This is a genomic window from Nocardiopsis alkaliphila YIM 80379, from assembly GCF_000341005.1.
Classification (GTDB): Bacteria; Actinomycetota; Actinomycetes; order Streptosporangiales; family Streptosporangiaceae; genus Nocardiopsis; species Nocardiopsis alkaliphila.
Genome location: NZ_ANBD01000001.1, coordinates 1 through 98,708, shown reverse-complemented (window position 1 = coordinate 98,708; position 98,708 = coordinate 1). Strand labels below are relative to the sequence as shown.

Annotated in this window: 88 protein-coding genes and 3 pseudogenes; 45 read left to right on the top strand and 46 right to left on the bottom strand. The window is 68.2% G+C overall.

Features of this window, described 5'->3' with window-relative positions; genetic code table 11:
* Positions 1–433, top strand: a pseudogene (locus D472_RS24430) (NrfD/PsrC family molybdoenzyme membrane anchor subunit); the annotation flags it as partial.
* 77 nt (positions 434–510) lie between these two features.
* On the opposite strand, the gene D472_RS0100455 reads toward D472_RS24430, so the two are convergent.
* The 3 genes from D472_RS0100455 to D472_RS0100445 form a co-directional block, all read right to left on the bottom strand.
* The gene (locus tag D472_RS0100455; protein WP_017602532.1) at positions 511–2,319 is read right to left on the bottom strand and encodes a thiamine pyrophosphate-requiring protein; all 1,809 of its coding nucleotides are present in this window, start codon (positions 2,317–2,319) and stop codon (positions 511–513) included.
* 47 nt (positions 2,320–2,366) lie between these two features.
* Complete coding sequence (locus D472_RS0100450) at positions 2,367–3,551, bottom strand: alcohol dehydrogenase catalytic domain-containing protein (protein WP_017602531.1); 1,185 nt, start codon at positions 3,549–3,551, stop codon at positions 2,367–2,369.
* A gap of 125 nt (positions 3,552–3,676) precedes the next feature.
* Positions 3,677–4,096, bottom strand: a complete 420-nt coding sequence (locus D472_RS0100445; RefSeq protein ID WP_017602530.1) for a CBS domain-containing protein — start codon at positions 4,094–4,096, stop codon at positions 3,677–3,679.
* A gap of 256 nt (positions 4,097–4,352) precedes the next feature.
* Here D472_RS0100445 and D472_RS0100440 point away from each other — a divergent pair, with 256 nt between their 5' ends.
* The 4 genes from D472_RS0100440 to D472_RS0100425 all read left to right on the top strand — a co-directional run bounded on the left by D472_RS0100440 (position 4,353) and on the right by D472_RS0100425 (position 8,065).
* Positions 4,353–4,697, top strand: coding sequence for a DUF3140 domain-containing protein (locus D472_RS0100440; RefSeq protein ID WP_017602529.1), 345 nt, complete (start codon positions 4,353–4,355; stop codon positions 4,695–4,697).
* 453 nt (positions 4,698–5,150) lie between these two features.
* Positions 5,151–5,975 (top strand): sigma-70 family RNA polymerase sigma factor, encoded by an 825-nt coding sequence (locus tag D472_RS0100435; RefSeq protein ID WP_017602528.1) that lies wholly within the window; start codon positions 5,151–5,153, stop codon positions 5,973–5,975.
* 394 nt (positions 5,976–6,369) lie between these two features.
* Positions 6,370–6,834: a hypothetical protein gene (locus D472_RS24425; RefSeq protein ID WP_051045905.1), complete on the top strand. Its 465-nt coding sequence runs from the start codon at positions 6,370–6,372 to the stop codon at positions 6,832–6,834.
* Between the two features lie 415 nt (positions 6,835–7,249).
* Positions 7,250–8,065: a hypothetical protein gene (locus tag D472_RS0100425; RefSeq protein WP_017602526.1), complete on the top strand. Its 816-nt coding sequence runs from the start codon at positions 7,250–7,252 to the stop codon at positions 8,063–8,065.
* A gap of 56 nt (positions 8,066–8,121) precedes the next feature.
* Here D472_RS0100425 and D472_RS0100420 read toward each other — a convergent pair whose 3' ends face one another.
* The 4 genes from D472_RS0100420 to D472_RS0100405 all read right to left on the bottom strand — a co-directional run bounded on the left by D472_RS0100420 (position 8,122) and on the right by D472_RS0100405 (position 14,214).
* The gene (locus tag D472_RS0100420) at positions 8,122–9,081 is read right to left on the bottom strand and encodes a threonine ammonia-lyase (protein ID WP_026117242.1); all 960 of its coding nucleotides are present in this window, start codon (positions 9,079–9,081) and stop codon (positions 8,122–8,124) included.
* Positions 9,082–9,454: 373 nt separating this feature from the next.
* Positions 9,455–10,864, bottom strand: coding sequence for an endo-1,4-beta-xylanase (locus tag D472_RS0100415; protein ID WP_017602524.1), 1,410 nt, complete (start codon positions 10,862–10,864; stop codon positions 9,455–9,457).
* 85 nt (positions 10,865–10,949) lie between these two features.
* Positions 10,950–13,010, bottom strand: coding sequence for a glycoside hydrolase family 48 protein (locus D472_RS0100410; RefSeq protein ID WP_017602523.1), 2,061 nt, complete (start codon positions 13,008–13,010; stop codon positions 10,950–10,952).
* Positions 13,011–13,545: 535 nt separating this feature from the next.
* Complete coding sequence (locus D472_RS0100405; protein ID WP_017602522.1) at positions 13,546–14,214, bottom strand: maleylpyruvate isomerase N-terminal domain-containing protein; 669 nt, start codon at positions 14,212–14,214, stop codon at positions 13,546–13,548.
* A gap of 317 nt (positions 14,215–14,531) precedes the next feature.
* On the opposite strand from D472_RS0100405, the gene D472_RS0100400 reads away from it, so the two are divergent.
* The 4 genes from D472_RS0100400 (at position 14,532) to D472_RS0100385 (ending at position 17,283) form a co-directional block, all read left to right on the top strand.
* Positions 14,532–15,164 (top strand): hypothetical protein, encoded by a 633-nt coding sequence (locus tag D472_RS0100400; protein WP_033302795.1) that lies wholly within the window; start codon positions 14,532–14,534, stop codon positions 15,162–15,164.
* A gap of 1 nt (position 15,165) precedes the next feature.
* The gene (locus D472_RS0100395; RefSeq protein ID WP_026117240.1) at positions 15,166–15,606 is read left to right on the top strand and encodes a phage holin family protein; all 441 of its coding nucleotides are present in this window, start codon (positions 15,166–15,168) and stop codon (positions 15,604–15,606) included.
* The gene (locus tag D472_RS0100390) at positions 15,582–16,169 is read left to right on the top strand and encodes a DUF3618 domain-containing protein (protein WP_017602519.1); all 588 of its coding nucleotides are present in this window, start codon (positions 15,582–15,584) and stop codon (positions 16,167–16,169) included. Before D472_RS0100395 ends, D472_RS0100390 begins: the two co-directional genes overlap by 25 nt.
* Before the next feature lie 115 nt (positions 16,170–16,284).
* The gene (locus D472_RS0100385) at positions 16,285–17,283 is read left to right on the top strand and encodes a YihY/virulence factor BrkB family protein (RefSeq protein WP_051045903.1); all 999 of its coding nucleotides are present in this window, start codon (positions 16,285–16,287) and stop codon (positions 17,281–17,283) included.
* Positions 17,284–17,349: 66 nt separating this feature from the next.
* Here D472_RS0100385 and D472_RS0100380 read toward each other — a convergent pair whose 3' ends face one another.
* On the bottom strand, positions 17,350–17,967 hold the full coding sequence (locus tag D472_RS0100380) for an FMN reductase (protein WP_017602517.1): 618 nt from the start codon (positions 17,965–17,967) through the stop codon (positions 17,350–17,352).
* Positions 17,964–19,067, bottom strand: a complete 1,104-nt coding sequence (locus D472_RS0100375) for an LLM class flavin-dependent oxidoreductase (protein WP_017602516.1) — start codon at positions 19,065–19,067, stop codon at positions 17,964–17,966. The genes D472_RS0100380 and D472_RS0100375 overlap by 4 nt, the downstream gene beginning before the upstream one ends.
* A 265-nt stretch (positions 19,068–19,332) precedes the next feature.
* On the opposite strand from D472_RS0100375, the gene D472_RS0100370 reads away from it, so the two are divergent.
* Positions 19,333–19,524, top strand: coding sequence for a hypothetical protein (locus tag D472_RS0100370; RefSeq protein WP_017602515.1), 192 nt, complete (start codon positions 19,333–19,335; stop codon positions 19,522–19,524).
* Positions 19,525–19,611: 87 nt separating this feature from the next.
* On the opposite strand, the pseudogene D472_RS28910 reads toward D472_RS0100370, so the two are convergent.
* Together D472_RS28910 and D472_RS0100360 are read right to left on the bottom strand one after the other, a co-directional pair.
* Positions 19,612–19,950 (bottom strand): annotated as a pseudogene (locus D472_RS28910) (ADP-ribosylation/crystallin J1); the annotation flags it as partial.
* Positions 19,951–20,506: 556 nt separating this feature from the next.
* Positions 20,507–20,863 (bottom strand): hypothetical protein, encoded by a 357-nt coding sequence (locus tag D472_RS0100360; protein WP_017602514.1) that lies wholly within the window; start codon positions 20,861–20,863, stop codon positions 20,507–20,509.
* A 364-nt stretch (positions 20,864–21,227) separates the two neighbouring features.
* Here D472_RS0100360 and D472_RS0100355 point away from each other — a divergent pair, with 364 nt between their 5' ends.
* The 13 genes from D472_RS0100355 (at position 21,228) to mmsB (ending at position 37,239) form a co-directional block, all read left to right on the top strand.
* Positions 21,228–22,211 (top strand): LacI family DNA-binding transcriptional regulator, encoded by a 984-nt coding sequence (locus D472_RS0100355; RefSeq protein WP_017602513.1) that lies wholly within the window; start codon positions 21,228–21,230, stop codon positions 22,209–22,211.
* Positions 22,212–22,416: 205 nt separating this feature from the next.
* Positions 22,417–23,604, top strand: coding sequence for an MFS transporter (locus tag D472_RS0100350; RefSeq protein ID WP_017602512.1), 1,188 nt, complete (start codon positions 22,417–22,419; stop codon positions 23,602–23,604).
* A gap of 233 nt (positions 23,605–23,837) precedes the next feature.
* Entirely contained in the window at positions 23,838–25,523 is a 1,686-nt protein-coding gene (araB, locus tag D472_RS0100345) for a ribulokinase (RefSeq protein ID WP_033302790.1), read from the top strand.
* Positions 25,520–26,230, top strand: coding sequence for an L-ribulose-5-phosphate 4-epimerase (locus tag D472_RS0100340; protein WP_017602510.1), 711 nt, complete (start codon positions 25,520–25,522; stop codon positions 26,228–26,230). The genes araB and D472_RS0100340 overlap by 4 nt, the downstream gene beginning before the upstream one ends.
* A gap of 9 nt (positions 26,231–26,239) precedes the next feature.
* Entirely contained in the window at positions 26,240–27,676 is a 1,437-nt protein-coding gene (locus D472_RS0100335; RefSeq protein ID WP_026117237.1) for an L-fucose/L-arabinose isomerase family protein, read from the top strand.
* An 85-nt stretch (positions 27,677–27,761) separates the two neighbouring features.
* Positions 27,762–29,096, top strand: a complete 1,335-nt coding sequence (locus D472_RS0100330; RefSeq protein WP_017602508.1) for an extracellular solute-binding protein — start codon at positions 27,762–27,764, stop codon at positions 29,094–29,096.
* Between the two features lie 9 nt (positions 29,097–29,105).
* Positions 29,106–30,041, top strand: a complete 936-nt coding sequence (locus tag D472_RS0100325; protein WP_017602507.1) for a carbohydrate ABC transporter permease — start codon at positions 29,106–29,108, stop codon at positions 30,039–30,041.
* Between the two features lies 1 nt (position 30,042).
* Complete coding sequence (locus D472_RS0100320; RefSeq protein WP_017602506.1) at positions 30,043–30,933, top strand: carbohydrate ABC transporter permease; 891 nt, start codon at positions 30,043–30,045, stop codon at positions 30,931–30,933.
* Between the two features lie 25 nt (positions 30,934–30,958).
* On the top strand, positions 30,959–31,639 hold the full coding sequence (locus D472_RS0100315; protein ID WP_017602505.1) for a family 43 glycosylhydrolase: 681 nt from the start codon (positions 30,959–30,961) through the stop codon (positions 31,637–31,639).
* 66 nt (positions 31,640–31,705) lie between these two features.
* The gene (arfA, locus tag D472_RS0100310) at positions 31,706–33,226 is read left to right on the top strand and encodes an arabinosylfuranosidase ArfA (RefSeq protein ID WP_017602504.1); all 1,521 of its coding nucleotides are present in this window, start codon (positions 31,706–31,708) and stop codon (positions 33,224–33,226) included.
* 55 nt (positions 33,227–33,281) lie between these two features.
* Positions 33,282–34,373, top strand: a complete 1,092-nt coding sequence (gene chvE, locus D472_RS0100305) for a multiple monosaccharide ABC transporter substrate-binding protein (RefSeq protein ID WP_017602503.1) — start codon at positions 33,282–33,284, stop codon at positions 34,371–34,373.
* A complete protein-coding gene (locus tag D472_RS0100300) occupies positions 34,370–35,947 on the top strand; it encodes a sugar ABC transporter ATP-binding protein (protein ID WP_017602502.1) in 1,578 nt (525 codons plus the stop codon). The genes chvE and D472_RS0100300 overlap by 4 nt, the downstream gene beginning before the upstream one ends.
* A 71-nt stretch (positions 35,948–36,018) precedes the next feature.
* Positions 36,019–37,239, top strand: a complete 1,221-nt coding sequence (gene mmsB, locus D472_RS0100295) for a multiple monosaccharide ABC transporter permease (protein ID WP_017602501.1) — start codon at positions 36,019–36,021, stop codon at positions 37,237–37,239.
* A 117-nt stretch (positions 37,240–37,356) separates the two neighbouring features.
* Here the strand turns inward: mmsB and D472_RS0100290 are convergent, their stop codons facing one another.
* Positions 37,357–38,364, bottom strand: coding sequence for a substrate-binding domain-containing protein (locus D472_RS0100290; RefSeq protein ID WP_017602500.1), 1,008 nt, complete (start codon positions 38,362–38,364; stop codon positions 37,357–37,359).
* 338 nt (positions 38,365–38,702) lie between these two features.
* On the opposite strand from D472_RS0100290, the gene D472_RS0100285 reads away from it, so the two are divergent.
* On the top strand, positions 38,703–39,011 hold the full coding sequence (locus D472_RS0100285) for a hypothetical protein (protein WP_152447853.1): 309 nt from the start codon (positions 38,703–38,705) through the stop codon (positions 39,009–39,011).
* Between the two features lie 66 nt (positions 39,012–39,077).
* On the opposite strand, the gene D472_RS0100280 is transcribed toward D472_RS0100285, so the two are convergent.
* From D472_RS0100280 to D472_RS0100230, 11 genes are all read right to left on the bottom strand, one after another.
* Positions 39,078–40,877: a LamG domain-containing protein gene (locus D472_RS0100280; RefSeq protein WP_017602498.1), complete on the bottom strand. Its 1,800-nt coding sequence runs from the start codon at positions 40,875–40,877 to the stop codon at positions 39,078–39,080.
* Between the two features lie 516 nt (positions 40,878–41,393).
* Positions 41,394–41,819, bottom strand: coding sequence for a hydroxyphenylacetyl-CoA thioesterase PaaI (gene paaI, locus D472_RS0100275; protein ID WP_017602497.1), 426 nt, complete (start codon positions 41,817–41,819; stop codon positions 41,394–41,396).
* On the bottom strand, positions 41,816–42,919 hold the full coding sequence (gene paaE / locus D472_RS0100270; protein WP_017602496.1) for a 1,2-phenylacetyl-CoA epoxidase subunit PaaE: 1,104 nt from the start codon (positions 42,917–42,919) through the stop codon (positions 41,816–41,818). The genes paaI and paaE overlap by 4 nt, the downstream gene beginning before the upstream one ends.
* A gap of 2 nt (positions 42,920–42,921) precedes the next feature.
* Entirely contained in the window at positions 42,922–43,458 is a 537-nt protein-coding gene (gene paaD / locus D472_RS0100265) for a 1,2-phenylacetyl-CoA epoxidase subunit PaaD (RefSeq protein WP_017602495.1), read from the bottom strand.
* Complete coding sequence (paaC, locus tag D472_RS0100260) at positions 43,452–44,330, bottom strand: 1,2-phenylacetyl-CoA epoxidase subunit PaaC (RefSeq protein WP_017602494.1); 879 nt, start codon at positions 44,328–44,330, stop codon at positions 43,452–43,454. Before paaC ends, paaD begins: the two co-directional genes overlap by 7 nt.
* Before the next feature lie 36 nt (positions 44,331–44,366).
* Positions 44,367–44,678: a 1,2-phenylacetyl-CoA epoxidase subunit PaaB gene (gene paaB / locus D472_RS0100255; protein ID WP_017602493.1), complete on the bottom strand. Its 312-nt coding sequence runs from the start codon at positions 44,676–44,678 to the stop codon at positions 44,367–44,369.
* Entirely contained in the window at positions 44,675–45,646 is a 972-nt protein-coding gene (paaA, locus tag D472_RS0100250; RefSeq protein ID WP_017602492.1) for a 1,2-phenylacetyl-CoA epoxidase subunit PaaA, read from the bottom strand. The genes paaB and paaA overlap by 4 nt, the downstream gene beginning before the upstream one ends.
* Before the next feature lie 138 nt (positions 45,647–45,784).
* Positions 45,785–46,576 (bottom strand): enoyl-CoA hydratase/isomerase family protein, encoded by a 792-nt coding sequence (locus D472_RS0100245; RefSeq protein WP_017602491.1) that lies wholly within the window; start codon positions 46,574–46,576, stop codon positions 45,785–45,787.
* Complete coding sequence (locus D472_RS0100240) at positions 46,573–47,460, bottom strand: 3-hydroxyacyl-CoA dehydrogenase family protein (protein ID WP_017602490.1); 888 nt, start codon at positions 47,458–47,460, stop codon at positions 46,573–46,575. The genes D472_RS0100245 and D472_RS0100240 overlap by 4 nt, the downstream gene beginning before the upstream one ends.
* Positions 47,457–48,200, bottom strand: a complete 744-nt coding sequence (locus tag D472_RS0100235) for an enoyl-CoA hydratase/isomerase family protein (protein WP_033302806.1) — start codon at positions 48,198–48,200, stop codon at positions 47,457–47,459. The genes D472_RS0100240 and D472_RS0100235 overlap by 4 nt, the downstream gene beginning before the upstream one ends.
* A gap of 17 nt (positions 48,201–48,217) precedes the next feature.
* Complete coding sequence (locus tag D472_RS0100230; RefSeq protein ID WP_017602488.1) at positions 48,218–49,453, bottom strand: thiolase family protein; 1,236 nt, start codon at positions 49,451–49,453, stop codon at positions 48,218–48,220.
* 245 nt (positions 49,454–49,698) lie between these two features.
* Between D472_RS0100230 and paaK the strand changes: the two genes are divergently transcribed.
* Positions 49,699–51,057 carry a phenylacetate--CoA ligase PaaK gene (paaK, locus tag D472_RS0100225; RefSeq protein ID WP_017602487.1) on the top strand — a complete coding sequence of 453 codons (1,359 nt, stop codon included), beginning with the start codon at positions 49,699–49,701 and terminating at the stop codon, positions 51,055–51,057.
* A gap of 85 nt (positions 51,058–51,142) precedes the next feature.
* Here paaK and D472_RS0100220 read toward each other — a convergent pair whose 3' ends face one another.
* Positions 51,143–51,970 carry an SAM-dependent methyltransferase gene (locus D472_RS0100220; protein WP_026117234.1) on the bottom strand — a complete coding sequence of 276 codons (828 nt, stop codon included), beginning with the start codon at positions 51,968–51,970 and terminating at the stop codon, positions 51,143–51,145.
* Between the two features lie 190 nt (positions 51,971–52,160).
* Here D472_RS0100220 and D472_RS0100215 point away from each other — a divergent pair, with 190 nt between their 5' ends.
* A complete protein-coding gene (locus tag D472_RS0100215; RefSeq protein WP_026117233.1) occupies positions 52,161–52,934 on the top strand; it encodes a nucleotidyltransferase domain-containing protein in 774 nt (257 codons plus the stop codon).
* A gap of 857 nt (positions 52,935–53,791) precedes the next feature.
* Positions 53,792–54,019 carry a hypothetical protein gene (locus D472_RS24415; protein ID WP_033302782.1) on the top strand — a complete coding sequence of 76 codons (228 nt, stop codon included), beginning with the start codon at positions 53,792–53,794 and terminating at the stop codon, positions 54,017–54,019.
* Positions 54,020–54,040: 21 nt separating this feature from the next.
* Here D472_RS24415 and D472_RS0100200 read toward each other — a convergent pair whose 3' ends face one another.
* Both D472_RS0100200 and D472_RS0100195 read right to left on the bottom strand, forming a co-directional pair.
* Positions 54,041–54,607, bottom strand: a complete 567-nt coding sequence (locus D472_RS0100200; RefSeq protein ID WP_017602482.1) for a TetR family transcriptional regulator — start codon at positions 54,605–54,607, stop codon at positions 54,041–54,043.
* Between the two features lie 185 nt (positions 54,608–54,792).
* Positions 54,793–56,205, bottom strand: a complete 1,413-nt coding sequence (locus D472_RS0100195) for a GH1 family beta-glucosidase (protein WP_017602481.1) — start codon at positions 56,203–56,205, stop codon at positions 54,793–54,795.
* Positions 56,206–56,409: 204 nt separating this feature from the next.
* On the opposite strand from D472_RS0100195, the gene D472_RS0100190 reads away from it, so the two are divergent.
* Positions 56,410–57,954, top strand: coding sequence for a hypothetical protein (locus D472_RS0100190; RefSeq protein WP_026117232.1), 1,545 nt, complete (start codon positions 56,410–56,412; stop codon positions 57,952–57,954).
* Between the two features lie 48 nt (positions 57,955–58,002).
* On the opposite strand, the gene D472_RS0100185 is transcribed toward D472_RS0100190, so the two are convergent.
* The 3 genes from D472_RS0100185 to D472_RS0100175 form a co-directional block, all read right to left on the bottom strand.
* On the bottom strand, positions 58,003–59,058 hold the full coding sequence (locus D472_RS0100185; RefSeq protein ID WP_017602479.1) for a magnesium and cobalt transport protein CorA: 1,056 nt from the start codon (positions 59,056–59,058) through the stop codon (positions 58,003–58,005).
* Positions 59,059–59,150: 92 nt separating this feature from the next.
* Positions 59,151–59,798: an alpha-ketoglutarate-dependent dioxygenase AlkB family protein gene (locus tag D472_RS0100180; protein WP_017602478.1), complete on the bottom strand. Its 648-nt coding sequence runs from the start codon at positions 59,796–59,798 to the stop codon at positions 59,151–59,153.
* A 58-nt stretch (positions 59,799–59,856) separates the two neighbouring features.
* Positions 59,857–61,659, bottom strand: a complete 1,803-nt coding sequence (locus D472_RS0100175; protein WP_026117231.1) for an NPP1 family protein — start codon at positions 61,657–61,659, stop codon at positions 59,857–59,859.
* 180 nt (positions 61,660–61,839) lie between these two features.
* Between D472_RS0100175 and D472_RS0100170 the strand changes: the two genes are divergently transcribed.
* Complete coding sequence (locus D472_RS0100170; RefSeq protein WP_017602476.1) at positions 61,840–62,265, top strand: hypothetical protein; 426 nt, start codon at positions 61,840–61,842, stop codon at positions 62,263–62,265.
* A complete protein-coding gene (locus tag D472_RS0100165; protein ID WP_017602475.1) occupies positions 62,262–62,582 on the top strand; it encodes a winged helix-turn-helix domain-containing protein in 321 nt (106 codons plus the stop codon). The genes D472_RS0100170 and D472_RS0100165 overlap by 4 nt, the downstream gene beginning before the upstream one ends.
* Here D472_RS0100165 and D472_RS0100160 read toward each other — a convergent pair.
* The gene (locus D472_RS0100160; protein WP_017602474.1) at positions 62,579–63,616 is read right to left on the bottom strand and encodes an EamA family transporter; all 1,038 of its coding nucleotides are present in this window, start codon (positions 63,614–63,616) and stop codon (positions 62,579–62,581) included. The two genes, D472_RS0100165 and D472_RS0100160, sit on opposite strands and share 4 nt — an antisense overlap.
* A gap of 71 nt (positions 63,617–63,687) precedes the next feature.
* Here D472_RS0100160 and D472_RS0100155 point away from each other — a divergent pair, with 71 nt between their 5' ends.
* The gene (locus D472_RS0100155; protein WP_017602473.1) at positions 63,688–64,608 is read left to right on the top strand and encodes a LysR family transcriptional regulator; all 921 of its coding nucleotides are present in this window, start codon (positions 63,688–63,690) and stop codon (positions 64,606–64,608) included.
* Between the two features lie 13 nt (positions 64,609–64,621).
* Here the strand turns inward: D472_RS0100155 and D472_RS0100150 are convergent, their stop codons facing one another.
* Positions 64,622–65,551, bottom strand: a complete 930-nt coding sequence (locus D472_RS0100150; protein ID WP_017602472.1) for a LysR family transcriptional regulator — start codon at positions 65,549–65,551, stop codon at positions 64,622–64,624.
* A 313-nt stretch (positions 65,552–65,864) separates the two neighbouring features.
* Between D472_RS0100150 and D472_RS0100145 the strand changes: the two genes are divergently transcribed.
* From D472_RS0100145 to D472_RS0100135, 3 genes are all read left to right on the top strand, one after another.
* Positions 65,865–66,407, top strand: coding sequence for a GNAT family N-acetyltransferase (locus D472_RS0100145; protein WP_017602471.1), 543 nt, complete (start codon positions 65,865–65,867; stop codon positions 66,405–66,407).
* Between the two features lie 232 nt (positions 66,408–66,639).
* The gene (locus tag D472_RS0100140; RefSeq protein ID WP_026117230.1) at positions 66,640–67,842 is read left to right on the top strand and encodes a coiled-coil domain-containing protein; all 1,203 of its coding nucleotides are present in this window, start codon (positions 66,640–66,642) and stop codon (positions 67,840–67,842) included.
* 57 nt (positions 67,843–67,899) lie between these two features.
* On the top strand, positions 67,900–70,026 hold the full coding sequence (locus D472_RS0100135) for an FUSC family protein (protein WP_017602469.1): 2,127 nt from the start codon (positions 67,900–67,902) through the stop codon (positions 70,024–70,026).
* Positions 70,027–70,047: 21 nt separating this feature from the next.
* Here D472_RS0100135 and D472_RS0100130 read toward each other — a convergent pair whose 3' ends face one another.
* Positions 70,048–70,707, bottom strand: coding sequence for a cyclase family protein (locus D472_RS0100130; protein WP_017602468.1), 660 nt, complete (start codon positions 70,705–70,707; stop codon positions 70,048–70,050).
* Between the two features lie 262 nt (positions 70,708–70,969).
* Here D472_RS0100130 and D472_RS0100125 point away from each other — a divergent pair, with 262 nt between their 5' ends.
* The 5 genes from D472_RS0100125 (at position 70,970) to D472_RS0100105 (ending at position 77,415) form a co-directional block, all read left to right on the top strand.
* Positions 70,970–71,653, top strand: coding sequence for a lysophospholipid acyltransferase family protein (locus tag D472_RS0100125; protein WP_026117228.1), 684 nt, complete (start codon positions 70,970–70,972; stop codon positions 71,651–71,653).
* 281 nt (positions 71,654–71,934) lie between these two features.
* Complete coding sequence (locus D472_RS0100120) at positions 71,935–73,281, top strand: FAD-dependent oxidoreductase (protein ID WP_017602466.1); 1,347 nt, start codon at positions 71,935–71,937, stop codon at positions 73,279–73,281.
* Positions 73,282–73,660: 379 nt separating this feature from the next.
* On the top strand, positions 73,661–76,342 hold the full coding sequence (locus tag D472_RS0100115; protein WP_017602465.1) for a penicillin-binding transpeptidase domain-containing protein: 2,682 nt from the start codon (positions 73,661–73,663) through the stop codon (positions 76,340–76,342).
* A 437-nt stretch (positions 76,343–76,779) separates the two neighbouring features.
* Positions 76,780–77,079, top strand: coding sequence for a hypothetical protein (locus tag D472_RS0100110; protein WP_017602464.1), 300 nt, complete (start codon positions 76,780–76,782; stop codon positions 77,077–77,079).
* Between the two features lie 87 nt (positions 77,080–77,166).
* Positions 77,167–77,415 (top strand): hypothetical protein, encoded by a 249-nt coding sequence (locus D472_RS0100105; protein WP_017602463.1) that lies wholly within the window; start codon positions 77,167–77,169, stop codon positions 77,413–77,415.
* A 78-nt stretch (positions 77,416–77,493) separates the two neighbouring features.
* Here D472_RS0100105 and D472_RS0100100 read toward each other — a convergent pair whose 3' ends face one another.
* The 6 genes from D472_RS0100100 to D472_RS0100075 form a co-directional block, all read right to left on the bottom strand.
* Positions 77,494–77,841 carry a DUF3040 domain-containing protein gene (locus D472_RS0100100; protein WP_017602462.1) on the bottom strand — a complete coding sequence of 116 codons (348 nt, stop codon included), beginning with the start codon at positions 77,839–77,841 and terminating at the stop codon, positions 77,494–77,496.
* A gap of 378 nt (positions 77,842–78,219) precedes the next feature.
* On the bottom strand, positions 78,220–79,326 hold the full coding sequence (locus D472_RS0100095) for an ABC transporter ATP-binding protein (protein ID WP_051045904.1): 1,107 nt from the start codon (positions 79,324–79,326) through the stop codon (positions 78,220–78,222).
* On the bottom strand, positions 79,326–80,138 hold the full coding sequence (locus D472_RS0100090; protein ID WP_033302803.1) for an ABC transporter permease: 813 nt from the start codon (positions 80,136–80,138) through the stop codon (positions 79,326–79,328). The genes D472_RS0100095 and D472_RS0100090 overlap by 1 nt, the downstream gene beginning before the upstream one ends.
* 8 nt (positions 80,139–80,146) lie before the next feature.
* A complete protein-coding gene (gene modA / locus D472_RS0100085; protein WP_017602459.1) occupies positions 80,147–80,956 on the bottom strand; it encodes a molybdate ABC transporter substrate-binding protein in 810 nt (269 codons plus the stop codon).
* Positions 80,949–81,350, bottom strand: a complete 402-nt coding sequence (locus D472_RS0100080; RefSeq protein ID WP_017602458.1) for a TOBE domain-containing protein — start codon at positions 81,348–81,350, stop codon at positions 80,949–80,951. Before D472_RS0100080 ends, modA begins: the two co-directional genes overlap by 8 nt.
* Positions 81,351–81,562: 212 nt before the next feature.
* Positions 81,563–83,188 (bottom strand): glycoside hydrolase family 10 protein, encoded by a 1,626-nt coding sequence (locus D472_RS0100075; protein ID WP_026117226.1) that lies wholly within the window; start codon positions 83,186–83,188, stop codon positions 81,563–81,565.
* 318 nt (positions 83,189–83,506) lie between these two features.
* On the opposite strand from D472_RS0100075, the gene D472_RS0100070 reads away from it, so the two are divergent.
* Entirely contained in the window at positions 83,507–84,790 is a 1,284-nt protein-coding gene (locus D472_RS0100070) for an isochorismate synthase (RefSeq protein ID WP_026117225.1), read from the top strand.
* 57 nt (positions 84,791–84,847) lie between these two features.
* Here D472_RS0100070 and D472_RS0100065 read toward each other — a convergent pair whose 3' ends face one another.
* On the bottom strand, positions 84,848–86,869 hold the full coding sequence (locus tag D472_RS0100065; protein WP_017602455.1) for a PhoX family protein: 2,022 nt from the start codon (positions 86,867–86,869) through the stop codon (positions 84,848–84,850).
* A 425-nt stretch (positions 86,870–87,294) separates the two neighbouring features.
* On the opposite strand from D472_RS0100065, the pseudogene D472_RS29455 reads away from it, so the two are divergent.
* Positions 87,295–87,921: pseudogene (locus D472_RS29455) on the top strand (Uma2 family endonuclease).
* A 28-nt stretch (positions 87,922–87,949) separates the two neighbouring features.
* Here D472_RS29455 and menD read toward each other — a convergent pair.
* From menD to menB, 3 genes are all read right to left on the bottom strand, one after another.
* Positions 87,950–89,671, bottom strand: a complete 1,722-nt coding sequence (menD, locus tag D472_RS0100055; RefSeq protein ID WP_017602452.1) for a 2-succinyl-5-enolpyruvyl-6-hydroxy-3-cyclohexene-1-carboxylic-acid synthase — start codon at positions 89,669–89,671, stop codon at positions 87,950–87,952.
* Between the two features lie 198 nt (positions 89,672–89,869).
* On the bottom strand, positions 89,870–90,865 hold the full coding sequence (locus D472_RS0100050) for an o-succinylbenzoate synthase (protein WP_017602451.1): 996 nt from the start codon (positions 90,863–90,865) through the stop codon (positions 89,870–89,872).
* Positions 90,862–91,701, bottom strand: a complete 840-nt coding sequence (menB, locus tag D472_RS0100045; protein ID WP_017602450.1) for a 1,4-dihydroxy-2-naphthoyl-CoA synthase — start codon at positions 91,699–91,701, stop codon at positions 90,862–90,864. Before menB ends, D472_RS0100050 begins: the two co-directional genes overlap by 4 nt.
* A 185-nt stretch (positions 91,702–91,886) precedes the next feature.
* Between menB and D472_RS0100040 the strand changes: the two genes are divergently transcribed.
* From D472_RS0100040 to D472_RS0100030, 3 genes are all read left to right on the top strand, one after another.
* Complete coding sequence (locus tag D472_RS0100040; protein ID WP_017602449.1) at positions 91,887–93,137, top strand: AMP-binding protein; 1,251 nt, start codon at positions 91,887–91,889, stop codon at positions 93,135–93,137.
* Positions 93,138–93,722: 585 nt separating this feature from the next.
* Positions 93,723–95,132, top strand: a complete 1,410-nt coding sequence (locus D472_RS0100035) for an RNA polymerase sigma factor (RefSeq protein WP_017602448.1) — start codon at positions 93,723–93,725, stop codon at positions 95,130–95,132.
* 142 nt (positions 95,133–95,274) lie between these two features.
* Positions 95,275–95,634, top strand: a complete 360-nt coding sequence (locus tag D472_RS0100030) for a hypothetical protein (protein WP_033302775.1) — start codon at positions 95,275–95,277, stop codon at positions 95,632–95,634.
* Between the two features lie 101 nt (positions 95,635–95,735).
* On the opposite strand, the gene D472_RS0100025 is transcribed toward D472_RS0100030, so the two are convergent.
* The 4 genes from D472_RS0100025 to D472_RS0100010 all read right to left on the bottom strand — a co-directional run bounded on the left by D472_RS0100025 (position 95,736) and on the right by D472_RS0100010 (position 97,831).
* Positions 95,736–96,152 (bottom strand): hypothetical protein, encoded by a 417-nt coding sequence (locus D472_RS0100025; protein WP_017602446.1) that lies wholly within the window; start codon positions 96,150–96,152, stop codon positions 95,736–95,738.
* Between the two features lie 69 nt (positions 96,153–96,221).
* Entirely contained in the window at positions 96,222–96,713 is a 492-nt protein-coding gene (locus D472_RS28905; RefSeq protein WP_239642880.1) for a hypothetical protein, read from the bottom strand.
* A gap of 224 nt (positions 96,714–96,937) precedes the next feature.
* Positions 96,938–97,300 carry a GntR family transcriptional regulator gene (locus D472_RS0100015; protein WP_017602444.1) on the bottom strand — a complete coding sequence of 121 codons (363 nt, stop codon included), beginning with the start codon at positions 97,298–97,300 and terminating at the stop codon, positions 96,938–96,940.
* 144 nt (positions 97,301–97,444) lie between these two features.
* Complete coding sequence (locus D472_RS0100010; protein WP_017602443.1) at positions 97,445–97,831, bottom strand: hypothetical protein; 387 nt, start codon at positions 97,829–97,831, stop codon at positions 97,445–97,447.
* A gap of 157 nt (positions 97,832–97,988) precedes the next feature.
* Between D472_RS0100010 and D472_RS0100005 the strand changes: the two genes are divergently transcribed.
* Positions 97,989–98,615 carry a TetR/AcrR family transcriptional regulator gene (locus D472_RS0100005; protein ID WP_026117222.1) on the top strand — a complete coding sequence of 209 codons (627 nt, stop codon included), beginning with the start codon at positions 97,989–97,991 and terminating at the stop codon, positions 98,613–98,615.
* Positions 98,616–98,708: the final 93 nt, after the last annotated feature.

Sequence of the window (98,708 nt, the reverse complement as noted above, 5' to 3'; positions counted from 1 at the left end):
GGCGCCCGCCGCCGGCGGCATGGGGCTGATCGTCGCACCCGGTGAACAGAGCGGCCCGGCCCGTCGTACCGCGGTCGGCGGCGCCCTGACCGAGGTCGCGGTCTCCACAGTGATGGAACGCCGTATGGGGCTGGTGGGCGAGCCCTACGAGCAAGGGCGGGCCGGCGTACTCACCCGGACCGCCAAGGCCCTCACCCTGGCGGGCGCCGTCGGTGCGGTCCTGGGACGTGACAACCGCGCGGTGTCGGCGTTGAGCGGGGCCGCGCTGGTCGCGGGTTCGGCCCTGACCCGGTTGGGGATCTTCCAAGCCGGTGTCCAGTCGGCCGCCGACCCCAAGTACACCGTCATCCCGCAGCGGCGACGTCTACGGGAACGCGCTCAGGAACGGGACGCGGCCGACGCGGGTGAGGTCTGGGCAGGGTCCCCTTCCTGAGAAGGGCGACGCCCCCGCACGTTCCCTCGAAGGGACGTGCGGGGGCGCTTCGTTTCGTCGAGCACCGCGATGAGCGGCTATCGACCGTGCGGCAGGAACTCCTGGATCTTGGTCGCCAGCCCGCGTGAGGCGACGCCCCTACCGTCGGGATCACCGGACAAGAGTGCCTTGAGCGTGTCGGTGACCTGCGCCCTCTCGGCCTGCGGCGGGATCGGCGGTACGTCCCCGTCACAGTGCACGTCGATCACCACCGGGCCTTGGGCCTGTAGGGCCCGGTCCCAGGCGGGTCCGATCTCCTCGGGCCGCTCCACCGTGATGCCCACCAGGCCCACCGACTCGGCGAAGGCCGCATAGGACATGTCCGGCAGGTCCTGCGAGTAGGGGGTCTTGGGAGAGCCTCCCATCGCCCTCAACTCCCAGGTGACCTGGTTGAGGTCGTTGTTGTGCAGCACGCACACCACCAGGCGCGGGTCGTCCCACAGTTCCTGGTAGCGGCGCGCGGTCAACAATTCCATGAGCCCGTTCATCTGCATCGCGCCATCCCCCACCAACGCGATCACCGGGCGGGTGGGGGCCGCGAACTTGGCGCCGATCGCGTACGGGACGGCGCACCCCATGGTGGCCAGGGTCCCCGAGAGCGAACCGCGGTTGTTCTCTCCCATGCGTAGGAACCGGGCGTACCAGTTGGTGGCCGACCCCGAGTCGGCGGTGACCACGGCGTCCTTCGGCAGTCGGGGCGAGAGTTCATGGACCACCCGCATCGGGTTGATCGGATCGGCGGCGACCTCGGCCTGCGCGTCCAGGACCGACCACCAGCGCCGCACGTCCTTCTCGACCTTGGAACGCCACTCCCTCCGCTTCTCCCGCCGTTCGTCCGGTGGATCCAGACGTTCGATGAGTGCGCGTAGCGTGCTCGCGGCGTCACCCACGAGGTTGACTTCGGTGGGGTAACGCATGCCGATGAACCGAGGGTCGATGTCGATCTCCACGGCCCGTCGACCGAAGGGCGGCAAGAACTGGGTGTAGGGCAGGTTGGATCCCACGATGAGCAGGGTGTCGCAGTCGCGCATCAACTCCCAGGAGGGCCGGGTCCCGAGCAGGCCGATCGCCCCGGTGACCTGGGGCAGGTCGTCGGGCAACACGTCCTTGCCCAAAAGTGCCTTGGCGATCCCGCCCCCGGTGGCCTCGGCCAGTTCCAGTACCTCATCGGCGGCTCCCCTGGCGCCTTGGCCCACCAGGATCGCCACCCGTTCACCCTCGTCGATCAGCTCGGCGGCGCGACCGATCTCGCTCTCGGGTGGCAGTATCGTCCCGCCGGCGACCATCCGGTCGGGCCCACTGGAAGGCACGTGCTTGAATTCGTGCTCCGGTGGCGAGTAGTCCAGTTCCTGCACGTCGGCCGGGATGATCACCGTGGTCGGCGCCCGCTCGGCCAGAGCCGTTCGGATGGCTCGGTCCACGACGTTGGGAAGCTGTTGGGGAACGTTGACGGTCTCCAAGAAGGCCGAAGAGACGTCCTTGAACAGGCTGTGCAGGTCGATCTCCTGCTGGTAGGCGCCGCCCATGGCGCTGCGGCTCGCTTGGCCCACGATCGCCAGAACCGGCACGTGGTCGAGTTTGGCGTCGTAGAGACCGTTGAGCAGGTGGACCGCTCCCGGTCCCCCGGTCGCCATGCACACCCCCAGGCGACCACCGAACTTGGCGTAGCCCACGGCCTCGAAGGCGGACATCTCCTCGTGCCTGCCCTGCACGAACCGTGGTCCGTCCTCGATCTCGCCCATCTGCGCGACCAGTCCGTTGACGCTGTCACCGGGATAGCCGAAGATCTCGGTGACACCCCACTGCGACAGTCTGCGCAACAGATGGTCGGCCACGCTCTGCACCATGTCCGCTCCTTCTCCCCTCATGCGTCGAATCGGGTACGGCGGTCGCCTCAGGGACGGAAGACCACCTTGAAGAAACCGTCCTCCTTGCCCTGGAAACGTCGGTAGGCGTCCGCCGCCTCGTCCAGGGGCACGTGCTGGGTGGCGAAGTCCTCGACCCCCAGGACGTCCTCCTCGTCCAGCAACGGAAGGATCTCCGGCACCCAGTGGCGGACGTTGGCCTGGCCCATGCGCAACTGGATCTGTTTGTCGAAGAGCGTGAGCATCGGCAACGGATCGGCCATACCACCGTAGACACCGCTCAGGGAGATGGTCCCGCCTCGACGCACGAGGTCGATCGCGGTCTGGAGGGCGGCCAGGCGATCCACCCCCGCGGTCTCCATGAGCTTGGCCGCCGCGCCCTTGGGCATGAAGGAGGTCGCCCGCTGGGCGAGCCGGGCCGAACCGTGGCCTGCGGCCTCCATCCCCACGGCGTCGATCACCGAGTCGGGCCCCCGACCATCGGTGCGGTCCCGGATCTCCTGGATGAGCTCATCGCTGCCATTGGAGGAATCGAACACCTCGACGCCCCTCGCCGCGGCGCGCGCACGCCGGTCGGCTACCGGGTCCACACCGAACACCCGTTCCACCCCCAGGTGCCGAGCCACACGGCAGGCCATCTCACCGATGGGACCCAACCCCAGAACGGCCACGGAACCCCCTTGAGGCACGTCCGCGTACTTCACCGCCTGCCAGGCCGTCGGCAACACGTCGGAAAGGTAGAGGTAGCGGTCATCGGGTCCTTGGGCGGGAACCGGGATGGCGTTGTCGTCCGCGCGGTGAACCCGCAGGTACTCCGCTTGGGCTCCCGGAACCGCACCGTAGAGCGCGCTGTAACCATAAAGGCTCGCGCCCATCCCCTGGTCTTCGACACGGGTCTGGTCGCACTGAGTCTGCAGCCCGGCCTCGCACATCGGGCAGTGCCCACAGCAGATCTGGAAGGGGACGACCACCCGCTGGCCGGGCACCAGGGAGGTGACGTTCGCTCCCACCTCCTCGACCACGCCCATCGGTTCGTGCCCAAGGATGTCACCGGCCTTCATGAACGGACCGAGGACTTCGTAGAGGTGCAGGTCGGATCCGCACAGACCGGAGCTGGTCACGCGGATGAGGGCGTCGTCGGGTCGTTCGATGCGAGGATCGGGAACGGTCTCGGTCCTGACGTCGCGGGTACCGTTCCACAACACTGCCTTCATGGGTCCCCCTGTTTCGTGTGTCTGCCGTGCGAAGAATCCGCCGCTGTCATGAACGCTCGAAAAACAGGCGCCCCGCCCGGACCCCCAGACCGGACGGGGCTTTCCCCCTTTTCCCGAATGGTCTGTCAGCGGTTGGGCTCGGCCTCGCTGACGTCGGCGAGCGCGGAGCCCTCATCGAAGGCCTGCGCCAGGTCGCCCATGGAGACGACCCCCACCACGTCGGTGCCCTCGACGACGGGAAGGCGGCGCACGGTCGCCGTGCGCATGGCGTGTACGGCGTCCCTGACACTGCTCTGACGTGGCACTGTCACCAGGTCCCTGCTGCACACGTCGCCCGCGCGCACCGTCTCCGGATCGCCTCCTTCGGCCACGCACCGCACCACGATGTCGCGGTCGGTCAGGATGCCGCGCAGTTCTCCGGATTCGAGGACCACGACGTCACCCACGTCCTCGTCCCGCATGATCTCGGCCGCCTCACGCAGAACCGTGTCCGGGGTGACGGTGTGAACACTCGTGTTCATCACGTCGGCGATGTTGTTCGCCATGATCGGTGCCCCCTCTTTTTCGCGAATCGCCCTTCTTCGGCTTGCCCTAACCCACCCCGGGCTCGGTGAAACATCGTGCTCCCGCCTTGTTCTCGCAGGTGGACACGGCCTCGGTTCCACGTATGAGCGCATGCCCTCGTGGGTAGCCGCAGTGAACAGAAGGGACGACCGGCCGTCCCTCCATCCGTCGGAACGGTCGGGGCGTTCATGCCATGAGGGTTCGAGGGCCTGTGCGCCCAAGAGAGGGGGTCTCACGATGGCGGCGAGTGATCCGGAGGTCGACCGAGTCTGGGACGAGTTCCACGCCTCGGTGAACATGAGCGGTCCGGAGTTGCGCCGCTGGCTACTCACCGATGCGTCGGGAGAGGAGGCACTTCCCACCGACGGTGATGTCAGCGCCGAAGGGGAGCACATCGTCCGGCTCCTGGACAAGCGCAAGACCGACGTGACCTCCTCCGACGTCGAACTGATGGAGCGGGTCATCCGATTCGTCCAGGACGAACTCGCTCGGCCTCGGCGAGAGGACGACGAGTGGCGCAGGAGACTGATGCGCGTCGGCCACGATCCACTGAGCCCCGACTCGGGACCGGCCGACGTCTGAGCCGGCGTCCAGTGCCGTGGCGGTCAAGGGTCGCCTCGCCACGCCACCATCACGGCCGTGGGTGGGAGGAGCTCCTCCCACCCACGGCCGTTTTCGTTGCGGTGGCCCCTGCCTCGGGTGGGCCGCCCGGTACCGAGGCGATCTGACTCCCATGACCGGTCGGGGGCGTTCGCAAACGTCAGCGAATGTCACAGAAGTACCTCAAAGCTCTATTTACGCACGCGACCACCCAATTCGAGTGATGCACATCACTCCCCAAAGGTGCAGAACCTGACCAAAACCGCACGCTGTCGTTTTTTCATCCCGATCACGGGCAGCACCACCTCAATGCCGCTTGTGAGCACTGACGGAGGACATCGCCGATCCCCCTCCCCGTCCGCGTCCGCGCACCGCGCGGACGCGCACAGCCGTAGCCGACCGGGACCCCGGTACTCGACGCACAGGAGGTTCGTGATGCCCGTTTCCACGACGACCACTCGACCGACCGAAGCGACAGCGGCCAAAAACCTCTCGGGAGAGCCTTCCGAGGAGGCCTCCCCCGAAGACCTGTTGTCGATGTTGAAGAACCTCGAACAGAGCGACCCTCGCGCCGCCGGGCGCCTGCGGGAACGCATCACCTGGCACTACCAACCGCTCCTGCATCGTCTCGCCCGACGCTATTCCGGCCGTGGCGAGCAGGAGGAGGACCTGCGACAGACCGCCCACGTCGGGCTGGCCAAGGCGATCCGTGGCTATTCGCCGGCGCGGGGCGATTTCATCCGCTATCTCATGCCCACCGTCACCGGAGAGATCAAACGGCACTTCCGTGACCGCACCTGGGCCGTCCACACCCCCCGCGACCCCCAGGCCCGACGATCCGAGATGAGGCAGGTGCGGCGCGACCTGGAACAGCGCCTGGCCCGCACCCCCACCATCGATGAGATCGCCCGGGAGATGGGGCTTTCCAGGGAACAGGTGGAAGAGGTACGCCTGGTCTCGGAGGCCTACAACACCGTTTCACTGAACGCCCCCGAACCTCGGGAAGAGGGCCCGACCACCCGGTGGGAACGGTATCTGGGGGTGGAGGACCACAATCTGGACCTGGTCGTGGAGCGCGCGTCCGTACGTCCGGCGCTGCGTGCCCTTTCGGCACGGGAAAAGCTGATCATCAAGCGACGGTTCTTCGACGAGTGGACCCAGGCGCGGATCGCGAAGGAGGTGGGGTGCTCCCAGATGCACGTCTCCCGCCTACTCACGGCGTCCCTGCGCAAACTCCGCGAGGAACTGAGCGAACGTTAGGCGAAGGACGCGGCCCCGGGCCCACACGCGGTCCCGGTGTGGAGGTCGGACAAAAGTGCAGCCCTTCCGTTTCCGGGGTGCGTCGGCCCACTCGTCCGGTCCGACGCACCCCGGAACGGGTTTCACGCTCCCGCGTTCGGGCGAGTCCCTTCCTCCGCGACTCGATCTCCTCCGAGATCGAGAACCTCTTCACCCGTACTGACCTGGCAGGCCGGGATCCCCGAGCCACGACAGGCACGTGTGAGCACTTCATCGATCGGTTAGAGGACACACCACGACCTGCTCGCGACATACGCGGCTCGCGTGAACGATGGGAGAAACGATGGGGAACGAAGCGAATTTCGCACAGCGTCGCCCCTGGTTCAAGGGTGCGGTCAGGGGGGCCGTGGCCGCGATGGCCATGAGCGGTATGCGCCAGGCCGCAGTGGGGCTCGGAATGATCGAGCGCACACCACCGGACGCCGTTCTGAAGGAAGGGGTCCCCGCCCTACTCCGCGAGGTCCCCGAACACCGGCGCACCGCCTTCATCGAATTGGCCCACTGGGGTTATGGCGCTACGGCGGGGGTGCTGTTCGGGCTGGTACCGGAGCGTCTTCGCAGGTCGAGACTGACCGGCCCCGTCTATGGGGTGCTCTCTTGGGGGATGTTCGAGTTCGCCGTGGCGCCGGCGCTCGGATTGGCGCACGCTCAAAGGGCACGCCCCCGGGAAAGGTTCGCTCTGCTGGTGGACCACGTCTTCTTCGGTTTCATCATCGGGGCGCCGCCCGAGGTACTGATCGCCAGCCCCGAAAACACCGATGAAGAGGGGCACAGAAAGAGCGACGGAGCAAACGAGGGAGAGCCGACGCAAGAAACATAGGAAGGAAACGAACGAGGGGAAGGAAAGAAACAGCGAAGCGACCAAGGGGGCGGCCGAGGGCGCGCGGGGAAGGCTGCCGGATCGAAAAAGGACTCGGGCCAAGCAGGTGGAGAGGCCGCTCGCTCTGTCTACCCCTAGGGGTTTTCGAGGTTGATGGGGCGTGTCATACGGCCTATTCGAAATCACTTTTGCGAAATTCTGGCGTTCTGGCCAACCTGTGGCGATTTGCCCATTAAAGTCAGCCTCATCGCCAGCCCTTCTCGACACGTTCCCTCGGCGTTCGTCTTCGCTTCCCCCTCCCCCGAGACGGAGTTCTCATGTCCCATCCCCCACCCCTCTTCCCTCGCTTCCTGGACGGAGCTCGAAACCGCACCCGCTCTCCCTGGCGGGTCTGGGCTGCACCGGATGTGCGGGTTTGGCCTTGACCGGATTCATCGCGCTGGCGGTGCTCGGCGCGTTACTGCCTTCCCCCGAGGAGGAGACCGCACCCGTGGCGGTGACGGCATCGCCCTCCCCCACCGAGGAACCGCCCCTGGAACTGGTGGGCCTGTACCTGCCGGAGGCCGAGGAGCTGCTGGAGGAGTGGGAACTGGCTCTCGGAGAGCTGCTACCGGTCGCGAGCAACGACGTCGAGGACCTGGTGTGGACTCGCTCGACGATGCTCGTGTGCGACCAAGAGGTCGGCGAGGGCACGGTCGATCTGGTGGTGGCCCCTGACGGGATGGAGTGTGTCGAGGAGATCGGTGAGGGGTGGCCCGAACTTCCGAGGTTCGCGGGCGATACCACCGACCAGGCTCGCGAGTGGATCGAGGACGCGGGCCTGACCATGGTGGTGGAGAGCGCGTTCGGTGACGTGGCAGCACCGGAGGAGGCCACCGACCACCCTGTGTGCGGTCAAAGACCGAAGAAGGTCATCGCTCCGTTCGACGATGACCTCGAGATCACGTTGTTCGTGGTCTCCACCGACGAGGAGTGTCCCGAAAAGATCGGGGACGCGAGCCCGGAGCCCGAGCCCGAACCTCAGCCGGAGCCCGAGCCCGAACCTCAGCCGGAGCCCGAGCCCGAACCCCAGCCGGAACCCGAGCCGGCACCGGAGCCCGCGCCGGTGGAAGGGGTGCATCCGGGGGCGTTCTGCTCCCAGCACTGGCAATACGGTCGTACCACGAAGGGGACGTTGATGCAGTGCACGACGACCGCCGAGGACACACGTTTCCGATGGCGCTCGGCCTGACCCGTATCGGCGCCTCGGGTCTGGAGTTCCACCGCCCGAGGCGCTCGGCCTCGCGCTCAGCCGCCACTGAGCAGGCCGACCAGAAGATCGGGGTCGACGTTGCCGCCGGAGACCACCGCCACCGTCGCCTCCGGACGCCCGGGGACCGTGTCGACCTTGCCCGAGGCCAGCGCGGCGACGGCCAGAGCCCCACTGGGTTCGGCCACCAGGCGTGAACCGTACGCGAGCAGCCTGACCGCCTGCGCGATCTCGTCCTCGGTCACGGTGACGACCTCGTCCAGACGGGTCGACAGATGGGTGAAGGTGAGCTCCGACAGGCAGGTGCGCACCCCGTCGGCCATGGTCCGGTGGGTACGTTCGGGTTCCCAGGTGACCAGGCGGCCCTCGCGCAGGCTCTCGGCGGCGTCGGCGGCCAGCTCCGGTTCCACCCCCACCACCCGTACCCGTGGGTGGACCGCTTGGGCGGCCGTGGCCACCCCGGAGGCCAACCCTCCACCACCGACCGGAACCACCACGGTGGTCACCTCCGGCGACTGTTCCAGGATTTCCAGACCCACGGTGCCCTGTCCGGCGATCACCCTGGCGTCGTCGAAGGGCGGCACGAACGCGAGCAGTTCGTGTTCGACCATCTCCTCCACGGTCGAGAGGCGGTCGGCCGGTGGCACCATCACCACCCGTGCTCCACCCTCCTGAATACGGTTCACCTTGACCGCGGGCGCCCCTTCGGGGACCACGACGGTGCAGGGCACCCCCTGGCGCGCGGCGGCCGTGGCCAGGGCCAGCCCGTGGTTTCCAGAGGAATGGGTGATGACTCCGTTCTCACGTTGGACCATGTTGAGCAAGGCGACCGCGTTGGTGGCACCGCGCAGTTTGAACGCCCCGGTGGGTTGCAGACTCTCGGGTTTGAGCAAGAAGGGCGACTCCGTGCTCGGTCCGATGGTCAGTGGAGTGCGCACCACGTGTCCGTGGACTCTGTCGGCGGCGGCGTGAACGTCTTCGACGGTGACCATTTCCATGGGGTGAACATGCCCGCGCCGGCCAGGGTGATCACAGGGCCGGTGCGTACCGAGTGGAACTTTGAGGAACTGTCCGGCCGAGGCTTCTACGGGCCGTTGGCCTCGATGGCTCTCCCCCGGCGTCAGGTCTGCACCACCACCGACGACGGTTGGGCCGCGACGAGTGGTCCGCCCTGGGCGAGGTCCGGTCGATCGACCGCCCCCCTACAGCCCCGGGGGTGAGCGTGGAGGGCGCCCGTCCCGTGGAGGAGTGGGCCGGGCCGGGCGCCCGAGGGCCGGGGCGTGTCCATGCACACGCCCCGGGGCCGTGTCCCCTTCGCGATGGGGCCCGGCCGCGCGCGTGGCGAACGCACGGCCGGGCGGAAGGGGGGGATCAGGCGGAGCAGGCCGGTGTGGGGGTACCGGAGGGGCTTCCGGTGCCGAGGAAGCCGAACGTGGTCGAGGTTCCGGCCGCCAAGGCGCCGTTGTGCGCGGCGTTGGTGGCGGTGACCTGGTTTCCGTTGTGGGTCAGGGTGGCGTTCCAGGCCTGGTTGATGTTCTCGGTTCCGCCGGTGGTCCAGGTGACGGTCCAGCCGTCCAAGGCGCTTTGGGCCGTGACGGTCACTTCTCCTTGGAATCCCCCGTCCCACTGATTGACAAGGGTGTACTCGGCGGTGCAGTCACCGGTGGGGTCGGTGGGCCCTTGAGTGGGGTCGGTGGGTTGCGAACCCGAACCGCCCAGGGCCTCGTGAACGGCCCAGTAGGCGGGCTTGGGGTCGTAGTTCTCGTCGATGGGCAGTGCCGCTCCCTCGCCAGAGAAGTGGTCTGGCACCCAGGAGTAGGCGTCGGTGACACCCCAGACCGTCACCCCGGTGCAGCCATCGATGCCCAGGCACAGGTTCACGACCTCGGCGTAGTCTTCGGCCTGTTGTTGGAGGCCGGCCGCGGTCGCGGGGGTGTTCATCCGAATGTCCAGTTCGGTGATGCGCACGTCCAGGCCCAGATCGACGAAGCGCTGGATGTTGGCACCCATGGAGTCGGGGACCTGGCCCACGATCAGGTGGGCCTGGAGTCCGATGCCGTCCAGCGGGGCACCTTGGGCCAGCAGGTCGACGACCAGGTCGTAGTAGGCGTCGCTCTTGGCGTTGATTCCGTCGATGCTGTAGTCGTTGATGTACAGGTCGGCGGAGGGGTCGGCCGCCCGCGCCATGTGCAGTGATCGGGCGATGAAGTCCACCCCCAGGGTCCGGTGGAAGACCGAGTCACGCAACCGCGCGTCATCACCGATGGGTTCGTTGACCACGTCCCAGGTGTCGATCCGACCCTCGTAGCGCCCCATGGTGGTGCTGATGTGGTCGTCCATGACGGTGAGGAGTTCGTCCTGGGTGAAGGAACCGTCGGCCACCCAGGAAGGCAGTTGGCTGTGCCAGACCAGGGTGTGGCCATGGATGTCCTGGCCGTTGGACTCGGCGAATTCCACCACCCGGTCGGCCCCATCGAAGTTGTATTGGCCCCGTTGTGGTTGGACCGATTCCCACTTGAGCGAGTTCTCGTGGGTGACGGAGTCGAACTCCCTCGCCGCGGTCTGGGCGTAGGCGGTTTCGTTCAGGTGGTGGGCGGCCACGGCCGCACCGATGAACGTGTCCTGCTGCGCGGCCAGTTCGCGCAAACTCTGTTGCTGCTGTGCGGAGGTGGACTGTTCGGAAGTGGACTGCGCGTGGGCGGCCACGGAGATTCCTGCGGCCATCAGGCCCGCGACCAGCGCGGCGGTGAGGGCTGTGTATCTGGATGAGCGACCCGACATCGGGACTCCTTAGGGGATGGCAGGGGGGCGGGTGGTGCGGGGCGGCCCTGCTCGTCCACCCCGCACCGGACCGGAGCGGCGGGACTTATCGGTCCTCGCCGTCTCCGAAGAGCTCGCCGTGCAGCGCCAAGGCGGTGGCCACGTCGACCTGCGACCAGAAACGGTGGTAGGTGAACTCTGGGGCGGGCCCACCGTCGAGGTAGTCGGCGACCTTGGCGTAGTCCGGATCGTCGAAGTAGAACGAACGGATGGACTCGAACGTGGAATCGGAGTCGATGGTGTCGCCGTTGGGCATGGTTCCCGAGAAGCCGTCCGGGACGTACAGCCCACCGTTCTCGGACTCGTAGGGGTCGTTGAAGCGGGAGTAGTCCGCACGGACCTCCGGGATGGCGATCCCCAACTCGTCCTCGTGGACCATCAGGGCGTCGATGAGCCCTTCTCCGGTCTCCAGCGCCACTTCGTCGCCGGTGGCGGCGGCGTAGTGCAGCAGGGTCTTGGCCAGGCCGGCGGCGATACCGACGTCCTGGTTGTGCGAGACGACCTCGACGCTCAGGCCGGGGTTACCGGTGGGGGTGCCGTTCCAATCGTCGGGCTGACCGCTCCATTCCATGTCGGCCGGGATCTGGAAGTCGCCGTCGGAGCCGACCGTGGTGTTCTCGATCGCCCAGGGAACCCAGTCGTCGAGGATCTCCCCGGCACGCTCGTCACCGGTGACTCGGTGGTACTCGGCCACCCGCTCGATGTCCCACACCTGGAAGCCGAACCACTGGTTGGACGGCGGGTCGTGCCAGACCGGCTTCTCGTCGTAGAACAGACCGTAGAACGTGGAGGTGCCGGCCGGGGGTTCGGCGTAGGTGCCCTCCCAGCTGTTGGTCGCACCGCCGGCGATACCGCCGTCGGAGGACTGCAACCACTGGATGAACTCCAGCTGGCGGTCCAGGCTGGTGGCCCAGTCGTCGGCACCGGTGGGAGATTCGGGCCGGAGCGCGGGGGCCTCGCTGAGCGCGTAGGCGGCCATCACGTTCTGGTAGCCCTGGTGGGCGGAGGACCCACCGATGCGCCAGGCCCACGGGTACTCGGCGCTCTCCAGTGCGCCGCCCCAGGAGTAGTACCAGGCGAGCAGGTAGTGCGCGGAGTCCTTGCCCGTTCCGGGTGAGCAGGACTCGGCACCCACGCAGTCACCGACCTCCTTGAAGTACTTGTCGAACATGGAGTAGCGCAGGTAGTCGCCCATCTTGGCGGCGTTGGCCACGCTGTCGGCCACGGCGTCCTCGTTGCCCTGGTCGGAGGCCCATTCGTGGGCCAGGTGGGCGACCTGGACGGCGCGGGCGTCGGCATCGGGCGCGTTGGTGTAGCGCCACTGCTCCGAGGCCTGGGGGTCGTCCACGAACAGGTCGATGAAACCGTTTTCCCCACCGTGCGCGAAAGTCTCGCAGGAGGGGTGCGGAACGGTCTCCCAGACGGACTCGTTGGAGCCGCGTTGGAAGGTGTTGATGTAGGCGGGAAGGTCGTCGCCACCATCTCCACAGAAGCCGTAGCCGTAGACGTTGTCCACGTCCAACAGCCAGTGCATTCCGTAGATCTCGTCGGTGCCGTAGGTACTGCTCAGCTCGTCGGCCAGGGGGTCCTGACCGACTTCGACGCCGTCGTCGAGCGGCATCGGGTAGTCACCCGGCTCCAGTGACTCGGGGATGTAGGTGGCCGGATCGGAGGGGTCGTAGGAGGAGTTGGTGGGCTGGTCGGCGGTGCCCGGGATGATGAAGGTCTCCATGGATTCCCAGGCGGCGTTGAAGGGTTCCCAGTCGCCGGACAGGCGCCCGTAGGCGGCCTCCAACCAGAGGTAGTAGCTGAACGCCTCGGAGGTGGTGGCGTGTCCGGTGTCGGGTGCCTCCACGATGAGGTTCTCCACCGAGTGGTAGGGGACCAGGAGCCCATCGAACTCGCGGAAGTAACCGCTGTCGGGGTTCTTGATCTTGTCGTAGAGGCCGAGGAACCGTTCTTCGTACCGGGTGATGTCGGGGTTGTCCGCGATGACGGCGGCCGCGACCGGTTCGTACTCGTAGGCGGAGGTGAGTTCGGCGGACGTGATGGCGGGATCACCCTGGGAGACCACCGTGAAGGTGGCCGCCAGGAGCGCCGTGCTCATGGCGGCGGGGAGGGCCCAGCGCTTCTTGCGGTGGCGCCCTATTCGTTCATTGGTCACATCATTCTCCTCGGAGATGCCCCCGCGGAGCCCGTTTGGTGACCGTGAGCGGGACGTCGACTCCGGTCTGCGCAAAGACCGGGAAGGCGCCTCAAGGTGCGGCGGGGAACCGAGGGGGTCGGGTGCGGGTCTGAGGATGTTGGGACGGGTGGCCCGAGATGGGTCACGTCGGGACTTGGCGCGACCGTACGGGCACGTCGGGCGTGGAATCGGCGACGATGTGGTCCGCCACCCAAGGGAACACCACCCCCCCCGTTCGGGAGCGCTCCCATGAGCGGTGCCGAAAAGTTAACACCATTGGCATGCCCCGGCAATGGGGGTAACCGGAGAAAAATCGGAACCCGCTCACGATCGGCGCTCCAGCGGGGAGGAATCGCACCCGAGAACACGAGTGGGACCCGCGTGCCCTCGACCCCGACGAGGGGAAGGCACACAGGTCCCTCGGAAAGGGCACGAGCGATGCTCGGCCCGTTCGGATTCAGACCGTCAGGTCCCGCTCCGGAGCGGGCAGGGTGGGCAGCAGGGGCGCCACCTCGGTGGGGTCTCCGACCCATTCCATGGCCAGGACCTGGGCGATGCTCCGCCGCCCGGTCACCGCCCGGGCCAGCTCGAAGGCGCTCGCGCTCAGTTCGAGGTCGGACCCCTCCCCCAGGTGCCACGTCTGACCGGTGTCGGTGGCCACCACGTGCACGGACGGCAGCTCGGCCGGCCAGCCGCGCGAGAGCCCGCCCAGCACGAAGTCGGCGAGTCGGTCCGCGTCCTGGGTCTGGGCCTCCATGCCCAAGGCCCCACGGATGTCGTTCTCGTGGTGCCAGGCGTCCAGGGCCGGCAGGGAGTAACGCCTACGGGTCGACTTCCGCATGAGTTCGATCAGGGCGGGTGCGCCCTGGGACCACTCGGCGTTGATCGCGTCGATGTCCCATCCCGCGCGGTCGGCGACCTGACGGGCGGTGACCTCGTCACTGGCCGGAGGCGTCACGACGCCCTGCACCACCTCGACGCACAGGCCGACCATGTGGGCGTAGGTCTGGCGTACGTCCCAGGCGGGGCAAGCCGGGACCACGGTGGAGAGTCGGGCTTCGTCGAAGGTGGCACTCAGAGCGACGAGGCGCTCCTGGGTCTGCTGGTAGATACGCGCGGAATCCATCCGCCCATGTTAACTAACACCGTTAGGTACAAGGTCGTCCCACCGGCCCTGGCCAGCCCCCCTTCTCCGGCCTCGCCTCGCCCTGAGCCCCGTTCCCACCCGCGGAGACCAGCAAGCTTTCGGCTCCGTGCTCGCCCTCCTCGCGAGCGGCCAGGTCTTGGTCGATCCCCCACCCCACGGACTCGTCGCTCCAAGGAAAGCGCGTGGCAAAAGAAGTCCCGAAATACACATCGATGGAACTTTCGTGCGTACCGATACGAATGCGAGGGTATGCGCGCCTCAACCGCATGACCAGGCGATCCGAGGAGGTTGTGGTGATGCGCTCGCAACACGGGACCGGCGGTCCCTCCACCCACGGCGGCGGGCAGAAGACCGAAGCGGCTCGCGTGGCCGCGGATGAGATCGCCTCCACCGCGATGGGACAAGCCCGGTCCTTCGTCGGTGAGGCCCGCTCGGAGACGGAGCACGTCGTGGGCGACGTACGGGACCGTCTGCGGGAGGAGGCCGAGAACCAGACCCGGAAGGCCACGGAGAACCTGCGCCAGTGGTCACGGGACCTGGAGTCCATGGCCGAACACGCGGAAACGGATTCGCCCGTGGGCGACGTGGTGCGCCAGGTCGCGGGTGGGGGCCGCGGAACCGCGGACTTCCTGGACCAGCGAGGTTTGGACGGACTACTGGACGAGGCTCGTGACCTCGCCCGGCGCAGACCGGTGGCGTTCTTGGTGGGAGCCGCGGTGGCCGGGTTCGCGCTCGGACGCGTCCTCAAGGTGTCCCCCTCAGCCTCCGGGCAAGGAAGTCCTCAAGGCCCGGAGAGGGGCTCTCCCCAGGTCCAGAGCCACGAGTCCGCTTCATTGCCCAGGCAGGGCAGAGCCTCCGCGGGCGAGACGATCCCCCCGGACCTGGCCTCCCAGAGGCTGGGGCGGCGACCGGAAGGTGAGGGAGGCTGACATGGCGACGGTCCCCAGGCCCACACCAAGCCCATCAGGGCGGTCCCCACGGGAGCGGGGCCAAGACGACAGGTCCCTGGCCGAGCTCGTCGGGGTGGTGGCGTCCGATCTCCAGACGCTGTTCCGCCAGGAGATCGCACTGGCCAAGGCCGAGATACAGGAGGAGGCGAGCAAGGCCGGCAAGGCCGCCAGTCTGCTCAGCGGTGCCGGGTTCGCGGGCTACATGACGGTGGTGTTGCTCAGCTTCGCGGCGGTGTTCGGTCTCGGCGAGCTCATCGGATTGGGCTGGGCGGCCTTGGTCGTGGCGGTGGTGTGGGCGATCGTAGGCGCGGTCCTGTTCTTCATGGGACGCAAGAGGATGCGCGAGGTCTCACCCAAACCCGACCACACCATCGAGACTTTGAAGGAGGACCTCCAATGGGTGAAACATCCGACCGGATAAGGCGAGAGATCGAACGCACGCGCGCGGAGCTGACCCAGGACACGGAGCGGCTGGTGAACCACGCCGACCCGCGTGCCGTGATCGACCGGCGCACTCACCGGATGCGCCGCAAGGCCGGGAAGGTGAAGGATCGGATCATGGGATCGATTCCGTCTCAGGGGTCGGGTGAGGACTCCACCAAAAGCTCACTCCGACAGAACGCCGGACAGCTCACCGACGCGGTCGGAGCGGCTCCACGGCAAGCCGTCCAGCAAACCCAGGGCAACCCGCTCGCCGCGGGATTGATCGCCTTCGGCGCCGGTCTGCTGGCCGCCTCTCTCATCTCCGAGAGCAAGGCGGAGCGACGGGCCGCCCAACAGGTCCAAGACCGTGCCGGAGCGATGATCGAGCCGGTCGGACAGGCGGTCTCCGAGTCCGTGGACCAAGTGAAGGAGCAGGCCACCGAGTCGGCCCGCGACGCCGGGGAGAGCCTGAAGGAGAGCGCCTCGGACCGAGCACGCTCCACCGGTGAACAGGCCCGACAGGAAGCGAAGAGCGCGTCGGAGGAGATGCGCGGTTCCTGATCGCGCGGAGAACTCCGACCTCCGGTCGTGCCCGCACCGCCACCTCGACCGGGCAGGCCACGGTGGGCGAGGTGGTGCGGGACGGCGAGCCCGGAGCGGAGAAAGGAAGGGACCGATGGCCCGGCTGAGCGACCAGAACCGAGGCGGCGAGCGTACTTCGACGGCAGAGGCATCGGCGCCGACCCGCATGCCGAAGTCCTCGTGGTGGGGCGCCCTACGTAGGACGGTGCGGGAGTTCAGCGCGGACAACGTGAGCGACCTGGCCGCCGCGCTGACCTACTACGCGATCCTCTCGCTCTTTCCGGCGCTGCTGGTGCTGGTGTCACTGCTCGGCTTGGCCGGGCCGGACGCCACCCGGACACTGACCGAGAACGCCTCCGCGCTCCTGCCCCAGGATGTCGCCGGACTGGTGAACACCGCCATCGAGAACCTCCAGGGCAATCAGGCCGCCGCCGGCCTCGTCGGTATCGCGAGCCTGGCCGTGGCCCTGTGGTCGGCCTCTGGGTACATCGCCGCCTTCATGCGAGCGTCCAACGTCGTCTACGACGTGCCGGAGGGACGCCCCATCTGGAAGACGTTGCCCATTCGTGTCGGCGTCACCCTGACACTGGTCGTCCTGATGACCTTCACCGTGCTCGCCGTCGCGGCCTCGGGCGGAATCGCCGAGCGCATCGGGCAGCTGATCGGTCTGGACTCCACGGTGGTGACGGTGTGGAACATCGCCAAGTGGCCGGTACTGCTACTCCTCATGGCCTTCATGATCGCTCTCCTGTACTGGGCCTCGCCCAACGCCAAGCGCGGTTTTCGCTGGGTCAGCCCGGGAAGCCTGCTCGCGGTGCTGATCTGGCTGGTCGCCTCGCTGGCGTTCGCCTTCTACGTCGCCAACTTCGCCTCCTACGGTCAGACCTACGGGAGCATGGCGACCGTGGTGATCTTCCTCGTGTGGCTCTGGATCAGCAACATCGCGATTCTGCTCGGGGAGGAGTTCAACGCCGAGATCGAACGCGGGCACGAGGTGGAGGCGGGGCGGGTGTCCCCCGACGAGGAGCCCTACGTGCAGATGCGCGACCGTCCCAAGAAGAAGGGCCGGCGGCGTTCGGGAAAGTCCGGCTGAACGGACCCGAGAACACGTGTGGGGCCTGTCGGGAGCCCCACACGTGATGTTCGAAGAGTGCCCCGATCAGTGGCCCAAACCGGACATCAGCTCCGCGAAGGACGTGGGCTCCTCGAAGGGATCGACGGCGTCCGAGGTGTGCTCGGTGACCAGCATCGCCAACTGTCGGGCCGCCCGAGCGATCCGTTCGGACAGTTCACGACCGCCACCGTCTCCGGCACCCCAGTCCTCGGACGCGGCGTAGACGCCCGTGGGCACCACCACCGAGCGGGTGTAGGAGAACATCGGTCGCAGCGCGTGCTCCAGCACCAGTGAGTGGCGTGGACTACCACCGGTCGCGGCGATCAACACCGGGGTGCCCTCCAGTGTGCCGGGTTCGATGACGTCGAAGAACGACTTGAACAGGCCGCTGTAGGAGGCGTTGAAGACCGGGGTCACCGCGATGACACCGTCCGCCTCGGCGATGTCGGCCAAGACGTCGGGCAATTCGCCCGTGGGGACCCGAGTGGTCATGGCGTTCATGATGTCGTGTGCCACCTCGCGTAGCTCCACGACACGGACCCGGGCCTGTTCGCCACGGTCGACCAGCGCCTCTTCGGCGGCGGTGGTCAAACGATCGGCCAGTAGACGGGTCGAGGAGGGGTTGCTCAACCCCGCCGTGACGGTCACCAGCTTGCGGGTCATCGGGTCTCCTCCGTCTTCGTTGTGGTCTGTTCCTTGGCGGCCAGGAGCGATGCGTGGGTGGGAGCGTTGGGCACATGGGCCGGCTTCATCGCGGCGAATTCCTTGCGCAGCACCGGCACGACCTCCTCACCCAGGATGTCCAACTGTTCCAGAACGGTCTTGAGGGGCAGGCCTGCGTGGTCCATCAGGAAGAGCTGACGCTGGTAGTCGCCGAACGTCTCCCGGAAGCCCAGGGTGCGGTCGATGACCTCCTGAGGGCTGCCCACGGTCAGCGGGGTCTCCCGGGTGAAGTCCTCCAGGGAGGGACCACCACCGTAGACCGGCGCGTTGTCGAAGTAGGGACGGAACTCCTTGACGGCGTCCTGGGAGTTCTTACGCATGAACACCTGACCACCGAGCCCGACGATGGCCTGGTCGGCCTTGCCGTGACCGTAGTGTTCGAAACGGCGACGGTACAGCGAGATGAGCTTTCGGGTGTGGGTGGGGGGCCAGAAGATGTTGTTGTGGAAGAAGCCGTCACCGTAGTAGGCGGCCTGTTCTGCGATCTCCGGACTGCGGATGGAGCCGTGCCACACGAACGGCGGCACGTCGTCCAACGGCCGCGGGGTGGAGGTGAAGCCCTGCAGCGGAGTGCGGAACTTGCCCTCCCAGTCGATCACGTCCTCGCGCCACAGGCGGTGCAGCAGGTTGTAGTTCTCCAGCGCCAGCGGGATGCCCTGGCGAATGTCCTGGCCGAACCAAGGGTAGACCGGGCCGGTGTTGCCCCTGCCCATCATCAAGTCCACCCGACCGTCGGCCAAGTGCTGGAGCATGGCGAAGTCCTCGGCGATCTTCACCGGGTCGTTGGTGGTGATCAGCGTGGTGGAGGTGGACAGGATCAGCTTCTCGGTACGCGCGGCGACGTAACCGAGCATGGTCGTGGGAGAGGACGCCACGAACGGACGGTTGTGGTGCTCACCGCTGGCGAAGACGTCGAGGCCCACCTCCTCGGCCTTGAGCGCGATGGTCACCATCGCCTTGATCCGCTCGTGCTCGGTCGGCGTACGTCCCGTGGTGGGGTCGGTCGTGACATCACTGACCGAGAAGATTCCGAACTGCATGGCCGTTCCCCGATCCCATCCGCTTCCAAGGAAAATGTTTACTCTGAAACTATCATGTCGAACCCCGGTTCGCCGCCGGCTATTCCATGCCGCTGGGCACCTCGGGGCCCGTGTTCATCCACAGGCACGCTCCGTATCCACCGAACGTCACTCCGAGGTGTTATCTCTGGTGGGACGGGCAACAAAACCTTCACAGCGAGCCACCCCGGCCGAACGAACGAGGAAAAGGAGGAGGGCGTGCCTCCCCGGCCCGCCCGGCACCCCCATGGCCACCACCCTCGACCCCCGACGGCAGCCCCACCACCCCACCTCAGCCGAGCAGAGACCCCACGGCGCCGTGCCCCGACAGCGCCGCGCCACGCGATCCGAGCATCGTGAGCCGGTCGTGCTCGCCGACGCGCTGGGAGAGGTCATCGACACCCTCTTGGAGTGCTCACACGCCCCCGAGCACAGCTGAATCCCGCGCCCGAAAGGCCCGGCCCACCTGGCGGGTTCCAACGCCGGGCCCACCACGCACCCCTATGCCCCAGGGCCATGCCTTGAGGAGGAAGGAACGCACCAGTTCGATCGGACCATGGACGTGTGCGTTGAATTCGACCAATTCCTCCACGGGCACCCACAGTTCCACGATGGTGCGTCCGCCGGCCCCTCGCACCGGATACCATGACCGGAACCGGGTCTGTGGGGGAGCGGGTGACGTGCCTCTCCCCCTTTCGTGTCAGATTCCGCTCTCGAGCGATCCGGATGGCGTAGTCCTCGTTCAGCACGGGGTAAAGAATGGGCTGCTCGGGCAGCCTCGGCGGCCGCTCCCGCCCACCGGAATTCCTGACCAGCGCTAGTTCCGCGGGCCCGTGGAGCGCCACGAAGTGGTCGTTTCGACCATCACTCTCCCCTTCACCGGTCGATCTCCCCACGAGTATGGGCAACCCGTGCCCGTGTGCACACCCGGTTTTTACCGCCTAGGCCGTAAATTCGGTTCCGCAGGTGGGAACACCTGACCTATAAGAAGCGTTCTCACAGATGAAGCGCCCCAGACCGAAACCCCGACCCCGACAACCCACCAGAGTCTGTGCGAAGCTTCGGCGATACCACTCCAAAGACCATGCGCGGATGCACGCGCTCGTGTCGGTAATGGGGGTTTCCGACACGAAACCATCGCTGCATCCGCCTTCCCAGCGGCCAGACCGCACTCAGTGCGTAGGCCGCGCAGCCGGGTCCCACGTTGGGGGACGTGGGACCCGGCCAGACCTCGCGGATACGCGCGTTCGTGTCGAAAATGGGGGTTTTTGACACGAAACCATCGCCGTATCCGCCTCCCAGCGGCCCCACCGTCTTCGGTGGACGGCCGCACGGTCGGCCCCCACGTTGGGGGACGTGGGGCCGACCAGACCTCGCGGGGGCGCGCCGGATGGCGCGTCCCCGCTTTTCCATGTCCGGGTTCAAGTCCGTTCGTGGAAGTCGATCAGGGTCACGGGACCGAAGTCGACCTCCGATTCCTTGTAGAGAGCCATCTCCTCACCCAAGGACAGCACCGTGGCCTCCTGGCAAGGGGAGTAGGTATAGGTGGGCATCGCGAAGCCATCGGAACCGATCGCCTCGTCCCAAAAGAGGCCACAGACCATCGAGTCGTCGTACTGCCAGATCCCGCTCTTGGTGCCTCGGCTCCCATGCAGGAAATCCCCCCGATCCAGGCTCGGGTTCTCTCGCGACTTTGCGATCTCCATGGCGTAGTCGCAGTCCATGCCCCAGCCACTGGCCTGAACGTCCCGCTCCTTCTGTCCGTTCGCGTCGTCCACGGCAAGCGGATCCGTCGTTTTCGGCGGCCCACACCTGTGGGGCCTCCATTGGTGTCTCGGTCTCCTCTTCCAGGACGAGGACCTCCGTGAAGTCGGCCCGAGCCTTCCAGCACTCGGTGACGTACTCGGCTCGCACCGGCACCCCCTCTTCGGCCCCTGTGATGTTCGGTCCTGGTGGATCTGAAAACGCCTCGCGCCCCTTGCGCTGGGATGCCGCGACCACCACTGGAACCCAGGATCTGACACCCGTCTCCATGAATCGGTTCTCCTCCTACGGTGGGGGTTCACGAACGGCGATACGATGCGCCTGCGTGAGAGGAGACCGACGGTGGCTGGCAGCAGTAACGGCAACGTGCGGCCGACGATGGCCGACGTCGCCGCGCACGTGGGCGTCTCACGGCAGTTGGTCTCGTTGGTGTTGGGGGATCGCCCCGGACCCAGCACCCGAACCCGTGAACGGGTGCTACGGGCCGCCGAAGAGCTGGGCTACCGCGCCGACACCGCCGCTCAACTACTGCGCCGTGCGCGGAGCCGCCAGGTGGGGGTGCTGTTCACCATGGAGCATCCGATGGACGCCGACCTGGTCGAGGCCCTGTATCCGGAAGCGGCCCGACACGACTACAGCGTCGCGCTGAGCGCCATGTTGGCCAACCGGACCGAGCGCCAGGCGATCGACGAGCTCGTGGGGCTGCGCTGTGAGGCACTGATACTGATCGGGATGTCCGCGCAGGCCCCTGAGGACCTGGCCCGCGTCGCCGAGCGGGTCCCCGTGGTGGAGATCGGGCAGCGCACCAACGCGGCGGGGACCGACAGCGTGCGCACCGACGCCGTCCGGGGGGTACGCCAGGCGGTCGACCACCTGGTCTCCTTGGGGCACCGACGGATCGCACACGTGCACGGCGGTGACCTGCCCAGCGCACCCGAACGCCGAGCCGGTTATCTGGAAGGCATGCGAGAGCACGGTCTGCAGGCGTACGTGGACCTGGTGCCCGGTGCCTACACCGAGGAGGCGGGCGCCCGCGCCGCGAGCGCGTTGTTGGCCCGAGGACGGCTGCCCACGGCCGTGGTGTGCTGTAACGACCAGTCCGCGCGCGGCCTCATGGAGACCCTGCTCCGCGCGGGTCGTTCCGTGCCCGGGGACGTGTCCGTGGTGGGTTACGACGACAGTCGGGCCGCACGATTGTCGTTCTTGAGACTGACCTCGGTTCGCCAGGACGTGAACCGGATCGCCGAACTCACCCTCGGGGCGGTGGCCGAACGCCTGGAGGAAGGCCGAACCGAGAACACCCACGTGGTGCTGCCGACCACGCTCACGGTGCGCGATAGCACCGCTCCCCCGCACCCTTGAGCACGTGATCCGTTCCCCACCCGGCGCGAGACAGATCACGTACCACAGCGTTGACGGTCGACGAACATCGGTGACATCCTTGATTTAGCACGTGCTAAATACGCGCTCCACACGTGTGAGGTCCTCGCTCCCGACCCACGCGACACCTGACCCCTCCGCAGTCTCGGCCACACACTCCGCCCACCGCCCGGAAGGGGGCACAGCCATGCCCTTGGCCCTGTTCGCCTTGGCTCTGGGGGCCTTCGCCATCGGAACCACCGAGTTCGTCATCATGGGCCTGTTGCCCGAGGTCGCCGACGATCTCGAGATCGCCATCCCCACCGCGGGGCACCTCATCTCCGCCTACGCGCTGGGCGTGGTGGTGGGTGCTCCCCTACTCACCGCCCTGAGCACCCGGCTTCCTCGCAAGAACGCGTTGTTGCTGTTCATGGGGGTCTTCCTGCTGGGCAACCTGCTCACCGTGCTGGCACCCACGCACCTGACGGTGTTGGCCGCCCGGTTCCTGGCGGGGATCCCCCACGGTGCCTACCTGGGGGTGGCGGCGCTGGTCGCTGCGCACCTGGCGGGACCGGCTCGCCGGGCCACGGCGGTGGCCCGGGTGATGCTCGGTCTGACCATCGCCAACATCGTCGGGGTCCCGGCGGGCACCCTGCTGGGGCAACTGACCGGTTGGCGTACCGCCTTCCTGGTGGTGGCGGTGATCGCCGGCCTGTCCCTGCTCGGTGTGGCCCGCTGGGTACCGCACGTGCCGATCGGTCGGCACGGTGGCCTGCGCGGTGAGTTCTCCGCCTTGGCCAAGCCACAGGTGGTGCTGGGCCTGCTCACGGCCGTGTTCGGGTTCGCGGGGGTCTTCGCCGTCTACAGCTACATCTCGCCCATGATGACCGAGCTCGCCGGTATGTCCTTTGCCGGTGTGCCCGTCTTCCTGGCACTGTTCGGCGTGGGCATGACCCTGGGTTCCCTGCTGGTGGGCCCCTTGGCCGACCGTTGGCTCCGCCCCACCATCTACGGTTCCCTGACGAGCCTGGCCCTGGTATTGGCGCTGTTCACCATGGCCGTGCACCACCCCTGGACCGCCGCGCTCGGTGTGGTGGTACTGGGCGCCGTTGGATTCGGGGTGACCGCACCGCTCCAGGTCCTGGTGATGAGCCGTGCGGGTGCCGCACCCAGCCTGGCCTCGGCCTCCAACCACTCCGCGTTCAACCTGGCCAACGCCGGTGGCGCCTGGGTGGGTGGCGTGGGCATCGCGATGGGTCTGGGTTACGCCTCACCCGCCGCCATCGGCGCGGTGCTGGCCGTGGTGGGCCTGGGCATCGCGGTCACCGCGGGCTTGCTGGACCGTTCTGCCGTGCCCGAACGAGAGGCGGTCACCGTACCCGCCTCCGGCGGCTGAGGCCCGGTGTCGGAGCGCCCGTGTCCGGAAGAGGACACGGGCGCTTTCGTGCGCGAGGCCGTTCGGGGTTGACTTTCGTTGATGTTAGCGCCAACAATAATTGCCCAGATCACACTCGACCCCCTGGAGTGCTTGGTCTTCGGCGATCACAGGGGCCTATTCGGTGCGTACAGCCCAGAAGGGAATCCTTTTTGTCCCTGAATGTTAGCGCCAACAAGCCTGATTCGAAGAACATGAGCCCCGATGCGGTAGTGGTGGGGATCGACTTCGGAACCTTGTCCGGACGCGCCGTCGTGGTCCGGGTCGACGATGGCACCGAACTGGGTTCGGCTCGGTACGTCTATCCCCACGGCGTCATCACCGACCATCTCCCCGGACGAAGCGAACCACTCGAACCCGAGACCGCCCTGCAACACCCCGAGGACTATCTGGGGGTCCTACGGAACGCCGTCCCCGCCGCCTTGCGCGCGGCCGGTGTGGACCCTGCCCAGGTCATCGGTGTCGGCACCGACTTCACCTCCTGCACCGTGCTGCCCACGACCTCCGATGGCACCCCGCTGTGTCTGCTTCCCGGATGGGAGGGCCGCCCGCACGCCTGGCCCAAGCTGTGGCGCCACCACGCCGCCCAACCCGAGGCCGACGAGATCAACGCTTTGGCCGCTCGTCGCGAGGAGTCCTGGCTACCCCGCTACGGCGGAAGGATCTCCTCCGAATGGCAGTTCGCCAAGGCCCTGCAGGTACTGCGCGACGATCCCCAGACCTACGACCGCACCGAGCGCTGGATCGAGGCCGCCGACTGGATCGTCTGGCGACTGTGCGGGCACGAGACCCGTAACGTGGCCACCGCCGGCTACAAGGGCATCCATCAGGACGGCGCCTGGCCCACCAAGGACTTCCTGGCCGCCCTGGATCCCCGCTTCACCGACTTCGTCGAGGACAAGCTCGACCACCCCCTGTCCCAACTGGGTGAGCGGGCCGGTGGGCTCACCGCCGAGGCCGCCGACTGGACCGGCCTGCCCGAGGGCGTCCCGGTGGCGATCGGCAACATCGACGCCCACGTCACCGCCGCCACCGCACAGACCACCGCGCCCGGGCGGATGCTCGCCATCATGGGAACCAGCACCTGCCACGTGATGAACTCCGAGGTCCTGGCCGAAGTACCGGGTATGTGCGGCATGGCCCTGGGCGGCGTCACTCCCGGCATGTGGGGCTACGAGGCGGGCCAGAGCGGTGTGGGCGACATCTTCGCCTGGTTCGTCGACACCCATGTGCCGCCCGCCTACCACCACGAGGCCACCGAACGCGGGATGTCCGTGCACGACCTGCTCTCCGACAAGGCCGCCGAGGCCGCCGTGGGCGAGCACGGCCTGGTGGCCCTGGACTGGCACAGCGGCAACCGCTCGGTGCTGGTCGACCACTCCTTGTCCGGAGTCCTGGTCGGGATGACCTTGGCCACCCGTCCCGAGGAGGTCTATCGAGCCCTGGTGGAGGCCACCGCCTTCGGCACTCGCACCATCATCGAGGCCTTCACCGAAGCGGGCGTACCGGTACACGACCTCACCATCGGCGGCGGCCTGGTGCGCAACCCCTTCGTCCTCCAGGTGTACGCGGACGTTCTCGACCGTCCCCTGCGCGTGGTGGACACCGAGCACAGCTGCGCGGTGGGGGCGGCGATCCACGCCGCCGTAGCGGCCGGAGCCTACCGCGACATCCACTCCGCGTCCGAGGCGATGGGCCGGGTCCGCGAGGCCACCGTCGACCCCGACCCTCGTCGGGTCGCCGCCTACGACCCCCTCTTCACGATCTACGGCGAACTCCACGACCATTTCGGCCGCGGCGGCAGCGACAGCCTGCGTCGGCTGCGCGCCCTGCGGGGCACCGCCCTCACCACCGACCCCGTTACCGAGGGGAAGCGATGAACTCGACGGACCAGACCCGAACGGACCCGCTCCAACGGCAGCCGGCACACCATCGCGACGAGGTGGACCGCCTGCGCCTGACCGTGTGCGAACTGCACGGGGAACTACTCCGATGGAACCTGGTCACCTGGACCAGCGGCAACGTCTCGGCCCGTGTCCCCGGCGCCGACCTGATGGTGATCAAGCCCAGCGGCGTCTCCTACGAGGACCTGCGCCCGGAGGACATGGTCGTGTGCGATCTGCACGGGCGGCTGGTGGAGGGACACCACAAACCCTCCAGCGACACCGACGCGCACGCCTACGTCTACCGGGCCCGCCCCGACGTCGGCGGGGTGGTGCACACCCACAGCCCCTACGCCACGGGCTGGGCCGCCCGGGGCGAGGCCGTCCCCTGCGCCATCACCGCGATGGCCGACGAGTTCGGCGGGGACATCCCGGTGGGCCCGTTCGCGCTCATCGGCGACGACTCCATCGGCAAGGGGATCGTCGCGACCCTGGAGGGCCACCGATCGCCGGCCGTCCTGATGCGCGGACACGGAGTGTTCACCATCGGCGCCACCGCGAAAGCCGCGGTCAAGGCCGCGGTGATGTGCGAAGACGTGGCCCGCACCGTCCACATAGCCCGCCAGGGCGGGCCCGTGGAACGCCTTCCCCAGGAAGAGGTCGACGCCCTCTACCACCGCTACCAGAACGCCTACGGACAGTAAGGAAGCGCCGTGCCCCTACCCACGCCCCCCGCGAGCGAGAACCCGGCGGTGCGCACCGGCCGTCCCCGGATCGGTCTGCTCGGCATCATGCAGCCGCTCTACGACGCCATGATCCCCGGTATCACCGAACACCAGGCCGCCTATGCCCAAAGGCTCGCCGAAGGACTCTCCGAGGTCGCCGAATGGACCGTCGCCCCACCGGTCCGGGGCCGCGAGGACGCCGAGCGGGCGATCCGCGGTTTCGAGGGCCAAGGCCTCGACGGGGTCCTCGTGGTCATGCTCACCTACGGCCCCTCCCTCCGCGTCACCCGTGCGCTGACCGAGACCCGACTGCCCGTGGCCCTGGCCAACACCCAGCCCGACCCGGCGGTGAGCGCCTCCTGGGACATGGACGACATGACCTACAACCAGGGCATCCACGGAGCCCAGGACACCGCGAACGCCCTCGTCCGCGCGGGGGTCGACTTCGACGTCATCACCGGTGACCGGCAGAGCCCGGACTTCGTCGAACGCGTGGACCGCTGGGCGCGGGCCGCCCACACCGTCAGTGCGTTGCGGCGGCTGCGCGTGGGCGTGTTCGGGTATCCGATGAACGGTATGGGCGACGCCCGGGTGGACGAGACTGCGCTGCTGCGCAGGCTCGGCCCCGAGGTGCACGTCATCGCCCCCGGAACCCTGCACCGCGCCATGGCCGACCTGCCCTCCCAGGCGGTGAGCGATCTCCTCGCCTGGGAGGACGACGTGTTCGACGTGGACGAGCGACTCTCCAAGGAGGAGCGCGAGGACCACGCCCGCATGCAACTGGGCATCGAACGGCTATTGGAGGAGTCCGGGTGCGGTGCCTACTCCACGCACTTCGACGCCATCGGTGAGGACGGCCGCTTCGCCCGCCTGCCCATGGCCGCGGCCTCCACCCTGATGGCTCAGGGGTACGGGTTCGCCGGTGAGGGCGACGTCCTGGCCTCATCGATCGTCTACGCGGGCCACCGGCTCGCCGGGGACGGGCACTTCACCGAGATGTACGCCATGGACTTTCCCAGCGACTCCATCCTGATGAGCCACATGGGCGAAGGTAACTGGCGTCTGGCCCGCCAGGACGAACCGGTACGGCTGATCAAACGCCCCCTGGGCATCGGTGGTCTGGCCGATCCGCCCACCATCCTGTTCCGCTACCGCCCGGGACCGGCGACCCTGGCCTCCCTGGTCGCCCTGGGTGGAGAACGGTTCCGCCTGGTGGTGGCCGAGGGCGAGGTCCTGGACTCCCCCGAACTTCCCGCGTTGGAGATGCCCTACGGACAGTTCCGGCCCTCCTCAGGGGTGCGGGGCTGCATGGACGCCTGGCTCCGCGCGGGCGGCACACACCACATGGTCATGAACTCCGGCCACATCGCCCAGGACTGGAAGGTCCTGTGCGAGTTGGTCGGCATCGAGTACGTCCCGGTCTGAGCGACCGGCACCCGCGCCCAGGCGCAACACCCCCAGAGGGGGCCGTGCAGGGCCCTCCTACCCCCCACAGCGCAAGGAGAACACCGTGCGCGACGCTTCTAACCGACCATCCCTCTCCCCTCCACCGCCCGCACACGGTGTCGAACGCAGGGCACTGCTCACCGCGGTGCTGACCACGGCCGCGGTCACCGCGGCCGGGTGCGGCACCTACGACCCCCTGGCCTCTGACCGCACCCGACTGCGTCAGTGGAACCTCTTCGGCGGGGGTGACGGTCTGCGGATGCTCCAGATGCACGAGGCCTACCAGGCGGAACACACCGACGTCGACTTCCGCGCCACCACCTTCGAGTGGGGAGCGCCCTTCTACACCAAGGTCGCCATGGGCGCGGCCGGAGGGCGCGGGGCCGACATCGCCACCGTCCACGTCTCCCGGCTGGAGAGTCTGGCCCCGGGGCGCCTATTGGACCCCATCGACCCGTCGGCCCTGGCCGAAGCCGGGATCGACGAGACCATGTTCCTGCCCAACATCTGGAAAGAGTGCTTCTTCGAGGGACGGCTCTACGCGATCCCGTTGGACACCCATCTGCTGGTGCAGTTCTACAACCTGGACGTGTGCCGGGAGGTCGGACTCTTGGACTCCCGCGACAGGCTCATACCACTCGACGGTAAGGACACCTACGTCGACGCCCTCCGCGAGATCAAGGCCGCCACCGGCGGTTTCGGGCTCTCTCTCGACACCTGGGGGCCCTGGTCCAACTTCTGGGCGCTGTACCGCCAACAGGACGGTGAGCTCGTCTTCGGCGAGGACGACTTCGAGATGGACGACGACAAGGCCCTGGCCGCCATGGAATTCCTCTACCGGCTCTCCGAGGAAGGCCTGTCCCCGCGGGTGTCCCAGGGCGCGGACACCTCCGCCAACCTGGCGAACGGCCGGTCAGGGCTGATGATCCACGGCAACTGGGAGATGACCACACTGGACGCCACGGATGTGTCCTTCTCCGTCACCCAGTTCCCCAACGTCTTCGGTAACCACCGGACCCGGGGCGACTCGCACTGCTACGTGTTCCCGCACCAGCGCGACCGCGACCCCGAACGGACCCGGGCGGCCCTGGACTACGCGGCGTGGATGCTGCGGCACAGCCTCTCCTGGTCCGAGGGCGCGGGCCACGTCCCCGCCTACCTTCCGGTCGCCGAAAGCCAGGAGTACGACCAGCTACACCCGCAGTCGGAGTACCGCGAGGCCGCCGAGAACGTCCAGTTCGAGCCCGAGGCCTGGTTCAGCGGCTCGGCCGGGCGTTTGCAGGACGAGGCCACCGGTCCGCTGACGGCGCTCCACCAGGGCACCCGGACACCCGAGGAAGCATTGCGACAGCTCAAACGGACCTTCCACGCCATGACCAACGCTCCGGCCCCGGTGTGAGAGGCGAACATGTCCGAGCGCACACACACCTCACGCGTTCAGGGGTCCGGCGCGGCCGGATCCGGGTTGGTGGACGTCCACCGCAGGCCCGCCACCTGGACGGGACTCTGGTACGTCCTGCCCTTCCTCGCCTTCTACCTGCTCTTCCTGGTCTGGCCCGCGATCGTGGGCCTGGGCTACACGTTCACCGACCGCAGCCTCGCCGGCGGCCCCGTCTCCTTCATCGGACTCGACAACTGGAACGAGACGTTCACCGACCGGGCGCTGTACGAGTCACTGTGGAACACCCTCGTGTTCACCGTGCTGAGCGTCCCGGTCATGGTGCTGCTCGCCCTGGGGTTGGCCCTGCTCACCGACCACGCCCGACGGCTGGGGTGGTTCCTGCGGTTTTCCTTCTTCGCGCCGTTCGTGCTGCCGGTGGCGGTCATGGCCCTCATGTGGGAGTGGATGTACAACCCCAGCCTGGGACTGTTCAACGGGATCCTGGGCCGGCTCGGGTTCGAGGGCTCCGAGTGGTTGTTCAGCGAGAACACCGCGATGGCATCGGTGGTCATCGCCACGGCGTGGTGGCAGGTCGGGTTCAACTACCTGCTGTACCTGGCCGCCATGCAGTCCATCCCCAAGGACGTGTACGAGGCCGCCGCGATCGACGGCGCGGGCGCCTGGCAGCGCATCGGCCGGATCACCCTGCCACTGCTCTTTCGCACCACGGTGCTGATCACCATCTTGCAATTGATCGGTTCGCTTCGCGTGTTCGAGCAGATCTACCTGATGACCGGGGGCGGCCCCAACTTCGCCACCCGCACCGTCATCCAGTACATCTACGACTCCGGTTTCGTCGGGCTGCGCATCGGCCTGGCCTCGTCCATGGCCTACGTGTTCATGGTCTTGATCATCATCGCCTCCGTGGCGCAGTTCCGTCTCTTCTCCCGGAAGGAGGCGTGACATGGCCACCACCACCGACCGTCCCGCACCGACCGCCGTCACCGAACGCCCCGGAGCCCTTCGGCGCGGGCCCCGACCGGACGTGGGACGGATCGCCCTCTACACGGTCGCCGTTCTGGCGGCCCTGCTGTGGCTACTTCCGCTGCTATGGTCGTTCGCGACCTCGATCAAACCCGAGGGCGAGACCACGATCACGCCCCCGACCTGGTTCACGGCCGACCCCACCTTCGACGCCTACGCACAGGTACTGGGCCGCGGGGACCTCATCCGGTGGACGTTCAACTCGTTCGTCACGACCTCGATCGTCACCGCCTTGACCCTCATCGTGTGCGTGCCGGCCGCCTACGGGTTCTCCCGCTTCGACTTCCGCGGCCGCCCGTGGCTGTTCGCACTGATCATCGGCGGCATCCTCATCCCGCCGCAGACCCTGATCGTTCCCCAGTTCATCCTGATGACCCAGTTGGGACTGGTGGACACCTACTGGGGGATCGCCCTGCCACAGGTGGTCGCGCCCGTGTTCGTGTTCATCCTCAAACGGTTCTTCGACGCCATTCCCTGTGACTACGAGGACGCCGCGAAGATCGACGGTGCCGGTTCCCTGAGAATCCTGTGGAACGTGATGCTGCCGTTGTCCCGCCCCATCCTGACCGCGGTCGGCATCTTCACCTTCATCGGCGCGTGGAACAACTTCCTGTGGCCGTTCCTCGTCACGACCGACCCCGACACGATGACCCTTCCCGTGGGAATGGGAACGGTGATGGGTGGCTACGGGATCCAGTACGCGCAGGTCATGGCCTCCGCCGTACTGGGAGCGCTTCCCCTTCTCGTCGTCTTCCTACTGTTCCAACGACACATCGTCACCGGTGTGGCCGGAGCCGGGATCAAGGGCTGAGAAGAAACTTCGAGGAGCTCAAACCATGCGAAGTCCCCTCCCCCGCACCCTGGCCTTCATCACCACCGTGACCAGGCTCGCCGCACTGAGCATCCATGTGCCCTCGACCGCGGCCACCACCGCGAGCGACGACCGGGACCGGCCACCCGACAATCCCGGTCCGCCACTGGCCGGATACCGACCCGACCACCCGCGCCCCTTCGCGGGCGGGCTCCGGGTCCACGACCCGGGCCTGTACCCCGGTGGTCAAGGCCAGGACTGGTACGCCTTCGGCACCGGCAACGCCGAGAGCGGCGACGGGACCATCCAGGTCCCTAGCCCGCCGGACGGAGAGCACTGGAGCTTCACGGGCACCGTCTGGGACACGATCCCTGGGTGGATCACCGAGTCCGTCCCCGGTGTGGAGGCCCTGTGGGCACCCGAGACCCACCACGCCAACGGCACCTATCACCTGTACTACGCGACCTCGATCTTCGGATCCAACCGTTCGGTCGTCGGCCTGGCCACCAACACCACGCTCGATCCCGAGGACCCCGGACACGCCTGGGTCGACCGAGGCCCGGTCGTGGAGCCCTTTCCCAGCAACGACTTCAACGCCACCGACCCGGCCGTGACCGCCGACACCGACCTGGGCCCGGACTTCGACTTGCGAATGACCATCCGAGAACTGCACTGGACCGACGACGGCCGGCCCTACGTCCGGTAGCGACCGTGGGAAGGACCAAGGGCCCGGTTCCCCACGGACCGGGCCCGCCACCAACCGAGGAGACCCATGCTCAACGCCTCTTTGCACGTCGACACCACCGAGTCGGTCGCCCCCGTCCACCGGCGCACGTTCGGCTCCTTCGTCGAGCACATGGGCCGTTGCGTGTACACCGGTATCTACGAACCCGGGCATCCCACCGCCGACGCCCAGGGGCTGCGCCAGGACGTGGCCGACCTCGTCCGCGAGCTCGGCGTCACCACCGTGCGTTACCCCGGGGGCAACTTCGTCTCCGGGTATCGCTGGGAGGACGGGGTCGGCCCTCGAGACCAGCGGCCGGTCCGCCGTGACCTGGCCTGGCACAGCATCGAGACCAACCGGTTCGGTCTCGACGAGTTCATGACCTGGTGCCAAGGACTCGACATCGAGCCGATGATGGCGGTCAACCTGGGCACCCGCGGCGTCCAGGAGGCCTTGGACCTGCTGGAGTACTGCAACCACCCGAGCGGAACCCACCTGTCCGACCAGCGGATCGCCAACGGCCATCCCGACCCCCACGGCATCCGTATGTGGTGCCTGGGCAACGAGATGGACGGCCCCTGGCAGATCGGCCACCTGGACGCCCGCGCCTACGGACGCAAGGCCGCACGGACGGCCCGCGCCATGAAGATGGCCGACCGCGACCTGGAACTGGTGGTATGCGGCAGTTCCGGCTCCACCATGCCCACCTTCGGTGCGTGGGAGGCCACCGTTTTGGAGGAGACCTACGACGCCGTCGACCACATCTCCCTGCACGCCTACTACGAGGAGCACGAGGGTGACCTGGGCTCCTTCCTGGCCAGCGCCACCGACATGGACGGTTTCATCGACTCGGTGGCCGCCACCGCCGACGCCGTGGGCGCCAAGCTGCGCGACCCCAAGCGCATCCAGCTGTCCTTCGACGAGTGGAACGTGTGGTACCTGAGCCGGCACCAGGCCGAGGCGGCCCTGCAACCCACCGACGACTGGCGGGTCGCGCCACGCGTCATCGAGGACCGGTACAACGTCGCCGACGCCGTCGTCGTCGGCAACCTCCTCATCAGCCTGCTCCGGCACAGTGACCGGGTCACCGCCGCGAGCCAGGCCCAACTCGCCAACGTCATCGCCCCGATCATGACCGAACCGGGCGGCGCGGCCTGGCGACAGACCATCTTCCACCCCTTCGCGCTGACCGCGCGCGCGGCCCGCGGCCAGGTGCTGCGCACCCATCTGAACGCTCCCACCTACGGCACCGAGCGCCACGGCACGGTGCCCGTGGCCGACGCGGTACTCACCCACTCCGAGGAGGACGGGGCCACCTCACTGTTCGTGGTCAACCGCTCCACCGACCAGGCGCTCACCTTCGACGCCGACCTGAACGCCCTGACCCCCACCGCGGTCACCAACGCCCAAACCCTCACCGACGACGATCCCTACGCCACCAACACCATGCGGGTCCCCGACCGGGTCGTCCCCCGACCCGCCAAGGACGTGCGCTTGGAGGGGGGACGGCTCACCGCGGTGCTGCCGCCCGTCTCCTGGTCCGTCATCACCCTGGCCACCCGCGGCTGAATCGACCCCCTCTCCCGCGAACGCACTCCCGTACCGATGAGAAAGAAGGACCCCGATGTCACGCCCACCACACGTACCCGCCACCGCCGCACTGATCGGCGCGGCACTGGTCCTGACCGCTTGCGGCGGGGTCGGCGACGCCGCCCGCCCCGACGGCGAGAACGGCGTCATCGGCATCGCCATGCCCACCCAGTCGTCGGAGCGCTGGATCAACGACGGCGCCAACATGGTCGCCGAGTTCACCGAACGCGGCTACGGCACCGACCTGCAGTACGCCGAGGACGTCGTCCAGGATCAGCTCTCCCAGATCGAGAACATGATCACCCGGGGCGTGGACGCCCTGGTCATCGCGTCCATCGACGGCGAGGCCCTGGGGGACGTCCTGGACATGGCCGCCGACAGCGACATCCCGGTGATCGCCTATGACCGGCTCATCATGGGCAGCGAGAACGTCGACTACTACGCCACCTTCGACAACTTCGAGGTCGGCGTCATCCAGGGTCGGTACATCGTCGACTCGCTGGACCTGGAGGACGAGGACGGCCCGTTCAACGTCGAGCTGTTCGGTGGCTCGCCCGACGACAACAACGCCTACTTCTTCAACGACGGCGCCATGTCGGTTCTCCAGCCCCACATCGACGATGGCACGTTGGAGGTCCTGAGCGGCCAGACCTCCATGGAGCAGATCGCCACCCCCCGCTGGGACGGCTCCATCGCGCAGTCCCGCATGGACAACCTGCTCAGCGCCAACTACTCCGACGAGGAGGTGCACGCGGTCCTGTCACCCTTCGATGGCATCAGCCTCGGAGTGATCGAGTCCCTGCGCGCGGTGGGTTACGGTACCGACGCCCGACCGCTGCCGATCATCACCGGCCAGGACGCCGACCTGTCCTCGGTCCGGTCGATCATCGCCGGGGAACAGACCCAGACCGTCTTCAAGGACACCCGGGCCTTGGCGGCCCAGACCGTCGACATGACCGAGGCGCTCCTGGACGGCCAGGAGGTTCCGGTCAACGACACCGAGACCTACGACAACGGGGTCAAGGTCGTGCCGTCCTTCCTCCTGGAGCCGGTGTCGGTGGACCTGGACAACTACCACGAGGTCCTGGTCGAGAGCGGCTACTACGAGGAGTCCGAGCTCGAATGAGCACCGCGCACACCATGCCCGCACCCCCTGGACCCCTATTGCGGATGCGTGACATCCGCAAGGAGTTCCCCGGGGTCCGGGCCCTGGATGGAGTCTGGCTGGACGTGGCACGGGGAAGCGTCCATGCCCTGATGGGCGAGAACGGGGCCGGCAAGTCCACGCTGATGAAGGTGCTGAGCGGCGTGCACCCGGCCGGTTCCTACACCGGTTCGGTGGAGGTGGACGGCGAGCCCCGGGCGTTCGCCGACGTGTCCGCCAGTGAGCGGGCCGGGATCGCCATCATCCACCAGGAACTCGCCCTCATCCCGCAATTGTCCATCAGTGAGAACGTCCTCCTGGGGCACGAGGAGTCCCGATTCGGCGTCATCGACTGGGGCGCCACCCACGCCCGGACGCGCGAACTGCTACGCCGGGTCGGCTTGGAGGAGAACCCCGCCACCGCCGTCTCAGAGCTGAGTATCGGTGCCCAACAGCTGGTGGAGATCGCCAAGGCGCTGGCCAAGGACGTGCGGCTGCTGATCCTGGACGAGCCGACCTCGGCGCTCAACGAAACCGAGAGCGACCGGTTGCTGGAGCTGCTGCTGGACCTGCGGGAGCAGGGTGTGGCGTGTGTGCTCATCTCGCACAAGCTCGGGGAGGTGATGCGGGTCAGTGACGAGGTCACCATCTTGCGCGATGGCCGCACGGTGGAGACCCTGACCGTGGAACGCGACGCGCGGGGCCGACCCTCGGTCGATGAGGACCGTGTCATCCGCGGGATGGTCGGGCGGGACCTGGACCAGCGCTACCCCGACCGCGAAGGCGACATCGGCCCGGTCCGCTTCGAAGTGCGCGACTGGACGGTGGACCACCCCACCCAGGCGGGCCGACGCGTGGTGGAGGGGATCGACCTCACTTTGAGGACCGGCGAGGTCGTGGGCCTGGCCGGCCTCATGGGCGCCGGGCGCACCGAGTTCGCGATGAGTCTGTTCGGGCGTTCCTACGGCCGCTACGTTCGAGGCTCCCTGCTGCGGCACGGTGAGGAACTGCGCGTGGTCGACGTCGCCGACGCCATCGCCGCCGGGGTCGCCTACGTGCCCGAGGACCGCAAGTCCCTGGGGCTGGTCCTGGACGACGACGTCCGCCGCAACACCACGCTGGCCGCGCTGGAGCGCGTCTCCGCCCGGGGCGTCATCGACCCAGGACTGGAAACGGTGGAGGCCCGGCGCATGAGCCAGGACATGCGGGTACGCAGCCACGGTGTGAACCAGACCGTGCGCACCCTCAGCGGCGGCAACCAGCAAAAGGTCGTGCTGGGCAAGTGGATGTTCACTCGCCCCGAACTCTTGATCCTGGACGAGCCCACCCGCGGCATCGACGTGGGCGCCAAGTACGAGATCTACCTGATCGTGCGCCGTTTGGCGGCCGAGGGCGCCTGCGTGCTGCTCATCTCCTCGGAACTACCGGAGATCCTCGGCATGTGCGATCGCGTCTACGCCATGTGCGAGGGGCGCGTCACCGGCCAGGTGGCCCGGGCCGAGGCCGACCAGGAGAAGTTGATGCGACTCATGACCCGGATCGGTGACCCGACGTGAAGCACCTGAAGCGAACCTCTCCGCGCTCCCGTCCAAGGGGCCTGTCGCGGGGCAACACCCGCCAATACGGCATGGCCATCGCCCTGGTGGCGATCATCGTCCTGTTCCAGGTCTTGACCGGCGGGCTGCTGCTCACCCCGCTCAACATCACCAACCTGATCATGCAGAACTCCTACATCCTGATCCTGGCGATCGGGATGATGCTGGTGATCATCACCGGTCACATCGACCTGTCGGTGGGATCGGTGGTGGCCTTCACCGGCGCGGTGTCGGCGATCATGCTCACCTCGTGGGGGCTTCCGACCCTCGTGGTGGTACCGGCCGCGCTGCTGCTGGGCGCACTGATCGGTGCCTGGCAGGGCTTTTGGATCGCCTACGTGGGCGTACCCGCGTTCATCGTCACCCTGGCCGGGATGCTCATCTTCCGCGGCGCCACCCTGGCGGTGCTGGGCGGGGAGTCCATCGCCCCACTGCCGCAGTCGCTACGGACCATCGCCAGCGGGTTCCTGCCCGGACAGACCGAGGGCCCGCACCCGCCCACCCTGGTCCTGGGCGCGCTCGGCGCCGCGGCGATCGTGTGGATCCAGTGGCGTTCCCGGATCCGGTCCCGGTCCCGTGGCCTTCCGGTGCCCCCGATGGCGGCCACCGTGGCGGGTTCGGTGGTGGTGGTCGTCGCGGTCATGGCGTTCACCTACTCGGTGGCCGCCCACAACGGTCTGCCCTTGGTGGGCCTGCTCCTGGTCACGCTCATCGCCGGTTACGCCTTCGTGATGCGTTCCACCACCATGGGGCGGCGCGTGTACGCGGTGGGCGGCAGTGAACGGGCCGCGGCGTTGTCGGGCATCCGCACCAAACGGGTCACGTTCTGGGTGTTCGTCAACATGGGGGTGCTCTCGGCCCTGGCCGGGCTCGTGTTCACCGCGCGGCTCAACGCCGCCACCCCCGGAGCGGGCACCATGTTCGAACTGGACGCCATCGCGGCGGCCTTCATCGGTGGGGCCTCCGCCGCCGGTGGAGTGGGCAGCGTGGTCGGTGCGGTCATCGGTGCCCTGGTCATGGGCGTGCTCAACAACGGCATGTCACTGATCGGTCTGGGTGTGGACTGGCAGCAACTCATCAAGGGCCTGGTGTTGCTGTTGGCGGTGGCCTTCGACATCTACAACAAGCGTCGCGTGGGCGGCACCGCCCCGATCCTGCCGGGACTGCGGTCGCGCCTATGGCCAGGTGGACCCGGCGGAGGTGGAGAGCCCGACCGGGTGTCTGAGGAGGGTTCCTTGGACCTGAACCGTTAGACGGAGTGATCCGGCCGGCCCGAGCCGAGGTCGGTCGGATCGCCCGGATCCGTCGATGCCCCTGGTTCCGAGCCTGAGTACACCCGCGCCGACGGGTCGCGATGCTGGGAGGTCCGGTCACCGGGTCGGGGAGCCTACGCTGTCGCGTTCGACGAGGGTGGGGGTGACGACCCGACGGGCGGTGCCGTTCTCCTCGCCGGAGATGCCCGAGAGCAACAGACTGAGTGCCTGGGCCGCCACGGTATCGAAGTCGGGCCGCACGGTGGTCAGGGGCGGGATGAAGTAGCCCGCCTCGGGAACGTCGTCGAACCCGACCACGCTCACGTCCCCGGGTACGGAACGACCGCGTTCGTACATCGCCCGCAGGATCCCCAGGGCGAGGTGGTCGTTGGCGGCGAACACCGCCGTCACCTCCGGCATCCGGGCGAGCATCAGGCCGGCCCGGTATCCCGAGGCGGCGCTCCAGTCCGCCGGGCTGACCGGCGGCGCCTCCGCACCCGCCTCCTCCAGGGTCCGCCGCCACCCCCGCATGCGGCCGGCGGCGTCGAACCAGTCCGCGGGACCGGACACGTGCCAGACCGTCTCGTGTCCGGCCTCCAACAGGTGCCGAACGGCCAGGCGGGCCCCCGCCTCCTGGTCCACGGTCACCAGGGCCGCTCCGGCACGTTCGGGGTCGCCGTCCACCGTCACCAGGGGCGTGTCGGTCGGCACCTCGGCCAGGGCCTCGTCGGCCGCCGCTGTCGGCGCTATCACCACGATGCCCGCGGCACGCTGTTCCCGGTGGTGTTCCACGGCGGCGGTGATGGAGTCCCGGTCCAGGACCTTGACCCGACGCACACTGACCACGAACCCCTGTGCGGCGGCGGCCAGTTCGAAGGCGGCCAGCAGCGACGAGGGGCCGAAAAGCGTAGAGTTCTGCGCCACCACCCCGATCAGCTGAGAGCGGCCCGTCGCCAAGGTCCGGGCCGCCCGGTTGGGGCGGTAGCCCAACTGGGCGATGGCGGCGCGGACCCGCAGCCGGGTCTCTTCCCGAACGTTGGGGTGACCGTTGAGCACACGGGAGACCGTCTGATGGGAGACTCCCGCGAGCCGGGCGACGTCCGTCATCGCGGGTTCGCGGTTCACCCGGACGGAAGATGAAGGGTGGTCCACCAAAACTCCTTGGCCGGCTGAGCCCGTCACTCGCCTCCTCGGGGCGGTGACCAGGCCATGTGATCGGTACGTTGGAAACCGTGGCGAAGATTTCCCCTTCGATCCTGCTCACGGAGAGTGATCAGGGTTCCACGCCTGGCCAATCGCTGGAAAACCCAGTGGGCGCTAACATACCCGACCCCCTTCAAGGCAAAGCTCCCCACGAACAAAGCAAAAGGGGTTGACTCACTTCATGTTAGCGCTAACGAATCGGGCCCATGACCCGCATCACCCCTCGCCGTCGAGGGGTCACGGTCGGCGAGGAGGACCCCATGGAGAAGTACGTTGCCGTCGTGATGGCGCTCGTGCCGGTGACGGTCCGCGGAGCCGGCGGCTCGACGGAGGACCGCCATCCACTCGCATCCGACCCGGTGGTCGACACGCACGGCATCACCGGCGCGTTTCCAGGAACGCGGGGCTTGGCCGATGTCGACTTCCAGCCCTTTCCGGCCGGGTGCATGCCCTCATGGGTGAGGGCGGGTGGGTCCACCCTGATCAGGGCCCTCGCCGCCCCGCCTCGGGCAGGATTCGCCTGGGGTGGCTCGGGGCCCTCCACTCCGGGGGTCCACCGGAAGAAGTAGGGTGCCGCCGGCTCCGTTACCACGACCGGCGGTACCCCACGTGGCCTATTTCCTTCAGACTTTTGATCAGTGCCGGCTGGGAGCGAAGAAACCCATCTGGACATGGGAGAGCGCTCTGTCGCTCAAGACCCCCTGATAGGCGTGCACGTCGTCGATGTCGCCAGGCCAGTGATCGGTGTTGGAACCACCGCTCTGGGCACTACCGACCCGGAGCGAACCATTGGCGTGCCAAGCATGTTCCACCGCCACTCGGGACGCCTCGACGCCGTCGACATAAAGCACCGACTCACCGCCGGTGTGGTCGTAGACACCCACCAGATGGGTCCACTCTCCCGGCTGGGCGTTCCAGGGGGAGGTGGCCTGGGTCCATCCGCTCTCGTCCGAGATGACCGCGTCGTCGTGTGGGGCCATCTTGAACACCCATGCGTCCATGGACCCTTGATAGCCCAGCTGGAAACCGCTCTGGTGCGTGCCGGCCTGGCTGACGGCGGTGGCATCGATGCCCTGGCCCGCCTCGTCCAAACGCACCCAGGCCGCGACACTGAAGCCGCGGTCCGTACGCAGGGCGGGGCCGGATGCTTCGACGTACTCCTGGTCACCGTTCAGTCGCATCGCGGGAGAGAAGGTGATGTCGTTCTCGGCGACGTTCCAAACGGCGAGTGGATCGCCGTACAGGACGGCGTCGAGTCCGTGGTCGGTGGCGTCGGCCACGGTCGTGCCGTCCCACTCGTCGAGCATCCACCGGCCTTCGGCCGCGATCGGACCGTTGGCCAGCCGCCACACCTCCGAATCGGTCTCGGAGGCGGACACGATCTCGTCCAGGACCAAGCGGTCCCAGACCCGAACGTCGTCGATGGCTCCAGGCCAATGGTGCTCGCCCGCACCTTGGGACGGGGCATGCCCGATGGCGAGTGGCCCCTGGGCGTTCCAGGCCTCCGGATGAGCGGCGGTTCCCTGTTCGAGGCCGTCGACGTAGAGGGTGATCTCACCGGTCCGGTCGTCGTGGGTGCCCAGCAGGTGAGTCCACACGCCGACTTCGGCGGGAGTCGTGGACGCGGCCACCGTCCACTCCCGAGGGACGTGCGGCGCCCCCTCTTCGGGGGACATCCTGAACACCCATTGGTCGGTCTCACCCTGGTAGCCGAGATGGAAGGCGCTCTGCGCGGTTCCCTCTTGGGCGACGGCGATGTGATCGGCGTGGGCGTGGTCCAGCTTCACCCAGGTGGAGACCGAGAAGGAACCCGAGGTATCCAGGGTGGAGTGATCGGCCGTGATCTCACCGTCGGTCGGACCGTCGATGTGGATGGCTGTGCCTTCCAAACGCGGGAAGGGGTTGGTATCAGGGCTCTCGTTGGCCCCGACACGCCCGCGAACCCATTCCGCGTCTTCGGGCAGGGTGAGCCCCTGACCGGGGTTGACGGAATCGGCCGCACGGTTCCCCTGACCTTCGTCGAAGGGGAAGTGGGCCACCGGGTCACTGGGCGGGGCTACCAGGAAGGAGTAGACGAGCACACAGGAGGAGGACCCACCGGAGACGTCCACCGTACGCGCGTAGATGTTATTGGGGCCCGCGTGGCGCGGGGTGAGGGTCACCGTCACCGACCCACCCGGTTCTTCGGGCACGGCCTCATGGACGCAGGTGCCATCGTTAAGGCCGTAGAAGTAACTCTGAACGTCCTCGGCCCCATGACTGGAGAAGGTGAAGTCGCCGGGCCGGCCAGGAGATCCGTGAAATCCGTTCCCGGTGGGATAGTCGGCGGAAGTGACCTCCACCCCTTCTTCGGCGAGGGCCGGCGTGGGCAGGGTGGGCAGTATGAACACGAGTGCCGCAAGGGCGATGGCGCGCATCCGAGCACGACGGGACATGGCAGGATCTCCAACCCAGGGTGAGGGATCACCTGGTGGAATCCGCACCGTCGGGGCACGGCCGGTGGTTGCCCTGGGATGGACGCAAATTATCAGGTATCGGGAAACATTAGATGAGTGCCCCACATCACATCGAAATGCGCACGTGGGCTACGACCTGGGGAAAATCTCCCGGAGAAGCCTTCTGGCAATGATGGCCTCATATGGCCATGTTTCCTACGTTTAGCGACCCACCACCCACCACCAGCGGGAACATGCGAACCTGCGTTGAAGGCACTCCCCGATCCCTCGCCCTCCCGACGGCTGCGCGTTCGCCGACCCGGTCGGCTCTCGGCCGCTGCCGACCAGGGACAGGAGAACCGGTTGGGAGCCCCGGCCGAGACTTCGTACACGGCGGATAGGGCCGGCACGAAAGGACGGAGGGGAAACGGACTCGACAATCGCCCACGGGCGGTAACACCCATCACCACGGTGGTACCGCCCACCGAAGACCACGACACGACGCCACCAGCGCCCCTACCCCCGTCGGGGCAGGGTACGGCTACGTCCCCGGAACTCGGCGATGACGTCCTCGCCCCGGCGCACGGTGACGTCGTAGAGGCCGCTGCGTCCGAAGAGCAGCCGCTCCTGGGCGGTGGCCACCAGGACATCGCCCTCATGGGCCGGCGCCACGAACGTGATGTCGGCTCCGGAGGCCACGGTCACCTCACCGCCGTCCACGTTGCACGCGCAAGCGAAGGCGGTGTCGGCCAGGGTGAACATGAACCCACCGTGGGCGATGTTGTGGCCGTTGACCATGAGCGGCCCCACCACCATCTCCACCACCGCGCGTCCCTCGGTGGCCTCCAACAGGCGCATGCCCAGGTTCTTGGAGGCCCGGTCGGCCTCGAACATCCGCCACGCGGTCTCGTTGCGCTTCTCGGGCGCCCTGTCCCCGCTCACGAGTCGAAGTCCACGGTCACGGTGTCGGTGATGGGCAGCGACTGGCAGGCCAGCGCGTACCCGGCGTCGACCTCGGCGGGGGTGAGCGCGTAGTTGCGCACCATCTCGACCTCACCACCGCACACCTTGACACGACAGGTCCCGCACACCCCGCCCTTGCAGGCGAAGGGCAGGTCCGGGCGGTAGCGCTGAGCCGAGTCCAGCACCGGTACCCCTCGGGGCAGGGTCAGTTCGGTGGTGCGACCGTCCAGGACCACGGTGACCTCGCTGGCCGGGCCCTCCACCTCGGGGTCGGCGTGGCGCGCCTGCGGCGGCGGCTCGGCCCCTTCGACGAAGAACAACTCCTGGTGGACCCGGTCCCCGGCCACCCCATGCTCGGACAGCACCTTCTGGGCGTCGGTGACCATCTCGTAGGGGCCGCACAACCACCAATGGTCGACCGCGTCGGCGGCGATGATGGTGGACAGCAGGGCTTTCAGTTTGGCCCCGTCCAGGCGGCCGGTGAACAACTCCGCCTCGCGCGGCTCCCGCGAGAGTACGTGCACCAACTCCAGACGCGGTCCGAAGACGTCCTTGAGGTCGGCCAATTCGTCGGCGAACATCACCGTGTCGCTGCGGCGGTTGCCGTAGAGCAGGGTGACGTGGGAGTCGGTGCGACGCAGCAACGAGGCCGCCATGGACAACACCGGGGTGATGCCCGAACCCGCGGCGACGAGCACGTGGCGGGCGGATACGGTCAGGTCGGGGCTGAACCGACCCGTCGGCACGCCCACCTCGACCTCGTCACCCGGCGCCACCTCGCGAACCAGCCAGGTGGAGAACAGGCCATCGGCGACCAGGCGTACGCCCACGCGGGGCGCCTCACCGACCGCCGAACAGATGGAGTAGCTGCGCCGCTCCTCCACACCGTCGATCTCACGGCGCAGGGTCAGCGACTGCCCCGGGGCGAACGCGAACTCCTCGGCCAAGTGGTCGGGGACGTCGAAGGTGACGGCGACGGCGTCCTCGCACAGGCGCTCGACGGCGGACACGCGCAGCCGGTGGAACGCCGCCCGGCCACGCGCGGTGACGGAGCCGGTCTCGGTGACGGGTGTGGTCACGGTCAGATCTCCTTGACGTGCTCGAACGGTTCGAGGCAGGACCGGCAGCGGTGCAAAGACTTGCAGGAGGTCGCGCCGAACCGGGACAGTTCCTCGGTGTCGGCCGCCCCGCACAGCGGACAGCGCGGGATGGTCCGGGTGGGCAGCAGGGTCAGGGGGACGGGCCCGGAGGGCCGCACGGGCGCGTCACCGGGCGGTGAGATGCCGTTCTCGGTGAGTTTGCGTCGCCCCTCCTCGGTGATCCAGTCGGTGGTCCAGGGCGGAGAGAGCGCGGTGCGCACCCGAACGTGCTCGAACCCGGCCGCGCGCACCGCCGAGTCCACGTCCACACGCATCTCGGCCAAAGCCGGGCAGCCCGAGTAGGTGGGGGTGATCCACACCTGGGCGGTACCGTCCTGGCCGATCTCGACCTCGCGCAGGATGCCCAGGTCGGCCAAGGTCAACATCGGAAGTTCGGGGTCGGTGACCGCGGCGGCCGCCTCCCACGCCCGTTCGCGGGCGCGTTCGCGAGCCTCCGTGTCCGAAGCCGTGGCTACCATGTCGCCTCCGGGTGCTCTCGGGCCACCTTCTGGAGTTCATCCAGCAGGGGGGCCAGTTCGTCGGTGTGCCGGCCCCGGCGTCCGGCGACCTCCCCGGCGGGGAAGGGTGCGGGGGCGGCCAGGGTCGCACCGGTCAGGACCTGGGTGAGGACCTCGTGGACCTCCTCGCGCACCGTGACCGGGTCCACGCCCACCCCCTGAGCCGCCAGGGCGGCCTCCACCGGGTGGGTGGCGAAGAGTTCGCCGGTCAGCGGCCACACCTGGGCGAGGGCCTGGACCATGCGTTCGTGCGAGTAGTCGGTGCCGTCCCCCAGGCGAAGCGCCCAGGAGACCGCGTACTCACGGTGGTAGGCCAGCTCGTTGACGCCCTTGGCGGCGATGGCGGCCAGCACCGGGTCCTTGCTGTGGGCCAAGCGGGTGAACAGGGCCAGCCGCCAGGTGGAGAGCACGAGCAGCGTGACCACACATCGGGCGAAGTCTCCGCGTGGAGCCTCGGCCAGATGCACGTTGTGGAACTCGGCGGGGTCGCGGTGGTAGGCGAAGGCGTCCTCGTCGCGCCCGGTGCCATCGGCCTGACCGGCTCGGGCCAACAGCAAACGGGCCTGACCCAGCAGGTCCAGGGCGATGTTGGCCAGGGCCACCTCCTCCTCCAGTTCGGGAGCGTCGGTCACCCAGTGGACGAGACGCTGCGCCTGGATGAGGGCGTCGTCGCCGAGCATCTGGCAGTAGGTCGCCAGTTCCTGGCCCCGAACCCCTGGAGGAAGGGTGGTGTCCACGCCCGCGAGCGCCTCGGTGAAGCCGGTGCCGAAGGCCCAGCGAGCGTCACTGTCGTGTTCTGCGGTCAGGCCGGTGAAGATGTTGTCGCCACTCATGTCGTTCCTTTGAAGCCTCGTTCGTCCCCGTCCGCCCTAGATGTGTGGGACATCCTCGGGAATCGGATAGAAGGTCGGGTGGCGGTAGACCTTGTCACCGCTGGGCTCGAAGTAGGGGTCCTTCTCGTCCGGGCTGGAAGCGGTGACGTTCTCGGCGAGCACGACCCAGATGCTCACGCCCTCGTTGCGGCGGGTGTAGAGGTTGCGGGCGTTGTGCAGGGCCATCTGGGCGTCGGGGGCGTGCAGCGAGCCCACGTGCACGTGGTTCAGACCGCGCTTGCCACGCACGAAGACCTCGTACAAGGGCCACTCGGGGCGGGCGGGACCGGTTCCATTGGTGTTGCTCATACCGCGACCTCCCGGGCGCTGTGCTTGTTCGCGTAGGCGATGGCGGCCTGACGGACCCAGGCACCGTTCTCATGGGCGGCGCGGCGCCGGGCCACACGTTCGGCGTTCTTGGGGCCGTTGCCCGAGATGACCTGCTTGAATTCGTCCCAGTCCGGTTCACCGAAGTCGTAGTGGCCGCGTTCTTGGTTCCAGACCAGTTCGGGGTCGGGCAGGGTGACACCCAACTTCTCGGCCTGGGGGACGGTCATGTCGATGAACTTCTGACGAAGGTCGTCGTTGGTGTCGATCTTGATGCCCCACTCCAGGGACTGCCTGGTGTTGGGCGAATCGGCGTCGGGCGGGCCGAGCATCATCAGGGACGGCCACCACCAGCGATCGACGGCGTCCTGCACCATCGCGCGCTGTTCCTCGGTGCCCTCCATCATGCGCATGAGGAGTTCGTAGCCCTGCCGCTGGTGGAAGGACTCCTCCTTGCAGATGCGCACCATGGCGCGGGCGTAGGGGCCGAAGGAGGTGCGGCACAGCGGAACCTGGTTGCAGATCGCGGCGCCGTCGACCAACCAGCCGATCACGCCGACGTCGGCGTAGCTCAGCGAGGGGTAGTTGAAGATCGAAGAGTACTTCTGACGCCCTTCGATCAGACGCTCGGTCAGGTCGGCCCGGTCCACCCCGAGGGTCTCGGCGGCCGCGTACAGGTACAGGCCGTGTCCCGCCTCGTCCTGGACCTTGGCCAACAGGATGGCCTTGCGACGCAGGCTGGGCGCGCTCGCGATCCAGTCACCCTCCGGTTGCATTCCGATGATCTCCGAGTGCGCGTGCTGGGAGACCTGCCGGATGAGGGTCCTGCGGTAGGCCTCGGGCATCCAGTCACGCGGTTCGATGCGCTGCTTGGCCGCGATCTTGGCGTCGAAGTCCGCCTGAAGAGCCTCGTCGGCGCCGGAGGGCGCCTCCTGGGCCGTGGTCGACATGTTCCATCCCCATTCATAACCGAACGTTCGGTCAGTAATTAGTATCGCCGGAATCACCTGCTCAGCGCAAGCCCTCGTTCGTGCCGGACCTTCGTTTCGGGGCACGCGCCGCACATCCGACGCGCACCCCGTACGAGGTCACCTACCGGTGAAGGTGGGTTTCCTCTTCTCGAGGAAGGCCTTGACCGCGCCCACGTGATCGGCGGTCGCCCCCAGCTGGTTCTGCAGGTCCGCCTCCTCCTCCAGCAGTTCGGCCATCTCGCGGCCGCCCTCGGCCGCCGCACGCACCTCACGCTTGGCCGCCACGTAGGCGGCGGTGGGCCCCGAGGCCAACCGCAGGGCGATCTCCCGGGCACGCGTCCGCCAGTCCCGATCGTCCACCACTTCGGTGATCAGTCCCAACTCCAGCGCCCGTTCCGCGCCCAGCATGGTGCCCAGCAGCATCAGCTCCATCGCTCGGGCCTGTCCCAGCGAGTTCACCAGTCGCATCGCCAACCCCGAGTCCGAGGCCAGACCGATCCCGGTGAAGGCGGTACCGAACTTGGCGCGACGCGCGGCCACCCGCACGTCTGCGGCCAGGGCGAACCCCAGGCCGGCGCCCACACAAGCCCCGCCGATACCCACCACGACCGGCACCTGGATCCGCTCCAGGCCCTGAACGATAGGGTTGTAGTGCTCGCGTACGGTGTCCAACGCCCCGGCTCCAGAGGTCTCCTCCAGGCTTTTGGCGTGCTCGGCCAGATCCTGGCCCACACAGAACGCCTTGTCCGATCCCAGGAAGAGCACGGCACGCGCGGTGGTGGACTCGGCCGCCCGGTTCACCGCCTCCAGCAACTCCTCCTTGACCCGCACGGTCAGCGCCGGATGGTTCAGTCGGATGGTGGCCAGCCCGTCGGCCTCCTCGAACTGTGCGGCCTTGTCCTCACTCACGCCTTGCCTCCTTCATCCCAGGTGTGGAAACCCTCGCCACTCTTACGGCCGAGCCTGCCCTGGGCGACCATACGGCGCAACAGCTCCGGCGGCGAGAACCGGTCTCCCAATTCGGAGGCCAGGTGCTCGGCGATGGCCAATCGCACATCCAACCCGACGAGGTCGGTGAGCCTGAGCGGCCCCATGGGGTGGCGGTAACCCAGTTCCATGGCGGTGTCGATGTCGGCGGGCGAGGCCACGCCCTCCTCGACCATGCGGATGGCCTCCAACCCCAACATGACGCCCAGGCGGCTGGTGGCGAACCCGGGGGCGTCGCGCACCACGATCTCGGTCTTGCCCAGGGCCGCCGCCCAACCGCGCACCGACTCCAGTACCCCGGGGTCGGTCTCGGGGGCGGTGACGATCTCCACCAACTTGGAGGCCGGAACCGGATTGAAGAAGTGCGTGCCCACAAAGCGGCTCGGGTGCTTGAGCGTGGCGGCCAGTTCGGTGACCGAGAGCGAGCTGGTGTTGGAGGCCAACACCGCTTCCTTTCCCACCGCGGCCTCGGCCGCGGTGAGCACCGCGATCTTCAGTTCGGGCTTCTCGGGCACGGCCTCGATGACGGCCCCCGCCTCGATGGGAATGTCGGCGACGTCGGTGACCGTGTCCAAGCGGGCCAGGTAGGTCTTGGGTTCGGCGTCGATCTTGCCGCGCTCACGCGCCTTGTCCAGACCGGCCGCGACCCGACCCCGACCCGCCTCGGCGGCCTCGGCGGTGGCCTCCACCAGCACCACGCGCGCGCCGGCCATGAGGAACTGCTGGACGATGCCGGCGCCCATGGTGCCGCCACCGATGACGGCCACGGTTTCGGGCACGCCCTGCGGGGTGATCTCCAAGGTCAACGCTTCTTCCTCTCCAGGAAACGGGTCATGCGTTCGTGCTTGTCGGCGCTTTCGAACAGCACCGCCTGGGTCAGATCGTCGGCCAACGGGTGCACCCCGTCCGCGTCCAGGACCATCTTGGTCATGCGCAGGGCCATCGGCGAGGAGGCCGCCATGCGGTCGAGCAGGGCGTGGGCGCTCTGGCGCAGCTCCTCCGACGACACGATCCGGGCGACGAGTCCGTGGCGCAGCGCGGTTTCGGCGTCCAGGCGGAAACCGCCCAGCAGCACCTGTTTGGCCACCGAGGCGCCCACCAGTTCCTTGAGCCGCCAGCACGCCCCGGCTCCGGCGATGATGCCCAGGCCCGGTTCGGGTTGAGCGAAGACCGCGGTGGGGGTGGCGATGCGGATGTCGCAGGCGTAGGACAGTTCGGCTCCCCCGCCCAACGCCCAGCCGTCGACCGCGGCCACGGTGGGCGCCGGTAGGCGGTGCAGTCGTTCGAACAGGCGACTGTTGATCCCGGCCAGTGCCTCCTCACGGCCCCGTTCGCGCAATTCGAAGATGTCGGCGCCACCCGCGAAAACCGTTCCGTGCCCGGTCAACAACAAGGGCCTGGGGTCGTCCTCCAGCTCGGCGCACACCCGGTGCAGTTCGGCGATCATCCGCCCGTTGATGGCGTTGCGGGCCTCGGGGCGGTACAGCTCGACCACCGTCCGGTCCTCGCGCCGTTCCACCCGCAGGGTCTGGAATTCCTCGTTCACGGTGCCCTCGTCGTCGCTCACACGCGCTCCACCAGTAGTGCCGCCCCTTGGCCCACGCCCACACACAGCGTGGCCAGACCACGTCGGGTGCCCTGGCGTTCCATACGGTTGAGGAGTGTGACGAGGATGCGCGCGCCGGAGGAACCCAGGGGGTGTCCCAGCGCGATGGCACCGCCGTCAGCGTTGACCCGCTCCTCCTCCACACCCAATCGACGCATCACGCCCAGGGACTGTGCGGCGAAGGCCTCGTTGAGTTCGATGGCCCCGACCTCGTCCAACTTCCATCCGGCGCGGTCCAGCACCTTGTGTGTGGCGGGTACCGGGCCCAACCCCATGATCTGTGGGGCGACGCCCGCCGACGCCGAGGCGACCACTCTCGCCCGCGGGGTCAGACCGTGGCGACGCACCGCTTCGGCACCGGCAAGGACCAGGGCGGAGGCTCCGTCGGACAAGGAGGAGGAGTTGCCGGCCGTCACGATGCCGCCCTGCCGAAAGACCGGGCGCAGCTTACCCAGACCCTCCATGCTCGAACCCTCACGCGGGCCTTCGTCGACGGTGACCTCGTGGGTGGCGCCCTTACGGCCGTGTACGGTGACCGAGACGATCTCGTTCTCGAAGTGCCCGGCCTCGGTCGCGGCGATGGCGCGTTCGTGGCTGCGCAGGGCGAAGGCGTCGCACTCCCGGCGCGTGAGCCTTTCCAGCGTGGCGACCTCCTCGGCCGTCTCACCCATGGACAGGGTGTAGCGCAACTCCTCGGGACCGGCGCCCTCGGGTGCCCGGGCGTCGGCCTGGGTGAAACGAGGGTTGGTGAAGCGCCAGCCCAGGGAGGTGTCGGCGACCTCGCCCGGCTTGGCCCACGGAGTGCCGGGTTTGGCCATCACCCAGGGGGCGCGCGTCATCGACTCCACACCACCGGCGACCACCACGTCGGCCTCACCGGCGCGGATGGCCTGGGCGGCGGAGGAGACCGCGGTCAGGCCACTGGCGCACAGTCGGTTGACCGTGTAGCCGGGCACGCTCGGGTCGAGTCCGGCGAGCAGGGCGGCCATGCGCGCCACGTTGCGGTTGTCCTCACCGGCCTGGTTGGCCGCGCCGAGGATGACCTCGTCGACGACTTCACCCGGCACGCCACTGCGACGGACCACCTCGGACACGACCCGGGCGGCCAGGTCGTCGGGGCGTACGGACGCCAGGGCTCCTCCGTAACGGCCCTGGGGGGTGCGGACCCCGTCGACCACGTAGACGTCGCTCACGAACGGCCTCCCATATCGAACACGGTGGCGCGAGCCACCGCCTGGTGTGAACTCATCGACATCATCTCCTTGACACGGCAGGTCGGAGACTGAATTAATGCATTAGTAACCGAACGTTCGGTCAGTAAGCAAGTCGGCTCCTCTCTCCACCGAGGCCGACCCGAACCCGTCACCGCGCGGTGGGACCGCCATCCACCCAGGCATCCGACCTGGTGGACCGCCGCGCAGCACACCCGGAGAGGCCCATGGCAAGCCAGGACACCACCACGCGGTCGGCCGGTACCGCTTCCCACCAGCGCTTCGGGCAGGCCCCCGCCCCCCAGACCCTGGATCCGGCCGAGCGCATGAGCGTCGACGAACTGCGCGCCCTGCAACTCGATCGGCTGCGGTGGACCCTGGAGCACGCCTACACCAACGTGCCCCTGTACAAGCGCAAGTTCGATGAGGCCGGTGTCCACCCCCGGGATTTGAGGAGCCTCGAGGACCTCGCCCTCTTCCCGCACACCACCAAGGCCGACCTGCGCGACAACTACCCCTTCGGCATGTTCGCCGTTCCCCGGGAACGGATCAGTCGCATCCACGCCTCCAGCGGTACCACCGGCAAACCCACCGTGGTCGGCTACACCCGCGAGGACATCGACACCTGGGCCGAGGTGGTGGCCCGCTCCATCCGCGCCTCCGGTGGTCGCCCCGGGCACAAGGTCCACGTCTCCTACGGATATGGCCTGTTCACCGGTGGTCTGGGTGCCCACTACGGTGCCGAGAGGCTGGGCTGCACGGTCATTCCCGCCTCCGGTGGCCAGACCGCCAAGCAGGTCCAGCTCATCCAGGACTTCCGTCCCGAGATCATCATGATCACCCCCAGCTACATGTTGACGCTGATGGACGAGTTCGAGAATCAGGGAATCGACCCGCGTTCGACCTCCCTGAAGGTCGGCATCTTCGGCGCCGAGCCCTGGACCGAGAAGATGCGCCGCCAAATCGAGGAACGCTTCGACATCAACGCCGTCGACATCTACGGCCTGTCCGAGGTCATGGGCCCGGGTGTGGCCAACGAATGCGTGGAGACCAAGGACGGCCTGCACATCTGGGAGGACCACTTCTACCCCGAGGTCTTGGACCCCCTCACCCACCAGGTCCTGCCCGACGGTGAGAACGGCGAGCTGGTCTTCACCTCCCTGACCAAGCAGGCCATGCCGATCATCCGCTACCGCACCCGAGACCTGACCACCCTGCGCGCGGGCACCGCCCGCCCCATGCGCCGCATGGACAAGGTCACCGGCCGCAGCGACGACATGATCATCCTGCGCGGGGTCAACGTCTTTCCCACCCAGATCGAGGAGATCGTGCTCGGACTGGACGGCCTGGCGCCCCACTTCCAACTGGTGCTCACCAAGGAGGGCCGTTTGGACCGCATGGCCGTGCGGGTGGAGGCCGCCCCCGACTGCACCGCCGACCGCCGCCTGAGCCTGTGTCGGGAGATCAGCGCGACCGTCAAGGACAGGGTCGGCGTCAGCGTCACCGTGGACGTGGTCGACCCCGAGCAGATCGAACGTTCGGTGGGCAAGTTCCGTCGCGTCATCGACCAGCGCCCCAAGGTCTGACCCAGCACCACGTAGGCCCCGCACGACCCCTGACCGGTTCGCGCGGGGCCTTGATCATTCTTCGGAGCAGCGAACCCGCCAAAGGCTAGGCATCCTTCTTCTGATCCGTTGCGGGCTTGCGGGCCACACCGCCGTACTCGGAGACCGGGCGGACCTCGTCGGCCTCAACGGCCCGTGGCCGCCACAGCGAGCAGGACACCACGCCCGGCTCCAACAGTTCCAGGCCGTCGAAGAGCGCCTCGATAGCCGCCGCCGACCGGACGGTCAGCTTGGGGGTGCCCCGTTCGTTCCACGCCGCGGCCACCTGGTGGGCGCGTACGGGGTCGAGGTCGTCGGTGGGATGGGAGACGACCAGGAAACTGCCGGGCGCCAAGGCCGCCATCAGACGGTCCAGGATCGCGCGGACCTCGACGTCGTCGGCGACGAAGTTGATCACGCCCAACAACATCAGTGCCACCGGGCGTGACAGGTCCAGTGTTCCGGCGGCCGCCTCCAGGATCGCCTCGGGCTCGCGCAGGTCGGCGTCGAGGTAGTCCGTGGCCCCCTGGTCGGAGCCGGCCAACAGCGCTCGGGCGTGCGCGAGCACCGAGGGGTCGTTGTCCACGTACACCACACGCGCCTCGGGAGCCACCGACTGGGCGACCTCGTGGGTGTTGTCGTGAGTGGGCAGCCCTGTCCCGATGTCCAGGAACTGCCGGACCCCCTCCTCCCGGGCCAGGTGGGTGACGGTGCGCACCAGGAAGGCGCGGTCGGCGATCGCGTTGTCGACGATCTCGGGGAAGAACGAGCGGATCCGCTCGCCCATCTCCCGGTCAACGGGGTAGTTGTCCCCACCGCCCTGCCAGTAGTTCCAGATGCGCGCGTTGTGCGGAACGGAGGTGTCGATCTCGGGGTCGGGAATCTCGGGGAACACGGACCTGCCTTCCACTGCCGTGCCCGGCGGACACCGGGCGGTGAACGGATCCTCCCACCACCGAACGGACGTCAAAACCCCTAGGACAAGGCGGAAACCTCCTCTCGTAGGACCGAAAACCACTCGTGGCGCGTACCGCCCACCCGATAGGTTGCGACTCGCACCCCTACGCGCCGGTCAGGAGGCCCTGGTGAAACACTCCGATGAGGAGTTCGCCCGCATCGCCGAACAAGGCACCGTGTTGCGCTGCCAGGTCGGTTCGGGCGTCCATGGTCTGGGCCTGGAGGGGACCGCCGATCGCGACGAGATGGGCCTCTGCGTCGAGCCGCCCGAATACGTCATCGGTCTGCGCGCCTTCGAGCAGTACATCCACCGCGACAGTCCCGAACACACCCGCTCGGGCCACGAAGACCTGGACCTGACCGTCTACTCCTTGCGCAAGTGGGCCCGTCTGGCCCTGGAGGGCAATCCCACGGTCCTACTGCCCCTTTTCGTTCCCGAACACGAGATCGTCACCATCACCCCCGTGGGCCAAGAGCTGCGCGCCAACGCCCACCGTTTCCCATCCCGCAGAGCCGGGGACCGGTTCCTGGGCTACCTGCGCGCTCAACGCGAACGCATGGAGGGCCCAAGGGGCAAAAAGCACACCAACCGCCCCGAACTGGTCGAACGGCATGGCTTCGACACCAAGTACGCCTACCACATGGTCCGGCTGGGCCTACAAGGTGTCGAACTCCTGGAGACCGGGGCCATCACCCTGCCCATGCCCGAACCCGACCGTTCCTGGCTGCTCGCTCTACGTCGCGGCGAGCACACCCGAGCCCAGGCCTTGGACCGCGCCCGAGAGCTGGAGGAACGCCTGGCCGACCTGGGCCGCACCTCCCACCTGCCCGCGCTCGCCGACAGCGACTGGGTCGAGCGCTGGCTCTGCGACACCTACCGCCGTGTCTGGGACGAGAGCTGAACCACGCTGGTCAGAGCCGCACCCGAGGCGGCCTCTCGGTCGGGGCGAGATAGGGTGAACCACCGAAGAGGTACATGCCGCGCCCGCATCCCACGGGTGTCCCGGTGTACCGGGCGTCGGGGAAAGGTCCGCGGCGTTCGGGGGACGACAAGTGAAGGAAACATCATGGTCGGAACCATCGCGTTCGTGCTCATGGTCATCAGCATGTCGATGATGATCATCAGCGGTCTTCTCGCGACCTTCATCAAGACCCGGTAGACGACCACCGAGTCTTGCCGGCGGGTGTGCGCCACAGCGCATCCGCCGGTTCCCCTATCCCGAGGCCGACACCGACTCCAACTCCAGGCGGGCCGTCTGTGCACTTCGTCCCGGTGTTCACCCGAACGACAGCGCGAGCTCGCGAAGTGGATGACCCGGTCGGCCAGAACCCGACCAGAGCATGTGCGCGAACGGTCGGCCCCACCGTTGGTGGGAGCGCGAATGGCCGATATGGCCGGTTCCGTGGGACGGAGCGAGGAGGGTCTCGTATTTCCTGGGGTGGTCCACGCGCGCACATCCGATGTCACGGCTCGCTCCGCGGGCGCTACGTTCCCACCACGAGTGAGGCTGAACCGAACGGATCGTCCCGGTGGCCGATTCCGGCCATCCAGGGGCGAGCGTGCACGTGCAACTGCACCGCCGGTGATATCACTGGAGGGTGTAGTCGCTCACCTCGCCGAGACCACGTGGGGCCGACCGAAACGGGAAGCGCGGCTCGGGTTCGCCTCGCCGCCGAACCCCACCCACTCCCGAGCCGTGGCCCTGCCCGTTCGGGGTCGGTCCGCCTTTCGGCTCCATGCCGTAGTTAGGGTGAACACATGTCGATATGGGCGCGGGGAGACCGCACCGGAAGGGTCGGAGAGGCCCTTTTGATGTTGGAGGGTCAGGGGATCATCGACGGTCTGGAGATCGTTCCGACCGAGGATAAGCCCTACCGCGTGCGCGTCCCGGCCGGCATCGTCCACTTGGACGAGGACGAGGCCGCCATGTTCGCCTTGGGCGCGGTCGTGGGCGCCTTTGGGAACGTGGCCCGCCTGCGCGCCTGAGAGGGATCCGAGACTTGGGCGCTACCTGCGCCCCATGGTGCGCAAGATCGCGTCCAACAACAGGTCGCGGACCATCGTGCGGTGCTCGACCGTGTGCTCCACCGTCAGCTCGTTGTTGAAGGTGGACAGGCACATGCCCACCGTCATCTCCGCCAAGGGGCGTGCGGGGCGCCCATCCTTGGGCAGCTCTTCCACGAACCGGGCCACCTCGATCGCCTCACGGACCGCCTCGACCCAGGGTTCGATGCGCTCACGCCACCAGACGCGTTGTGGTCCCGGCTCCGCGCCCAGCCCCGAAGCCGCCGCCAACAATCCACCGGACTCCAACCACAGCCCCACCCAGGCGTCCACCAGGCGTCCCATGTAGCCATCGATCGACTCCATCCGCCCGAAGGTCAAGTCCACCTGGGAGGCGAAGGCCGTCAGCCGTACCTCCACGGCCGCCTGCAACACCTGGTTCTTGTGGTTGTAGTAGCGGTAGACGGTGGAGCGGTCGATGTCGACGCCCTCGGTGATCTCCTTGTAGGTGACCTGACTGAAGGGCTTGCTCCGCAGCAGTTCCACCAGACTGCCCTGCAGTTGGAGCATGCGTTGCGCCGCACGCAGACTTGCGCTGGTCCCCGAACTCGAACCTCGCGGCGCCGCCATACCCGATCCGTCCGTCATGAGCCCCCATGGGCCTCGTGTGCCTGACCTCCCCCAGCTTGCCGCAGAACGAAACGTATGCCAACACGGCGTTGACCTCGAAGGCACCTCCGTGGGAAGAAGGTGCGTCAGGCACCTTCGACGCGCCTACGCCGGTCCCGGTGCGAGGTCAGGTAGTCGCGGTACCAGTGGTAACTGCTCTTGGGGTGGCGCTCCAGTGACTCGTAGTCCACCCGCACCAGGCCGAAGCGACGGTCGTAGCCGAACGCCCACTCGAAGTTGTCCAATAGCGACCACACGAAGTATCCGCGTACGTCCACCCCCGCTTCGATGGCCCGCCCCAGTGCGGCGAGGTGATCACGAAGGTAGGCGATCCGGTCCTCGTCGTGGACTCGCCCGGTGTCGTCGGGGGCGTGGGGTCGGGCGGAGCCGTTCTCCGTGATGAGGATCGGCGGCAGTCCGGGGTATCGGCGATCCAGGTCGATCAACAGGTCGGTGAAGGACTCGGGGACCACCGGCCAACCCATCGTGGTGTGCCGGACCCCCTCGTAGGGGACCTGTTCCACCCCGATGTCGACGGCGGTGCGGCGGGCGGGATCGGGTTCGGTGTGCGGGGCGTCGCGCAGCATGATGGGCCGGTAGAAGTTGACCCCGAGGAAGTCCAGCGGCTGCCCGATGGTCTCCAGGTCGCCCTCCTTTCGGTGGGCCCCGTCGGAGAGGTCGCCCCAGACCTCCTTCTCGTTGTCCGGGTAGGCGCCGGTGAAGAGGGGGTCGAACCAGGTTCGGTTGTGCAGGGTGCGGGCGCGTTCCACCGCGGCGTGATCGGTCTCGGAGTCGGTGGCGGGCACCAAGTGGTCGGGGTTGAGGGTGATACCGACCCGTCCCGCGGCGGCGGCTCGGAGTTCACCGACGGCCATGCCGTGCCCCAGCAGCAGGTGGTGGGCGGCGGCCAGGGCGGGCGTTCCTTCCTTCGTTCCGGGGGCGTGACGGCCTACCGCGTGACCCACGAAGGCCGAACAGAAGGGTTCGTTGAGGGTGATCCACCGGTCGACCCGATCGCCGAGTCGGTCGGCGACGATGCCGGCGTACTCGCCGAAGCGGCGCGCGGTGTCACGGACCCGCCATCCGCCCTCGTCCTCCAGCGCCTGGGGCAGGTCCCAGTGGTAGAGGGTCAAGACGGGCTCGATGCCGGCGCCGAGGATGGTGTCGACCAGACGGTCGTAGAAGGCCAGGCCCTCAGGGTTGGGGCGCCCCTTACCGGTGGGTTGGATACGCGGCCAGGCCACCGAGAAACGGTACAGGTCCACACCGAGGTCGGCGAGCAGGGCGACATCCTCGCCGTAACGGTGGTAATGGTCGCAGGCGACGTCGCCGGACTCCCCCCGGGCGACACGCCCCGGGGTGCGACAGTAGGTGTCCCAGATCGAAGGTCCCCGGCCTCCTTCCTGAGCGGCGCCCTCGACCTGGTAGGCGGCGGTGGCGGTGCCGAACAACAGGTGCGGGGGAAGCGACGAGTCGTCCTGGGGGCGTGGGTCGGCCATGGTCATCCTCCTTTGGGAGCGCTCCCAATTGTGATTCACGTGACCTCGAAGCGCAATCACCCCTCCGTGGTCGACACGACACCCATGGTGAGGGTTCTTCGTCCACGCCTGACCACCTCGCACACCGAACCGGACACGATTTTTGACCGTCACACCCTCCAGCGCGCTTCGTCCCTCGGGCGCGCGGAGAAAGGGATCGAAGGCATGAGTTGGACCGACTACTCGCAGAACGTACGTATCCGGGATCTGGAGGAGAATCTCAGCTCCGCTCACTCGCAGATGGCCCGGGAGCGCAGCCGTATGCGCTCGGAGCTGGGACGGTTGAGGGGAAACCTGGAACAGCGGCTCGACCGGGTCTCGGCCACCCTGGACGCGTTCATCGAACTCAGCGACCTGCGCGTCACCCTCGGCATGTTCGACGGCGCGGCCATCGCCCGCCACCGCACCCTACAGCTACTCGACGGTGCGGCCCTGGGCACCCTCGAACTCGACGACGTGCCCGGATACTGGCTGGTCCCGGCAGCCCGCGGCCTGCACTCCCTACTCAACGGCGACCTCTCCCGAGCCCGCCTGCGCTTCGACGAGGCCACCCGGATCGACGCCGCGCGGGCACGTACCTTCGTCGCCTTGGCCGCCGCGCTCACCAGTGCGGAGAACGCCCGAACGCTCGGTGAGGACGTGGCCGCCGACCTCCTCCCCCACCTGCCCTCTCCCGACGCAGGACTCACCCGCGGTCAGCGCGCCCTGTGGCTGCTGAGCGCGGACGGTTCCTTCGGCGACCACGCCCGGGAACGGCTATTGCTGTCCACCCTGCGCCACTGGTCCACGGAGGGGTTCCAGGCCCCGACGGTGGACGCCTGGACCGCGCCCGCGTCCGGTGGTACGCGCCCGGGCCCCAAGGACGATCCCACGATCGCCCAGCGTGCCGAGGCCGCCCGGAGGATGCGCGAACTACGTGAGCGGATCACCACCATCACCACACTGGGAGGCGAGGAGACCCCTACCGAGGTACTCGCCCCCGACCCCGACAGCGCCGCGTTCCTCCAGCAGACCCTGCGCCTGTTGGTGGAGGAGGGCAGCCCCGAGGAGGCGCCCCTGCTGGCCGAGGCGAGCCGGTTGCGCGCGGTGATCGAGGGCTCCGGTCAGGAGGTGACCCTGCCGTCCTGGGACGAGACCGTGGAGAAGGTCGACACCCTGCTCCAACGTGACCTCACCACGGAGCAGTCGCCCCCACACCGCCGCACCTTCGCCTTGGTCCTGCAACGCTCCGCCGTACTGGAAGGAGCCCAGGCCTTGGTGACCCGTGCCTGTGCGCCGCCGCCCGAGAAGACCGACCTCGCCACGCGGGGGGTCACCATCCCGATCACCGCCGCCGGGGCCGACCAGGGACGACTCGAAGAGGCGCGTCGAAGGATCGAGGCGCACACCACCCCGAACGGCAACGCGCGCACCATGCTGTGGGCCGCCGTGGCCACCGCCGGTGTGCTGTTGATGATCTCCCTGCTCACGACGCACGGCGTCCTTTGGCTGTTGACGGTGCTCTCGGCGGGCGGGGCCGCGATGGCCTATCGCACTTCCACGCGGGAACAAGGCGAGGCCGAACGGGCGCGCGAGCGGGAAGGGCGCATGTTGCGGGAGCGGGTGGACAAGGCGGTCGAGGATCGGCGTCGCGCTCTGGCTGAGGCCGAGGAGCACGCGGCTTCGGCCCGCGAGGACCTGCGGGAGGTCCAGCGCATGCTCAACCCCTGAAAGGGCGCCCGCTCCCCGGCCGGGCGAAGGACCGGCCTGGGAGCATCCCTACAACCACCCTTGGCGCTTGAAGAGCACGTACAGGAGCAGGCTGAGCAGGGCCATGGCGGCCAGTGTCAGCGGCCAGGTGAACAACCAGTGGTAACCCGGCCCTGGAGCGATGTTCATGCCATAGAGCGAGGAGATCAGGGTGGGCACGACCAGGATGCCGCCCCAGGAGGACACCTTCCGCATCACGTCGTTCTGGGCCTGGTCCACCAGGCTGCTCTCCACCGACATGATGTTCTGCAACAGGTCCCGGAAGCCGTCCACGCGTTCACGGACCACGGTCACGTGGTCGGCGACGTCACGCAGGTGTTCGTGCAGTTCGCTCCTTCGCCTGCCTTGCGAACGGTCCCGGTGGTCGAGGAGTCCGGCCAAGACCTCTCCGAGTGGGTCCACGGCCCGTTGTAGCACGATGACCTCGCGGGTCAGGCGGTAGATACGCCGGGAGACGCCCTTCTCCTCGTTGAAGACCTGGTTCTCCACCTCGTCGATGTCCTCTTGGAGTCCGGCGACCACCGGCGCGTAGTCATCGACCACTCGGTCCAACACGGCGTGGACCACCCCGAGCGCGCCCTGGCCTCCAGGGTGCCCGTGCTCCTCCATGCGAGCACGGATCTCTTGGAAGTCCAGACCGGCGCCATGGCGGAGGGTGATGACCAACCGGGGGGTGACGAAGAGGTGGACCTCCCCGACCCTCAGCCTCTCCTCGGCCTCGTCGTAGACGGCCGGGCGCAGAACCATGAACAGGATGTCACCGTAGGCCTCGACCTTGGGGCGTTGGTGGGCCACGATCGTGTCCTCCACGGCCAGTCGAGGCAGGTCGAAGCGACGACCGACCTCCTCCATCTGCCCACGGTCGGGTTCGGTCAACGCGATCCACGCCAGTGCCTCGGGGTCCGTGTCCAGGGCCCCTTGGACGTCGCCGAGGCCGGCGACCTCACGTGGGGGCGCTCCCCTCCGGTACAGGACGATCCGGCATTCCCCGGGCGGCCCGTCGGCGGGCAGAACCTCGCCCTCCCGTCCCAGGGCCATGGTGCGCTCGGGCGCGGCTTCGGTCATCGTCGGGCCTTTCCGGTCGTGTCCTCGTCCCGATCCTGACCAAGACGAGGCCGGTTCGCGAGCAGGACACGCTCACCCGGCCGCAGGCCCGCTCAGCCATCGAAGCCGGAGGCACGGACGGTGATGTTGAGCCGCCCCACCAGTCCGAGGGCGGGGTCGGCGGTACCCGGCCGAACGCGGGTCACGCCGTGATAGGCCATCCGGGAGGGACCGCCGAAGACGAACAGGTCTGCGCAACGTAGTTCCACGTCGGTGTGGGGGCGGTCGCGGTTCTCGGTGTTGCCGAAGCGGAACACGCAGGTGTCACCGAGGCTGATGGAGACCACCGGGGCCCGGGAGCGTTCGTCGCGGTCCTGGTGCATACCCATGCGAGCGTCGGCGTCGTAGAAGTTGACCAGGGCCACGTCGTGGGGGTCGCCTTCGTAGGGGACGCCGTAGGCCTCCTCGATCGCGCGGGCGGCCAGGTCGCCGAGCAGGTCGGGGAAGGGCTGGACCGGGGTGCCGTCGGGCAGGGTCCGACTGTAGGAGTACGGACGCCAGTGCCAACCGAGGGAGACCATCGAAACGCTCATGGTCCCACCGCCGGGCATGGTGTGCCGGCGCATCCCGGCGGGGCCGCGCGCCCACTCTCGACACCGCCGGACCAGATCGACTCGGGTGTCCAGGGACAGTCGTCCGGGCAGGTGCACCGCGCCGGGGGCCACTCTCACCGGCGGGGATTCGAACAGGGCGTCGTCCATCGGCCCATTGTGTCCCACGCGGTGGCCCCGTCCGGGTCCGATCCGCGCGGGAGTGTCCTCAGCGGCGCATGAGATCACGGACGTTGACGACCAGCAACAACACGACGATGAGCACGATGGGCACGGTCACGGCGATCCGCCAGTCGGCGATGAAGGCCATCACGACCCCTAGGAGGACGCCGGTGACCAGGGCCAGGAAGGCCACCCCGGTGAGGTATTGGACGAATTTACGGCGAGCGATCGAGTCGATGGCGGCGAACAGCAGGACCACGCCGAGCATCGCCCACAGGGTCATCTGACCGTCGAGCAGGAACAGGGTCAGTGCCAGGGAGAGCAGCAGCAGCGGAGTGCTCAGCGCCACCCACACGTGCAGGAAACGGGTGGTGCGTTGTTCCCCGGAGGCGTAGGGCATGTGCGGGGCCTTGAGGTGCCCGGTGGGCGCGGGGAGCAGTGGGACGTCGCTCTCCAGGGCACGCAGGTGACCGTCCCGTTCGTCGGCGGTCAGTACGCGCTTTTCGTAGACCTCGCCGAGCTCCATCTCCAGTTCCTCGATCCTTCCCCGGTACTCGCGGGAAAGCGGGCGGGAATGGGCTTCGCGTTCCAGGACCAGGCGGGCCGCTTCCAGTCGTCGGAGTTCGTCGCGACGGCGGAGGATGTCGGCGTCGTGGGCGCGCAGCCGCTCATCGAGGTGTTTCACGTGGGAGCGCAGTTCGGCCCGGGCCGCCTTTTCCGTGGGGGCGACCTTTTGCAGACCGACCCAGGCCAGGGGGTCGGCCCAGGAACGGCGGATGGTGCCGTCGCGTTCGTAACGAGGACCGCTGGGAGCGCGTTCACCATCGAAGAAGTCGCCGGTGTCGCGACCCCATAGGCCACGGAAACCACGCAACCACGGGGTGTGGTCGTCGATGAGGACGGCGTTCCACTCGCGGTCTCCACCGGGGCCCAACCGTTCGCCGTCCCCACGGGCGTAGTCGACGAAGGGCACACCGATGCCGTGTCGGTTGATGGCGCTGTCGGCGCGAAAGAGGCGGTGGCTCAGTCTGCGCCAGGCGCGGACCGGTCCGCGCAGGAAGGAGGGGTCGACCTGGATGAGGTAGTCGCCGGGGAGCATCTGGTGGGAGTGTGATCCGGCGCCGACGTAGATCATCGGGTGGTCGCCGTCCCGGTGCAGGTCGGGGTCCTGCCAGGAACGCCGCAGGTCGTCACCGTGGTACTCGTGCGAGGAGGCCCCGACCCAGAGCGGGCGGGTGGTGCCGTCGGGGTTCTCCACGACGTAGACGGTGACGCGCTCCCAGTCGGCCTCGTGGTCGTTGACCCCGCCGTAGATGGTGCGCCAGTCGTTCATCGCGTAGAAGAACCAGTATTGAAGGATGGTGTAGCCACCCTCGCGGGTGACGCGCCCGTAGTAGGTGGCGCCACCGTTGTCGACTCGCTCGCGGTAGCGGGTGACCGCGGCGAAGGTGAGGCCACCGGGGACCGCGCCGCGAATGAGCAGGGACAGCTTCATCAGGATGTCGAGGACACGGCCGAGCACGCCCACGGCGGCCAGCCGGCCGCTCTTGGGGATGACGGAGCGCGCGATGCCCTTGAAACGTCGGGCCTCCTCGCGCAGTGACTCCTCCTGCACGAAGCGCAGATGCTTGTGGCGGTGGGGCCACTCCTCCTCGGCCTGGGAGAGGCGGTCGAGGGTGAGCTCTCCGGCGGGGACGATGAGGCTCTCGCGCCCGCCGGGCTCCTCGATCCACAGGCTGCAATTGCGTACGTAGGCGTCCACGTCCGTGGGGAAGAAGAGTTCTCCCTTGGTGCACATGAGCACCGGTTCGTGGGCGCGCAGGAGTTCGAGATCAGTTTTCGCGGCCATGATTCGCACCAAGTTAGTGCATTCGCCGGTGCGCACGCGCTTTGGAACAACGGGGGATGCGTCACGTCCCCGCAGAGCTCCCGGCTGTCGATCCACCGCCAGGGATCACCATGGAAATTACTTGCCAACATGGAAAGTTAGTGTCAACGTAGAAACACGATGACCACGGGAGGTGCGCACATGCGCAGAGAAGAAGCCTGGGACGCCCTCGAACAGGCCCAGGCGTTGGAGAAGAAGGTCCGCCCGATGGGCCACTGGTACGCGGTCTACGGGATCGGCTACGGAGTCGTCAGCCTGACCCTTCTCCTGTCCATGGGACTGAGCGACTCGGTCATGGGCGTGATCGTCGGAACGTCCTTCTTCGCCCTGGCACTGTCGCTGTTGAGCCTCTACATGGTCAAACAACCGGTCAAGCCACTGCACTACGGCAAGCTGCACACCTGGGGCATCGCCGGATGGGGCGTGATCTACTCTCTGGCGATCGTCGTGGGCATGATCTTCTTCCAGGGCGAGCCACTCTGGTGGGTGCCGATGGCCCTCCTGAGCGCCATCCCCACCTCGGGGGCCGGCCTGATCGTCCTGCGCCGCGCCGGGAGGGCCCGGTGAGTCACCCGCGCAGTCGACTGGACGAGGTCATCCACTCCCCCGTTCGGTTCTCCATCGTGGCCGCGCTCGCCTCGGCCACCTCGGTGGAGTTCCGGGTGCTGCGCGATCTGGTGGAGGTCAGCGACTCGGTGCTGTCCAAGCAGATCGCCACCTTGGAGGAGGCCGAATACGTGGCCGTGAGCAAGTTTCGGGTGGGGCGCCGCACCCGCACCTCGCTGACCCTGACCGCAGGGGGCCGCAAGGCCTTCGAACAGCACGTGCGGGCGCTGCGCGACATCGCCGATGGCGTGGCGGTGCCTCCGGCCGAGAACCCCTAGAACAACTCCGGTACGGGGCCGTGTCCCTGACCCCGCCCCCCGGCCCTTTCGGGTTCGGGGAACGGGGTGCGCGGCCGGTGGGCACCCTCCTCCACCCCCGAACCCGTCCTGGCGTGGCGCAGGCGCACCACCTTCTTCTCCGGAAGGGCCGGGCCGGGCCCACGGTCGCCCCGGGCCGCTCCGAGGCCGGCGACCACCACCAGGCCCATACCCACCAACTGAACGGTGACCGGGGCCTGACCGATGACGATCATTCCCATCACCAGGGCCACGGCCGGCTCCAGGCTGGAGAAGGTGCTGTAGGCGGTCCGACCCATCCGCTGCAGGGCGACCATCTCCAATAGGAACGGCACCATCGGAAACAGCAGGGCGATGAGCAGGGTGAAGCCGATCAGTTCCAGGTTCGGGTCGGCGATGGCCCCCGGGGCGCCCAGTGGGGCGGTGACCACGGTGCCCACGATCATCGACAGGGTCAGCCCGTGCATGGCGCCGAAACCCGCTCCGACCTTCTGGGTGAGGATGATGTAGCCGACCACGCATACCGCGCCGGCGAGCGCGAAGGCGACGCCGACCAGGTCCAGCTCACCCTGCCAGGGACGGGTCAGGCACACCACGCCGACCACGGCGGCGAGGATCCACACGAGTTCACGGCGACGGCGCATGGCGGCCACGGCCACCACGAGGGTGCCCAGGAACTCGATGGCGGTGGCGGTGCCGAGTTCGATGCGGGCCGTCGCTTCGGAATAGAACAGCATCATCCCCGCGCTCGCTGTGCCCAGGATCACCACGGCACCCAGCTCGCGTCGCGTCGCCGCGCGCACGGCCCGCCACAGGGAGCGACCACCGAGCATCGTCAGCAGCAGTGCCGCCCAGCCGAGCCTGAGCCAGGTGACGGTGGCCGGACCGGCGTGCTCGAAGGCGGTGACGGCGAGCGCACTGCCGGTGTGCAGCGTGAACATGCCGATGAGCAGCATGAGGGGGGCCGGGACCTGGAAACGGGCACGGCGGCGCGAGGTGAGGAAGGAGGGGATCACCCGACCATTGCATCCAAGCCGTTCGTTTCTGTCCACGGACTGATGGTGGATGAACCATGTATTTTTGGTTGATGGATTTCACTCGGCTACGTCTGCTCGTGGAACTGGACCGACTCGGCACCATGGCAGCCGTGTCCGAGGTCACGGGCATGAGCACCTCCGCGGTCTCCAAACACTTCGCCGTCTTGGAGAGGGAGGCGAAGGTGCCCCTACTCGTTCCCGACGGACGTCGGGTGCGGCTCCCCCCCGCCGGTCACAGGCTCGCCGAACACGCGGTGGACATCCTGGCCAGGGTGGAGGCGGCCCGCTCCGAATTCGCCGGCGAGGGCGCCCCGATGGGGCGCGTGGACCTGGTCATGTACACCTCGGCGGCCCCGATCGTGCTCCCGGCGCTACGCCGCCTGCGACGCGACCACCCCGGCATCGACATCCATCTGACCGAACACGAGTCGGAACAGGCACTGACCCTGTTGCAGGACGGTGGGGCCGATCTGGGAGTGGTGTACCAATACAGTCTTCTCCCCCGACGTTTCCCGGGGACGCTGAGGGTTCATCCAGTGGGAACCGAAGGGCTCTTGTTGTCCCAGCCCTCCCATGGGGCGGACAGTCGCACCCTGACCAGACGTCGGCTGCGAGAACTGGCCGACGCAGCCTGGATCGCCAGCCCCTATCGGGGTGACGAGGAGGCGCTGGTACAGCGGATGTGCGCCGACGCCGGCTTCACCCCGCGGATAGTGCACCGGATCGACACCCTGGAATTGTTCGAGGAACTGGTGGCCGCCGGGTTGGGGGTCGGGGTCGTGCCGCGCCTGTCGACGACGACCCGGCGCGGGGTGGCCCACGCCCCGTTGGGCGAGTTGGGCGGTGTGCGCCAGGTGTTCCTGGCCGGACGTACCGGGGGCTGGTCCTGGCGGCCGATCCGAGTGGTGGCCTCCTATCTGCACCAGGCGGCCGAGGGCGTACTCGACGACGTCCCGACCCTGCCCTGGTGAGCCCGAAACCCCATCAACCAGCGATGGCGAAGGGGCCCACCGAGGGGACCGGAACCTTGCTGGCGGCCTCACGAACCGCGGTGAGCAGGGGCTCGGGGGTGGCCCCGGCCCGGGAGAGCATGATGACGTGGCGACGCGCGGTCTCGCGCACCCCGCGAACGACGATCTGGGGGTGGTTCTGTCCTGTCCAGGCCAGCCGGGGCATCAGCGCGATCCCCAGGCCCGCCTGGACCATGGAGAACACCGCGCTGAAGTCGTCGACGGTGTGCACCACGCGCGGCTGGAACCCTGCCTGGTTGGCGGCGCCGGTCACGCAGGCGTGCCAGGCGGTGCCTGGAGCGGACATGATCCAGTCCTCCCCGGCCAGGTCATCGGCCAAGTGCAGGCTGGTCCGAGTGGCCAGGGGGTGTTGGTAGGGCAGGATCGCGTCGAAGAGTTCGACCATGACCGGATCGCTGCGAAAGTCGGGGTGGCCCGCAGGGGGCAGGTGACCGGTGGACATGGTGACGGCCACGTCCAGCCGACCCGAGCGGACCATTTCGGCGCTGTCCTCGGGTTCGGCCTGTACGACCTCGAAGCTCCAGCCCGGGTGGCTGTGGCGCAGCCGGGCCAAAGCGGGGGCGAGCAGATCACTGATACCGGTGGAGAAAGAGCCCACCCGAATGACGCCTCGGTCACCATCGGCGTATTCGGCCAAGTCGGAGGCGGCGCGCTCCATCTCCGCGAAGATCACGGGGGCACGCTTGAGGAGCACCCGGGCGGCGCCGGTCAACAGGAAACGGCGCCCCTGCCGTTCCACCAGAGGAGTCCCGTCCTCGCGGGTCAAAGCGGCCAACTGCTGGGAGACCGCCGAGGGTGTGACGTTGAGCGCCTCCGCGGTCGCGGCCACCGTGCGATGGTGGTCGAGGGCTTGAAGGAGCTGCAAGCGCCGGACATCGATCATGGACCCCAACTTATGGCAGGGCGGTAGGACTTCGATGTGATTTCGATCCGATGATGGGTTGTTTCTGGGTGATTCGGTACACACCCCCCTGCCGCCCGCCCCACATCCAAAGAAACCATCAAGAGGAAAGATTTTCTTTTTTTCTTCAATTGCGGCGAGATGTGCAGTTTTTCCTCGTGTCGCACCCTTCCCCTCTGTTATCGACGCGTACAGTCAGACCCACAGCTCAACCACGGATCCGCGCCGAGCGGCTCCCAGGGGGCCCAGTACTCAAGCTGGTGAAACGGGTGAGAAGAAAATGCAAACTTCGCTGATGACCAAAACTCGACCGACCGACGTCGGAGTTCTCAGCTTCCGCTACCTCGGTTCCCACGAGGTGGAGGAACTGGCGGACCTGTGGGGAGCCCTCCACCAGCAGCACACGGTGACCGCTTCCCACCTCGAGGACATCATCGGCGCCGTGAGCCTGGACGAGTCCTGGCGTCGTCGCCGCGCCCAGTACCTGGCCTGGCTCGCCGACCCCGACACGATGGCGATCCTCGCCGAGCACGAGGGAGACCTGGCCGGCTACGCGATGGTGACCCTGCGCGAGAGCGCCCAGGGCAGCTGGGACCGAGGAGACCGCGTCGCGGTCGTGCAGACCTTCGCCATCGACCCCGAGTACACCGGCACCGGCGTGGGCTCGGAGCTCCTTGAGGAGATCCGCCGACAGTTGGCCGGCATGGGTGTGCGGGACATCGAATTCTCCGCGCTGGCCACGGCCTCCGAGGACATCACGTTCTTGGAGCAGGAAGGTTTCCGCCCCTTCATCACCACCATGGTCTGCCGCGTCAACGGTTTCGGTGCCCACGACTAGGCACCGTTCTCAGCGCCTCGGCTTCGCCGTGGCGTGTCCAGGCGCCGGAGAGACAGGCACTCGAACGGCACCCCGTGGTTCGCCGAGCCAGGACCTGGACCCGCATCGATTCCCCCGAACCGGCCCCCGCGCGGTCTCACCCACGTCCCGCGCGGGGGCTTTCCCCGTCCGCTCCACCCTCGAGCGCGACACACCCGCCCACGCTCCGGACGGAAGGCGCTACGCTCGCCCCGTGGCCTCCTCCGACTCCAACACCTGTGTCTTTCCCGGCTGTACCCGACCAGTTCCCCGCGGGTCCTCCCCCGGGCGCCCACCGCAATACTGCGACTTGCCCGAGCACACGCGGTGGCGGGCGTGGAAGGAACGTCAACGGCTGGCTCAGGAAGCGGAGAACGCCGAGAGTCAGGTGCGCGCCGAGCAGCGGGAGAACGACCCCACCGCCATCTCACAGGCCGGCGAACCCGTCAGCGCAGCCCGGCTGCGCGCCGACGACCTGTTGATCCGCTTCGCCGTACAGACCGAACAGCTGAGCGCGACGTTGAACGCGGCCACCGAAGCCTTCTCCACCATGTCCGACCCGGCCGCCGCCGAAGCACAAGTGGAGGCGGCCCGTCTGGAAGCCTCCCGTCGTGTAGCCGATGCCGACTCGGCCCGGCTGGAGGCGGAGAACCGTCGGCGGGAGGCCGAAGCGGCTCGACGCGCCGCGGAGGCGGCCACCGCCTCGGCCGTGGCCGCCACCCAGGAGGCCGAACGCATCGCGGAGGAGGCTCTGCGTCGTAGGGACACCGCCGAGACCGAAAGTCGAGCGCAGGCCGAACGCGCACGGATCGCGGTCCTGGAGCGGGACGCCGCCGTGGCCGAGGCCAACGCCGGGCTGGCCACCGCCGAACGCCGAATCGCCGACACCATCGAGCGGGCACGCGCCGAGACCGAACGTGAGCGCACCGAGGCGGCGCTCCGCCTGGACCGAGCCCAGGGCGAAACCGAACGGGCACGCAGCGAACTCGTCGAACAGTCACGTCTGCGCGAGGAGGCCGAACGGGCCGCCGCTGAGGCCCGCGCTCGCGCGAAGAGCGCCGAAGAGCGTGCCTACCGGGCGGTTCGGGACCTGGAGTCGGAGCGGTCGCGTTTCGACACCGAGCTGGAGCGCGGCCACCGCCTGCTGGAGTCCGACCGGGCCGCGGCCGAGGCCGAGCGACGACGCCTGACCGCAGAGTTGGAGCGCTCCAACGCGGACCGCGAGCGACTCATCGCCGAACTGGACACTCAGCGCCGCAGCGCCGAAACGACCCTGGTCGAGGCCCGCGAGGCCGGAGCGGCACGGTTGGCGATGGCCGAGGAGGCCAGGGATCGGGCCCTGGAACGCGCCGAACGCGCCGAAGCGGAACTGAAGGCCCTCCGCGAACGCCGGCGCGAGGAGGCCGGTTCCGCCTGAGCGCCCCTACCCCTTCGGTGACCTCCGCCCCCGTGCACAAGGACCCCTCGACCTAGGATGGGGCCCGTGCGAGATCTGGGAACCACCGGTGACACCGGACCGATGTCCCTGGGCGAGGGCACGAGGGGCCCCGAACGGGCGATCGTGGGTGAGCGACCCACCCCTCGGATGAACTTGAAGGCCCTCTTCGGGCTGGAGGCCGGCCGGTGGGCGTGGCGGACCGCGGTGTACGCGGCCGTGGCGATGACGACCTCCTTCGCCCTGGCAACGGCACTCTTGGGCCCCCAGGTCGGCACCCTGGCCGCTCTCGGGTCCATGACCGTCTTGTACGAGAAGAAGACCCCCTACTCCTACCGCGCCGCCGCCTTGGCCCTGGTGGGCCTGGGGTTCGTCACGGCGGTGGCCGTCAACTCCCTGGCCTCGGCGCTCTCCCCGTGGGCCGCCGTGGTCTCCATCGGGCTGACCGCCGGTCTGGCCACTTGGGTGTGCGCGGCCTGGCGGGTGGACAAACCCGGTCCGATGTTCTTCGTCCTGGTCGCCAGCATCTCCACCATCGCCCCCGGGGGTGTGTCCGAGGTCCTCCTGCACGCTCTCATCGCCGCGTTGGGCGCCGCGGTGGGTTGGACCGTGTCGATGTCCGGAGCCCTACTGCGGGCGCGTCACCCCGAGTACCAGGCGGTGGCCGAGGCGTTTCGGGCCTTGGCCACCCTGTTGCGGTCCGTGGGCACCCCCGAGCTCGACCACGCCCAGCACGAGGCGTCGGTTGCGGTGGCCGAAGCCTGGCGGATCGTGTTGTTGGGCCAGACCCGCGGTTACCGCACCACCGCCGAGGCCGCCCGGCTGCGCGCGCTATTGCGCTGGGTCTCCGACGTGCACCTGGCGGCGACCCAGGTGTGCATCGCGCGGACCACGGCCCTGCCCGAACAGGCCGCGGAGTTCGCCGACCGGATGGCGCCGGCCGTGGCCGACCCCGCCCAGGCCCCCGATCCCGACTCCCTGCACGAGCTGCGTCGCGGCATGCGGCCGCGTTCGTTGGAGTCCCGTTTGTACGGCCTGTTGGCTCGGGCCGCCCAGGCCGCGCGGCGCAGCGCCCAAGACGAGGACGTCGAGGAGGACGAGCGCTCCGCCGACCTGCACGATGAGCGCTACCCCGCGTTGTTGAACGCCCTGCGCTCCAGCCTGAGCAAGGACTCGCTGATCCGCCCCACCGCGCTACGAATGTGGCTGACGGTGACCGCCGCCGGGATGTTCGGGCTGTGGATGGGGCTGGATCACTACTACTGGGTGGCGCTGACCGCCACTTCGGTGCTGCAGGCCGGTAGCGTGGTCCTGACCTTCAACCGTTCGGTACAGCGTTCCCTGGGCACCCTGCTGGGTGTGTTGGCCGGAGTGGGGCTGCTCATGCTCTCACCGCCATTGGCCGTGGTGATCGTCCTGGCCGGTCTGTTGCAGGGCGCCACCCAGTTGGTGGTGGCCCGTAACTTCTTCTACGCCTCGGTGTTGTTGACCCCGATGGCACTGATGCTGTCCCACACGGCCCATCCTCATCCCCTCGCCGACCTCGCCGAATCCAGGATCGTCGACACCCTGGTGGGTTCGGCCTTCGGCCTGGCGGGCGCCCTGCTGTTGTGGCGCAAGGCCTCGGCGACCCGATTGCCGCAGGCCATCGCCAACGTGTTGGAACGCACCCGCCAGTGCATGTCGGCGGTGCTCGACCAGGACGCGGAGATCACCGAGGCACGCCGTTACCGACTGCGCAGGGACATGCGCGCGGCCACGGTGAGCCTGCGTGGCGTGTACGAGAGCGCACTGGGGGACGCCCCACGGGCGGCCTCCACCCGGCCGTTGTGGCCGGTGGTGGTGGCCACCCAACGCATCGGCTACCTGGCCCTGTCCGCGCTATCCCAGGACCGTGTCCCCGAACCGGTCGGCGTCATCACCCTGCAACGGGTGGATCTGGCCTTCCAGGAGCTCATCTCGGCGATAGAGGAACGTCGGACTCCACGGTTGGGAGCGTTGCCCCGGCTGCCCTCCCACCCCCGGATCAACATGGAGCTTCGGGCCTTGTCCAACGCGATGACCAGTGCCGTGGCGCTGGACGAACGGGCGGCCCGGCAGGAGACCGAGCGTCGGGCCCGACGCGAACGGCGCCGAGCCCGATACGACGTGGACGCCGACCTGTGAGGCCCGCTCGGGAACCTTCGCTCAGGCTCCTTCGAGCAGGGCGAAGGCCCGGACCGGGAAGGCCGCGAGTCCACGCACCTTGGCGGGAACCGCGTAGAAGGTGAAACCCTCGGTGGGGAGTCGGTCCAGCAGGCACAGGTGGGCGACGATCGGCAGGCCGGCGGTGAGCAGGACGGCCTGGGCCGGTCGGGCCCCCTCGGTCGCGGGTGAGGTGTCGTCCACGCTGATCGAGTCGATGCCGACCAGGACGGCCCCGGCCTGGACCAGTGTCTTGGCGGCGGTCTCGGTCAGATGAGGGTGCTCGTGCGTGCCGTAGGTCTCGGTGCGCCAGTGTCGGTCCCAGCCGGTACGGATCAGGACGGCGCGGCCGCGCAGGTCGAGTCCGGCGAAGGTCTCGGGGCCGATCCTGTGGGTCTCGGTGGCGTCGACCACGACCCCGGGCAGGTCGGCGACCCGTTCCAGTTCCAGGTCCGCGGGACCGGCGGCGTCGCGGTAGGGGTGTGCGGGGATCTCCACGTAGGTTCCGGTCGCTCCGACCATCGAGACACGACCGCTGCTGTCGCCGTGTCCGGGGATCTCGCCCGCGACGGTGGTGTTCTCCTTGATCACCGGTTCGGGCAGCCCCGGACAGGTGGTCATTCCGTCGGTGATCTGGTGGCTGACGTCGACCAGTTTCGGCATGGCTGTGTTTCCTCGCTCGCATCGGAAAGAGGTTCCCTGACCTGGGTCAGAGGTCTAGACCATAAACCCTAGCGCCTGTGGCTCAGGTCACGACAATGGCACGGAGTCCCGGGCATCCCTCGGCCCGCGAGCCGCCCTCACCCCGCATCCCGCCCTTGGATCCCGCTAAGCTCGAGGACACCGTCGCGGGCCCCGGACCCTCCGGTCGACCCGGACACCCCCGACAGCACGCCTTCACCCACCGAGAAGGGGCGACTCCATCGTGTCAATGTACGGAGCGGCCAAGGCCATCGTCGCACCCGCCAGCCGCGTGGTCTGGCCTCAGCGGGTGGAGGGCGTACACCACGTCCCCCGAAGCGGTCCGGTCATCCTGGCCGCCAACCACTTGGCGCTGATCGACCCCCTCTTCATCGGAGTGGCCTGCCCCAGGCAGGTGCGCTTCATCGCCAAGCAGGAACTGTTCGACGAGAGCACGCTGATGAAGAAGGCCGTGGCACGAACCCTTCGAGCCCTGGGCCCCTTGGCGGTGGATCGCCGCCCCGGCCAGAGCGCCCAAGAGGCCATGGACAACAGCCTCGACGTATTGAAGAGCGGAGAGGTCTTCGGAATCTTCCCCGAAGGCACCCGTTCCCCCGACGGACGCTTGTACAAGGGACAGACCGGCCTGGCCTGGTTGGCCCTGACCACCGCCACCCCGGTGGTGCCGGTGGCCCTGGCCGGCACCGAGCGCATCCTGCCGCCGGGCCGTAAGATGCCCTCGCTCAATCGGGTGGGGGTACGCTTCGGCGAACCGGTGGACCTGTCCCCGTGGAAGGGGCAGGCGCACAAGGCCCGCCCCCGCAGGGAGGCGACCGACGCCATCATGGACGCGATCGCCAAGCTGTCGGGCCAAGAGCAGGTACCCAGGTTCGCCGCTTCGGTCAAGGCCGAGCTGGAACGACGGTGATTTTCCCCACAACTCGACTTGGGCTGATTCGCCCTTGACGGGGCGTTGACCTTCTAGCGAGGGATCGTTCGGCGAGCGCGAATCCGCCTCCCGGCCTGCCCTTGGACACGGAAGGACCCGAAGGACGCCCTCGGCTCCCCTGGCGGAGCGAGCGTAATTCCCTACCCTTATAGTGGGTTTTCCCGGTGGACACACCGGATAGATTAGGCAAGCCTTACCTTTTAATGGCGTCCGACCCTGGCGCGAAGACTTGGAGCTGTGCGATGACGCGACCACTGCGAGTGGGAATCGTGGGTGCGGGCCCGGCGGGTATCTACGCCGCGGACCTGCTCACCAAGGACGAGACCCTGTCCGCGTGCGACACGTCCGTCAGCATCGACATCCTCGACAAGCTGCCGTCTCCCTATGGGCTGGTCCGCTACGGAGTGGCCCCCGACCACCCCCGGATCAAACAGATCCAGGGGGCACTGCACAAGATCCTCGACAAACCCGAGATCACCTTCTACGGCAACGTCGAGTACGGCGTGGACCTCAAACTCGAGGACCTTCGTCGTCACTACGACGCCGTCATCTTCGCCACCGGTAGCGACCGTGACCGCCCACTGGACATCCCCGGTGTGGACCTGCCCGGCAGTCACGGTGCCGCCGACTTCGTCTTCTGGTACGACTCCCATCCCGACGTCGACCCGTCTTGGCACGTGGACGGCACCAGCGTCGCCGTGATCGGTGCGGGCAACGTGGCCGTCGACGTGGCCCGCATCCTGGCCAAGGACGCCGACGATCTACTGTCCACCGACATCACGGACAACGTCTACGAGGGCCTTCGCGCCAAGCGGATCACCGACGTGCACGTCTTCGCCCGCCGCGGTATCGCTCAGTGCAAGGCCACCCCGATGGAGCTGCGCGAACTGGACAAGCAGCCCGGCGTGGAGGTCCTGGTCTACGCCGAGGACTTCGAGATGGACGAGGGCAGCCTCAAGGCCTGCGAGGAATCGAATCAGGTCAAGACCAACGTCAAGGTCCTGCAGAACTGGGCCATCCGCGATCCGCGCGGCGCCGAACGCCGCCTGCACCTGCACTTCCTGCACGCACCCGTGGAGATCCTGGGTGAGGACAAGGTCACCGGTCTGCGCACCGAGCGCATGGAACTCACCGGCGACGGCAACGTCAGGGGTACCGGCGAGTACGTCGACACCGAGGTCCAGGCCGTCTACCGCGCCATCGGCTACCTGGGCTCGCCCTTGGCCGACCTGCCCTTCGACGAGGAGCGGGGCGTGGTACCCAACTCCGAGGGCCGGGTCTTGGACCTGGACGACGAGCCCATCGACGGCGTGTACGCCACCGGATGGATCAAGCGTGGTCCGGTCGGACTGATCGGTCACACCAAGGGGGACGCCCTGGAGACCGTCACCAACCTGGTCGCCGACCGCGCATCCCTCACCCCCGCCGTCGAGCCCGACCCGGTCGCCTTCCGGAGCCTGCTCACCGAGCGCGGTGTCGAGTACACCACCTGGGAGGGCTGGCAGCGTATCGAGGCCAAGGAGGAGGAGCTCGGCGCCGAACGCGGTCGCAAGCGCCTCAAGCTACTCACCAGGCAGCAGCAGACCGAGATCGCACGCCAGGTCTAGTGCGATGTTCCCGGCCGGTCCCGCGCCCCTCTGCGGGACCGGCCTTCGTTCTTTACCCATCCGTGCCCTTCGCGGCACCGTGAGATTGCACATGTGTCTGTCCTCGAATCGGTGGAACAACCTCCGGGGCAAATGGGTTAGAGTCACTGTTGGTCGGTGTGGTAGCAAGTGTCCCCCGGGCCTCACCTATTGCCTTCGCGGAATACCGCGTCCGGCACCCGCCCCTTGGGGTGGGATGAATCGGATGGTCAGGAGCCCCGTTGTGCCCCGCGCCGAGAGGCGACCGCCACGCCGGCCATCATCTTCGTGCCCCGCTCCCACCGAAGTGGGAGCGGGGCATCGTGCTCTTGTCAGGAAACACAACGAAGGACGGTCAGGCGTGGACGAGCGGCCCCCCAGGCAGCCGGGTTCCTCCGGACCACCCGACGAACGGTCGGACAGCACGAGAGCGCGCCGAACGCGCCCGGAGAACCCCTACCGCATCCCCGAGCGGCCTTCTGGAGCCCGCCCCAAGGACACCGGTGGCTTCGATTTCACACCCGCACGCTCTGAGGGCTCCGCCGTACCGTCCGAGCCCGGTCCCCCCACCGGGTCACAGGACTCCGTGGCCGCCTCACAGGACCCCATGACCGAGCCCTGGGAACTGCCCCGAGAGTCCTGGGAACCATCCCGGGAGCCCTGGGAATCGCCGCGAGAGCCCGCCCAGGGCTCCCGGGCCGCTGGACCGGAGCACCAAGACCGACCCATCGGTGCCAGTGCTCACTCGTGGGCCCCGCCCGAGGCGGCCGACCCCTTTTCTGTCCCCGAACCTCACGAGCCCCGGTGGGAGGCGCCCACCGAAGCGGCCTCCTACGCCGACGACGCTCGAAACGACGGGGAACGAGCACTCGACCCCGGACCCACCATCCAGGACGGTTGGGGTGCCCAGGGCGACTGGAACGCTCCGGAGGCCGGTTTCCCGGAAGGCCGCGAGGGCCAGGACGCACCCGGCGCCGGTGCCCACCGGAGTCGGAGCGGTTCCGTTCCGGAAAGTGCCCAGAACACCGGGGAGGACGAGCACGGCCAAGCCCACGGCCGGCGACCCGTCGAGCCCCATCCCACCCAGCAGGACCAAGGCGAGCCCTCGGCGCACCCCGTGGCTTCCGCGGAGGCCTGGCAGACGCCCTATCGGGGACAACCCACCTACGGGAACGACACCCCCTACCCGGGGTCGATCCCCCCGTCACCCGATCAGGGACGCTCCGGGCCAGACGAGGACCAAGACCACGGCGAGGGTTTCGAGTACCTCTACAGCGGCCCTGGTGACCCTGATGGTTTCGGTGGTCCAGGCGGACCCGAGGGACCCCGAGGACCGCACGACCCCCATGACGATGCCTACGACCCCGCCCCGGAGCCCCGCAAGAAGCGTCGCGGGCTGCTCATCGGCGTGATCGCCACCGTGGTCGTGCTGGCGATCGTCGGTGGCGTCGCGGGTTGGTACGTCTACACCCTGCCCGAACCCGGTGAGGCCACCGCCGAGTACGAGGCCGCCTGGGAGGAACAGGACTACGCTCGACTCGCGGCGGTCACCAGGGGCGGCGACGCCGAGGCGGTCCTCGGTGGGATCGACGCCGGCTTGGGCCTGTCCTCCGTCGAGGTGGAGATCGGCGCCCCGGTCACCGACGGCGGCACCGGCAGTGCCCCCTACGAGGTGACGGTCTCGATGTCCAACGCCGGCGACTGGGGCTGGGAGGGTGAGCTTCCACTGCTGCGTGAAGACGGTCAATGGTGGGTGGAGTTCTCTCCCGAGGTCGCCTATCCCGGCCTGGGTGAGGGACAGGTCCTGGCACGCACCGCGGTCTGGGGCGAGCGTGGTCAGATCCAGGCCGCCGACGGCACCCGTCTGGACACCCCGGACGTCTCCGGTTCACTGCAGATGATCGTGGGCGAGTTGGGAGAGGCCGACGCGGACGACGTGGAGCGCCTGGGCCCGGCCTACAGCGTGGGCGACACCATCGGCAAGACCGGTCTCCAGCGCACCTACGAGGAACGGCTGGCCGGTGAGGCCGCCACCACCATCGTGATGGTGGACGCCGCCGAGGCCGAGGAGCCCGACTCGTTGGAGGCCACCGAGGACAACACCGTGGTCACCTTGGATGGGTCCGACGGTGAGTCCATCACCACCAGCATCGACATGAACGTCCAGAACGCCGCCTCCGCCGCCATCATCGACGCCGACGACCCGGCCGGGATGGTGGCGATCCGCCCCTCCACCGGGGAGATCCTGGCGGCGGTGAACGTGCCCGGCGGGTTCAACCGGGCCTTCGAGGGCCAGTACCCGCCCGGTTCGTCGTTCAAGATCGTCACCTACAGCACACTGCTGGACAACGGGTTGTCGGTGGACGGCACCATGAACTGTCCCGAGGAGTACGACCTCGGTGGCTGGCCCTTCCGTAACGCCGGTGGTGCCGAGTACGGCGAGCAGTCGGTGACCGAGGCGTTCGCGACCTCCTGCAATACCGCCCTGGTGGACGAGATCGGACAGCGCCTGTCTCCGGAGATGATGCTGGCCAGTGCGGAACAGTTCGGGATGAACGCGCCACTGGACATCGGTGTGACCACCCACGAGCCCAGCTTCCCGCCAGTGGACAGCAGCACCATGATGGGTGCCCAGGGCATCGGCCAAGGCCAGATCCTCACCTCGCCGCTGCACATGGCGACGGTACCGGCCGCCGTGGCGGACGGGTCGTGGCGCCACCCGGTGCTGGTCACCGAACCGGCCAGGGAGGACCTGCCCGAACCCAACGTGATCGGTAACGCCGAGGCACTACGGCCGATGATGCGCGCGGTGATCACCGAGGGCACCGCCAAGGACGTCGGCTTCCAGGGTGAGGTGTTCGGTAAGACCGGCACCGCGGAGTACGGAACCGCCGAGGACGCCGACGAGGACGACGAACTGCCCAGTCACGCGTGGATGGTCGGGTACAAGGGCGACGTGGCCTTCGCCGTCGTGGTCGACGGCGGGGGCGGCGGTTCGGCCGTGGCCGGCCCACTGGCCGCCAAGTTCACCAACGCCCTGTAGGTCCTACGAGAACGAGGGCCCTGTTCGGATCGATCCGAACGGGGCCCTTGTCATGGGCACGGTGATGAATCCATCCAATCAAATTCAAACCGGGAAGAACCCGATACTTCATCAGTGCATTCCATTCAATACGGAAAACAAAAACACTCCCACCCCTGCTCGGTACATACGTCCGACTCGACAGGAAGAAAGCATCGGGAGGACGCAGGGCTAGCAGAGAAGGAACGGGACACGGCGCACGGCACGTGCCATCGTGAGGAAAATTCATTCCACTTAAGACCAATTTAAGTTTAGGTAATAAAGCGAATGAACAGGGTGTATACATCGCCCCCGAGGGATACGTAACCGATGCATCACCCACGGTGATGTTGTTAACGATATCTCGGGCCCGCATTCCGCCCATCGCGGGAAATACGGCCCTGCCGGAAGGATTCTGCATGAACCGCAAGCTCGTCACTCGCTTCGCCTTCACCGCCCTCGTCGTTCCCGCCTTGGCCTTCGGGGCCCCCGCCGTGGCGATGGCGGACACCTTCTTCCACGCCAACGGCAGCGTCGCCGGCCCGGAGGGCGCGGCCAAGGGGAGTGTCACCTCCGTCGCCTGGGACGGCAAGGACCGTCAATCCGCCAAGGGCGGGAAGCACCACGCCCACCACGGCGGCGTCTTCTACCACAAGGACTACAGCTGGGCCGGCCCGCACGGCGCCGGCCAGGGCAGCATCGTGAGCGGCGCCTTCTGACCTTCCGCGAGGCCCGTGCGGTGATACTCACATCACCGCGCGGGCCCTCTTCGTCGATCACGGTCTCTCCACGGGAGGAATGACCCGATGGCCCTTCACCGCCGTGTGCTCACCACGGCCCTCCTCGCGTTCGGTGTCGCCCTGGGCAGCCCCGCGTTCGCGTCGGCCGGCGCGTTCTTCGACGGTCATGGTGCTTTCGCCGGTCCCGCGGGTTCCGGGATCACGGTGATCCGCAGCGTGGCCAACGACGACGGTAGCGTCGGCTTCGTCCACTACACCTACACCGCCGGTCCCACGGGCGCCACGGTGACCAGGGTCGAGAGCTTCGCCGACTGACCCGTCCCCGAGCTGACCACCCGTTCCGAGTCGGTGCGACCTCGCCTGGGTCCGGCTCCACTGCTTCGGTCCCACGCCTCAGCCGACCGGTTCGGGTGGTCTTTCCACGGCCTCTCCTTCCGGGACCGGATCGGGTTCGGTGGTGTCGGTGCTCTCGCTGTTCTCAGAAGTCCCCCCTGGTCGGGGTTCCTGTGGTTGGGGCGCGCTCGGTGTGAGAACGAACAACAGGACCAATAGTGCCGCGGTGACCGCCGCGATCAGGCCACAGGCCACCCAGGGGCGCCATTTCCGGAGTCCCAGGTCGGTGGGAACATCCGGATCCTCGTTTTTGAAGGACCCCAGACGATCGGCGAGTTCTGGAGCGTCTTCACTGAGTCTCCGCTCGATCTCGGCGAGAATCCTCCGCTCGTGCTCTCTCAAGGACATGGCATCCTCCTCGGCCGTCGGGGGAAGGACTGTCATCGTCGGGTGTCCTACAGTCTCCCCAGGGCGGGCCTGACTTACCCGGACGCCCACAGGATTTCATGCCCGTTTTCGACCGTTTTTCGCGAACAGGAACGGCCCCCGGCAAGAAGAGTCGAACGTCCCTCGGTCTCGGGGCGTCCGTGCCTTCGACGCGATGCTCGGGAGCCCACCCCGCGCTCTCGGCCACCCCCACGGCGCCGGACCGTGAGGGAACCGGCTTCTGGAAGCCGGACCACGCACGTGGTGGGCGTCGCCGCTCCGGGACCTAGTACGCCGGGGACCGGTGTGCCGACGACCGTGCGGGCCCCCTGCCGAGCACGTGCGCATCATGCTCGATTCTCAGAAGCGATAACACTCCACCTCGGCGGCCTTCACCCCGGCCCAGATCCACTCGCCGCGAGCGATCTCGAGTTCGGTCAGGGCCGCCGGGGTGATGTCGGCGGCCAGGGAGAGGGCTCCCTCAAGAAGCACCCGGACCTGGTCGCCGAAACGTTCGACGCCTTCCACCCGAAGTCGCCACACGTTGCGCGGGCTGCCCTGGGGGCGTTCCCGATACAGGGCCACCGCGCGCGGCGGAAAGGCCACCAGGGCCGGACCCTGGTAGGGCTCACGCACCCGCACCGTGGCCACCGGCCCCACCTGCGCTCCATCTCGGGTGAGCGTGACGGTGTCCCCCTCGGCCCGGCCACGGAACAGGTTGAGACCCACCAGGCGTGCCACGTAGGTGGTTCGAGGTCGACGGGCCACTTCGGCGGGGGTGCCCTCCTGCACCAGACGGCCCCCCTCCAGGACGACGATGTGGTCGGCCAACACCATGGCGTCGAGCGGGTCGTGGGTGACCAGGACCGTCACCCCGTCGAACTCCTCCAGCAGGTGCCGCAGGCGGGAACGCACCGCCGCCCGTGTGCTGACGTCCAAGGCGGCCATGGGTTCGTCCAGGAGCAGCATGCGGGGACCGGCGGCCAGGGCACGGGCCAGGGCCACACGTTGGGCCTGGCCGCCGGACAGCTGCCGGGGGCGGGACGCGGCGTGTTCGGCCAGATCCATGTGCTCCAAAAGCTCCCGGGCCCGTTCCCTGGACGCGGCGCGGCCCGACCCTTGACATCGCGGTCCGAAGGCGACGTTGTCCAAGGCACTCATGTGCGGAAACAACAGGTAGTCCTGAAAGACCATGCCGATGGGGCGATACTCGACGGCCGTGGCGGTGTGGTCCCATCCGTCCAGCCACAGGTGTCCACCGGTGAGCGGAACCAACCCGGCCAGGGCGCGCAACACCGAGGACTTACCGGCCCCGTTCGGGCCCAAAAGAGCCAGGACACGGCCGGGTGGGCAGGAAAGGTGGACCTCCAGGGTGAACCGGCCCCGCTTCAAGCGCAGCTCGGCGTCCAGCCCGGCCCCCGGCACCGGGTGCTTTCCGCTCAAGGTGTGGGGAGGTCGTGTACCGATCACGGGTTCGTCCACCTTTCACGCAGAGCGGCCAGGACGGCCAGGCAGACCAAGAGCAGGACCAGGCTGAGCACGATGGCCGCCTCGGGGTCACGTTGCATGGCCACGTAGACCGCCAACGGCATGGTCTGAGTGGTGCCGGGGAAGTTGCCGGCGAAGGTGATGGTGGCGCCGAACTCGCCCAGGGCACGTGCCCAGCACAGCACCGCGCCGGCACCGATGCCGGGCAGGACCATGGGCAGGGTGACTCGAGTGAAGATGGTGACGCGGCTCGCTCCCAGGGTGGCGGCGGCCTCCTCGTAACGGCGGTCGGCTCCTCGTAGGGCGCCCTCGACGCTGATCACCAGGAAGGGCATGGCCACGAACACCTGGGCGATGACCACGGCGGTGGGGGTGAAGGGCAGCGTGATCGCGAACCAGGAGTGCAGGTACTGGCCGACGACGCCGTTGCGACCCAGTACCAACAGCAGGGCCACGCCCCCGACTACCGGGGGGATCACCAGGGGGATGGTGACCAGGGCCCGGGCCAGACGGCGACCGGGGAACTCGGTGCGCGCCAGCATCCAGGCCAGGGGAACCCCGAGGAACAGGGAGACGAGGGTGGCCACCGTGGCGGTGGACAGCGACAGCCACAGCGCGGCCAGCACCTCGGGCTCGGTGATACGCCTTCCCATGGTGGGCCAGGGCGCACGGAGCAAAAGCCCGGCGAAGGGCGACACCAGGAACAGCAGACCCGCAAGGGCGGGCAGCACGAGGACCCAGGGCATCCGTCCCGACCGGGTGCGCGGGACACGCCGGTCCCTGCGGCTCATCGTGGAGGTCACGGGGTACCGAACCCCGCCTTCCGCAAGACGGGGGCGCCCTCGGTGGTGACGAACTCCACCCAGGCCGCGGCCAGGCCGGGGTCCCCGGAGGCGGCGAGCACACCGATCGGGTAGTGGTTGACCGCTTCCTCGGCCTCGTCGAACTCCAGTCCCTCCACTCGGCCCTCGGCGGAGGTGACGTCGGTGGCGTAGACCAAACCGGCGTCCACCTCGTCCAGTTCGACCTTGGTCAGGACCGCGCGCACGTCCTCCTCCAGGGTGGCGGGGGCGACCTTCAGGTCGGCGGCCTCCAGTACCGTCAAGCTCGCCGCGCCACAGGGCACCTCTTGGGCGCACAAGGCCACGGTGACGTCGTCGCCGGCCAGGTCGGCCAATTCCTCGATGCCGGCCGGATTGCCCGCCGGAACGGCGATCCGCAGGGTGTTGGTGACCAAGACCAGTCCGTCCTCACCGTGTTCGGCGGCCCAGTCGGCCGCCAAGCCCTCGCCCTCGACGACCTGTTCCATGATCTCGGTATCGGCGGCGGCGAACACGTCGGCGGGGGCACCGGAGCCGATCTGCTGGGCGAGTTGGCTACTCCCGGCGAAGTTGAAGGTGACCTCCACCTCCGGGTGCTCCTCCTCGAAGGAGACGGCGATCTCCTCGAACACGTCGGTGAGGGACGCGGCGGCGAACACGGTGAGTTCACGGCCCTGACCGGTGCTCCCACCCCAACAGGCGGTCACCCCCAGGACCAGCGCGGCCAGGGCGGCGCCCGCTCCGTGGGCGGCGCGTCCCTGGCTCGGCCCGGGGGTCGGCTCAGGCATGGTGTTCTCCGGTGGTCTCGATGACGACGTTGGTGGACTTGACCACCGCTGTGGCCACGGTCCCCACCTCCAGGCCGAGTTCGTCGGCGGCCTCACGGCTCATCAGGGAGACCACCCGGTGCGGCCCGGCCTGGAGTTCGACCGCGGCCATCACTTGATCGCGGACCACGTTGGTGATCAGGCCTCGGAGGCGGTTGCGGGCGGAGGAGACCCGACGGCCCGGATCCTCACCCGACCCGGACCGCATGAAGGCGGCGAGTTCGGCGCCTTGGAGACGTCGACGTCCGGAGGCGTCGCGTTCGGCCGGGAGCCTCCCGGAGTCGACCCAACGGCGTACGGTGTCGGCGCTGACGCCGAGCAGTTCGGCGACCTCACTGATCTGGAAAGTCGACATAGGGAAAAGCTACTAGTCGCAGATGCTGGCTGACTACCTCTGTTGGACTGGCATGTGCGAGCTTTTCAGCCAATATCCCTGTGGCTTACGGAGGTCGCCAGAACACGGACGGGCCCACCCCCGATGTAGGGGCGGGCCCGTTCGATGATCCTCAGGTGCTGGTGTCGTTCGAGGCGTCGCCAGGTGGACCTCGGCCGCCGCGACACCGGGTGTCAGTCGCCTACGTCGGCGATCTCGCTGATCGGCCCTTCGGCGCGGTAGTCGTCCAGCGCGGTGACCACGTAACCGGCGCCTTCCTCCAAGGGCTCGGTGTCGGTCAGCGTGGACCCACCGGTCACACCGACCAGGTGTTCCGCGGTCAGGGCCGCGCAGTAGGCGTCCTCGTCACCATCCTCCAAGGCCTGGGCGGCTTCGGCGGACAGGCGGTACAGGGCGTAGAAACGGGCGTTTTGGATCTCCTCCCACTCCACTTCGACACCACCGTCGACGGCTTGGGCGGCCACGTCCTCGACCGCGCCGGTCCGGGGGCCCTCACCTTCGGGGTCCTCGATCACCGGGGGCAGGGCGGCGTTCGCGTAGTGGCCATCGAGCAGATGGTCGACCACGTCACCGTTCTCGCGCAGGTCCTTGATGGAGAAATAGATGTCACCCCTGACCTGCTCCAGCTCCCCCGAGTAGTCCAGCTGGGTGCTGAGGGCGTCCTCACCGGTCCAGCCGCTCTCACCCAGACGGTAGGCGCCCTGGCCGACGTACAGCTCGACGTCGGTACCCTCGACCTCGTTCGCCCACCAATCGGTCATCGCCTCGTAGTCGGCGGTGGAGAATCCACGCTCCCAGTACAGCTGCGGGGCGACGTAGTCGACGGTGCCCTCCTGGATCCAGGTGCGGGTGTCCGCGTACTGGGCGTCGTAGGACTGTAGTCCCGAACTCGGTGAACCACTCGGGTCGGTGTCGTCGTTGCGCCAGATACCGAACGGAGACACCCCGAAGCTCACCCAGGGCTTGGTCTGCTGGATCTGTCCGTGCACGTCGCGCATGAGCTGGTCGACGTTGTCGCGCCGCCAGTCGCCCCGGTCCTCGAAGTCACCGCCGTGGGCCTGCCAGCTGGCGTCGTCGTCGAAGGTCGCGCCGTCCTGCGGGTAGGGGTAGAAGAAGTCATCGAAGTGCATGCCATCGATGTCGTAGCGCTCGACGACGTCCATGATGACGGAGGTGACCCACTCGCGAACCTCGGGGTTGCCCGGGTCGACGTAGGCCTCGGTGCCGAAGTCCACCAGCCACTCGGGGTTCTGCTCGACCGGGTGGTCCTCGGAGAGGTTCTCCACGTCGGGGTCCTGCAGGCCCACACGGTAGGGGTTGAACCAGGCGTGCAGCTCCAGACCACGCTCGTGCGCCTCCTGCACGGCGTACTCCAGCGGGTCGTAGCCCGGGTCGCCGCCCTGCTCACCGGTGAGGTAGCGGGCCCAAGGCTCCAGTTCGGACTCGTAGACGGCGTCGGCGGTGGGCCGCGCGTGCAGGAAGACGGCGTTGAGGCCCATATCGACGGAGTCATCAAGCCAGGCGTCGAGTTCGGCCTTTTGCTCTTCGGCCGACAGACCCGGCTTCGAGGGCCAGTCGATGTTACGGACGGTGGTGAGCCAGGCACCGCGCATCTGACGCTTGTCGTCGTCGGCCTGGCACATGGCAGGGGCGGCGATGCCTTCGCCGCCCGGGTCCCGGGGGTCGGCGGCGGCGGAGTCGCCANACCACCCCGCCGACAGCACCGCGACCGCGGCGGCGGCCGCGACCCAGCGCCCACCGGCGCGTGGCGTGCTCAGGGCCCGTGCCATAGAACGCATCAACCTACTCCTTAAGGGGTGTGTGCGCGCCGCCGTTTCCCTGGCGTCACGCCGCGAACCAGAGTAGGTGACGATGTCAATTTTCGGACACGTTTCGGCCAATGTGTGGATAACGTCGCAAGTTCTGGAGAGCGGGAATGTTCTCCCAGGTCACCGAAGCAGCGTGGAGACAGGGCATCGAGCCTGCCCACCTCCCCGCGAAGTCGAAGGATGCGCCCCGGGCGCCTCTCATCGTCCGGGAAGGGCCGTGGCGACAAAGCACCCACCTGCAACGAAACAGGGCACGACCCCTTCTACGGCGTCCTAGACTCGAGTCCCGTGAACGCCGTGCTGAACCCATCGAAACTGTTCGTCCGCACCGTCCCGCTACACGATCGCGCCGACAGCCTCCTCCGGCGCCTACCGCCCGGATCTCCGCTGGCCTGGCTGTCGGGAGAGGGTGGGATCGTGGGCTGGGGTGAGGCGGCACGGATGGAGCCCGAGGTCTCCCCCGCCGGCACCACGCCCACCGACAACTCCCGCATCGCCCAGGCGGCCCGCTGGTTCGCCTCGTTGCTGGAACACTCCGAGATCGAGGACGAGGTGGGCCTGCCCGGCACCGGCCTGGTCACCTTCGGCACCTTCACCTTCGCACCCACCTCCCCCGGTTCGGCGCTCATCGTGCCTCGGGTCATCGTGGGCCGACGCGAGGGCCGCACCTGGTTGACCACCATCATCGACGAACACGGCGAACACCCCGAAGAACCGCTGTACCCCACATCCGTGCCACGCCCCGTCGGCCCCCTGGAGTGGCGCTCCGGTTCCCTGTCCCCTCAGGAATGGATGGACGTGACCGCCGCCACGGTGGAGCGCATCCGTTCCGGGGAACTCGACAAGGTCGTGCTGGCCCGCGATGCCTACGCCCAGGCCGATGAACCCATCGACGTTCGGATCCTGCTGGACCGGCTCCGCGCCCGTTTCCCCGACTGCTTCACCTTCTCCGTCGACGGCATGGTAGGCGCCACCCCCGAACTGCTGCTGCGTATGGAGGGTTCGGAGTTCACCTCCCTGGTGTTGGCCGGAACCCGCGCCCGGGGCGAGGACCCCGAGTCCGACCGGCGCCTGGGTCAGGAGATGATGACCTCGGCCAAGGATGTGGAGGAGCACGGGTTGGCCGTGGACTCACTGCGCGTGGCCATGGAGCCCTTGACCGAGGAACTCACCGTCCCGGCTCGGCCGCGCCTGCTCAAGCTCGCCAACGTCCAACACCTGGCCACCCGTGCCCACGCGCGGATGGCCCCCGGGGTGTCGGCGTTGGACGCGGTGGCGGCGCTGCACCCCACCGCCGCGGTGGGCGGCACCCCCACCGAATCCGCCATGCGCCTGATCAACGAGGTGGAGGGCATGGACCGCGGCGGTTACGCCGGCCCCGTCGGTTGGTTGGACGGTGCGGGCAACGCCGAGTGGGGCATCGCGCTACGCAGCGCCCACGTGGAAGGTGATCGCGCACGTCTGTACGCGGGCTGCGGCATCGTGGCGGGTTCGGACCCGGAGGCCGAACTCGCCGAGACCGAGGCCAAGTTCCGGGTGATGCGCGAGGCCCTCACCGATTCCGAAAGATGACCGGCCCCGGTCCCTCCCCCACGACGGAGGGACCGGGGCCGGTGGTTTCGCGGTGGATCAGTCACCGACGTCACGACCATCGGTGTGCCAGACGCACACCACGGACGGGCGTGGGAAGGCACCGTCGGGCCACACACTGGTGGGCTCCTCGGCGGTCCCGTTCTCACCCGGATGTTGGGGGGCGAGGAAGACCGTCTTCTGGTCCTCGGTGATGAGCGGTCCGCAGGTCTCCGCCTCGATCGGAACGGTGGCGAAGGTGCGCAACTCACCGCGAAATCGGCCCTCCACCGGCATCACGTGCAGGGCGTCGTTGGTGCCCAACGTGCCGGGCTGGCCATCGGTGGAGATCCACAGGTTGCCCTGCTTGTCGAAGGCGAGGTTGTCGGGAGCCGAGATCGCCATGACCTTGGACTTGTCGTACCCGGAGTAGTAGGTGGACTCGTCCTCGGGGTCGCCGCACACCAAGGGCACGGTCCAGGTGAAGGTGGTGGCCGCCGAGTCGGCGCCGTCCTCGACGATCTCCAGGACGTGACCGAACTTGTTGGGGCCACGCGGGTTGGGTTCGTCGGCCTGACCCGGCTCGCGAGCGCTGTTGTTGGTCAGGGCGCAGTAGACCTTGCCGGTGACCGGGCTGGGCTCGAAGTCCTCGGGGCGATCCATCTTGGTGGGACCGACCTTGTCGGCGGCCAGACGGGTGTGGACGAGCACCTCGGCGACGGAGAAACCGGGGACGAAGCTCTCGGTGTCCGTGCACAACGGGATCCACTCTCCGGTGCCGTCGAACTCACCGTCCAAGGGCAGCGTGCCGGTGCCGTCGATCTCCTCGGCGGGGCTGTCGCCCTCCAGGCGGGCCACGTAGAGCGTGCCGGAGTCCAGCAGCGTCATGTTGTGCTTGCGAGAACCCTCGACGTACTTCTTGGCGCTGACGAACTTGTAGATGTAGTCGAAGCGCTCGTCGTCACCCATGTAGGCGGCCACCCGACCGTCCTCGGTGAGGTCGACGTTGGCGCCCTCGTGCTTGAAACGCCCCAACATGGTGCGCTTGAGGGGGGTGGATTCCGGGTCGTGGGGGTCGATCTCCACGATGTACCCGAAGCGGTGCGCCTCGTTGGGGTGCTTGGCCAGGTCGAAGCGTTCGTCCACGCGGTCCCAACGGCGACCCGTGTAGCCGCTGGACAGCCCGTAACGGGCGTAGGACTCCGTGGCGGGGGCGCCGACGAAGTACTGGTGGAAGTTCTCCTCACCGCTGAGGACGGTTCCCCAGGGGGTCATGCCGCCCGCGCAGTTGTTGAGCGTGCCCAGCACCCGCCTACCCTCGGGATCGGCTTCGGTGCGCAATAGCTCGTGTCCGGCGGCGGGACCGGTGATCCGGAAGGGCGTCTGGGGGGTGATGCGCCGGTTGAAGGGGCGCTCGCCCTCGGTGACCAGTCTCCACTGGCCGGTCCCGTCGACCCGCTCGAGCTCCACCACCGAGCCCCCGTGGGCGGCCATGGCCACCCGGAGCCATTCGGGGTCGGCGTCGGCTCCACCGGTGTACCCGGCGAACATGAGCTCTTCGTTGGTGTATTCGTGGTTGACCCACAGCAGTCCGCGGTCATCGCCGAGGGTGAAGAAGCCGACGTAGTCGCAGTTGTAGCCGAACTGCCGGGCCTGGGCCCCAGCGGTCTGGTTCTCGAAGTCGAACTCGGGGGCGTCGGGCAACACCGGATCGCCCCAGCCAACGATGACGTGGTGGTCGTACCCCTTGGGGACGCTGACCTCGTCCCGGTTGTTGGGCAGCACGTTCTCGAACGTGGGACGCGGAGCCGGATGGGGGCGGTCCGGCCCCCGGTCCGCTGCGGCCGGGCTCAGTGCCGCCGGTCCCACGGCGCCGGCCCCGGTGGCGACCGCGACACCTTTGAGAGCGGCACGTCGGGAGAGCACACCTTGGAAGACGTCGCCGAAGTAGGTGTTGTCGCTCTGGTTGGGAGCAGGGTGGAAGCAGGCGTTACCACAGCGGTAAAGGCAGGTCTTCGCGGATCGACCACCACCGACACCACCGATCAGTGGCAGCAGGCGGCGGGGCACGGATTCGGGCACGCGTTCTCCTCGGGGATCGTGACTGCTCCACGCTCCCGAGGGGGCTGCGGGGCTCCGCTCGGGGGCACGGAGTGGTGCGGGCGGTGGGCCCTACCGGTCGCTCTCGACCTTGGCCGAGGTTCCACACACCGGAGTGAAACCGGGGTGAACGCCCCCACAACTCCCCCGCACGAGTGCGCTTCGAACACGAAAGGGATTCATACGAGCACGAACAGTGAACCCGATAGTGATCTTCGCCTACCCAGGCCGCCACGTCCACGAGCCCCGCCCGAAAAGCTTGCTCGGTGGAGGTGGTCCCGTGGACCGGCCGAGCCATGGGTGTCACGGGATGGTCAGGGTAGGACTGTTTCGAGAAAGAACGGCAACGGAGCGAACAGATGACTACCGTGGGCGACGAGAACGGGCCGACGACTGGAGACGATGACATGTCCGCTCCAACGGTGGCCGGTCACCAGGCATCCGAGTTCGAGTTCGACGACCGCGTGGTCCTTCCCATGCCGCCCCAGGACGGCTTCACCGCCGACGACCTCGACCACATCCCGGATCTTTTCCGCCGCACACCGAACTCATCGACGGAAACCTGGTACTGGTGAGCCCACAGAAGTTGTTCTACGTGCTCGTCCTCAAGTTCCTGGAGCGCGCGCTCGATCAGAACATCCCTGACGGTCTTGCGATGGTGAGGGAGTCCTCGGTCAAGCTCGGCGGACGACAGCGCCCGAAGCCGGACCTGATACTGGTCAGGGCGGAGGCTTTCGAGGAACTGGATCAGACGTGGTTCGCGCCGGAGGTCGTGGAACTGGCGGTCGAGGTGGTCTCCCCGGAGTCGCAGATCAGGGACCGGGAACGCAAACCCCAGCTCTACGCCCGCGCCGGGATCCTCTTCATTCTGGCGAATCGAGAGGGACGGTCAGGGCGCCGTGCTCTACGAGTACGAGAGGGACCCGGCCTCCCCGTCCGGTGACTACGGTCGGCCGACGATCCACCGAGGCACGTTCAAGACCTCCGTCCCGGTGGAGCTGGAGTTCGATCCGACCAACGTCCTGCGCCGCTGAGCCGCCTTTCGAACGAGCATGCCCTGGGTCAGAACGTTCCGGTCACCGCCGCGTCCACCGCGTCCTGGATCCGGCGGCGCAAAGCCGCGCTCGCCGCGCGTTCGGTGCACACCTCGACGATCCGCAACCCCTCGCCGAGAAGGGCCTTGGGCAGGTCGGTGGCCCACTCCACCCGGGTATAGGGCAGGTCCGTCACCGCGGCCACCCTTTCCATGGACACCCCGTGCGGGGTACCGAACACCCTCTCGAAGTCCGGGTGACCGGCCTGTTCGAGCCCGGAGAAGATCCCGCCGCCGTCGTTGTTGACCACCACGATCGCCAGGTCCGGCCGGGGCTCGCCGGGACCGATGATCAGCCCGTTCTGGTCGTGCAACAGCGCCAGGTCGCCGAGTAGGGCGTAGGCGTGACCCTCGCCGGCTCTTTGATGGGCCAACGCCGCACCGATGGCGGTGGAGACCGTCCCATCGATACCGCTCACCCCCCGGTTGCCCACCAAGCGCACCCCACAGCGAGCGTGCATGGTGGCGTCCAGGTCACGAATGGGCATGCTGGAGCCGGCGAACAGCAACGAACCCGCCGCCACGTGCGAGGCCAGGTCACGGGCCAGGCGCGGCTCGGTGAGGGTCTCCTCCGCGTCCAGCACCCCGTCGACGGCCTCACGGGCGAGCCCTTCGGCGCGTGCCCAAGAGCGCGACCACTCGGTACTCGCAGGCCGTTCCCAGTTCAGTCCGGCAGGCGGAGCGATGGCGGCGACCACGTCGGTGGCGGTACGGGCGGGGTCGGAGAAATCGTCGGGCAGGCTCGCGGTGGGATCCCCGACCGAGGACGTGGTGACCACCACGTGACGCTCGGTGCGACGCAGATAGGCCAGGATCTGCCGGGACAGGTTGGGTCTGCCCACGCTCACCACGAGTTCGGGGGCGTGTGCCCGGGCGAAGCCCGGTACGGCCAGCAGTTGCCGATAGGTGGAGATCGCGCCCGAGCGGCGAGCGTTGGAGGTGGGCTCGGCCAACAGCGGCCACCCGGTGATTTCGGCCAAGGCCAAGAAGGGCACCGGGTCGTAGTCGCCGTCACCGCAGACGATGACGCCGCGTTCCACGTCGGCCGGCACATGGGGCGCGGATTCGGTGCGTGGCCCCGGACGCGATGTCCACGGGCGCCCCTCGGCCCGTCCGTCCAGGGGTGCGGTCCATTGGGGACCATCACCGGTGGGCTGGTCGGGGGTGAGCGGATCACGGAAGGCCACGTTGAGGTGCACCGGCCCGGGGTGTCCGCCCAGGGCCGAAGCCCAGGCTCGGCAGGCCAGCGAACGCCAGTAGGCCACCATGCCGGGGGCGGGGTCAGGAGTTCCCACCTCGGCGAACATGCGCACCGCGCCGCCGTACAGACCGATCTGGTCCACGGTTTGGTTGGCACCGGTGCCACGCAGTTCCGGGGGCCGGTCCGCGGTGAGCACCAACAACGGCACACCGCTTTCGTCGGCCTCCAACACCGCGGGGTGGAAGTTGGCGGCCGCGGTACCAGAGGTGCACACCACCGCCACCGGCCGTCGAGAGGCTCGGGCCAGCCCGAGGGCCAGGAAGGAGGCGGAGCGTTCGTCCACTCGCACGTGGACGCGGACCCCGGGGTGTGCGACCAGGGCCAACGCCAGGGGGGTCGATCGCGACCCGGGCGCGACGACGGCCTCGACCAGTCCGCAGCGGGCCAGTTCGTCGACGAGGACCCGCGCCAAGGCGGTAGACGGATTCATTCAGGAACTTTCGCTAGTCAAGGTGTTCGCCAGTATCATCACGCGTGCGGCCGCCTGCGGCCCCTTTACAGTGAACCCCGTTCGGCCCGGCCCCGCGACCGAACCCGGCTGTGATCTGTCACCCGACCGGCCCCATGGGACCGGTCCCCACGACCGCGAACGCAGCCGGCATCGGGGGAAGGGCACCACACGAGAACTTCAGGACCCGCCGGTCCCTTCGGCGTCGGCTTCCCGCGCGGCGCGGGCCCGAGCACGCCAGGCTGCGGCGTCGACCTCCACCCCGGCCAGCGCCTCTTCGTCCACCCGGACCGGCCGCACCGGCAGGTGACCGTCCTCGGGCAGGAGTGGTTCGGTGGTGACGTCGGCGGTCAACATCTGCGTGGTCGCCAACCCGCAGGCGTAGGGCAGATCCGGCAGCGCGGCGGCCAAGGCCACACCCGCGGCCAATCCCACCGAACTCTCCACCGCGCTGGAGACCACGACCGGCAGCCCGCAGGCCCGGGCCACGCGCAACGCGGCTCGTACCCCGCCCAAGGGCTGGACCTTGAGCACCACGATGTCGGCGGCCTCGGCGGCGCGCACCCGCATCGGGTCCTCGGCGCGTCGAATCGACTCGTCGGCGGCCACCGGAACGTCCACCCGGCGCCGGACCTCTCCCAGTTCCTCCAGGGTCGCGCAGGGCTGCTCCACGTACTCCAGGTCGAATCGGTCCAGTTCGCGGACCATGCGTACCGCGGTATCCACGTCCCAGGCACCGTTGGCGTCGACGCGCACCCGGCCGGAGGGGCCGATGGCCGCGCGCACGGCCTCGACCCTGGCCACGTCCTCACGCCAGCCCTGGCCCTTCTCCGCGACCTTCACCTTGGCCGTGGCGCACCCGCCCGCGGACACGATCTCGCTCGCGCGTTCGGGATCCACGGCGGGCACGGTGACGTTGACCGGAACACGGTCGCGCAGTGGTTCCGGCCAGCCCTGGTGGGCGGCCTCATGGCAGGCGGCCCACCAGCGGGACGCCTCACGCGGGCCGTACTCGGCGAAGGGTGAGAACTCGCCCCACCCGGCGGGACCGCGCACGAGCAGCCCTTCCCGGACCGTGATGCCGCGAAAACGGTTGCGCAGACCGATCGCGAAGGCCCGGCCCCGGGCGGACTCCCCCGCCAGGCCGGGCTCCTCGAACCTTGGGGGCGTGCTCACGGGCGACGCGGGAACTTGTCGAACTCCGGGCGACGCTTCTCCGTGAAGGCGTTCCGGCCCTCTTGGGCCTCCTCGCTCATGTAGTAGAGCATGGTGGCGTCACCGGCGAACTGCTGCATACCGGCCGCGCCATCGCTGACGGCGTTGATGGCGCCCTTGACCATGCGCAGGGCCAGCGGTGACTTCTCCAGCATCTCGCGGGCCCACTTGACGGTCTCCTCCTCCAGATCCGCCAGCGGCACGACGGTGTTCACCATGCCCATGTCCAGAGCCTCCTGGGCGCTGTACTGCCGGCACAGGTACCAGATCTCGCGAGCCTTCTTCAGGCCCACGGTCTCGGCGAGCAGCCAGGCGCCGTAACCACCGTCGAAGGAACCGACCTTGGGGCCGGTCTGACCGAACTTGGCGTTGTCGGCGGCGATGGTCAGGTCGCAGCACACCTGAAGGACGTTGCCGCCACCGATCGACCAACCGGCGACCATGCAGATCACCGGCTTGGGAAGACGGCGGATCTGTACCTGCAGGTCGAGCACGTTGAGCCGGCCGATGCCCTGCTTGGCCACGGCGTCGTCACCCATGTAGCCGTCGCTGCCGCGGATCTTCTGGTCACCACCGGAGCAGAACGCCTGGTCCCCGGCACCGGTGAAGATGATCACACCGACGTCGGAGTCGTCACGGGCGATGTTGAACGCGCTTTGAAGCTCGAACAACGTCTGCGGACGGAAGGCGTTGTGCCGCTCGGGGCGGTTGATCGTGATCTTGGCGATGCCCTCCGCGGTCTCGTAGATGATGTCGGAATACTCGCCCGACCGCTGCCAGTCGATCACGCTGCTCACGGCTACTGCTTCTCCTCACGCGGAACTGTTCATGGGATGCCCCAGGCACGACGGGAGTCGAGGCCCCATGGCCTCGAGCATCGACCCTAAGCATTGTGCCAGGAGAGCCGGGACGAACGGGCACGCCCCCGGCCCTGACGTACCGGCACGCCCGTCACCTCGTATCGGGCGTACCCTGAGGCACCGTGGCCACACTCGAAGAACACCGGTCCCCCTCTGCGACCTCCGAGGACGCGCGTGCCCTACAGGCGGTACGCGACCTGTCCCCCGCGCACCTGGAGCGGCTCCTGGGCCAAGCCTTGAACGGCGTCGGCCCCGCCTTGGCGCCCATCCCCGACGGCACCCCCGACGCCCGCGCCCAGGCCCTACTGAGCGCGATGCGTCCCTCCTCACTGCGCACCCCCGAAGGGGTCGTCCCCCTCGACGGAGGCGTTCCGGTGGGGCCCGACGCGGCGGTGGTCATCACCACCTCCGGTTCCACCGGTGTCCCCAAGGGCGTGGAGCTGTCCGCCACCGCCCTGCTGGCCTCGGCCCGGGCCTCGGTGGCCCGGATCGGCGCCGCTCCGGGCGATACCTGGCTATGCGTGCTGCCGGCCGGGCACATTTCCGGCATCCAGGTGATGGTCCGTGCCCTGGTCTGTGGGACAGAGGCGGTGCATGTCCCCTTCGAGGTGGACCTCGTCCTGGAAACGGCCCGTGCGCTGCGTCCCCACGTGTCACTGGTCCCCACCCAGCTACGCCGTCTCTTGGCGGCCGGCGCCGATCTGTCGACGTTCGGCGCGATCCTGCTCGGGGGCGCGGCCGCCGAGCCCTCTCTGTTGGCCTCCGCCCGTGCGGCCGGTGGTCGTGTCGTGACCACCTACGGGATGAGCGAGACCTGCGGTGGATGCGTGTACGACGGTGTCCCGTTGGACGGCGTGGACCTGCGGATCGAATCGGCCGAGCCGGGCGCGCCCGGACGTGTCCTGATCAGTGGTCCGACCCTGCTCACCACCTACCGGATGCCTCCCGGAACGGAGGCGGCCCCCGACGCCCTGACCGACGACGCCTCCGAGCGACGATGGTTGCGCACCAACGATCTGGGACGTTTGGACCCCCAGGGCCGTCTCCACGTACTGGGCAGGATGGACGAGGTGGTCAACACCGGTGGCCACAAGGTGGTGCCCGACCAGGTCAACGCACTCGTGAACGAGCACCCCAAGGTCGCCGAGTCGGTGGTGGTGGGTCGCCCGGACCCCGAATGGGGCGAACGGGTGTGTGCGGTCGTGGTGCCCACCGACCCCACCGATCCGCCCTGCCTGGAGGAGCTTCGGTCCCACGTACGGGAATCGTTGCCCTCCTACGCCGCGCCCAGGGAGTTGGAGTTGCGCGCGGCGCTGCCCATGCTGGCCTCCGGCAAACCGGACCTGGTCGCATTGCGCCGACCGGCCTCCTGACCTGTCGCCCCCTCGTTCTCGGGGCCGAACGGGGCCATCGGAGGTACACCGAAAACGGTCGACGCGCATCGAGGTTACCGATATGGCCCCGAGCCGTGGGACCCTGGCCGTAGCGGGTGGTGTCCCCTATGCCGAAGTTCACCCGTCGATCACCGGCTCGACCTGGGAGATCCGGTGTGTTCCGCGCCCTCTTCTGGGACGGCCCTCGCCGGCCGGTTCCGAAAAGGTGGGGAACTTCCCAAAGCTCCCTGACGTCTACATGAGTATCCGGTTTCTTCGGCCCCTGTCCCAAGGAGGTCCGCGGTTGGCGGCAGCCATCGGTCCACCCGTCCCCACCTGTGCGACCCCTCGCGTGTTCGGGCCGCCTCGCGCCGAGCGACTCGAGGACCGTGACAGGGCCGTTCCCAATACCCGCACGAAGCCATGGATCGCCACTCACGGCACAGTGATCTATGCCACCCTCTTCGATATCCAATCGAGACAGGGAACATTTGACTCGCCGACGCGTTGGACATATTGGCGCGTCCAGTCGGTGGGAAGCCCCCGCCACGTGCCACACGCCTTGGAAGGGAGGAAGGTGCCCCGATGACGAGCACTGCCCTAGCAGCCTCAGAGCACCCGGCCGAGGCCTCGACCGGCTCCACTCCGGAACGGTCTCCCGAGGCCGAGGCGTCCCTGACCGACCTGCTCGCCCAGGGACGTGCTCAAGGACACCTGTCCCTCTCCGAACTACGTACCGCTTTCTCCGCGGCCGGGATCACCTCCAGTGACGGCCGCTCCATCCTGCGTGAACTCACCGAGAACGGGGTCCGGCTCGCCAACGGGGGCGAGGACTCCGCGATGGTGGCCGACCCTGACGCCGAGGACGACGTGCTGGAAAACACTCTCATCGCGACGGTGCCCGACACCGACGAGGCACCCAAGGCCGCATCCGGCAAGGTCGCGCCGCGCAAGGGCCCCTCCACCCGGAGGAAGGCCCGCGCCACGCGACGCACCAAGAAGACCGAGGCCACACAGGCCATCACCGAGCCGGAGACCGGTGAGGCCGACCTCGACGACCAGTCACCCGCCATGGGTGACTCGGTCCACACCTACCTCAAGGCGATCGGGCGGCGGCAGCTGCTCACCGCCGAACAGGAGGTGGACCTGGCCAAGCGGGTCGAGGCCGGACTCTACGCCGAGTACCGACTCGGACAGCACGGAGAGATCGACGGCTCCGTCGAGATGGCCGAGGCCGAACGTGAGGAACTCGAGTGGGTGGCCGAGGACGGCCGCAAGGCCAAGTCCCACATGCTCGAGGCCAACCTGCGCTTGGTCGTGTCGGTGGCCAAGAAGTACAGCGACCGGGGGATGTCGCTGCTGGACGTGGTCCAAGAGGGCAACCTCGGCCTGATCCGAGCGGTGGAGAAGTTCGATTACACCAAGGGCTTCAAGTTCTCCACCTACGCCATGTGGTGGATCCGTCAGGCCATCCAGCGCGGGTTCGCCGACTCGGCTCGCACCATCCGCCTGCCCGTGCACGTGCTGGAGTTGCTGAGCAAGGTCAGCCGGCTGGAGCGTGACATGCACCAGGCACTGGGCCGCGAGCCCACGCCCGAGGAACTGGCGCTGGAGCTGGACAAGACCCCGACCCAGATCGAGGAGCTGCTGCGAGTCACTCGCCAGCCCATCAGCCTCGACTCGACCATCGGTGAGGACGGCGAGACCCGCATCGGTGACCTGATCGAGGACGTCGACGCCTCGGAGGCCTCCGAGGTGGTCGACCGCCAGCTCATGGCCGACCAGCTGCGCAACGCCCTGTCCGACCTGGAACCGCGTGAGGCGACCATCATGTCGCTGCGGTTCGGGCTGATGGACGGCCGCCCGCGCACCCTGGACGAGATCGGCAAGCATCTGGGGCTGACCCGCGAGCGCATCCGCCAGTTGGAGAAGCAGTCGCTGGCCAAGCTGCGTCACCCGAGCCGGGCCCAGCAACTGCTCGACTTCGCCAGCTGACGAACGGCGCACGAACACGGGCCGCCCTCCTACGGGAGGGCGGCCCCACGTGTGTGCACGGCGCACAGGGAATCGGGGAAGACCCCGGGGTCTTTTCGACGTCGTCCGCCCGCCCTGTCAGCGCGGCCCGTGCGGTGACATGATGGCCACCATGACGAATCACTCCCAAGGCAGGGACGAGATCGCCGCGGCCCTACGCGCCGGCCGTGAGTTGGGGCCCGAATACGACGACGCGATCGCGGCCTCCCTGGTGGAACGGGTCGAGGACACGATCGAGGAACGCGTCAAGCACCACGTGGCCCTGCACTCGAGCACCACCCGAGCCGACAAGGGAGTCGCCTCCAACACCGCGCGGATGGTTCTGGGACTGGTGTGCCTGGGCCTGAGCCTGCCGTTGACGATCATCGCCGCCGGCATCGTCGGAGGGGTGGTCAGCCTCTTCACGGTCTGGCTGGGACTGATCGCCTTCTACCTGATCGCGGTGGCGGGTATGCGCCGCTGAGCCCGCCCTTTCCGCCCCGCGAACGCGGGGCGGAAAGGGTCTGGGGAACGCCTCTTGCGGCATACCTGGCGCCGATGAAGATCGGTCCGACCATTACGGCACTAGTAACCGCAGGCCGCCAGGATCATGTCGTGGGTGTCGGCTGTCCAGGCCAGGGCGTCCGCCAGGCCTGCCTCATCGCCGAAGTCGAGTTCTTCCAGGACCGCGTCGACGGCGTCGGCCCGTTCGGTGGCGTCGGCCCGCAGATCACCCCTGGAGAGTGACTCCAAGTACTCCACGTCCTCCAAGTGGGCGACCAACTCGTCGGCGTGCTGGTCCTGGTAGGGCACCCCATCGACGAGGACGTCCGTCTCGATGCTGGCGGCGGCCATGTCGACCGCACCGATGTTGGCCTGGATGTCGGCGCAGACCGCTTCGATCTCGGCCCGGTTTCCCGAGCAGGCGGTCAGCGCCAGGGTCAGCGCCAAGGCACCGGCCAGGAGGGCCGGTGGTCGGGGAATGCTCAGGGGATAGGACAAGGCAGATGCTCGTTCCTTCTCGTGGTTCTAAATGGGGGATGCCCTGTGGCCGTGAGCGGGAGCCGAGGGTCAAAGGAGGGCGATGGCCACGACCACGACCAGCGCCACCACGGCGAACGCCAGGCAGCCGATCGCGCCGGCGATGCCTCCACCACGTCGGGGGGCGAATCCACCATCGTGGTGGTAGTGCCGGTTGCGGTGACCGTAGTGGTACCAGCGCTGCCGGTACCCGGTGGACGGCGCGGCCACGTAGGAGGGGCCGAACCGGTTCGCGCGTGCGGGACGGGCGGACCTGGGGGTGCGTGCGGGACGGGCCGAGCGGCCACTGCGGGAGCTGAAACCCCCGCCGGACCTGGCGGCGCCTCCTCGGGCCGAGCGGCCACTACGAGAGTTGAATCCGCCGCCCGAGCGGGAGGCACCGCCACCGCCACTACGGGAACCGAATCCGCCACCACGGCGTGAGGAGCCACCGGAGCGACCGCCTCCCGAACGGCCACCTCCGGAGCGTCCGCCACCCGAACGCCCGCCTGATGACCGTCCGCCACCAGATCTCCTGTTCATCGGCGTCTCCTTGGGGGTTGTCGTACAGCGTCGACCAAGGGGTCGGCGTCGTCCGGGGAAGACGACGCGCCTACGACATTAGCGGGTATCTCCGCAGTTCAGGGAGGTTGGCAGAGATTTCGTCCGGTTATGGTCATCACGGGCCTGATATGGAACCCCACGGGCCCCGTGTGCGTCGTTGAGGTGTGCGCCGGCTGGAAGGCGCCGAGGTGGAACGGGCCGGTTCAGCCCTTCAGGGCCGCACGCAGGATTTCGACGGCCTCGTCGTGGTCCAGGCCCACCCGGATGATGACCTCGGCGTACTCCCTGGCCGCAGCCAGTGCCTCGGTCCGTTGGTCGTCTCCGGCCGCGGCGATGAACGTTCCCGACCGGCCCCGGGTCTCCACCACACCGGCCTGTTCGAGTTCCCGATAGGCGCGGGCGACGGTGTTCACCGCGACCGAGAGTCGATCGGCCAACGCGCGAACGGTCGGCAACCGGTACCCGACCGGAAGCTCACCGTTGGCCGCCGCGATGGCCACCAAAGACCTGATCTGCTCGTAGGGCGGCACCTTCGACGCCGGATCAATGCGGATGAAATCCGCCATGCCCTGAATCGCTCCCCACCTGACTCGCCTTTTCCTCGGTCGGAATCGACCGGACGCACCATCCAACCTATCGCCCACCGATCACTCTTGGCGGGCGGGTACACGAACGGGCCCCACAGCCGTGGGGCCCGTGGTTTCAAAGGTTCAGACGATCCGCTGGGGTACCCGCTGAATGTGGTGCAGGCGGTGGGTCTCACGTGCGGTGAGCAGCCGCTCGGCGACCTGGGTGACCTCCTTGATCCGAGGATGCGCCAGGCGCTTGCGACGCTGAATGCGGTCGGTGTAGCCCTTGACCCCGACCAGCACGCGCTGTCGGGCGTAGGCGGCGCGCATGGCCTCGGTGAGCGCCGTGTCCAAGGCGAGGCCGCGCTCGCGGAGTTCTTCCACCGGAGCGTCCCGTTCCCGGGCCGCGGCCAGGGCGTCCTCTGCCTCGGACACGTTCTTGAGGAGTTCGGGCAGGCGGTCGGCCAGTTCCTGATCATGCGCGAGCCTCTCGCGCGCCTGTGTCCTGCTTTGCTGGGAAACTCGCATCTGCGTTCTCCATCGGGCGTACCGTCGGCGATGTCGTGGCAACTCTAGGGGTGATCAAGACCATTGGGCGAGCCGGCTCCGGGTCCCTGCTGGAGTTTCCCGAAAGAACCTGACACCTTACTTAGTAGATCCCCACTCGGTCCCGGAGGACTCCATGGTGAGTAGGAACAACGCAGGCCTCAGCCGTGAACGCATCATCGTCGAGGCACTGCACATCATCGCCGGACGAGGCCTGGGCGGTCTGTCCATGCGACGGTTGGGCGACGCCCTCGAAGTGGAGGCCATGGCGATCTACCACCACTTCCCCAAGGGGAAGGAACAACTGTTCAACGCCATCGCCGCCTATGTCACCACGGCTCGGGTCGTCAGCGGCCTGGCCGAGGGCGAGGGCCCCGAAGAGGAGGAGCTCCCCGCCACCGGAATCGAGCAGGAGGACTCCGAACAGGTGGAGAACCTGCCCTGGGACCAGCGGATCACCGCCTGGGCAGAGGCCTACCGCACCCGGCTGCTGACCTACTCCGGGGCCCTGTCGTTGCTGATGCACCGTGCCCCGCACACCCTGGCCGAGAAACGGACCACGGCCCTGCTGGAGGCGGCGCTGGAGGAGGCCGGCCTGTCCGGGGACGCCGTGGTGCGCGGGCGCGACGCGCTGCTCGGTTACTGCCTGGGATCGGTGGGACATCAGGTGCGTTACGAGGACCGAGAGGACGCACCGGCGGAGGCCGAGGCCCTGGCCCGGTTCCTGTTCGGTCTGCGTGCCCTCCTGCACGGACTCACCCGCTGAGTGGGCTCCTCTCCTGAGGTCTCATTCGATCGCCCGTGCCCGAACCCGCTCGGCGCGCAGGCGGCGGGCCTCGTCCGGATCCAGCACCGGAGC

Bases quoted from the DNA above. Each gene is read 5' to 3' on its own strand.
- D472_RS0100455 (WP_017602532.1), bottom strand. From the start codon at position 2,319: ATGGTGCAGAGCGTGGCCGACCATCTGTTGCGCAGACTGTCGCAGTGG.
- D472_RS0100450 (WP_017602531.1), bottom strand. From the start codon at position 3,551: ATGAAGGCAGTGTTGTGGAACGGTACCCGCGACGTCAGGACCGAGACC.
- D472_RS0100445 (WP_017602530.1), bottom strand. From the start codon at position 4,096: ATGGCGAACAACATCGCCGACGTGATGAACACGAGTGTTCACACCGTC.
- D472_RS0100440 (WP_017602529.1), top strand. From the start codon at position 4,353: ATGGCGGCGAGTGATCCGGAGGTCGACCGAGTCTGGGACGAGTTCCAC.
- D472_RS0100435 (WP_017602528.1), top strand. From the start codon at position 5,151: ATGCCCGTTTCCACGACGACCACTCGACCGACCGAAGCGACAGCGGCC.
- D472_RS24425 (WP_051045905.1), top strand. From the start codon at position 6,370: ATGGCCATGAGCGGTATGCGCCAGGCCGCAGTGGGGCTCGGAATGATC.
- D472_RS0100420 (WP_026117242.1), bottom strand. From the start codon at position 9,081: ATGGAAATGGTCACCGTCGAAGACGTTCACGCCGCCGCCGACAGAGTC.
- D472_RS0100415 (WP_017602524.1), bottom strand. From the start codon at position 10,864: ATGTCGGGTCGCTCATCCAGATACACAGCCCTCACCGCCGCGCTGGTC.
- D472_RS0100410 (WP_017602523.1), bottom strand. From the start codon at position 13,010: ATGAGCACGGCGCTCCTGGCGGCCACCTTCACGGTGGTCTCCCAGGGT.
- D472_RS0100405 (WP_017602522.1), bottom strand. From the start codon at position 14,214: ATGGATTCCGCGCGTATCTACCAGCAGACCCAGGAGCGCCTCGTCGCT.
- D472_RS0100400 (WP_033302795.1), top strand. From the start codon at position 14,532: ATGCGCTCGCAACACGGGACCGGCGGTCCCTCCACCCACGGCGGCGGG.
- D472_RS0100395 (WP_026117240.1), top strand. From the start codon at position 15,166: ATGGCGACGGTCCCCAGGCCCACACCAAGCCCATCAGGGCGGTCCCCA.
- D472_RS0100390 (WP_017602519.1), top strand. From the start codon at position 15,582: ATGGGTGAAACATCCGACCGGATAAGGCGAGAGATCGAACGCACGCGC.
- D472_RS0100385 (WP_051045903.1), top strand. From the start codon at position 16,285: ATGGCCCGGCTGAGCGACCAGAACCGAGGCGGCGAGCGTACTTCGACG.
- D472_RS0100380 (WP_017602517.1), bottom strand. From the start codon at position 17,967: ATGACCCGCAAGCTGGTGACCGTCACGGCGGGGTTGAGCAACCCCTCC.
- D472_RS0100375 (WP_017602516.1), bottom strand. From the start codon at position 19,067: ATGCAGTTCGGAATCTTCTCGGTCAGTGATGTCACGACCGACCCCACC.
- D472_RS0100370 (WP_017602515.1), top strand. From the start codon at position 19,333: ATGGCCACCACCCTCGACCCCCGACGGCAGCCCCACCACCCCACCTCA.
- D472_RS0100355 (WP_017602513.1), top strand. From the start codon at position 21,228: ATGGCCGACGTCGCCGCGCACGTGGGCGTCTCACGGCAGTTGGTCTCG.
- D472_RS0100350 (WP_017602512.1), top strand. From the start codon at position 22,417: ATGCCCTTGGCCCTGTTCGCCTTGGCTCTGGGGGCCTTCGCCATCGGA.
- araB (WP_033302790.1), top strand. From the start codon at position 23,838: ATGAGCCCCGATGCGGTAGTGGTGGGGATCGACTTCGGAACCTTGTCC.
- D472_RS0100340 (WP_017602510.1), top strand. From the start codon at position 25,520: ATGAACTCGACGGACCAGACCCGAACGGACCCGCTCCAACGGCAGCCG.
- D472_RS0100325 (WP_017602507.1), top strand. From the start codon at position 29,106: ATGTCCGAGCGCACACACACCTCACGCGTTCAGGGGTCCGGCGCGGCC.
- D472_RS0100320 (WP_017602506.1), top strand. From the start codon at position 30,043: ATGGCCACCACCACCGACCGTCCCGCACCGACCGCCGTCACCGAACGC.
- D472_RS0100315 (WP_017602505.1), top strand. From the start codon at position 30,959: ATGCGAAGTCCCCTCCCCCGCACCCTGGCCTTCATCACCACCGTGACC.
- arfA (WP_017602504.1), top strand. From the start codon at position 31,706: ATGCTCAACGCCTCTTTGCACGTCGACACCACCGAGTCGGTCGCCCCC.
- chvE (WP_017602503.1), top strand. From the start codon at position 33,282: ATGTCACGCCCACCACACGTACCCGCCACCGCCGCACTGATCGGCGCG.
- D472_RS0100300 (WP_017602502.1), top strand. From the start codon at position 34,370: ATGAGCACCGCGCACACCATGCCCGCACCCCCTGGACCCCTATTGCGG.
- mmsB (WP_017602501.1), top strand. From the start codon at position 36,019: ATGGCCATCGCCCTGGTGGCGATCATCGTCCTGTTCCAGGTCTTGACC.
- D472_RS0100285 (WP_152447853.1), top strand. From the start codon at position 38,703: ATGGAGAAGTACGTTGCCGTCGTGATGGCGCTCGTGCCGGTGACGGTC.
- D472_RS0100280 (WP_017602498.1), bottom strand. From the start codon at position 40,877: ATGTCCCGTCGTGCTCGGATGCGCGCCATCGCCCTTGCGGCACTCGTG.
- paaD (WP_017602495.1), bottom strand. From the start codon at position 43,458: ATGGTAGCCACGGCTTCGGACACGGAGGCTCGCGAACGCGCCCGCGAA.
- paaC (WP_017602494.1), bottom strand. From the start codon at position 44,330: ATGAGTGGCGACAACATCTTCACCGGCCTGACCGCAGAACACGACAGT.
- paaB (WP_017602493.1), bottom strand. From the start codon at position 44,678: ATGAGCAACACCAATGGAACCGGTCCCGCCCGCCCCGAGTGGCCCTTG.
- paaA (WP_017602492.1), bottom strand. From the start codon at position 45,646: ATGTCGACCACGGCCCAGGAGGCGCCCTCCGGCGCCGACGAGGCTCTT.
- paaK (WP_017602487.1), top strand. From the start codon at position 49,699: ATGGCAAGCCAGGACACCACCACGCGGTCGGCCGGTACCGCTTCCCAC.
- D472_RS24415 (WP_033302782.1), top strand. From the start codon at position 53,792: ATGTCGATATGGGCGCGGGGAGACCGCACCGGAAGGGTCGGAGAGGCC.
- D472_RS0100200 (WP_017602482.1), bottom strand. From the start codon at position 54,607: ATGCTCCAACTGCAGGGCAGTCTGGTGGAACTGCTGCGGAGCAAGCCC.
- D472_RS0100195 (WP_017602481.1), bottom strand. From the start codon at position 56,205: ATGGCCGACCCACGCCCCCAGGACGACTCGTCGCTTCCCCCGCACCTG.
- D472_RS0100190 (WP_026117232.1), top strand. From the start codon at position 56,410: ATGAGTTGGACCGACTACTCGCAGAACGTACGTATCCGGGATCTGGAG.
- D472_RS0100185 (WP_017602479.1), bottom strand. From the start codon at position 59,058: ATGACCGAAGCCGCGCCCGAGCGCACCATGGCCCTGGGACGGGAGGGC.
- D472_RS0100180 (WP_017602478.1), bottom strand. From the start codon at position 59,798: ATGGACGACGCCCTGTTCGAATCCCCGCCGGTGAGAGTGGCCCCCGGC.
- D472_RS0100175 (WP_026117231.1), bottom strand. From the start codon at position 61,659: ATGGCCGCGAAAACTGATCTCGAACTCCTGCGCGCCCACGAACCGGTG.
- D472_RS0100170 (WP_017602476.1), top strand. From the start codon at position 61,840: ATGCGCAGAGAAGAAGCCTGGGACGCCCTCGAACAGGCCCAGGCGTTG.
- D472_RS0100155 (WP_017602473.1), top strand. From the start codon at position 63,688: ATGGATTTCACTCGGCTACGTCTGCTCGTGGAACTGGACCGACTCGGC.
- D472_RS0100150 (WP_017602472.1), bottom strand. From the start codon at position 65,551: ATGATCGATGTCCGGCGCTTGCAGCTCCTTCAAGCCCTCGACCACCAT.
- D472_RS0100145 (WP_017602471.1), top strand. From the start codon at position 65,865: ATGACCAAAACTCGACCGACCGACGTCGGAGTTCTCAGCTTCCGCTAC.
- D472_RS0100135 (WP_017602469.1), top strand. From the start codon at position 67,900: ATGGGGCCCGTGCGAGATCTGGGAACCACCGGTGACACCGGACCGATG.
- D472_RS0100130 (WP_017602468.1), bottom strand. From the start codon at position 70,707: ATGCCGAAACTGGTCGACGTCAGCCACCAGATCACCGACGGAATGACC.
- D472_RS0100110 (WP_017602464.1), top strand. From the start codon at position 76,780: ATGAACCGCAAGCTCGTCACTCGCTTCGCCTTCACCGCCCTCGTCGTT.
- D472_RS0100105 (WP_017602463.1), top strand. From the start codon at position 77,167: ATGGCCCTTCACCGCCGTGTGCTCACCACGGCCCTCCTCGCGTTCGGT.
- D472_RS0100100 (WP_017602462.1), bottom strand. From the start codon at position 77,841: ATGTCCTTGAGAGAGCACGAGCGGAGGATTCTCGCCGAGATCGAGCGG.
- D472_RS0100090 (WP_033302803.1), bottom strand. From the start codon at position 80,138: ATGAGCCGCAGGGACCGGCGTGTCCCGCGCACCCGGTCGGGACGGATG.
- modA (WP_017602459.1), bottom strand. From the start codon at position 80,956: ATGCCTGAGCCGACCCCCGGGCCGAGCCAGGGACGCGCCGCCCACGGA.
- D472_RS0100080 (WP_017602458.1), bottom strand. From the start codon at position 81,350: ATGTCGACTTTCCAGATCAGTGAGGTCGCCGAACTGCTCGGCGTCAGC.
- menD (WP_017602452.1), bottom strand. From the start codon at position 89,671: ATGAATCCGTCTACCGCCTTGGCGCGGGTCCTCGTCGACGAACTGGCC.
- D472_RS0100035 (WP_017602448.1), top strand. From the start codon at position 93,723: ATGACGAGCACTGCCCTAGCAGCCTCAGAGCACCCGGCCGAGGCCTCG.
- D472_RS0100030 (WP_033302775.1), top strand. From the start codon at position 95,275: ATGGCCACCATGACGAATCACTCCCAAGGCAGGGACGAGATCGCCGCG.
- D472_RS28905 (WP_239642880.1), bottom strand. From the start codon at position 96,713: ATGAACAGGAGATCTGGTGGCGGACGGTCATCAGGCGGGCGTTCGGGT.
- D472_RS0100015 (WP_017602444.1), bottom strand. From the start codon at position 97,300: ATGGCGGATTTCATCCGCATTGATCCGGCGTCGAAGGTGCCGCCCTAC.
- D472_RS0100010 (WP_017602443.1), bottom strand. From the start codon at position 97,831: ATGCGAGTTTCCCAGCAAAGCAGGACACAGGCGCGCGAGAGGCTCGCG.